We start from the raw sequence: 115,343 nt of genomic DNA on the forward strand, positions 1-115,343 counted from the left end.
TAATAATTAAAAAGAATTTTAACTTCAATTAATAAACCTACATGCAATGCTAAACAGTTAAAATATTTTACATAAACTTACTAAAAATCCGCTATTGGCGGATTTTTTTGTATCATTGTTTTAAATTTATTGTATGAATTACTTGGCTCATCTATATCTTTCAAAAAACAACAAAAATATTTTAATTGGTAACTTTATTTCCGATGCTGTAAAAGGAAAAAATTATCAGCACTACCCAAAAGAAATTCAACAAGGTATTATTTTACACAGAAATATTGATACGTTTACCGATACACATCCAATTGTTAGAAAAAGTAAACATAGATTGCATGAACGTTACAAACATTATGATGGTATAATTATCGATATTTTTTACGATTATTTTTTAGCAAAAAACTGGAACGATTATTCTGAAATACCATTAAATGTTTATGCAAGTAATATTTATCAATTATTAAAAAATGAATCAACAGTATTTCCTCCAAAAATGCAACAGATATTGCAATACATGATTCAATATAACTGGTTAGAAACCTATCAATCAAAAAAAGGGATCGAAAAGGTTTTACAAGGTATGAATAAAAGAACTGAAGGTAAATCTCTAATGAATTTAGCTATAGAAGATCTTCAAAAATATCATGATGAATTAGAAGCAGATTTTAAAACTTTTTTTAAAGATTTAATAAATTTTACTAATGAAAAAACAAAACTATTGTTAGAAATATGAAAAAAATTATCCCCTTAATTTTATTAGCATTTTTAATTGTTCAATGTAAAAGAAATTCAAACGAAAATGCAAACAAAAATAAAATAACCGGATTTATAGCTGATAGCTCAATGGTTGTTAGTGCAAGAAAAGAAGCTTCTAAAATTGGTGTTGAGATTTTACAAAAAGGCGGAAATGCGTTTGATGCTATGGTAGCAACCGAATTGGCTTTAGCTGTAGCTTACCCTTTTGCCGGTAATTTAGGCGGAGGCGGTTTTATGGTTTACAGGACCGGTAACGGAGAAATTGGAGCTTTAGATTACAGAGAAAAAGCACCGTTAGCTGCTACAAAAAACATGTATTTAGATGAAAACGAAAATATAATTGAAGGTAAAAGTATTTTAGGAGCTTTGGCAGTTGGTGTTCCGGGAACTATTGCAGGTGTATTTGAAGTTTATAAAAAATTTGGTTCTCTGCCTCTACAAGATATTTTAAATCCGGTAATTGTATTAGCAAAAAAAGGAGTTGTTGTAACCAAAAAACAAGAAGAAAGGTTAAAACATTATTGTGAGTCATTTCAAAAAGTAAATAAAAATATCATTCCATTTGAAAAAGCTTGGCAAGAAAATGATACTATAAAATATCCTGAATTAGCCAATACATTAGAGCGTATTTTAGCTAACGGTAAAGATGAATTTTACTTAGGCGAAACTGCAAAAAAACTTGTTTCGTTCTTACAAGCAAATGGTGGAATTATTACTTTGGAAGATTTGGCAAAATATGAAGCAAAGTGGAGAAAACCTATTACTTTTGATTATGATAATTTACGGATAATTTCAATGTCGCCGCCGTCAAGTGGAGGAGTTTGTTTAGCTCAAATTATGAAATCTATTGAACCTTTTGATTTACATGAATTTGGACATAACTCCACAAAAACCATTCAAGTTATTACAGAAGCTGAAAGAAGAGCTTATGCAGACAGAAGTTATTTTTTAGGCGATCCAGATTTTATTACAATACCTATTGACACTCTAATCAGTAAAAATTATAACTCTAAAAGAATGAATTCTTTTTCTTTCAAAAAAGCGACTTCATCTGAAGAAGTTTCACATGGAAAAATTGAAATTATTGAAAGTGACGAAACCACACACTACTCTATTGTAGATAAATTTGGAAATGCCATTTCTGCAACAACAACTTTAAATGGTGCATACGGTTCTAAATTATATTGTAACGAGCTTGGCTTCTTTTTAAATAATGAAATGGACGACTTTAGCAGTAAACCGGGAGAACCAAATATGTTTGGTTTAATTGGTGCCGAAGCAAATGCTATTCAACCTGAAAAAAGAATGCTAAGTTCTATGACACCTACTATTGTAGAAAAAAATGGTGAACTTTGGATGGTTGTTGGCACTCCGGGTGGTTCCACTATTATAACTTCAGTTTTACAAACCATTCTAAATGTGCATGAATTTAAAATGGGGATGCAAGAAGCAATAAATCAACCTAGATTTCACCATCAATGGTTGCCCGATATTATTAGAATGGAACCAAACAAGTTTGATGAAAAAGTAAAACTCGAATTGCAAGATTTAGGCTATATTTTAGATGAAGCTAACTCTCCAATTATTGGAAAAGTTGAAAGTATATTAGTTTTACCTAATAACACCTTAGAAGGTGGAGCCGATCCAAGAGGAGACGATTTTGCTTATGGTTATTAATTAATTTCATACTTTTATAACAATATATACTTAAATGAATTCTAACACTATAACTAAAGGAATATTAAAAGCAATTGCAATTGTTGTTGGCGTATTGGCATTGCTTTATTTTTTATATAAAGTACAAGCAATTATAATTTATCTTGCAATAGCCGGAGTAGTTTCATTAATAGGTCGCCCACTAATTCGCTTTTTTAAACTTAAATTAAAATTTCCGGAAACATTAGCCGTAATAATTACAATTCTTTTGTTTTTCGGACTTTTATTAGGAATAGCAAGCATGTTAATTCCTTTAATTATCAAGCAAAGTGAAAATTTATCGCTTTTGAATATGGATGAACTTCAAGCTAATATTCAAGATTTATTAAATGAAATAAACGATTACTTTTTAACTTATAACATCAACCTATTCAATGAAATCAAAAATATTGATCTCTTCCAAAATTTTAAAATTATACCTAATTTTCTAAATTCAGTAATAGAAACCATAGGAAATATAGGTGTTGGGCTGTTTTCAGTTATTTTTATAGCTTTCTTTTTTATGAAAGACACTCACTTAATGGAAAATTCTATTTACGTTTTAGTAAACGACAAAAATGAAATTAAATTACGAAAATCATTATCAACTATAAAAAACTTATTATCAAGATACTTTATCGGACTTATATTTCAAATCACCATTTTATTTGTTATTTACACCATAGTCTTATTAATTTTTGGAATTGAAAATGCCATAGTTATTGCTTTTTTATGTGCTTTATTAAACTTGATTCCATACATAGGTCCATTAGTTGGTGGAGTAATTATGTTGTTTTTAACAATGAGCAGTAATTTAGGTCAAGATTTTAGAACTGAAATTTTACCAACAACAATTTATGTGATGATTGGGTATATTTTTGCTCAATTAATAGATAATTTTATAAGCCAACCGCTTATTTTCTCAAAAAGTGTAAAATCTCATCCTTTAGAAATATTTATAATTATAATGATTGGAGGCTTTTTATTTGGTGTTACGGGTATGATTATTGCAGTTCCTACATACACAGCAATAAAAGTTATATTAAAAGCATTTTTGGCTGATAATAAAATAGTTAAATCGTTAACTAAAAATTTATAATTTACTATGGTAACGTATATAGCACTTTTACGAGGCATAAATGTATCGGGTCATAATAAACTAAAAATGACTGATTTAAAACAATGTTTTATCGATTTAGGTTATACAAATATTACAACTTACATTCAAAGTGGTAATGTTATATTTCAGTCAAATAAACTTGAAACTAAACATATTGAAAACAAAATTAGTAAAGTAATAGCTACAAATTTTAATTATGAAATTAACGTATTGGTTTTAACAAAAGACGATTTACTGTTAATTTACAATTCTAATCCTTTTTTGCAAAATGAAGGTATTGATAGTACAAAACTTCATGTAACTTTATTAAATGATACACCTAATTTGGATAACTTACATCAAATCAATCATTTAAAAAACAACAATGATGAGTTTGTTATACTTAATAAAACTATCTATGTTCATTGTCCTAACGGCTATGGAAAAACAAAACTTACCAATAACTTATTTGAGAAAAAATTAAATTCTAAAGCAACATCACGCAATTGGAAAACAATCTCAAAACTAGTTGAACTAAGTAATCTTTAAATTGAATTTTGAAATTTTAAATAATGAAGTTCAAGAATTTATTAATTCTAATTTAAAATCGGATATTACAAAACTGATTCTAAAAGGAAGCCCTTTCCCTTCAATTAAAATTCAAGAAATTGCCGAACAAATATTAGCTAAAAATAAATGTAAAAAAAAATTGCCAACATGGTTTAATACTTCTAACATTTATTATCCTAATAAATTAAATATTGAACAAACTTCATCTGAAATCACGGCAAAATATAAATCTGATTTAATATCCGGCAACAATTTAATTGATATTACCGGCGGTTTTGGAGTAGATTCGTATTTTTTTTCACAAAAAGTTCAAAATATTACACATTGTGAAATAAATGACGAATTATCAAAAATTGTAACTCACAATTACAAAAAACTAAATATTCACAACATTACAACGTTTAAAGGCGATGGAATTCAATTTTTAGAAAATAGTACAACCAAGTTTGATTGGGTATACGCCGATCCTTCTCGCAGAAATGATGAAAAAGGGAAAGTATTTTTATTAGAAGATTGCATACCTAATATTCCTGAAAATTTGACTGCTTTATTTGATAAAACGAATAACATATTGCTCAAAATTTCTCCAATTTTAGATATAACAAGTGCTATAAATGAATTAGTTTATGTAAAGGAAATTCATATAATTGCTATAGATAACGATGTGAAGGAATTGTTGTTTTTATTAGAAAAAAACTATGCGGAACCTATAAAAATTGAAACCATAAACTTTACTAAAAATTGTACACAACAATTTGCCTTTTATAAAACCGAAAAACCAAGTGCAACTTACTCAACCCCTAAAAAATATTTATACGAGCCAAATACTGCTATATTAAAAGCCGGAGCGTTTAAACATATTTCTGAGAAATTAAAGATTGGTAAATTACATCAACATTCGCATTTATACACCTCAGAAAATTTAATTGATTTTCCCGGCAGAGGTTTTGAAATTATGCACCTAATACCCTACGACAAAAAAAGGTTAAAAAGATTAATTCCAAGTAAAAAGGCTAATATTACTACACGTAATTTTCCTGAAAGTGTATCTCAAATTAGAAAAAAAACAGGATTTAAAGACGGCGGAAACATCTACTTATTTTTTACAACTGATATTAACAATTCACATATTGTTTTAGTTTGTACTAAATTATAATATTTGGGAAAGAAAAAGGAATAAATAGCACGTTTTTATAAATAAAATACATATTACCTTAAATAATTTGCATTTATAAATAAAAGTAGTATATTTGCATTTATAAGAGCGTCCCTATAATTGCAAATTTTTACGGAGAGGATTTGTAGTTTATTGATTTTTTTTAATAAAAATTCCCGTTTTTATGAGTTTAAAAATCAAATTTTGCTTTTAAATATCTCCAAAATAGAAGTTTTATTAACTAAAATTAAGGTGTTTAAATTTTGTTTCAATCAACTGTAATGATTTGATTTTAAATAAGTTAACACCCTTTCATCTTCATTATTTTTAAAATTTAAAAAATAATGCAGGATTTTTTTTGTTTATACGTAAGATTTGTAGTAAATTCGAGGTTCTTACTAATCATTTAATTCTTACTAAAAATGAAAAAATTAAAATTAATTTTCGGGTTGCTTATGGTAACAGCTTTTGTTGCGGTTACTGTTTTAAGTTATACTTCTGCTGAAGATCAAGCTATCAGTAAAATAGGGATAATTTTACCACCAAACGGATAAAATTTAATAGTTAAATATTTTATCAATCTTCAAAAGATATATACCACAATAAATATTTATTGTGGTTTTTGTGTTTATTATTTTGTACCTAATTTTTAAAAAATTATATTTGATAATAATTTTTATTAATTTTTATGAAAAATATAAGGAAATCCTCTTTGTGGATAGGTAGTTTTATTACACTAGCTATAATATTTATCCCATATCTATTATATATACATCAAAGAATATCTGCAGAAGCAACTAATATTGAAACTATTTTCGGGAATTTTGAAGGCGGAATATACATCAAAGTTCAAACATATGTTTATTTTTTATTCTCTAAATTGGTTCCCTTACTCCTTTTAGTTATTTGGTTTTTAACTAACAAACATTGGTGGGTACATGCTATCATTATTCCAATTTCTGTTTACTTATTTCAGTTGATATCCGTTATCAATGATAGTGTAAAATATGTTGATGAGATTGAATTTATATATTCTGTACCTTTAACAATAATTGTAATGGTTGTCCTGTATTTTATAAGAAGCAAAATAGCAGTTTATATACAAGCGGTTGACTTAAAAAAAGAAATGGATGAAACAATGAACCACCCAAAACCTGAAGAATAGTTAGTTCATTTATTTAACAAGCACAATTTATACTAAAAAAAAGTCACTATCTAAATTTTAATTCCCACGATATACCAAAAGAATAAATCCAAAAGTAATTACCCGGATCAAAACTTATTTCTTGGTGTGTAATTCCAAGTTTTGTTCCCCAAGCATTCTTCTTGTTATTAGATGTAAAATAATATCCTAAATTCAATTTTTGAGATTGTAATTCAATTATATTATCTTCATTCCCTTCAAAATCGAAATTATATATCTCCGGTGAAAAACCTATGCCTGCAGAAATTGTAAAATAGTTATCAGCATCACTTCTATATTTTCTGTAATTTAATGTACCTGATTTGCTTGTTCCTGAATCTCCCGGAGTAAAATACGGACGAAAAGACCAATAACTATTCCCAGTATACCATCCAATTGAACCTGTGTATATATTTGTAGTACTATTATATTTTAAAGACCTAAAACCTAATGATATTTCAAAGCTTTTTGGTAACGATTTATACAGTTCTGCTCCATACCTGATATCCGGATATAAAAATGTATTAGCTAGTCCAAAATTTAAATACGCATAAAACCCTTTTGAAATTTTTGGATACATATCTACTTCAAACTGAACACCATTTTCTTCAAATCTTCTGCTAAAATTAATTTTCCCAATAATACTCCCATATTTTGTTTGTCTACTGTACTTTAAAGTATAGTACTGCATTGGATCAAATACTTTAGAATATAAATCAACTGTAGCCAATAACCCTACTGAATTATAACTTAGTTTTTGTTCTAAATTTTTCTTGTAGTCTAAAGCTTCTTTATTTAAAGGGTTTTTGTTTAATAAATATTGAACAGTTTTAAATGCATCTTCAGGATTGTTGGAATTTTCTTCAGCACTGGCTTTTAAATACATAATTTCATCATCATCAGGAAAAACATCTAATGCTTTATTTGCTGTTTCTAATGCCTTAAATGGTTCTTCAGCCCATAGCTCGTTTTTAATTAATCCAATCCATGCATCTTTCCTGTTTAAATCCTTTTTTAAAACATACTTATATTCAGTTTCAGCCTTATCATAACTTCCATCCCATGAGTAAGTACTAGCTAAAAAAACTCTGATATCGTGATAATTAGGATATTTGGTCAAAATCAGCTGTAATGTATCTTGAGCTTGCTTTCTATTTTCATTAAAAGCCAACTCTCTTGCAACTTTAAAAGCCTCATCAGGATCTCCGTTAAAAATTTTCTGCTGTGAAAATCCACTAAAAACAGATAGAAATATAATAATAAATAGGATTTTACTAAAGGGTTTTGACATCATTATTCTAAAGATTGGTTATGATTTAAGTATTCTATATTCTCAGGATAAATTTTTATAATACTATCCATAATTTTTTGAGCTTTCAAAGTATCGTTCATTCTTTCATATGCTTTAGCCAATTTATAACTAACTTCTGAATTTGTTACTTCATTCTCCGTTGCTTTTTTATAAATTTCTATTGATTTATTATCTTGATTAGACCACCAATATAAATCAAATAAAGCCAAGTAAATCTCATCATAAGAAGGGTGTCTTTTTAAAGCGTTTAAAAATTCCAATTCTGCTTCATTATAATTTCCTTGCCAAGCATTTATTCTTCCTTTTAAAAGTCTTACATCAGGATGATCTGACTGAATATTTAAAATATAATTACACAATAATAAGGCTTTATTGTATTCTTTATTAAAAGCCAATTCTCTTGCTACTAAAAAGGTTTGATCATTATTTAGTCCATCAGCTAAATTTTTAATAGTTAGAAGCTCATCTTTTGTAAATTCAACCTTCTTTTTAATATAAATATTCATCAAATCAGGATATATTTTATCATTGAGAGTAATATACGCATTCAATTTTTTAAAAGCTTTTAAAGAATCCTTTAGTTCACTTAAAACAATTGTGTCTTCGATTTTATAAGTATTAAAACTCTCATCAATTTTATACAATTCATCATCAGACAAAAGATACTCTTTGTATATATAATCATTTATCCCTCCTTTATATTTCATTAAAGGTATTTTCTTTAAATTTCTATATTTTACTGCTGTATCAAGACCTTTACCCATCCATGAAGTTTCTTCTAACTTATTGAATTTGTAATTTTTCATTAAAAAAGAAAGTAAACTTGGTGCTACATCCCAATGTGATGATACTGATTTAAACTTTGAAGTTTTAGTTAACATTGGACTAAAAATATATAAGGGGACATGAAATCGGCACAATTTATCCTTTTGTGGAACAGGTATCAACCTATGATCACCTGTTATTATAAAAATTGTATTTGTATATTCCGGCCTTTGGGAATATCTCTCCATAAAATTTTTAATTGAAGTATCGGTATATAATAAAGTAGCAAAAATATCTTTATAAGAAGTTATTTCATTATCTGAAATTTTTAATGAATGATTTGTTTGCACTAAACTATCAACTTTTTGTATAAAACTTTCTTTTTCGGGAAATTCAAATGGTTCATGATTAGAAAGTGTCATTATAACATCAAACCTTGGCTGCTTTTTAGCATCAAATGTGGTTAATGTTTTTTCAAATATCTGCTCATCTGCATAACCCCATGAAAATCCATCAATATTCTTTTCGGTTTTAATAAAGTCTTTACCAAAATTACTTTCATCAATAATAATATCCGTTTGATTGTTTTCCAAAAATCTATTTTTATTATCAAATTCAGCTCTATCACCCGTAATAAATGATGTTGTATAGTTATTTGCTTTTAAAACACTTAATAGTGAAATGTGAGAAGGAACTTTTTCCAGTTCTAAAAAACCTTTATCACCATAAGGTAAGGAGCCTAGTATTGAAGGTAGCACACCAAATGTTCTCCCCGCATTGCTTACAAAATTTTCCCAATACAACGATTTACTCATTAACGAATCAAGATACGGCGTAAACCCTCCATAAGAACCACTTCCAACAAATTCCGCTCCTAAACCTTCAACTATAATTATAATAATATTAGGTTTTTCATTGGCAATTTTAAAAAAAGGTGCTAAAACATCTTCCGTCTCATTAAATGGTTTCAGCAATGGGTAATCAGTTCTTTTAGAAAATAAATAAGAATTTAATTCGTTTTTTTCCTTTTTAAACTTATAAACATCATTTACTAAGTAGGCTATTTTATTACTATCTTGAGTATGATACGAATGTGAAGTTAATTTAAAAATTCCAAATCCAATAAATAAAATAATCGCTGAAATTATACTTATATTTTTAGAAATAAATTTTTTTAAAAAATAAAATATACTAAATAACAACAAAGGAAAGATAATAAATGGTAAAAAATATGCTAAAGAAAATGCTTCTGAAGACTTTATTGTTGTGTAAATATCTTTGTTTGAATAACCTAATAAGTCTGCACCTAAATTAAGTAAAGTAGTTAAGCTATATTTTACAAGTGATACGTTAATTATAACAATTAGTGCAAATAAAAATTTAATTAAATATTTGCCTGCTTTTTTATTTATAACAGACACTAAACTATATACAGGAAATAAAATTAGCCCAATTAACAAACCTGTAAAAAAATCGTTTACTAATCTGCTTACTATACTTATAAAATAGGTTGTTTGTTCATATTGATCTTTAATCATGTAAAACTCAAACAAACTAGTAACCCAAAATACAATTATTAAAGATATTGTTAAATAAAAGCAAGTATATATATCTATAGCTTGGGATTTAAACTTCATATAATAAATTTATTAATCTGTTAATTAAATACTTTCCGTTTTTACAAGTCCTTTTCGTTCCATTGCTCCCCATTTCTTTTTCTTATTAAAAAAATAATCAATATTTCCTTTTACCGCTGCATATAATATAAATCCATGAAAAACAATAGGTTCTAAAAAGCTCATCAATATTAATTTAAAACCTGTTCCCTTCTTCTTATATTGATGATATGTGAGTTCTTCTGAAAAAATAGCCGTAATAGTAAATAATACTGCAAACAAATACGCTAAAATAAAAAAGGCTAAGGTATAATCCCATTTAACTTGATTGAGAGCAATTAAAATTCCGAAATAAATAAATCCAATTACTTCAAAAATTGGAGCAAATCTTTCAAAAATCAACCAATACGGATAGCTTAATAAGCCTAAATTATGATACTTAGGATTAAAGGCTAGTTTTTTATGCTTTTTCAATGTTTCAATAGTTCCTCTAGTCCATCTATTACGCTGAGAAATTAAAATTTTGTACGAATCAGGTGCTTCAGTCCAACATAAAGGATCCGGAATATAAGCCACCCTGTATTTTTCTTTTTTCTCTTCCATAAACCTCCGCATACGGACAATAATTTCCATATCTTCTCCAACAGTATTTGTATCATACCCGCCAACTTCTATGGCAACTTTTTTATCAAACATTCCAAAAGCACCGGAAATTACAAGCAATCCGTTTAATTTACTCCAAGCCATTCTACCCAATAAAAAAGACCTTAAATATTCTAATATTTGAGCTTGTTCAATTATTTTTTTGGGGAAATTAATATCTAATAATTTTCCGTCTTTAATAATACATGAATTGGCAATTCTTATAACACCTCCGGCTGCAATTATTTTATTATCGGTTGCCTCCAAAAATGGCTTAACCAACTTTTGAAGTGAATCTTCTAATAATAAACAATCAACATCAATACACGCCACATATTTACTTTTACTTATGTTAAGTCCCATATTAAGTGCATCAGCCTTACCTCCATTTTGTTTATCTACAACAATTAATTTTTCGAATGCCGGATTTGTAGATTTGAAAACTCCTGCTCTTAATGGCTTTGTTTGAATTTTTTGGTTTACCAAATAATCAATTTTAACCAAATCGTAAGCTTTAATAAGCCTTTCTAAACTATCATCCTTACTTCCATCATTTACAATAACAACATCATAATTTACATAATGATTAGACAGTAAAGACCTTACATTTTCAACTATATTTAAATTTTCATTATATGCAGGGGCAATGATAGATATTGAGGGAGAAATTGTTGAAGACATTATTTCTTTGTAATTAACAAAGCTGTTCTTTTTCATATAACTAATTGTTTCAACAGCTGAAATTACAGATAATATGATATAGGATAATACTGCTCCAAAAGCATAAATAAAGAATAAATAATGAATTATTTCTATTATTATTTTTACAGTATTAGAATCCAATATTAATTATTTTCTACGAATTCAATCATTTGATTAAATTCCGGTTGGGTTAGTTTTTGTTTTAAGCTTTTAAACTTATCAATATTTATGATTTTTAAAATTTTTAATACTGATAGTTTAATATCGAAATTTGTATGATGTAAATTCTCTAATAAAAAGGGTTCATCCTCAACTTCAAAAGTATTATTCAACATATTTATAAATGCTATTTGCTCATCTTCACTAGAATTTTTAAAATTAGTTTTTAAAACACTTTTTGCGTCTATAATATATAAATGATTTAATATTTCTATTACTTGAACTCTTATTTCTTTCGATTCATGAGTTAACAATATCATTAACTCATCTTTCATATCATATAAATTATAGATCTTCGTCAATTTCAATGCAAAACTCACAACCGATTCATTTTCAGACATTAACAAAGGAGTTATATCTGGCAACTCTTGATTATCAAACTTTTGCAATACCTCCAGCAGTTGTATTTGATCCCATTCTGACAGTTGACTTTTTACATTTTTTAAATATTCAAGTTCTTCAAAATGAAATAAACTAATTAAATATAATTGTGCTTCTTTACTAACTTCAGGCTTTGGATGATCTAAATGTATTACAACCTCATCATGTGCTTCTTTAATCTTAAATTGAGTCAGCTCTCTAATTCCTTTGGCTACAATATACCAATTTTTACTTTTAAGTTTAATTAATGCATATTTTACCAAACCAGAATCAATATATAATTTTTGAATTGCATCAACCATTTCACCTGAAATTTCATTTCTAAGTTTTAGTAAAATTGATACTACTATGTCTCTTTTAAATTTATTATTAACACAAACTTTTAATCTATTTATAATTTCCTTTTGTTCAGAACTTTCACTATCAGAATCCGTATATAAATAATTTATTAAAAGGTGTTCGTATTCGCTTTGAAATTTTTCAACTGTTTCTTCGTTTCTTCTCAAATAAGTTCTTAAAATTTTTAAGTAAATTATAAGTACTAGAATAATTTGAAATAAAACAAACCCAACACTCCATACAATTTGGATTAAAAGTGGCAGTTGATCGAAATACTCAAAAACATCTTGTAAATAACTCATTAATTTTATCCTAATAATCTTTTAACACGTATTAACAGTTCATTGGGACTAAATGGTTTACCCATAAAATCGTTAGCTCCCAAATTAAATGCCTTAAGCACCATTTCCTCTTGTCCGGCTGCTGAAAATACAACTATCGGTATTTCTAAATTTAATTTATTTCTAACGTGACTAATAACTTCTAAACCACTTATAAATGGCATCATTATATCAGTTAAAATTAACTGAGGTTCGTTAGCTTCAATAAGTTCAATTGCTTCTTTGCCATCTTTGGCAATAAAAAGCTGATAACCTTCTTTTTCCAACTTAAACTTCAATAAAAGTGATAGTGTGGAATTATCCTCTGCTAAAACTATTTTTTTCTTAGTCATCACTTATTGATTTTAATTCTGCTGATAGTTCTTTTTTAACCTTACTTAATATTTCTTTACATAAATTAATATGCGTTTCAATATCTTCTAATTGTGTTTCATTTCTAAATCTGTTATCTAATAAATGAATCGTTGGCTCTAATTTAGAAATACCAAACATACTTATGCTTGGTTTAATTTTATGTGTTGCCTCAAATAATTTTTTCCAATTTTTTGTTTTAAAATCCTCATCTAAAGTTTTTAAATATTCATTAATATCTTTTATAAACAGTTCAATTAATAATTTCAATATAGAAGTTTCATTTAACGTTTCTTTTCTTAAAAAATGAAGATCAATAAATTTTGTTATTTTATTAATATCATTTTTCTCTTCATTTTTTTTATATTCTTCCTCAATTACTGCAGTATTATTTCCATACTTTTTTAGGATGGAATATAGTTCAACCGGTTTAAAAGGTTTAAAAATATAGTCGTTCATACCTACATTCAATACTCTTTTAATATCGGTACTTGACGTATATGCCGTCATTGCAATTACCGGAATTTTAGATACTTTTTCAGAAATATCGTTCTTAATAATTTTGGTTGCCTCATAACCATCCATAACAGGCATTTGAACATCCATTAAAATGATGTCATACATTTTTTTCTGGGTCATTTTAACACCTTCTATCCCGTTGTTTGCTATATCAACTTTACAATCCCACCTTTCCAACCTGGTTTTAGCTAATAACTGGTTGGTTTTATTGTCTTCAACCAACAAAACATTTAATCCAAGTGACTGCTCAATTGAATTTTCTTGTTCAAAATTTAAACTAGGAATTTGATTTTCCTTACCTAATTTTAAAGGTAATGTTAATTTAAACACACTGCCTTCTCCAAATATACTGGAAACTTTAATTTCTCCTTTTAATAAATTAACCAACTTTTTTACAATAGTAAGCCCTAAACCAGTTCCTCCATAAATTCTGGAAGTATCACTTTTTGCTTGGGTAAAAGCCCCAAAAACAGTATTAATTTTATTTGAAACAATACCAATACCAGTATCTTTAATTTCAAAATAAATAGTTGAAATATCAAGATTTTGATTGAGTTGCTTTACAGTGACTGTTACAGAACCTTCATTAGTAAATTTAACTGCATTCCCTATTAAATTTAATAGTATTTGACCTATTTTAGTTGGATCGCTTATTACTTGATCTGGAGTTTCAGGTTCTATAATTAAATCTAAAGAAATATTCTTTTCTTTTGCTTTAATTTTCATTAAACTCACTACTTCATGTAAACGATTATGCAAATTAAATGGAATATTTTCAACTTCTAATTTGCTGGATTCCAGTTTTGAAAGGTCCAGCACATTATTTATAAGAGAAAGAAGAATTTCTCCAGAATTTCTCATTGTTTCTACATATTGCTTTTGCTCAGAAGTTAATCCGGTTTCTAAAAGTAAATCGGTAAAACCAATAACAGCGTTAAGAGGTGTTCTAATTTCATGGCTCATATTTGCCAAAAATTCATTCTTAACTTTTAATGATTCTTCTGCTGATTCTTTGGCTTTTTGTAGTTCAATATCTGTTAAAATTCTATTAGTAATATCAGTTCCTATTGAAATATAAGTTTCGTTTACACCTTTTGATATTTGCCATTCAATCCATTTATAATTTCCATTTGTAGTTTTAATTTTTTGCTTAAAAATATCAACAAATCCTTTTTCATTTAAAAAGACATACTTATAGATGGCTTCTTTAACTCTGGATGCGTCGTAAGGACTGCTATATGTTACTTTCCACCATTTATCTCCCATTATTTCATCCTTAGAATATCCTATCATTTTCTCAACAGATGGTGAAGCATATAAAACTTTTCCATCAATATCACTAACAAGCACAATAGATTCTACATTTTCAAGTATAGTGTCAGATTGAATTTTAATTTCTTCTGTTTTTTTCCACTCGGTAATATCAACTCCAACCGAAATATAGGTTTTATCAACTGTTATTGAATCTCTCCACTCAATCCATTTAAGGCTTCCATCTTTACAAAGTAATTTTCTATCATAAGGTTTTGGATTAACCTCAGTTTTTCCTGTAACAATATTTAGAATATTATTTTTAAATAAACCCTTATCATCTATAGAAAAAAAAGTTAAATCCCACCATCCTTCACCTAAAAGACTCTCCGGTTTATACCCAATAATCTTTTCCGTAGCAGGAGAAATATATGTAATATTACCTTTTATATCACACGATAAAACAATTAAATTCACTTCATTTAAAAGCGATTCTGAAGCATTTAATTTTTTAAAATCTGTTTTATTTTTCAATACTTTAAAATGTTATCTTTTTATTTACTAGCTTTAAATACTCCTTTTTTATATACTTAAAAAGCAGTATGTTTTAAATATATGTAAATATAAATAATTTATAAACTTTAGTTTAATTAAAACCTAATAATACTAAAAAAGAATTAAATCGCTTAAAATCTATTTATCTAAAAAATTAACATCTTAATTTTGAATGATTTAACAGCAAATAATGAAGATGAACAACTGTTTTTATAAAAACAAAAAGCCTTACTAAATTAGTAAAGCTTTTTGTGATCGCGACAGGATTCGAACCTGTGACCATCTGCTTAGAAGGCAGATGCTCTATCCAGCTGAGCTACGCGACCATTAATTTCAGTCGGGGTGGCAGGATTCGAACCTGCGACCTCCTGCTCCCAAAGCAGGCGCGATAACCGGGCTACGCTACACCCCGAAAAAATAAGCGGAGAGACAGGGACTCGAACCCTGGCGACAGTTACCCGTCGACAGATTAGCAATCTGCTCCGTTACCACTCCGGCACCTCTCCTAAAAAGTTTGTTTATGAACTTATTTTTGCGAGTGCAAATGTAACATTAGAAATGCATTTACACAACATTTTTTTACTTTTTTTAAATAAAACAGTATAGTCCTTATTCAGGATATTCAATTCTTAAATGGTAAATGTTCTTTAACTTCTTCTTTAGCACCTTTTTAATAATTTGCAATTCTTTAAAAGTTATATCGGCATTCATAAACTGCCCATCTTCCATTTGCTTGTTTACAATTCTTTCAACCAAATCATCAAAAGCTTGTGCTGTAGGCTCTTTAATACTTTTTGAAGCTGCTTCTAAAGCATCACACATCATTAATATTGCTGTTTCTTTTGAAAACGGTATTGGTCCGGGATATTGAAAATAATTTAAATCAACATCTCCTCCGCTTAACTCTTCTTCTTTTTTATAAAAATAATAAACCAATGTGGTACCATGGTGTGTTCTAATAAAGTCAATTATCCTGTCCGGAATATGATTTTTTTTAGCTAACTCAACACCTTTAATTATATGATTGATTATAATTTGTGCACTATCTTTTGGTGTGAGCTCATCGTGCGGATTTACATTAGTAGATTGATTTTCAGTAAAATACATTGGATTATCCATTTTACCTATATCATGATACAATGCTCCTGTACGAACAAGCATTGAATTTGCATGTATCTCATTTGCAGCTGCTTCAGCTAAATTAGCAACTTGTAATGAATGTTGAAAAGTTCCCGGGGCTTTTTCAGCCAAATCACGCAATAATTTAGAATTGGTATTTGATAGTTCTTTTAACGATTCGTCGGACACCAATCCGAAAAGTTTTTCAAAAACATAAATTAAAGGTAGCACAAATAAAGTGGCTGCACCGTTTAGTGCAAAATAAATGTATTTTTCCCAATTTAGATTTTGTGCATTTCCTTCTTGTATAATTGAAAAGGCAAAATAGGCTATAAAATAAACAAAGGTTATTTGTAAAACAGAAATAAACAGGTTTGCTCTTTTGTATAATTCAGAAATAGTTAAAATGGTAACTATTCCTGCTATAATTTGCAAAAAGATAAATTCAAAACTGTTTGGAACTATAAAACCTAAAATTAATACTGTTAATACATGTGTAAATAAGCCCAATCTTGCATCAAAAAAAGCTTTTAATACTAAAGGTAATATTACAATTGGTGCAATATAAACGTATTTTGCATCATATTTAACAATAAAAGTTATCATTAAAACTATTAAAATTATATTAAAAAATATAAAAGAAACTTTATTGTTATTTTCATAAATATCAAGCCTGTATTTTCTTAAAAATAAGAAAAGCATTAAAAAAGCTAAAGCTACTAAAATAGTATAACCAAAAACAATCCAGTTGTAATTTGATTTACTCCAAACTTGAGATTCGAACTCACTTTTTAATGAATTTAAAATGGTTAGTTTATTTCCTTCAACAATATCTCCTTTAAAAATAATTCTTTCTTTTTCTGAAACCAATCCTTTTGTATAAGATATTTTACTTAAATTTTCTTCTAATACCTTTTCTGTAAAACTTTCATCAAAACTTACATTTGGTTTTAATGCATCATAAAGTATGCTTATAATTACATTTTCTTCTTCGGTTATTGGCTGTTTACCAATTTTAGAATTTATAAAACTTAATATTTGAGCAGATCTAAATAGCTTATTTGGCTGTATTTCTTGTATTTTATTTCCTCTTCTTAAAGTAATTAATTGTTTGTCTGCTTTTTGTTCATCTGAGTTTTTTAAATACCCAAACTCATAAATCGTATTTACAATTTCGCTTACTTTAGATTTTATTTTAGTTTTATAAGCATCTGACAATTCTGAATTTTGTAAAATCTCTTTTACTTTTTCATCAATATTTTGTTTTACGTCTAAAACTACTTTTTCATCATATTCAAAATAGTATTTTGAAGTTTCTTTAATCTGCTTTACTTCGGCATCAATTTCTTCAGTTGTTTTTTGAATAGCAAAATCGAATGGAGCGTAATAGTTTTCGTATTGCCAAGGTTTTCCTTTTTGAAATTCGTATTTGAACTGACCTCCTTTTGGAAATAAATAAACTACTAAAATTATGGTAGCTATATATAAAAACAGTTTATATATTAAGGAATGGTTTACAAGTAATTTATTTATGATTTTTTTCACTAAGTAAAAGTTTGCAATTCAAAAATAACAATAATTATCTTATATGCATTTGGTATGCTCTTTATTTTTAGTGAAATCCTCTAATCTAACTGGTGTGTGTTTTTTAGTCCACTCAGAATAACTTGTATATCTTATTTTTTTATGGATTTGATCTGTTTTTTCTATAATTCCATTTATAATTGATTCGGGCTGAATTTCAAGTTGAGAAATTTCATCTACAATACTAGTTATTTGCTTATTAACATTACTTTTTATTTGATTATTAAGGTTCAAAAGCCATTTTTCAAACTCATCTTCAGTTAGGTGTTTATCAATAATTTTTTCAGTCATTTCTTTTCCATGTTGTTTCGATTCCTGAATGTTACCTCTACCTGTTACAGCGTTTCCAATTGCAAATACATTTCTAAATCCGTAAACATGATATTCTTCATTATCTTGCATTTTTAAAGTTGAAGAATCATAATATAAACCATCTATTCTTTCGGGTATGCTTCCTATTGATGAAATTAACATCTCTGTTTTTATTGTAAACAAACTATTTTCAACAGGTTTAATTTTTCCGTTATCTAACTCCACTTTTTGAAAAACAACTCCTTTTAACTTAGTATTTTGTTCAATAAAATCAACAGGAATACTCAACGGAATAAATTCAAATAAATATTTTTCAACGTACTTATTTAATAATTTCTCTGAAACAATTTTAGCCGTTTCAACACTTTCTTTTGTTTCATCTTTTGGCGATTTTAAAGGCATCTCTTTGGCAGTACGCCTATACACAAGCTTAGCTTTTCCTATGTTTAAATCTTTCAAAGTTAAATTAAGCTCTTCTAAAATTTCATGTATACCTTTTTTTTCTAAAGTAAATAAATCTATATCAATACCTTTTTTTATAAATAGTTGTTTTTTAACTAACTCTATCATTATAATTTTTACAACATCTAATGATGCCAAACCACCACCTATAACTACAGAGTTGTTTTTTATAAAGTAATTTTTACCATTATAGTCGTACTCATGTTTGTGATTGAACCAATTAATGAAAGAATTTTGATAAATCAGATCTTTATCTACAAACTTTTCAATATTGGGTATAGGCAGTTTTCTATCGCACCAAGCACCATTTGCAATTATTACAGCAGAAAATCCCCAATTATGAATCAAATCTAAAAACTCAATATCTTTTCCAATTTTAGTGTTTGGCACAAATCTTATATTTGGATGATCCAACTTTTTATCAATCTCATCAATTTGCCTATTTCTTAAATTAATATGCCAATTTGGTAATCCGTCTTCAATTTTTCCATAAGGCAATTTATTCATATCAAAAACAACAACTCTAAAACCATTTTGGGCCAATAAACCAGCAGCTTCAGACCCAGAAATTGAACCTCCAATTATAGCAACATAATGTTTTTTGTATGCTTCTTCCTTCATCATAAATAACTGATTTTGAATATTTCATACAAATTATAAAAAATCCGTCATATAAAAGTAATATTTATTACAAATAATAAACTACAATTCAAAAACAAAAAGATTGCTCAAAAATGCCTAAATTCGCAATTAAATATTTTATTTTTATTACATGAAAGAAGTTGTAATTGTATCGGTAGCCAGAACTCCAATTGGAAGTTTTTTAGGTAGCTTAGCTACTATTTCAGCCCCAAAACTGGGAGCAGTTGCTATAAAAGGTGCTTTAGAAAAAATAAATTTAGATCCAACATTAGTAGATGAAGTTTTTATGGGTAATGTTGTTTCTGCCGGCTTGGGTCAGGCGCCAACACGTCAAGCATCTATTTTTGCCGGAATTCCAAATACAGTTCCTTGTACTACCATAAACAAAGTATGTTCATCGGGGATGAAAGCTATTATGTTTGCTGCGCAAGCTATTAAATGTGGTGATGCAGAAATAGTTGTTGCAGGTGGTATGGAAAGTATGAGTAATATACCACATTATATAGCCGGAAGAAAAGCAACAAAACTTGGTGCTTTAAAAGTTGAAGATGGACTTTTAGTTGATGGTTTAACTGATGTTTACGACCAACAACATATGGGAACTTGTGGTGATTTATGTGCGAGTGAATATAACTTTAGCAGAGAAGATCAAGATAATTTTGCTATTGAATCTTATAAAAAATCTGCAAAAGCTTGGGAAAGCGGAAAATTTGCAAATGAAGTTGTTTCGGTTGAAATTCCTCAAAGAAAAGGAGATCCTATCATTTTTTCTGAAGATGAAGAATACAAAAATGTACTAATGGATAAAATTCCAACTTTACGTCCGGTTTTTAATAAAGATGGAACAGTAACTGCTGCAAATGCTTCAACTTTAAACGATGGAGCCGCTGCTTTAATTTTAATGAGTTTAGAAAAAGCGAAAGAATTAAATCTAAAACCAATTGCAAAAATAAAAGGATATGCCGATGCTGCTCAAGAACCAAAATGGTTTACAACAGCTCCTGCAAAAGCCTTACCTAAAGCCTTAGCAAAAGCCGGTATTACACAAAATGAAATTGATTATTTTGAATTGAATGAAGCTTTTTCAGTTGTAGGTTTAGCCAATATTAAAATTTTAGGATTAGATCCTAACAAAGTAAATGTTAATGGTGGCGCTGTTTCTTTAGGTCATCCATTAGGCATGTCTGGTGCTCGTATTGTTATAGCCCTTACTTCAATTTTAGAACAAAATAACGCAAAATATGGTGCTGCAGGTATTTGCAACGGTGGTGGTGGTGCAAGTGCTATAGTAATTGAACGGATGTAAATTAATTGTATGCACTACGGTATTTGTAATTTAAGTATAGTTCCTATTAGAATTGAGCCAACCGATAAAAGTGAAATGGTTTCACAATTATTATTTGGTGAACATTTTAAAATATTGGAAATAAGAAAAAAATGGAGTAAAATTCGTGTTGCTTTTGATAATTATGAAGGTTGGGTTGATAACAAACAATTTGAGGTAATACATGAAGAAGACTATAGTAATATTGAAAACTGCAATACCGTTTTAGCTGCTGAAATAATTGATTTTGCTACCGATGAAAAACAAAATTTCTCTACAATTCCAATTGGTTCAAGTTTTCCTTTTTACAACAATCAGAATTTAAAAATAAGCACTACTAATTACCATTACGACGGACAAGTTTTTAATAAAAAACTACCTAAAGAATCTATTGTTGAAATTGCATTTAAATTTTTAAATACACCTTATTTATGGGGAGGAAAAACCCCTTTTGGCATTGATTGTTCCGGATTAACTCAAATGGTATACAAACTTTGTGGTTATAAATTACTACGTGATGCTTCGCAACAAGCAACTCAAGGAGAAGTTTTAAGTTTTATTGAAGAAAGTGAACCCGGAGATTTGGCTTTTTTTGATAATAATGAAGGAATTATTACTCATGTTGGAATAATTATGAACGATAATTATATTATTCATGCACATGGTAAAGTTAGAATTGACAGAATTGACCATAGTGGTATTTTTAACATTGATACTCAAAGACATACACACAAATTAAGAGTTATCAAAAAAATTATTTAGTATGAAATATAAAAAAAGCCTTTCAAATTGAAAGGCTTTTTTTATACAGTTTATTTAAATTTTTTTATCTCATTATATATCTTTCAGCTTGACCATCCAAATTTAACATTACAATACGGATTGCTGCACCTCTCGATTTACGCTCTAATTTACTCACAACATCATCAACAGTATTTATTTTTTCTCCATCAATTTCAGTAATTATATATCCTTTTTTTACATTATAATTTAAAAGATCCTTATTTGAAATCCCAATTATTTTAACACCATTGGATATTTTAAGTTTTTTAAGCTCGTTTGCTTCTAAATTTTTAAGTTCTAAACCTAAAGCAGATACTTTTGTAATCTCATTTTTAGATAAAGTAACATTTGCATTCTTCAAATTTCCATCTCTTATAAACGTTAATTTAATTACATCATTAGGACGTTTAGTTCTTAAAAAACCTTCTAAATCTGCATACGTTGATATTTTTATACCATCAGCTTTTGTAATAATATCTTTTTCTTTTAACCCTGCTTTTTGTGCTCCGGAGCCTTCAGTAACTTCAGAAATATAAAATCCTTCTGTATAATCAATATTTAAAGTATCCGCAACTTGACTATTTAACTCACCTCCTTTTACACCAATAATCGCTTTTTGAACATTACCAAACTCCATCAAATCTTCAATAACCTTTTTGGCAATATTAGAAGGTACTGCAAAAGAATATCCAACAAACGACCCTGTACTCGATGATATTGCAGTATTAATACCTACCAGTTCTCCTCTAATATTTACTAAAGCGCCTCCACTATTTCCAGGATTTACAGCAGCATCGGTTTGAATAAATGAATCTACAACACCTCCATTACCTTCTAAATCTCTTCCTTTTGCACTAACAATACCTGCTGTTACAGTTGACGTTAAATTATATGGATTACCAACAGCCAACACCCATTCTCCAACCTTTAAACTATTTGAATCTCCAAAAGTAATATAAGGTAAATCTGTAGCTTCAATTTTTAGTAAAGCAATATCATTAGTTGCATCAATACCAATAACTTTCGCTTTATATTCTTTTTTGTTATTCAATGTAATTTCAATGTCAGTAGCATTATTTACAACATGATTATTTGTAATAATATATCCGTCCGAAGAAATAATAACACCACTTCCCGTTCCAATTTGGGAATATTGTTTTGTGCCACTTCCCTGACCATAGAAAAATTCTGCAAAAGGATCTATAATTGTTTTATACATCCTATTTTTTACGTGAACAACCGAGTTCAACGTTTTTTCTGCAGCAACAGTAAAATCTGTGTTTTCAATTGATGGCACTACTCCATTAGTATAGTTAGCAGACACAACAGCAGGCTTCGACTCAACTGCTTTTTCAATAACAACTTGTGGTTTTTCAATAAATAATTTATAAGCTCCTAAGGTTAGAGCTCCTCCAATAGCTGAAAACAATATAATACTTACTATTTTTTTCATTGCTTATTATTTTTAAATTCAACACTCAAAATTATACTATTATTAATCACCATAAAACAGGTTTAACTGTTTATTAACTATCATTTAACTGATTTTAACAATACAAAATTATACCTATTTTTAAATATTAAAAACTACACCTAATTTATTACATTTGCAGTGATGAACTTACATTTTTTTAAATATCAAGGCACAGGAAACGATTTTATCATGATTGATAACAGGGAGTTATTTTTTCCTAAAAATAATGAAACCCTAATTAATAAATTATGTGACAGAAAATTTGGAATTGGTGCTGATGGGTTGATTTTATTGGAACCTTCTAATACCTACGATTTTAAAATGATTTATTTTAATGCTGATGGTAAAGAAGGAAGTATGTGTGGTAATGGTGGAAGATGTATAGTAGCTTTTGCGAAACAGTTAAACATAATAAATACAAAAACAACTTTTGATGCTGTTGACGGATTGCACTATGCAACTATTGAAAATGAACAAGTAAATCTAAAAATGATAGATGTTAGCAATATTGAAGTTACTAATGATTTTTCATTTTTAAATACCGGATCTCCTCATCATATTCGTTTTTGTGATGATGTTGCATCTATTAATGTGAAAGAATTAGGAGCAAAAATACGTTATGGAGCCCCTTATTTTGAAAATGGTACAAATGTTAATTTTGTTGAACAAACATCAGAGAATTCATTTAAAGTACGTACTTACGAACGAGGCGTTGAAAACGAAACCTTAGCATGTGGTACAGGAGTTACAGCAGTTGCAATTGCAGCCAGTAAGACAAAAAAAACTACAAATCAAAACATCCAAATTGAAGTTTTAGGAGGTACATTAGAAGTCTCTTTCAAAAAAGAAGACAATACATATACGAATGTTTTTCTAAAAGGTCCTGCTCAATTTGTTTTTGAAGGAAATATAAGAATTTAATGGCAGTTTTATTAGGTAAAAATATAAGTTTAAGAGCTTTAGAACCGGAAGATTTAGATTTTTTATTTTCTACTGAAAATGATAAAACTTTTTGGGAAATAAGCAGTACACAAACTCCTTTTTCAAGGTATATTTTAAAAAAATATATTGAAAACTCTCATCAAGATATTTATGAAGCTAAACAATACCGATTTGTAATTTGTGACATTAAAAATAATCCTGTTGGTATGATTGATCTTTTCGACTTTAATCCACAACACCACAGAGTAGGTTTAGGAATATTATTACTACCTAAATACAGGGGATTTGGCTACGGAACTGAAGCAATTGAGCTAGTAGTAGAATATGCTTTCACATATTTAAATATTCATCAAATTTATGTCAACATTACTTCCGATAATGTTAAAAGTATTTCATTATTTGAAAAATTTAAATTTAAAAGAGTTGGCATTAAAAAAGATTGGATTTACTCAAATTCTACATACAAAGACGAAATTTTGTTCCAGTTAATAAAACCAAAGAATGAAAATTAAAAAATCAATTTTATTTATTCCTTTAATTATAATTTTAATTGGAGGAATTTTTAGTTATAATTTATACAGTAAAATTTACAAACCGAATACAACTAAAAATGGCTTTTTATACATACCAACTAATGCTGATTTCAATGAAGTACTTTCATTAGTAAGTCCATTTTTAAAAAATGAAAATTCTTTCAATTGGGTTGCAAAAAAGAAAAATTATCCAAATACCATAAAGCCAGGAAAATACAAGATTTCAAAAGGAATAAATAACAACACTTTAGTCAATTTACTTAGAAGTGGCAAACAAACTATCGTTAAACTCTCTTTTAACAATCAAGATACTTTTGAAAAATTAGCAGGTAGAATTGCAGAACAAATTGAAGCCGATTCAATTTCTCTTCTAAATTCTTTTACCGATAGTTCTTTTATTCAACAAAACGGATTTACTAAAAATAATGCCTTAGGAATGTACATTCCAAATACTTACGAATTTTATTGGAATACATCTGCTGAAGTATTTAGAAATAAAATGCTAAATGAATACACGAAATTTTGGAATCCAACGCGTTTAGAAAAAGCAAAAAAGTTAAATTTAAGTGAAGATGAAGTTATTATTTTAGCTTCAATAGTTCAAAAAGAAACTTCAACTGTAAGCGAAAGACCTTTGGTTGCAAAATTGTACTTAAACCGATTGAAAGATAATTGGCCTTTACAAGCCGACCCAACAATTATATTTGCTCTAAAAAAGGAACTTGGAAATAATACAGTAATTAAAAGAGTATTAACAAAAGATTTAGAAATAAACTCTCCTTATAATACTTATAAAAATATTGGACTCCCTCCAGGCCCAATAGCAATGCCCGATATTTCTTCTATAGATGCAGTTTTAAATCCTGAAAATCATAATTATTACTATATGTGTGCCAGCGTTACAAACATTGGTAAACACGAATTTGCAAGAACTTTGGCTCAGCATAATAGAAATGCTGCAAAGTACCAACAATGGATAAATAAACAAGGGGTAAATAGATAGAATCCAACAACTTTAAAGCAGTATATATCTGTTTTTAAATTAGTTAGCTATTTGTTTTGAAAAATGCAATTTATTTATAAAAATATTCCATTTGCATATTTTCTTATATCATATATCTATTTTTAAATTTTTATATTTAAATAGATGCTATTTTTACACCGTAAAGTTTTTCCCACTATAAACAAAAATAAAATTTAATAAACTTTTCAAAAGTAATTTACATCTACTTCAATTTTATCCCTAAAGCAATAACTAATAAATTAAAAAATATTTTTAATAATTCCATTTTTGTTAAATATTTTATAAAAAATAAAAATAAATAGATTAATAATTGCTAATTCAATAATTATTATTAATTTTGCCCCCCGAAATTTAATAGGTAAAAACCCTATAAATTATGAAAAAAATAATAGTTTTTATAAGTTTATCTGTTTTAGTAATATTTATTTCTAGTTTCACTAAAAATAAAACTACAAACGCAAACTATAAATTAAATTACAGTAAAACAATTAGTTTTGTTCCAACAGAAGAAGAGAGTTTTTCGCAAACTTATAACATTCCTTTTGTAGGCAAATCTTTTAACGGTTTTAGAGAAGCTCTTGCATTTAAAGAATCACAAGGTAAATATCATATAGTTAATTCACTTGGCTATTTAGGAAAATATCAATTTGGAAAATCTACACTGAAAAGATTTAAAATACACAATACTCAAGACTTTTTAAATAATCCTGAATTACAAGAAGAAGCTTTTTTAGCCTTATGTTCATTAAATAAATGGATTTTAAGAAAAGATATAAAAAGAAATGTTGGCAGAAAAATCAATGGTATAGAAATTACTGAATCCGGAATATTAGCAGCAGCTCACTTAGCCGGAGCAGGAAATGTAAAAAAATACCTAAGAAGTAGTGGTAAATATAGATTTCAAGATGCTTACGGTGCTTCTGTACAACAATATATAAAAACATTTTCCGGTTATGATACTTCATTTATTGAAGCATCTAAAAAACCTGTAATATAATTTGAATTAGTTTGGTTAATAAAAAAGGCTTAAAATTTTTGTTTAAGCCTTTTTTTTATTCTTTATGAATTATAAATATTGTCGGTTTTTTATGTAGGTCGGGATGCTCGTTTTTCCAATCTTTAATTTCTAAAGTTTTAATAAATTCTGATTGTAATGTAATATTACATGCAATACAAAGCTTAGTTGTAGGCGTTAAAGTGCTTTTTAAATCGTTAAACATCTTCTCATTTCTATAAGGTGTTTCAATAAAAATTTGAGATTGACCTTTTTCTTTAGAAAGTTTTTCTAAGTTTTTTATGGCAGATTTTCGATCTGCAGAATCTATTGGTAAGTAGCCATTAAATGCAAAATTTTGACCATTAAATCCTGATGCCATCATTGCTAAAATAATAGAAGAAGGTCCAACCAAAGGAACAACTTCAATCCCTTTTACATGAGCCATTTTAACAATTTCCGCTCCCGGATCGGCTATTGCAGGCACACCAGCTTCAGAAAGCAATCCTACCGAAATACCATGTAAACATACATCCAGATAAGTTCTAACCTCTAATTCATCAGCATACTTATCAATTTTAAATATTTTTAATGATGGCTGCGATTTTTTTGGAGTAATTCTTTTAATAAATCTTCGAGCAGTTTTTTCATTCTCTACAATAAAATAATCTAATTGCTCAATAATCTTTTTTACTGAATATGGCAGTACTTCCAATGGCTCTGTATCACCCAAAGTAGTTGGTATCAAATATAATTTACCTTTTAAACTAGACATCCGGATTTAGTTTTTTTGCAATAACATCACATGCTTCATCTAACATATTATAAACATTTTTAAAACCAAATTCCCCACCATAATAAGGATCGGGAACATCTAAATTTTCATTAGGAAAAACCTCATTTAAAATAAGCTTCACTTTAGATTTATCTTTATCATTTCTGGCTAAAGCCATTACATCTCTATAATTAGAATTATCCATTACATAAATATAATCAAACTTATCAAAATCCTTTACTTTAAATTTTCTGGCTTTTTGTGTCGAAATATCTATCCCATTTGCTTTAGCAACAGCTATCGAACGCCTATCCGGCTGTTCTCCAACATGATACGCGCCTGTACCAGCAGAATCTACATCAATCTTAAATCTAAAAACTTTAGATTTTAAAATTCCTTCTGCTAATGGTGATCGGCAAATATTACCAAGGCAAACCATTAATACTTTAACCATTCTTTTTTATTAAAAGGTAAGTTTTTTTGTCAAATCATCTACATACTTTCTAAATTGCTTGTCTGTTTCAGTTAAATTATCAACTGTTTTACATGCATGAAGTACAGTAGCATGATCTCTTTTTCCTATTTGAGAACCAATACTGGCCAAGGAAGCTTTTGTCATTCTTTTTGCAAAATACATTGCTAATTGACGAGCTTGAACAATATGACGTTTTCGAGTTTTAGATTGAAGTGTTGCCACATCTAATTCAAAATAATTTGAAACAATTTTTTGAATATAATCTATAGAAACCTCTCGTTTTGTGTTTTTCACAAACTTATCTACAATCTGTTTTGCTAAAGCTAACGTAAACTCTTTTCTGTTAAATGATGCTTGAGCTATCATTGAAATTAAAACACCTTCCAACTCACGAACATTAGATTTTATATTTTTAGCAATATACTCCACAATTTCGTAAGGCATCTCAACACCATCTCGATATAATTTATTTTGTAAAATGGAAACTCTGGTTTCATAATCAGGTGCTTGTAACTCAGCAGATAATCCCCACTTAAACCTAGACAATAAACGTTGTTCAATATCCTGCATATCAACAGGAGCTTTGTCTGAAGTTAAAATTACTTGTTTTCCGTTTTGGTGTAAATGATTAAAAATATGGAAAAACACATCCTGCGTTCCTGTTTTCCCGGATAAAAATTGCACATCATCAATAATTAACACATCAATCATCTGATAAAAATGAATAAAATCATTTCTTGAATTACTTTTTACTGAATCTATATATTGTTGTGTAAATTTTTCGGATGATATATACAGAACTGTTTTATCAGGATATTTATCTTTAATTTCAACACCAATAGCATGTGCAATATGAGTTTTACCTAAACCAACACCACCATATACTAATAACGGATTAAATGAAGTGCCTCCCGGTTTATTGGCAACTGCCATACCGGCCGAACGAGCTAATCTGTTAGAATCTCCTTCAACAAAACTTTGAAAATTATAATTCGGATTTAACTGTGATTCTATTTTAACTTTTTGAATACCAGGTATTATAAAAGGATTTTTAAGCTCTCTTTTATTAATATCTACCGGTACCGTAACTCCTTGAGATGTTATTGGATTTCTGTTAGAACTTGGAATTTTTACAGTATGCGGGTTGCTACTACTGTAATTATTTTCCATTCTAACATCATATATTAGTTTCGCATCTTCACCTAGTTGCTTAACCAAAGCAACTCTTAACAATTTTATATAATGTTCTTCAAGCCATTCGTAAAAAAATTTACTTGGTACCTGAATTGTAAGTGCTTCACCAGATAATTTGATTGGTTTAATTGGCTCAAACCAAGTTTTATACGCTTGCTGCTTAATGTTATCCTGAATAAAAGACAGGCACTCATTCCAAACTGATGATGCAGTTTTAGTCATTCTTAATTAAATCGTATTATTTAGTTAAATTAGTTGATAGCACAGAGTAAACTCTGTTATTTTTTGGTTATACAAAAATGTGAATATTTTTCCTCAAAAAAAAATAAAATAACTATTGATTTTTATTTTTTTTTTACGTAACATAAGCCAACATAAAATCAACAATGATTACAAATTTAATACAATTTAGAATACGATATGCCGAAACTGATCAAATGAGTTATGCCTACCATGGAAATTATGCCCAATATTTAGAAATGGGCAGGATAGAATGGCTTAGAAACATAGGCATTTCCTATAAAAAAATGGAAGAACAAGGTATTATGTTACCTGTAATTAATCTAAATATAAATTACTTAAAACCAGCAAAATACGACGATTTACTAACCTTAAAAACTACATTACTTCAAAAACCGTCTGCAAAAATAAATTTTGGATATGAGATATATAATGAAAAGAACGAGTTAATTACTACAGCTTCTACAACCTTAGTTTTTGTTAACATGAAAAATAGCAAACCTACAAGACCCCCTGCTTATCTTTTAAATAAATTGGATAAAATTATCTTTTAACATCCTCAATTTTAACTCCATACATGTTTTCAAATATATCTTTAATTTTAGATGATTTTTTCTTTCTAACTGATATCAAAAATTCACAACTCAAATCCATATTTTGGTCAAAAATTTCGAGATTATTTTCTTTAATAATTCTCATAACTTTATTCATATCAACATACTCAAAGTTTAATTTAAAATAAGCATCAATTGTTTTTTCAACAATTTCGCATTCATCCAAAATTAATTTTGCTGTAGTTTTATAAGCATTAATTAAACCTCCTACTCCTAATTTAATACCTCCAAAATACCTTACTACTACAACTAACACATTTGTTATTTCTTTAGATAATATTTGTCCGTAAATTGGTTGGCCTGCAGAATTGTTAGGCTCACCATCATCATTTGCTCTGTAGCGTATAGTATCAAAACCCAACTGCCAAGCATAACACCAATGTCTTGCTGTATGATGCTGCTTTTTTAAATCGTCAAGTATATTTTTAACTTCATCTTCAGTAGTTATAGGATATGCATACCCAATAAATTTACTTCCTTTATCTTTAAAAAGTGCATCACCTTTAATTGAAGCTATTGTTTTATATGTATCTTTTTCTAAAATTAGAATAAACTTTAAGTTGCAAATATATCAAAATTCAAATCTTTTAGTTTTCTCTTTTAAATTGAATATATTTGAAATATAAAATATACTTCATAATGAAAAAAACAATCCTTTTACTATTTATTCTTCTTTTAGCTTTTTCTTGTAAAACATCGGACAAAAATGAACCGCAGCGAGAACCAAATTCATTTTCAATTGTAATACACGGAGGTGCTGGAGGAATCAAACGTGAATATTTTACCGATGAACAACAACAAGCATATAACGACAAACTTCAAGAAGCTTTAAATGCGGGTTACGAAGTTTTAGAAAAAGGAGGAATTTCTTTAGATGCTATACAAGCAGCTATAAATGTAATGGAAGATTCTCCTTTATTCAATGCCGGAAAAGGTGCTGTGTATAACAGTAAAGGAAATCAGGAAATGGACGCTTCTATTATGGATGGTAAAACATTAAATTCAGGAGCTGTTGCAGGAGTAAATCATATAAAAAACCCAATTTTAGCAGCTCGTGTGGTTATGGATAGTTCTGAACATGTAATGCTTTCCGGAAAAGGAGCAGAAATTATGGTGAAGAAATTTGGTATTGAAATGGTTGACAGTTCTTATTTTTTCACCCAAAAAAGATTGGATCAATTAAAAAAGATTCAAGGAAAAGAGAAAACTGAATTAGATCACTCAGCATTTCTAATAAAAAACGAATTAATTGACGACCATAAATACGGAACAGTTGGTGCGGTTGCTATTGATAAAGAAGGAAATATTGCTGCCGGAACCTCAACCGGTGGTATGACCAATAAAAAATACGGACGAATTGGTGATTCACCAATTATAGGTGCCGGAACGTACGCAAACAATTTAACTTGCGGCATTTCGTGTACGGGAACAGGCGAATATTTTATTAGAACTGTTGCCGCTCACGAAGTATCAAATTTAATACAATATAAAAAAATGAATCCTACCGAGGCTTTGTATGAAGTAATTTTTAATCAAATCGGTAAACTTGGTGGCGAAGGAGGTATGATTTTACTTGATAAGTATGGTGATATCTACTGGGATTTTAACTCAACAGGTATGTTTAGAGGCTATAAAAAATCAGACGGAGAAACTAAAATTGAGATGTTTGAAAAAGAATAGAATTTTAATTTAGGGGATTGATCGAAGTCAAAATAACATTTATCAAAAAATTGGCTTCGACTCCGCTCAGCCACCATTTAAATATTCCTATAAATACTTAAAGTGTCCATTAAAACTTTTTTAACTTCAACAGGCTCTTTTTCAATTTTTGGAGCTTTTAAACCTTGTTTAAATTCAACATTCCCAACAAAAACAAAGGCTTCATCCCATAAATTCTCATCAATAAAACTTTGCAAGGTTTGAAAACCTCCTTCAATAATAACCGATTGTAATTCGTACTTATATAAAATCTTACAAATTTGTTCCGGAACATTTTGTGTGAAATCAATTTTTTCAAAAACCAGATTCTCACCAGACTCCGCTTCTTTATCCGTTAAAATAATTGTTTTTATACTTTTATCGAACAAATTATAGGTTGAAGGAATTTTTAAATTTCTATCTAAAACAACTCTTACAGGATTTTCACCGTACCAACTTCTCACATTTAAAGCTGGATTGTCATTTAAAGCTGTTGTTGCACCTACTAAAACAGCTTGTTCATCAGCACGTAATTTATGTACCAATTGTTGCGAATAAGAATTTGAAATCCAATTAGGTGTATTTTTGGAATTAACTCCTCTAATTTTATCAATAAAACCATCAGCTGTTTCAGCCCATTTCAAAATAATATAAGGTCTCTTTTTATTATGAAACGTAAAAAAACGCTTATTTAATTGATTACATTCATTTTCCAAAACACCAACAATTACATTACAACCATTTTTTTTCAGGTGCTCAATCCCTTTTCCACTAACTAAACTATTGGAATCTATTGTCCCAATAACCACATTTTTTATACCTTTTTCTACAATTAAATTAGCACACGGCGGTGTTTTTCCCCAATGAGAACAAGGCTCCAAACTCACATATATTGTAGAATCTTTTAATAACGATTTATTTTTTACTGAATTTATAGCATTTACCTCCGCATGAGGTTCTCCTGCTTTTTGATGCCAACCTTCACCAATAATTTCATTATTTAATACAATAACGCTTCCTACCATTGGATTAGGATAGGTTTTTCCTAACCCATTTTTTGCCAACTCAATACAGCGTTTTATGTATTTTTCATGTATATTCACATCGCAAAAATAATATATTAAAATGACTCTCAATAATTTTAGAATTCGAGAAATTAAACCAGAAGATAATCCTCATATTGCAAAAACCATTAGAGATGTTTTGATAGAATTTGGTGTACCTAAAGTTGGAACGGCTTATGCTGATAAGATTTTAGATACTTTATATGAAGCTTATAATAAAAACAAATCGGTTTACTATGTAATTGAATCTAAAGGAAATATTTATGGTGGTGCCGGAATTGCTCAATTGGAAAATTACGAAGGAAATGTATGTGAGCTTCAAAAAATGTATTTTTTACCAGAAGCAAGAGGTTTAGGTTTAGGAAATAAAATGATGAGTTTATGCTTACAAAAAGCAAAAGAATTTGGTTTTAAACAATGCTATTTAGAAACCTTGCCTTATATGGAAGATGCTCGAAAATTATACAGAAAAGTAGGGTTTAAAGATTTAGATGCTCCAATGGGCGATACCGGACATTATTCTTGCAATTTATGGATGCTTAAAGATTTATAATGCTGATTAACAACTATAAAAAACATTTTTTTACAGAGCTTTCTAATTTGTATCCACTAACTGAAATTCAATCATTTTTTAATATATTGATAGAATTTAAGCTGAATTTATCTCGTGTTGAATTAGCACTTCAACCAAATTTAGAATTCAGCAAAAATGAATTTGATTTTTTTCAAGAAGCATTGTCAAAACTAAAAAAAGAAATCCCGATACAATATATTTTAGGTGAAACTGAATTTTTCGGCTTAAAATTGAAGGTAAATAATAAGGTATTAATTCCACGCCCTGAAACTGAAGAATTGATTGAATGGGTTCTCAAAAACTCAAAACTCAAAACTCAAAACTCAAAACTCAATATCCTTGATATTGGTACAGGAAGCGGTTGTATTGCTATTTCGCTAGCTAAAAATTTACCAAATGCTGAAGTTTATGCTATTGATATTTCTTCGGAAGCTATTAAAATAGCTCAAAAAAATGCTAAAATTAACAAAGTGAGTGTCAATTTTATTGAAACTGATATTTTAAAGATTGAAGAATTACAATACACCTTTGATATTATCGTTAGCAATCCTCCTTACGTACGAGAATTAGAAAAAGAAAAAATGCACCAAAACGTATTGGCTAATGAGCCACATTTGGCTTTATTTGTTGAAAATAACAATCCTCTCCTTTTTTATGATAAAATTGCCGATTTAGCAAAGTCTTATCTTACAAAAAACGGAAATTTGTATTTTGAAATCAATCAATATTTAGGGAAAGAAACTGTAGATTTATTAAAATTGAAAGGATTTAATACTATTGAATTAAAAAAAGATCTTTTTGATGTAGATAGAATGATTAAAGCTACTAATACTAAATCTTAACTTTCGCCTTTTCCAACTTTATAACTCAAAAAAGATTTATCTTTGCAACATGCGAATTGATATTATTACCGTTTCTCCAGAATTAATTAAAAGTCCGTTTGAATATTCCATTATTAAACGTGCTATTGATAAAAAATTGGTTGAAGTTTATTTTCACGATTTAAGAGAATATGCTATTAACGATTATGGAAAAATTGACGATTACCAATTTGGTGGTGGCGCAGGTATGGTATTAATGGTTGAACCTATTGATAAATGCATTTCAAAATTAAAACAGGAACGTGAATATGATGAAATTATTTATATGACTCCTGATGCTCCAACTTTAAATCAGCAAACCGCCAATACATTATCTTTAATTAAAAATATCATAATCCTTTGTGGACATTATAAAGGTGTAGATCAACGAGTTAGAGATTTATTTATTACAAAAGAAATTTCGATTGGAGATTTTGTTTTAAGTGGTGGAGAATTAGGTGCAGCGGTATTATGCGACACAATTATCAGATTAATTCCAGGTGTTTTAGGTGATGAAACCTCTGCCCTAACCGACTCATTTCAAGACAATTTACTATCACCACCTGTATACACCAGACCATCGGAATACAAAGGTTTAAAGGTACCAGACATACTTTTATCGGGTAATTTTCCAAAAATTGAAGAGTGGCGTAACGAAAAAGCGCTTGAACATACTAAAAAAATAAGACCTGATTTGTTGGAAGACTAAACTTTTTTACTAAATTTGCACACTCAAAATCAACCTCTGACGAAAATCGTGAATGTTGATTTATGGAAAACCCATTAAAAAAGTAACAATGGAAAATTTAGTAAAATTTGTACAAGACGAATTTGTAACAAAAAACGAATTTCCTGAATTTCAAGCAGGAGATACTATAACTGTATACTACGAAATTAAAGAAGGTGAAAAAAAACGTACTCAGTTTTTTAGAGGTACTGTAATTCAAAAAAGAGGTACAGGTGCTTCTGAAACATTCACTATCAGAAAAATGTCTGGAACAGTTGGAGTTGAGCGTATTTTTCCTGTAAATTTACCAGCAATTCAAAAAATTGAAGTTAATAAACATGGTAGAGTGCGTAGAGCACGTATTTTCTACTTTAGAGATTTAACAGGTAAAAAAGCAAGAATTAAAGAAAGAAGACGTTAATCAACTTTCTAAAAAGAAATTAAATAAGCCCGTTTTGAGTTTCAAAACGGGCTTTATTGTTATTAACAATTGTTAATAACCTAAGTTCATATATTGTTCAAAATAAAACAATTATAAATTTGGAAATTAAATTTTTACGTACTTATTTTACATAAGAATTAACAGAGATATGTTATCACAAAAAATTTAAAACGCAAGTTGGAAGTTTTTTTTAACAGTGTCGAAGTGAAATTCAAAAATGTTCTTGAACATAGTTTTTAAAGCCAAACTTTTATAAAGTAATGTGCCCAAGTATTTAGCATGAATAGATGGATACATGGTTTTAAAGACAAATTTTAAAATAACGTTTTAAGATATGTGATTTTGAAAAAAGTTACAACAAAGTCTTAGACATTATTTTAAAAGAAGCAACTAGTTTAATAAGAAGTGATTCGTAAGAAACCCAAGTTTTAGTACTTTTTTTTAATGCGTTATACTTATAAGAGAATAACATTAGTCACTTAAAAAAAGCTAAAGACTTATTAAAAAAAGTGTTTCAGCAAAAAGCCATGATAGTGAGTAATCGTTATTATGGCTTTTGTTTTTTTCTACTATTACTATTCCTTTAATTTTTCAAGATTATTTTTATGTAATAATTAATACAAAACCTCTATTTATAACGTTTTCGCAATAGATTTTTATTACAATATGATTATATTTGCACTGCTTAATTTAAACTTAATCAGTAATGCTATAACCACATAGTTTATAGCTTTGAAAACATAAAAATAATCATGAGTAAAACAACTAAAATAATTTACACAAAAACAGATGAAGCTCCTGCTTTAGCAACCTATTCATTTTTACCAATAGTTGAAGCCTACACAAAACCTTCAGGTATAGAAATTGAAACCAAAGATATTTCTTTAGCTAATAGAATTTTAGCGGTATTCCCTGAAAGTTTAACTCCCGAACAAAAAGTATCAGATACTTTAGAAGAATTAGGAGAATTGGCTAAAAAACCAGAAGCTAACATTATTAAACTTCCTAATATTTCTGCTTCGGTACCTCAATTAAAGGAAGCTATTAAAGAGTTAAAATCTTTAGGATATAATATTCCCAATTATCCTGAAGACCCTAAAACAGCTGAAGAACAAGAAATACAAAAAAAATACAATAAAGTAAAAGGTTCAGCTGTAAATCCGGTATTACGTGAAGGAAATTCTGATCGTAGAGCTCCTAAAGCAGTTAAAAACTATGCTAAAAAAAATCCCCATTCTATGGGTGCTTGGTCTGCCGATTCTAAAACTCATGTGGCAACAATGGGTAAAGGAGATTTCTATTCTAACGAAAAATCTTTAACTATTTCAACAGATACTGATGTTAAAATTAAATTTATTGATAAAAATGGAACAACTACAGTTTTAAAAGATAAAACAGCTTTATTAGCCGGAGAAATTATTGATGCCACTGTAATGAGTAAAAAAGCATTAGTAAACTTTCTTGAAAAACAAATTAAAGATGCTAAAGATAAAAATGTATTGTTTTCATTACATATGAAAGCAACTATGATGAAAGTTTCCGATCCTATAATTTTTGGACATGCAGTAAGTGTTTTTTTTAAGAATGTTTTTGAAAAACATGGTACTTTATTAGAAGAACTTGGAGTTGATGTAAATAATGGTTTTGGAGATTTATTAAATAAAATTCAAAATTTACCTGAAACTCAAAAATCAGCTATTGAAGCTGATATTAAATCTTGTTTTGAAAATGGTCCTTCCATAGCAATGGTAAATTCAGATAAAGGCATAACTAACCTTCACGTACCAAGTGATGTTATTATTGATGCTTCTATGCCTGCAATGATTCGTACTTCTGGTCAAATGTGGAATGCTGAAGGAAAACAACAAGATACAAAAGCAGTAATACCAGACAGTAGTTATGCAGGAATATATGAAGTAACCATAGATTTTTGCAAAAAGAATGGCGCTTTTGATCCTACTACAATGGGTACTGTTCCTAATGTTGGTTTAATGGCTCAAAAAGCGGAGGAATATGGTTCGCATGATAAAACTTTTGAAATACAAGATAAAGGAACAGTTCAGGTTGTAGATGCTTCCGGTAAAATATTGATAGAGCATCCTGTTGAAAAAGGGGATATTTGGAGAATGTGTCAAGTAAAAGATGCACCTATTCAAGATTGGATTAAACTTGCTGTAAATAGAGCAAGAGCTACCAACACTCCGGCAATATTTTGGTTAGATAAAAACAGAGCACATGATGCTCAAATTATTAAAAAAATACAAAAATATTTACCAAACCACGATACAACTGGCTTAGACATTCAAATTATGTCGCCAAAAGATGCAACGCAATTTACTTTAAAAAGAATAAAAAATGGTTTAGATACTATTTCTGTTACAGGAAATGTATTGCGTGATTTTTTAACAGACCTATTTCCAATTCTAGAGCTTGGTACTAGCGCAAAAATGCTTTCTATTGTTCCTTTAATGAATGGTGGTGGTTTATTTGAAACCGGTGCAGGAGGTTCTGCTCCTAAACACGTGCAACAATTTGTTGAAGAAGGTCATTTAAGATGGGATTCTTTAGGTGAATTTTTAGCGTTAGCTGTTTCGTTAGAACATTTAGGCAATAACTTTAACAATCCTAAAGCATTAGTTTTAGCAGAAACTTTAGATGATGCTACCGATAAGTTTTTAGAAAATAAAAAATCTCCTTCTCGTAAAGTAGGTGAATTAGATAATAGAGGAAGTCATTATTATTTAGCTACTTATTGGGCGCAGGCATTAGCAACTCAAAATAAAGATATTGAATTAAAAGACAGATTTACTAAAGTTGCTAAAGAATTAGAATCTAATGAAACTACTATTATTAATGAGTTAAATGCAGCTCAAGGCTCTCCTGTTGATATTGGAGGCTATTATGAACCAAATGAAGCGTTAACTAGAAAAGCAATGAGACCTAGCAATACATTAAATACTATAATAGCAAGTATTTCGTAGAGCTATCTTAAAAACAGTAGACAACATTTTAGCAAAAAGCAAATAAAAAAAGCGAGAAATAAATTCTCGCTTTTTTTCTTACTAACCAATAATTATTCTTACTTAATCATTGTTACTACACGCTGGGGAAGCGCTCTCTTATTATTATACTTTAAAAATATGATCGTTTTAATAATTGGACACATAAAAATATTTTAGGTCACATTAAAAAATATCTAATTAATAATCTATTACTTTTAGTATTTTTGAATTATGAGTTTTATAAAAACAACAGAACAGGCATCAAATTACAATCATCTAGAAAAAATGACTGTAAAAGAACTTCTTACAAACATAAATGTAGAAGATAAAAGCGTTCCGTACGCTGTTGAAAAAGCTATCCCTGCTATTGAAAATCTAGTTAATTCAATAGTATATAGAATGAAAAAAGGTGGCAGACTCTTTTACATAGGAGCCGGAACAAGCGGCAGACTCGGAATTGTTGATGCATCAGAATGTCCTCCAACATTTGGAGTTTCACATAACCTTGTTATTGGAATTATTGCTGGTGGAGATTCAGCCATAAGAAAGGCTGTAGAATTTGCTGAAGACTCTACAACACAATGCTGGAAAGATTTACAAAAATTTAATATAAATAAAAATGATTCCGTAATTGGAATTGCTGCTTCCGGAACAACACCTTATGTAATTAGCGGTATACAAAAATGTAATGAAAATTCTATTTTAACAGGCTGTATCACTTGCAATGAAGGAAGTCCTCTAAGTAAAGTAGCTCAATACCCTATTGAAATTATTGTTGGTCCTGAATTTGTTACCGGCAGTTCTAGAATGAAAGCCGGTACCGCACAAAAACTCGTTTTAAACATGATTTCAACCAGTATAATGATTCAACTAGGTAAAGTGAAAGGAAACAAAATGGTTGATATGCAATTAACAAACAACAAATTAGTTGATCGTGGTACTAAAATGTTAATGGATGAATTAAATATTTCTGAAGAAAAAGCAAATGAACTTCTTTTAAAATATAAAAATGTAAGAAACGCAATTAATAATTACACCAATGGCAACCGATAGAAAAGAGCTTGTAAGAGGCTTAAAATATGAATTAATTGCTTTACCGTTAGTTATTTTAGCGCCTATTTTAATTACTATTGGCTATAAAGCTATAAAGCAACAAAATAATTATATATGGATTGTTATTGGTATAGGTTTAGCCATAACTGCAATCATTTTAGGTTTTTTAGGTATTAAAATTATTTTAAACGCTTTTTTTAATGATAAAGAATGAAATACCTAAAGTTTACTAAACTTAAAAACTGGGAGTATTGGCCTGCATATATGTTTTATGTTCCACTACTACCCTATGCACTATATTTAGCGTTGCGAGCTAAAAATATGGTGTTTTTTTCAGCAGTGAATCCAGCTATAGTACACTCAGGAAATGGCAGTGAATCTAAATTTAAAACCCTTGAACTTATTCCTGAATCATTTAGACCTACTTCAATTTTTATAAAAGCTCACGAAAGTTTTAATACTGTAGCACAATTAATCCAAAAAAACAATCTTAAATACCCTTTAATTATTAAACCGGATATAGGTTTTAGAGGATTATTAGTTAAAAAGTTAGATACTGAAGCAGCACTTCAAACTTATTTAAATAAAAATAATTATATAGATTTAATTATTCAGGAATATGTAGATTATTCTAATGAGTGTGGTATTTTTTATCACCGTATGCCTAATGAAACAAAAGGAAAAATCACTTCAATAACCCTTAAAAAATATTTAACTGTAACCGGAGATGGAAAAGCTACTTTATTTCAATTAATTCAACAAAACAAACGTGCTAAAAATTATATGGATGTAATTAAAAATCTTCATTTTAAAGATTTTGATATGGTATTAAAAAATGGCGAAAAAAAAATAATTAGCACTATTGGAAATCACTCAAAAGGCACTCAATTTATTAATGGTAATTATTTAATTGATAAAAAATTGGAAAAAGCAATAGATGCCATTTTTAAAAGAATTCCTCAAGTGTATTATGGAAGAATTGATATGAAATATGAGTCGTTTGAACATTTAATACAACTAAAAGATTTTAAAATAATTGAATTAAACGGCATTATTGCCGAACCAACTCACATTTATGATTCTGTTAATGGTTCTTATTTACAAGCTTTAAAAGAAATTTGTATCCATTGGAAATTGCTTTATAAAATAGCCTTGATAAATCACTCACAAAACCAAATTCCTTTCGATAAAATTAGTGATTTTATTAAAAGTGTACTCAAAATTAAAAAACATACTAAATTGATAAAACAACAAAGCTTATCTATTTAAATAAATATAGCCTGTTCTGCTACTTTTTTTACCATTTAAATATAAAATATAAAAGTAAGTTCCTGCGGGTAATCTTGTTTTTTTACCAATGGTTAGTTCATGCTCTGAAATACCATCCCAATCATTTTTATAATTAGTAGTACTATATACAACAGCTCCCCATCGGTTTAGTATTTTTAAGGTATTATTTGGATATAGTTCAAGACCTTCAATTACAAAAGTATCATTAATACCATCACCATTAGGAGATATTCCATAATTTTTTGAAGTTATAACTCCTAATACATTTCTTAAGTCTGATCCTATTGTTAAAACATCATAGTCATTCGGAATAAACTTACTTGATTTTATACTTCCCTCATTTATATTTCCAACCACATTTTCACTACCTAAATCAACCCATTTTCCTGTAATTTTATCCCATCCAACTACTCGTAAATTTTTGATATCGTTTGAAATTAAATTAATTTTACTAGTTGAATCCCAAGTTAAAACAACGTTTGTTTCCATATTTCCATCCAAATCCCAAAATTCTTCTTCATTTATTTTTGACAATTCAAACTGCATGTTTTTTGTATTAAAACTTTGCAAAAAAGTAGTTGGACTGTTAGGATTCTCTTTAAAATAAGCTCCTTTGTAATATGTATTTACTTCCTGATTTGGAATAATCATTGGACGAAATGAATCATCATCACCTATTGGAAAAATAAATTCACCTATATTTTCTGTAAGTACATACCCATCTACATATTCATTATCTCCTTCACCTGAATAAACGTTGTAATTCAAAAATTCTAAAGAAATACTTGTATTATCTCTTGGTGTTTGCACTTTACCTGTTATAAAAGATAAATTATTAGTAACTCCTACTGATGTTCCTAAGTATAAATCATCAACAACATCAACTTCAACATTATAAAATACAGGTTTATTAGCTCCTAAAACTTCTAAAAAGTTGTTATTATTATAGAAACCAACCAAGCCTTTATTTTGATCAAAAGTACCGTCATTTACTAAATTTGTATGAAAGCCTATTTCACCATTAGTATGTATTTGAATAGTACCAAAATTTTGGAAAGCGGTTTGTGCATTTAATTTAAAAATACATAAATAGATAATCGTAATTAAATAATATTTCTCTTTTATAAACACGCTTCTCTACTCTATATAATTAATCTGGTAATCTCCTTAAAAAAACAGCAACTCTAACATTCTTTACAGTTCCACTTACAGTAACTGTTCTAAATCCTAAACTTGTTCCTGCTGGAATACTTATTGGTGTCGTTAATATTTCCGTATAAACCATATTGTTCACACTACCACTTGCTGTAAACGTAAATAAGTTAGTATTCGTATCTGAATCTATTATAGCCATCTTTACCGTTTCTGATGCTCCATTTGTATTTGCTGCATTAAAACTAACCGCATATGCTTCCCATGCTTCAGGTAATGGTATACCTATTTGTCCTGTGGCTCCATTTCCAAATGACCATTGTAAATTATTATCCGACAAAGTTCCATTTTCATCTGCCCAAATTACAATTTTTTCATACACTTGTTTTTGATATGCACCACCATCAGTACCTACAGAAATAGCATTATTTGCATCAGAACTTACAACATTTGTTGCTGTAATCTGCTGCCAATCAGCACCATCACTTTGAATCCATAAAACTGAATTATTATTAATAGTTTGTATGCTTACGCCTTTTTCATTTATGTATGAAGAAATAGTAGTTGCAAAATCATTCTTATTTTTAATAATATATATCCTACCTGTACAAGAATTTGCAGTAGGTAATGTTATAGCATGATTTCCTTCTAATATAATAGTATGATGATCTTCAGTTAATGTTAAATTGCCAGTAGTACTAATAATTGATTTTGAAACTGATCCATTAACTTGAAATGTTGAATTCGCAATATTTAAACTTGTTTGAGCGTCATTATAAGTTTGATCAATAGCTATTCCAGAAGGATTTATATTAATACCAAACCTTGTTTTAGCACTAGCAGAATTATCACTACCTTGTACTCTAAATAATTCTTTATTTGTTTGATCTCTATAATCATACCTTTTAAATATAATTGGTTCCGCACCATCATCTCCAATAACAAATTCTAATCTACCATCATTATTTGGACCTGCAGATCCTATTTCAAATAAATCGGTACCACCAGCACTTCCTTTTAATCTAAAACTACCATTTGCTGTTGTAAAAAAAATGGGTTTGTAAAAAGATGCTCCAGAAGCTGCAAATTGTAATCCTGCTGTGTTTCCGTCTCCTTTTACATATACCAATGGTTGATCTAAACGCTCATAATCTGGGTAAGGTTTATCCAATCCTAATGTTTGCCTTCTACCAAACTCTAACATAGGTGTGTTATTGGACCGTATTTGCATTTTCACATCATTAGTAGTTCCTAAAAAATTATTATCCGATGCGTTAAGATTATTTCCTGTAATTAACCAATTTTCATTACTACTATTAGTAGTGTTTACCCAAATAGTACCATCAAAAACCATTATCTTTTTTGATTCTGTGTTATAAGCAATAGAACCAGCTGTTGCTGTTGTTACAGCATTAATTTCAGAAGCTGTTCCAGATGGTATTCCCATTACAGAATTTTCATCCAGCTGCGAAAAAGCTATAGAAACATTTAAAAAAAAACTAATTACTATTAAATAATTTTTCATTTTTTTACTTAATTAGAATAAACTTATAACGGTTAACATAAACTCTATATCAACAGGATCTTTACGATTACTTCCATTATCACTGTCTCCAATAAGAATTCTAAAACCAGTGTTAGACTGACTGCTATATGTAATTCCAATATCATCATAATTTTGAGAAGTTGTTCCCGGACAGTTACCTTCACAATCTTTAACCGTTAATTGAATTATGTAATTATCATCCAATAAATCAGATAAAGCTGTATCAAAAATTACATCATATACTCCTTCACTAACCCTTGTAATAGTATTAACATTTAATTCTTTAGCTATTGAATGCCCTGTATAATTATCACTTCCATCATAAGTTATTTCAACTTTTGCAAATGCTTTAATTGGACTTTGAAAATAGGCACCTCCATCTGTACCTAAAGTAATATCGTTATTAGTATCTGTACTTACTACTTTTGCTTTAATTGTAAGCCAAGAAGTACCATCCCATATTTTGGTTATTACACTATTAACATCTGTATTATCAAACCAAATATCTCCAACAACTGGTATTGCAGGTGCTATGGAAGCTGTTGTTACTGTATCTACATCTAATTCAATCCATTGTATTCCGTCATAAATTTTAGATATATTGGTAATGGTATCAAACCAAATATCTGCTATTAACGGACTTGTTGGCTCTGCTCCCGTAGTTACAGTATTGTTAATTACATCTATTTTTGTTCCTTTCTGATTAATTACAGTAACTTGTTGTGCAAAACTAATTTGCACAAAGCTAAAGCATACTATAATAAGTAGTAAAAATCTAATGATTTTTTTTTGAAACATATAAAACAATTAATCTTAATTTAAAAATACACTTAGTAAAGAGTATTGAAATGGTATTAACATAGATTATAATTTTACAGGTATTATTACCCTTGACAACTCATATAAAGATTTATTTCTTGTAGGTTGCCGTTTACACGGCAACCTAATTATATTTCAAGAAATAACAACACTTCATTGCTGTTTTAAAAAACAGTTTAAGTATATTAATTATTTAATATATTGAATCTCAATAATATCACCTGCATAATTTGGTAAATCAGCAGTTACATTAATCGTAACTACTGAACCACTAATTGTATAATCTACGTTAGCAATTAATTTTGCACCATTTCTATATACCCAAACTTTACTATACTCAGGTAATGGAATTTGTGCTCCACTCATTGCAGGAGTACCAGAAGCTACGTCAAAAGTATCATCACCTGTAGTAGCAACAGTAAAAACAGTTTGTCCACTTGTAATCAAATCAGTAGCTAACATTTTTTGAATTTCTCCAGATGTTTCATCCCTTACTAGAAGTGTAAATCCGGTTCCATCAACAGCTGTGGCAGCTGTTAAAGCTGTTTCACTAATTCCAGTAATTGCAAAAACTGCACCAGAAGCATCAATATAAGTATCATCAGTTAATGTTCCTCCTAATTGCCATGTTGTTGTTGTAACATCATCCGTTGAATTAACAATTTGTGTAATTCCATTGTTTGATTGAAAATATTTAATAGTACCTTTATTATCAATTACTTTAACTGCTGTACTTCCTTTAGCAACATCCGCAGTTGCTTGTGCATTTGCAAAGCTAAATGCTAACATAAATAAGGCAAATACTCCTAATTTTATTCTATTGTTTAATTTTGAATTTGTTTTCATTTTTTTAAATTTTAATTTGATTAGTTTTTAAATGTTTATTTTTATCTTTTTTCTTTACTTACTTAAGTTTAATTGGGCGTTTTTATCATCGTAAATCGTTTTATTTTGTTGATATTTATTTTTTTAATTTATATACTTAGTAAAATTGAACAATCCTTATTTCATCATTTTGATAGCAAACCGCTTCAGCTTCCAACTCAATGGTAGTACTATCAATTACTGTAAAATCGATTCTAACCCCATTTCTATACACATTAACTTTTTTAGAATTTGTAATTGGTAATGGTGTAGTAAATTGAATTTGATTGTCTTGAGCAATTATTAAAACTACTTCTTCTTTCAATAATGATGAAGCTGTTACTTTTTTTAATATTCCTGTATCTTTTTCAACCACAACTAAATCGGTCTCATCAGCTTCATTTATATCTTCTAAACCTCTAATAGCTAATGTATTTACTGAATTTGTAGTTATTTCTGTAGCTTTAAGTAATGTTCCTCCTAACTGAATAACATTGCTTAAATTTTTACTTATACCATTATTAACGGTACTGGTATTTGTAGATGTATTATTTAACCAATTGCTTCCATTATATGTATATAAATTCCCTGTAGTTTCATCTACATATATATCTCCTGCAATTGAGTTTTGAACTGTTGCTGTAGTTGGAGCTCCTTCTCCACTTTTAGGATTAATATTAATAGGAACCCAACCTCTTCCGTCCCATATTTGAACTAAATTTCTAGACTTTGTATCATCAATCCAAAAATCTCCAACTGCATTAGCTGTAGGCATGGTTGAAGATGTTGTAACAACAGTTCCTGAGTTACACAAACTTTTCCATTTTGTACCTTCAAAAACAAAAATGCATTTTTCATCAATATTATAAACCATTGCTCCTTGCAAAGGATTTATTTTATTCATTTGATCTGAAGTAATTCTACTTAAAACTAATACCTTGTCTGAACTTTCTAGTTCTAACAAAGAGTTTTTATTAATTTGAGAGGGATTATTTCCTATTTTAACTTGAGCAACTATTGAAATATGTAAGAAAAAAAAGAAGAATATTAGGGCTAAAATTTTATTCATTTATTTACGATAATTTATGGGGATAATCATACAAAACTTATTAAAATAATAACCTGAATTCCTATCAAAATTATGGCTTTCAATTTGATTAGAAAAATTAATTTTATTTGGTATTAATTTTTTAATAAATGGCACGATTTTAGCTACAAAAGGTAAGTCGCTAATTTTAAATTGATTTTGGAGTGGTAGGATTAAACCCAAAATCTTCATCGGGTAATTGAATTCCTAATTGTGAAATAATATATCCAACACTTGCAAAATGATGAATGGCATGGCTATGAGCCTGAATTAAAACAGCTCCTAAAGTATAATTTACAGTAACAGTACCTAAACCTAAATCGTCTGTAACTTCAATCAACTGATTAAAATCCTCATTTTTAAGCAATTTACATTGGTCAATTATTTCATTAAAATACTCAATTCCATTTTTAGTATATTTCTCAACTAATTGATTTCTTTTACGATTGATAAGATTTATCTTTTTTGAATGCAATCCTTCAAAAATACAATTAAAAACATCTAAAACATGTCGCATATGACCTCCAATACTCGAATAATATGGAGCTATTGTTGTATCACTATATTGTTCATCAGTAATATAGTTTAAAAGTGAAACACCTCTTTGTAAATTTTTCTCAATAGCTTCTGTCATATAAAAAAGTTAAACTATGTAAATAACTTTATCAAGGTAAAAATTCCTAAGCTAAAAAACAATAAACTTAAAATTATATTAATGTTTTTTACTATAAATGAAATCCTGTTTATAATAATTTTCGCAAAAGATATATATGTGTAAAATAATAAAAATGAACCTACCGAAGCTCCAAAAACAAAAAATAAAATATATGGAAATTCTAAAATTACTTTATCTTCTGAAGCCAAAACAATACTAACTCCTAAATAAAATGGTATAGCCAACATGTTTATAGATGACATTCCCATACCTTTTAAAAAATAATTTCCTTTAGATGATTTTTTTATTGCAGAAACTCTTTTTCTTGATTGTAAAAAAAATACAACCGATAATATAAAAAAAACCAAAACTCCAAACATTTTTAAATTATCAACCACATTTGGGTTTTTAACAAAATAATCAGCAAAAAATAACGCAATAGCAGCCTGCACAAAAACAATTGAAGCTGCACCAAGCGCAAAGTTTACACTTTGAGATTTCCCAATTTGTAATCTGGTTCTTAAAGCAGTCATATTAAGCATTCCCGGAGAAATAAGTCCAAAATATGCCATTATAATTCCGTAAAAAACATGCAGCAAATAATCCATTTCTATAAAATCTAGATATTATAAAGTTTGCCGAATATATCAATTTAAAGTTAGTTCCTGTTGTAACATTAATTACATTTTCATTTATTTTTTAATTCTATATTTGATTGAATTACATTTATTAAAATTTATACTGCTTAAATTGATTTTTCATAAAGACAACCCGTTAAAAGTAAACTTTTAACGGGTTTCTGGTTTTATTCAGAAAAAATAAATAAATACTTTGGCACACTCTTTGAAAAATTAAGATTAAGTAGAAGCCGAAAAACTTATAGAGTAAGCATAATCTTTTAAATTATTTATTATGAAAAAAGGATTACTAGTTATTATGGCAATGTTTATGTTTGTTTCAACAATTGAAGCAAAATCAAACGAAAATACAAACAACAAAATAGATTATAACACAGTTAAAATACAACCAATTGTATTTGTAGAAAATGGTATTAAATTTTCCGTTTTACCTAATGGCGAATTTAAATTTTCTAAACTAAATTTAAATACACTATACAGTCATAGAAACCCTAGATTTGAAAGAAATAGAAGTGTTGCTATTGTTAGAAATTTTAAAGGTCAAATTACACAAGTTGGAAACGTACCTATATTTTATACCAGAACAGGAAAAGTAGCTCAAATAGGTGCAATTGATCTTAAATACAAACACGGAAAACTTCAAAAAGTTGGTAATTTACACATTATAAACAACCCAAATGGAAAAGTAAAATATATTGGAGAAGTCAAAAGTAGCTCTTATAAAAATTTGAATAAACGTATTATTATCGTTTCTTAAAAATAAAACCTGCTGTTGCAGGTTTTTATCATTTAAAATATTTGGAAACCAAACTGTCAATATCCTCTGATATTTGAGCCTTTCTAATAAAAAACACATACAATATACTTACAATAACACTTTTCAAAACTATTGATAAAATAGGATGTATATTAAAATTCCAAAAATAAAATACTACAAAAATAACAGTTGTAATTAATAACAACTTAAGCGTATTTATACTAAAAGGCTGAATATTTAACTTATATTTTATATAAACTATTTTAATACTGCTATAAATTAAAACAACTATTAAAGTTGCTAAAGCAGCACCATTTATCCCAATCAAATTAATTAACCATTTATTAAGAAATATTACTGTTACAGCCATAGCTAAGGACATATAAAAGAATATTTTATAATATTTGGAGTTTACTAAAATGGCATTTCCTGTTCCTAAAGCTAGTTCCATCAATTTAGCTACTGAAATTATTAAAACAATCCATATTCCTTTTGTAAACTGAGGTTTATTAATTAACTCGTATAAATCAGCAATATTTAAATTAATCAGCAAAAAAAGTAAACCTCCGGCTACTAAAAGATTAATAGAGGTTTGCTTGTATAATTTGCCAACTTCATCAATATTATTTTCATTCATATCTTTTGCAGTGATAGGAATTGTAATTTGTTGCATAGCACGAGTTGGTATTGCCACAACACTTGCAATATAAATACCTACCGAATAATAAGCAACCTCTGCAATTTTTTCCATTTGTGGAATCATAAACTTATCAATTTCCAATAAAACTCCTGCAGCTGAACCTGCAACAATTATATATGCCGAAAATGAAATAATTTCTTTAATATTTTTGGGTAATTTAAATAACAGTTTTGGCTTATAAACATAAAACGCATACAATTTCATTATAAGCATTCTAAGTCCGTAAACTATTACAATTGCATAAATAAATTCTTCGTTTGTTAACCATTTTAAATATACAGCTATAAGTAAAAATGATGTGCAAATACGAGCAAAAACTTCTTTTACAAAATTTCCAAAAACAGATTTAAATTGAATTTTTGTCCACGAATAAAATACTTCAAAATAGCCCATAAATATGGCTAGTAAAAATATTAGATATGTGTAATTTTTTATCAGGGGATTTTCAGCAGAAAGCCAATTTGATATTTGCTCGTAAGCTAAAATACCCAATAAACTTACAGGAATTATTACTAATAAAGGTGTAAAAAGTGCTGTAGTTAAAAATGTATCTTGTTCTGTTTTTGTTTTATAAGCTGAATAATATTTTATAATAGTATGTTGCATTCCAAAAACCAATAAAGGCAACAAAATATTGGCAGTTGAGAGTAAAAAAGTAATTAATCCAAAATAATCTTCATGTAAAAAATGAGTGAATAAAAACATCACATTAATACCACCAATTGCAAAACCCACAAAAAGAATTATGGTATTTATAAATGATTGTTTTAATACAATTCCCATTACAATATATTATGAATTTCTTTATAAATTCTTTCCCCAATTTTATCGCCGTACAAACTCATTGAAAAATCACTTTTTGAATTTTGAAAATGTGTATATGCAGCAATAATTTTTGTTTTATCACTTCCCACAATTTTAGCAAAACCATTTTTTACAAGCTCTATCCACTCGGTTTCTTCACGAGCAATAATGCCGTATTTTTTATTAAAAAAAGCTTCTTTTTGCAAACCTCCACTATCTGTCACAACCAAATTACACTTTTTTAAAAGTTCCAACATATCAAAATAACCTACAGGCTCAATAGTGGTAAGCGATGTTTTCAAATTGTTTTTCTCTAAAATACCTTTAGTTCTTGGATGAAGCGGTAATATAACTTTCTTTTGTCTATCAATTTCTTCCAATCCGGCAATTATACCTTTCAATTTTTCAATATCATCCGTATTTTCTTGTCTGTGAATGGTTGCCAGTACAAACTCATTTTCCATTAAATCTAATTTTGAAATAATGGTAGATTTTTTTGCTGAAATTTTACCGTAAAATTCAACAGCGTCTTTCATAATATCACCACATTTTACAACTTTAGAAGTAAAATTATCAAAACCTTCATTTTTAAGGTTTTCAATAGCTGTAGCAGTTGGGCATAACAATAAATCGGCTATTCTATCCGTCAAAATACGATTTACTTCTTCAGGCATTTTCATATTAAATGAACGCAAACCTGCCTCAACGTGAGCAACTTTTATATGTAATTTTTTAGCCGCTAAAGCACCTGCCAAAGTAGAATTTGTATCACCATAAACTACCACTAAATCGGGTTTTTCATTTACTAAAACCTCTTCAATTTTTAAAAGCATTTGCCCTGTCATTGCACCATGGCTCAACCCGTTAATATTTAAATTGTATGTAGGTTTTGGTATTTCCATTTCATCAAAAAAAACAGCACTCATATTAGTATCAAAATGTTGCCCTGTATGTATAATTACTTCTTCAATTTCATTGTGCTTTGAAATAACTCTGCTTAAAACAGCTGCTTTAACAAACTGCGGACGTGCGCCTAATATGGTTACTATTTTTTTCATTTAGTGATCTTAAAAATTATTTCAGAAAGTTTTTTTGTGAGTTCTTTTCTATGATATTGCTGAATATTTTCTGAAGTAACGGTTAAGTTATTCTGTTTAAATTTAGCATACAAATCTAAAATAACTCTTTTTAAATGTTTACTGTCATCAAAATTAACTACAGTCCCGGAATTGGTTTTAGAAATAATCTCTTGTAAATCTCCATTTGTAGGTGCTATAGCTAAAATTGGACGTTTTGCCATTAAATATTCAAAAATCTTGCCTGTAATTATAGCTTTTGCACTTGGAACGTTATTTACAATCAACACCAAAACTTGTGATTTTTTTTGAAATTCAATCACTTCATCATGAGATACATAATCAATAACTTGAACATTATTTGAAAGTTGAAAATTTGAAATATCCCGTAAAACTGTAGCGTCAATTTTACCTATCAACTTTAATTGAAAATCGTTTTTAAAATCTTCATTTTCAGCAATAATTTTAGAAAGAACTTCCCATAACATTTTAGGATTTCTATCGGCATTCATTAAACCTATATGAGTTAAACTGAATTTTGAATCTAAAGCAACATTTTCATCACTTATATCAGCATCAAAACCGTTAGTAATAGTAAACGTATTTTTGTTAAACAGTTTATAACTTTGATTCATCGAATCTCCTACTACTATCACAGCATCAGCATTTTTCAATACTTTTTCTTCTAAAAAATGATGTTTTTTAATAGCTGTTTTGGTTAAAGGCAACTGATAAAAATAATCAATCTCAGTCCATGGATCTCTAAAATCTGCTATCCATTTCATACCTAATTGTTCTTTTAATTGTAAGCCTATTAAGTGCATGCTATGTGGCGGACCTGTAGTAATTAATACGTCAATTTTATTTTCTTTTAAGTAATTTTTCAAATACTTAGCCGAAGATTTTATCCAAAATTTTCTGGCATCAGGAATAAAATAATTTGCCCGAACATACTGTACTATTTTTCCAAAAAATGACGGATTTGGATTTAAAAAACCGGCACTTTCCTGTTTCTTTTTTCCGAAAAAAGACAACACATTATTTGGTTCCCAAATGGGCTGAGTTAAAACTTCAATTTCTTCAGGAATATCATTTTTTAAAGACTCGTCAGTTATAGGATAATTGGGATTTTGAACTGTATAAACAACAGGTTCAATCTCAAAATTGCGTAAATATTTTACAAATTTAAGCCAGCGCTGCACACCGGAACCTCCTGCAGGAGGCCAATAATATGTTATGATTAGTGCTTTTTTCATCAACTTAAATTAGTATATAAATCTATTAATTTTTCTGAAGTTTTTTCCCAGTAAAATTCGGTATCAATAAAATGCTTCCCATTAACTCCTAACCTATGTTGTAAATCTTTATTCTGATACAATTCCAATACTTTAGCTGAAAAATCGGTACTATCTTCTGCAATATGAACCAATCCTGAATTTGCTTTTTCAACTATATTTTTTTGAGATATTGCATCGCTCACCAACAACGGTTTGGCAAAACTCATATACTGAAATATTTTGTTGGCATACGTAGTATCGTGATGTAAATTTCTGTGCAAAGGCGAAATACAAATAGCACTTGCACTCATATAGGATGGAAAAAGTTTTTCATTTTGCCAACCTTGAAAATCTACCCAATTTTGAATTCCTAACTCTTCAACCTGTTTTTTTAAAATGCTGTCGGAAGTATTACTGCCAACTATTACCAATTTAATTTGTTGAATTGTATTTTTTAGCGTTGAAATACTTTGAATTGCGGTTTGTAAGCCTCTACGCAAACCTGTATCTCCAACATACAACAGCACAAAATCATTTTTATAGTTCTCTAATATATCCTGATTGAGTTCAGCTTTATTATAGTAATTTTTATGAACAGTATTTGGTACAACTACAACATTTTTAGGATTTTTATGTGTTCTATTTACAATTTCTTCTTTGGCTTCTTCAGTAACAACAACAACATTAGTTGCTTTTTTTATAAGCTCTTCTTCTTTTTGCTTCCATTTATGTACTGAAATTAAAAAATTACCCGGAAATTTTTGCAAATGCGGGTAAAATCGCATTATTTCAGGTCTGTTTTCGTGTAAATCGAGTGTGATTTTAAGTTGCAATTTTTTATTCGCTTTAAAAACAGCTTCAGCAATTTGTATATCGTGAATATGTATCACATCTATTTGATTTTCGACTAAAAAATGATGTATTTTTTTAGTTAAAATATTGGTGTAAAACGAAAAAGTATATGCTAAAGCCGAAAGTTTGTATGTTAATTTGTCAGATTGATATCTTTTAACAATAATTCCATTATAAACTTCACTGTTTTTTTCATCTGAATATTTTAAACAAAACAGAAACACCTCATGGCCATTTTGAATTAATGAAACAGCCTCGTTTTCAACCCTTGGATCAGGAGGAAAAGTTTTGTCTAAAATCATTCCAATACGCATAGCAACTATTTTACTGCATAAACTGCGTAATAACGCGGTGTATATTTTCTCAAAATTGGTCTTATTCCAATCTTATTGATTGGGCTGGTCCATTTTTCAGTTTTTTGAATTTGCCAACCCGATTTTTCCAACAACCAATCGAACTGCCAATCTTCAAATTCGTGATAATGTCTGTCCCACATATCGGTTTTACTTCTGTAAGCTTTTGCAAACCATAAATTTAAAGGAATTGTAGCTATAATTTTACAAGCTTCAATTTCTTTTAAAACATTGAACGGAGCAATTAAATGTTCAAAAATTTCGAAAGCTGTAACTGCATCAACCTTGTATTTTTTTACAATTTCTGGTAACATATCCAAATCTTCACCTTCTGTATTAAAAACTGTATAACCATTTGCTTCCATTATTTCAGAAAACGGATTTCTAACACCTAAATCCAAAATTGTTGCAGGTGCAGGTAACACACTTTTTAAAAATTGCAACGTATGGTTATACCGTTTTGAAGGTAGTGTGCTATACATTTTTTTTCTTTTTTTCAACAAAAAACCAACCTAACGGAATGATAACTAACAACACATACGAAATTAATGTAAGTGTATTTCCTTTTTTAATTACTGTAGGTTCAAATTTAAACTCAATTGTATGCTTTCCTTTCGGAATTTCCATTCCTCTCAACACATAATTTACGTTGTAATGTGGTGTTAATTTTCCATCAACATAAGCATTCCAACCATTTTTATAATAAATTTCAGAAAAAACAGCAAACTGATTTGTTGAAGTATTAGATTCATATTTTAATTCATTTGCTTTGTATGAAGTCAACTTAATTGTGGCAACAGAATCTATTGGATATTGAGTAACAATATCGCTCGTGATTAAACTACCATTTATCACAGCTTCAGTTTTCGTTTGCAAACTATCCAAAGCCATAATTTCTTCATTTGCAGTATTTACAACTTTTATAGTATTTACAAACCAAGCATTTCCGTTAGTTTCAGAATTTACTTGAACGCCTTTTTCACCTTTTTCATTTGCGCCAATAAAATACTTTGCATTTAACATATTCAATACCTGAATATTTCCTTTTGCAATATGGAAATCGTATAACTCTTGGTAACGTCTCGGTTTAGCTGCATGATATCCACCAATTGATTTATGAAAATAAGATGTTGAACCATCGGCCATTGGATCTTTGGTAAAATCAATAACCCTGTAATAGCTTTTATCTTTTAAAATTTCTTTATCAATTTGAGTTTCTTTAAAAGGTTTATCAACTGTTCGAGCAGAAACAAAAAAGTCGTTATTTACATAACGTTTATCAACATTTATCAAATCGAATAGCACCAAAACTCCAAAAACAAAAATCAATACTAATTTGCCTATTTTTTCTTTTACAAAAAGCCAAATTACTCCTACAAAAATTGACACAAGCACTAATGTACGCAAGCTATCGTTAAAAAATAACGCTTTTCTATCGGCAACTATAGCATCTAAATAACCACCTAATTGTTCATCTATTTGTAAATCAATTGGTGTTTCAAAAGTAAATAAACCTGTACCTCCAACTGTAAAGATTAATGCCAAACCACCAACAATAATTGTTGTCCATTTTAAAGCATTTAGTTTTGTTTCTTTTGAAATTTCTTTAGAAAATAATTCCTTCAACCCTAAAATTCCTAAAAGCGGAATTGTTAATTCTGCAATTACTTGTATGGATGAAACTGCCCTGAATTTATTGTACAAAGGCACATAATTAATGAAAAAATCAGTTAAAAATGAAAAGTTTTTACCCCAACTCATTAAAATTGAAAAAATAGTAGCCGCTATTAACCAATTTTTGAGTTTTCCTTTTACCAAAAATAGTGCTAATACAAATAGGAAAATAAAGATAGCTCCTATATAAGCCGGTGCGGCTACAATGGGTTGTTCTCCCCAATACATTGACGAAATATTCAACAAATAGTTTGCATCACTTGGATTTAAACCTTTATTTACCGCATCTTGTAAAAACTGATGCAATTCACTGTTTTCCAATTCTTCATGGCGAGTTCCACCCATAAATCTCGGAATAAACAAGTTGAACGTTTCTGCTTTACCATAACTGTATTCGGTAATATAATCTTTGGTTAAACCTGTAGTAGCTTCTTTTGGTGTACCATCGGGTTTTATGGTTAATTCACTTTTACCACGTGTACTAAATTCAGCATACTCCTGAGTTGCCATCAAACTTGTTGCATTTATACCTACAGCAATAATTACAGCAATCACTAAAATAGCAATACTCTTAAAAAAATGAGGTAATTCTTTCTTTTGAATAGAATCAATAATCTGTACAATACCATAAATAATAACCAAAAACATCAGGTAGTAAGTCATTTGTATATGACTTGCACTAATTTCTAAAGCCATTGCAATGGCAGTAAGTATAAATCCCAATAAATATTTACGCTGAAAAACAAGTAAAATACCCGACAATACCAATGGCATATAGGCTATTGCATGAGCCTTTGCATTGTGTCCAACTCCCAAAATAATGATTAAATATGTGGAAAGCCCAAAACCCAATGCACCAAAAATTGCCAATTTCCATTCTACTTTTAAAACTGTAAGAAGTACAAAAAAACCTATAAAATATAAGAAGAGATAATCTGCCGGATGTGGTAAAAAACGAAGAACTTTGTCTAATTTTTTAATATAATCATTCGGATAATATGCGCTAACAGCATACGTTGGCATACCTCCAAAAGTAGCGTTTGTCCAATACGGTTCTTTATCATTCGCTTCTCTAAAATCTTTGATTTCTTTAGACGAACCTATAAATTGAGCGATATCACTTTGCTGAATTTTTTTTCCTTCCAAAACAGGAGAAAAATACGCTAATGAAATAATAACAAAAATTACAATTGCTATTATATAAGGAAGTACTTTTTTTACAGTGATATTCATTTATTTATCATCTTTAACCTCTTCGTAATCAACATAATCACCTACATCTTTATTTCCTTCTTTATAATCAGAAGGTTTTTTGTCAATAATGGTTTCGCCCACTTTTCCTGCTTCATTTTTATATTGACTTTCTTGTTTTTCCTGAAATTTTTTTTCAACATTATCAACCATCTTTTTTACAAATAATGGCATAATATATTTTCCTATTATTTTTAAAGCGTAGTAAATAATTAATATAATTGCTATAGTTCTTAACAATCCCATTTAGTAAAGTTTTTTATATTTTTCAAAAATAACAATTTGAAAGTAACTAAAACGTTTAATTATATAAAATCTTATATTTACAAACTAATCAACTTACTATGAAAAAAGTATTTTTACTACTTCTAACCTTTTGCTCAGTTTTAACTATAAATGCTCAATATACCGATATTATAAATTCAAAAAGACCAGGCTTTTCTGAAAGTCCGTACAGTATTGGTACTGATGTATTTCAATTTGAAACCGGATTATTTTACAGAGATAGTGATGATGATGCTTATTTGGCAAAAACAAAATCGGTTGGAGGAGAATTATTTTTTAGATATGGAAAGTTTTTTGAAAGATTAGAAATGAATGCAAAAATTGCTTACCAAAATGATGATGTAAATAATTTGTTTGGTGACAAAATAAATAATTATGGAATTAGTGAGTTAACAATTGGAGCCAAATACTTGATCTATCAACAAGAATACACCGATAAATCTAAAGAAATAAGAAGTTGGAAACGCAGAATGGCTTTTGATAAAAAACGTTTAATCCCATCAGTTGGGATTTATGCAGGTTTAAATACTGATTTTTTAGGTGAAGATTATAAAGATGATGGAATGAGTTATAAAGCTGCAATTTTACTTCAGAATGATTTTTCTGAAAGATTGGTACTGCTCACAAACTTAATTGCCGATAAAATTAGTTCCGACAATGAGTTTTATTCTCATATAATTACCATGACCTATGCAATTAATGAACAATGGTCGTTTTTTATTGAAAATCAAGGAAATTATAGGGATACTGCTAGTCCCGAATTTCATTTTGGTACCGGTGCCGCTTATTTATATTCAAAAAATTTACAATTCGATGCCTCTGTAAGAACAAACCTGTTTGATGATTATACATTTGTTTATGGTGCTTTAGGCGTTGCCTGGAGATTGGATAAACACAGTGATGAAATTATAAATAAAAGCTCTCCAAGAGGTCAAATGATGAAAAAGAAAAGAAAAAAGAAATTTCTATTTTTTTAAGAAACAAACTTATATGATTACAATACAAGAACTTACAACTCAAAAAGAATTAAAACAATTTGTTAAATTTCCTTTTAAATTATATAAAAACAATCCGTATTGGGTACCTCCTATTATTAGTGATGAACTAGAATCTTTCGATAAAACTAAAAACCCCGTTTTTAAACATGCAGATGCACGCTATTTTATAGCTTTAAAAAACAATGAAATAGTTGGAAGGGTTGCGGCCATTATAAATAATTATGAAATAAATAATCAAAATGTAAAAAAAATGCGTTTTGGTTGGTTTGATTTTATTGATGATATTGAGGTTTCTAAAATGTTGTTAAAAAAGGTTGAAGAAATTGGCGTTCAGCATAACCTTGAATTTATGGAAGGTCCTGTTGGATTTTCTAACCTCGATAAAGTTGGGGTTTTAACTGAAGGTTTCGACCATATTGGTACAATGATTACTTGGTACAACCATACATATTATAAAGATCACTTTGAAAAATTAGGGTTTAAAAAAGAAAAAGAATATTTAGAAAATAAATTTCCTTTTAAAAATGTTGATCCCGATTTCTTTTTAAAAGCAAGTTCACTTATAAAAAGACGCTACCAATTAAAATCTCTTAATTTCACAAATTCAAAAGACATTTATCCGTATGTAGATAAAATGTTTGACCTTTTTAATGAATGTTACGCTTCATTATCATCATTTGTACCTATTTCTGATATTCAAAAAGAATATTTTAAAAAGAAATACATAAGCCTAATAAACCCTGAATATATAAAATTTGTAGTTGACAACAATGACAAAATGATTGCCTTTTCAATTACAATGCCTTCGTTTTCAAAGGCATTACAAAAAGCAAACGGTAAACTTTTCCCTTTTGGAATTTTTCATTTATTAAAAGCCAAAAAAAATAGTAAAGACATCATTTTTTACCTAATTGGTGTGCACCCAAACTACCATAATAAAGGCGTTACAGCAATTCTTTTTGAAGATTTTTACAATACATTCAAAAATAAAGGTATTGAAAACTGTATAAGAACACCTGAGCTTGCTGATAATACAGCGATAGCTGCAATATGGAAAAATTTTAATCCTGTAACTCATAAAAAACGTTGTACTTATAGAAAAAATATCTAATGCAATTATTTTACAATCCTGACATAGCAACAAATACACAACAATTTACTTTTAACAAAGACGAAAGCAGGCATATTGTACGTGTTTTACGAAAAAAAGAAGGTGATAAAATATTTATTACGAATGGTTTAGGCGAATTATTCACCTCAGAAGTACTTGTAGCTAACGACAAAAAATGTTTGGTTAAAATTATTGATACTGAAGAAAAAGTTAAACCATGGAATTATTACCTCCACATAGCTATTGCCCCAACAAAATTAAATGACAGGTTTGAATGGTTTTTAGAAAAAGCAACTGAAATTGGTATTGATGAAATTACGCCAATTATTTGTGACCATTCGGAAAGAAAAGTTATAAAAATGGATAGAATGGAAAAAATAATTCAATCTGCAGCAAAGCAATCTTTAAAATTTCATTTTCCTAAATTAAATGAACCCATCAATTTTAACCAATTTATAAACTCTGATTTTGAAGGACAATTATTTATTGCTCATTGTGAAGAAACTAACAAAAAATCATTAAAATCAACAATAAAGCCTAACCTAAAAACCACAATACTTATTGGCCCTGAAGGTGATTTTTCAATTAAAGAAATACAACAAAGCTTGAAGCATAAATTTATTCCGGTATCTTTGGGTGAAAGTAGATTAAGAACCGAAACTGCCGGCGTAGTTGCTGTTCACAGTGTAGCATTTATTAATGAGTAAATTAATGAAACTATTTAAAAATCAATATTTTAAAGCATCTACACAAAGATTAAAAATAATTGTAATCACTTTTAATCTTCTGTGCATACCATTATCTATTATATCTGCCCAACAAATTGCCATTTTAAAATATAATGGCGGCGGCGATTGGTATGCAAACCCAACAGCATTACCCAACTTAATTGATTTTTGCAACAATACTATACATACAGCACTTAATAAAAATCCTGAAACCGTTGAAGTTGGCAGCACAGACATTTTTAATTATCCTATTATTTTTATGACCGGACATGGAAATGTTATTTTTTCTGATGATGAAATTGAAAATCTAAGGAGTTATCTTATCTCAGGAGGTTTTTTACATATTTCTGATAATTATGGCTTGGATAAATTTATAAGAAGAGAAATAAAAAGAGTATTTCCAGACTTAGATTTTCAAGAAATACCATACAATCATCCTATTTATAATCAACCTTTTAAATTTGAAAATGGTATCCCTAAAATTCATGAGCATGATGGTAAAGCCCCTCAAGGATTTGGTTTATTTTATCAAGGAAGATTAATTTGTTTTTACGATTATGAATCTGATCTAAGCGATGGTTGGGAAGATAAAGAAGTTCATAACGATAGTTTTGAAGTTCGTGAAAAAGCTTTAAAAATGGGAGCCAACATTATTCAATATGCTTTTACTAACTAAATAAAACAGATAGTTATTCAGAAATGATAGCATCTTGTATCAATTGCTGAATTTTGGTTCTAATTTCTGTTTTTACAAGTTTGGTATTTTCCATATTTGGGTAAACACGATTTGATAAAAAAACATACACAATTCCCGATTCCGGATCGGCCCAAGTATATGTTCCGGTAAAACCACTATGTCCGAAACTTGAATCAGAAACACAACCACAAGTAGCCTTTTCTTCTTCTTTTAATTGAGGCTTATCAAATCCAACACCTCTTCTTACCTTATCTTCAGCAAAATATCGTGTATTGAACAAATCGATTGTTTCAGGTTTAAAATAGCGTTTACCTCCATAATACCCTTTTTGCAAATACATTTGCATTATTTTAGCAACATCATTTGCATTGGTAAAAATACCTGCATGCCCACCAATACCTCCTTGCATTGCTGCACCCATATCGTGCACATAACCATGTATTAATTGATAACGGTAATACTCATCTTTTTCGGTTGGAACAATGTTATTTTTGCTAAATTTTTCCAATGGTAAATACGTTGTTCTGTTTGTTCCTAAAGACTTATAAAAATGACTTTGAGAGAGTTCATTTAAATTGGAATGGTAATAATCTTCTATATAATCTTTAAAAATATAAAAAGGCAAATCGCTATACTTATATCCAACTCTTAAACGTTGGTCTGCCGTAATAATCTGATCAAAAATAGAGTCTTTATAATCGTTTCTTAAATATAAACTATCGGCAACTTTTATGGTATAATTCTCTTGCTTAATATCACTGTAATACTCAACTGAAGGTTTTTTGGTGATACTATCTAATGTTTTAATATAAAAAGGAATCCACGCTTTTATTCTGGCAGTATGAGATAGTGCTTCTTTAACTGTTAGTGTATCTTTATTGCTATTTTTAAGTTTCGGCATAAATTCGCCCAAAGTGCTTTCCAATTTAAACTCGCCTTTTTCTTCAAGTTCCATTATTAACGGCAATGTTGCTAAAATTTTAGTCATTGAAGCAACATCGTATAAATCGGAGTTTTTTACTGTTATTTTTTTCTCTTCTGTATGAAAACCGAAACTTTTATTATAAACAACTTTACCTCTACGAGCCACTAAAACTTGTAAACCCGGAGCCATTTCATCTTTTAAAACAATAGCAGCAACCGAATCTATTCTTTTAAGTTTTTCGCTGCTTAAACCTACTTCTTCCGGTATTGAATAGCCTAATCTTTTTAATGAGGTTGTCATTAAACCATGTCCTGCAGAAAATACATTTTTAATAGATACCGGCAATTTACCTTTGGTTTCCAACGCTCCAAAAATCATTTGAGCTGAAATTTCTTGAGAAAGTTCACTATTTTGATAAGACATTACTACGCCTTCTATGTTTTCAAATGTTTTAATTTGTAAAAGGCTGTACGGACTTGCGAAAATATCTAAAATAACATTGTTTGTTCTTGCTATTTCTTGCAACCAAACTAACTCAACACCTTTAAACTTATAATCTTTCCAAGGATTGGCATTAGATTTATGATACCCAACAATAACTAAATTATAGGGTTTTAATTTGGTAATCAACTCATCTAAATTGTTCGAAGAAATTACATCGATATCCGTATAATTTTTCAACATATTTATAAAATAGGCGTTTTCATCATCACCCAATTTTACATAAGCTATCTTCTTTTTATCCAAATTTTGAATTGGAAATATCAATGAAGAATTTTTAACCAATGTAATTGAATTTTCAACCAGTTTCCTATGCAACAATTCATCTTCAACAGAATTTAAATCTTCATGCAGATTATTTAAATCTATCATTTTGAAGTTTTTTAATCCTGCCCAATATTTTGCTTTCAGTATTTTTTTTACAGAATAATCAAGTCGTTCAGTTGTTATAATACTATCATTCAAAGCTTTTTTGATTTTTACTATTGCAGAAGGAACATCTTCCGGAATCAATAATATATCATTTCCTGCTAAAAATGCTGCCAAATCTACATCACCTGGTTTTGCATAATTTGAAGCACCTTTCATGTTTAGTGCATCTGTTAAAATCAATCCATTAAAATTAAGCACTTGTTTTAACAAACCGTTTATAACTTTGGGCGATAATGAAGTAGGTAATTCAGAATCAGGTTCTAAAGCTTTTACACTTAAATGAGCTACCATTACACTAGCCAAGTTATTTTTAAACAACTGTTTGTATGGATATAATTCTATAGAATCTAATCTTTCTATATCAAAATCTAAAACGGGTAATTGTTTATGTGAATCGGTTGAAGTGTCTCCATGACCGGGAAAATGTTTTGCATTTGCCAGTACATTCTGGCTTTGCATACCATTTACAAAAGCCAACGCTTTTTGAGTTACGTTTTCTCTGTTTTCACCAAAAGATCTATTCCCAATTATTGGATTTTTAGGATTTGTATTGATATCTACAACAGGTGCAAAATTGATATGTATCCCTATTCTTTTACAGTGTTTACCTACTCTTTCTCCAAATTCTTCAATTAATTTATGATCTCTAATTGCTCCTAAAGTCATATTCCACGGAAAACGATACGTGTTTTTTAAACGCATATCCAAACCCCATTCGCCGTCAAAACCAATTAGTAAAGGTGTTTTAGAAACCGATTGAAACTTATTAGTTAATTGAGCTTGTTTTTGTGGCGTTCCTTGCATAAAAATAAGTCCGCCAATATGATACTTTTCAATTAAATTTTCAATAAAATCAGTATGCTTTTTGTCTTTATTAGAATAAGCTTGCACCATAAATAACTGACCAATTTTTTCATCAATGGTCATTTTATTCATCAATGAATCAACCCATATATTTTGAGCTATACTGTCTTTGGTTTTTATAGGGTCGTTTATTTGCGCTTTTAATAAAGCAACATTAAACAAAGCAATTATTATGAATAGTAATTTTTTACTCATTTAATACAGTTTCTAAAAACTTATGAAATTATTGTACCAAAAAACGCTTGTGCCAACTTTTATCTGCTGTTACTTCCCAATTTTCTTCAAAATCAGCTTTTGTAGTAACCAAATTATTAAATACAATTGTATTTGAAGTTATTTTTTCTTCTTTAGCATATTTTTGAAAATCGGACAAACTTACAATATTAATATTAGTAGTATCTTTAAAAGAAATATTTAATTTATTGGTTAAATCAACTGAAAATTCTTTTTCAAGTTGTTTAATTAAATTAACAGACGAATCAATTGAACAACCTGAAACATTGTTATAACTTTCATCTACAAATAATACAATAAACTGATTGTATTTTATTTGGTATGAAGCTTTTAAATCATCTCCATGGCGTTTCCATTGTTTGATAAAATTTTCAATTTTTGTTTTAACCTGTTCAACTTCAATATCTGTCAATTCTTTATTTGATTGATAAATCCACGTTTTTGAAGTGTTGGGCATTAAATTATAATCTACTAACATATTATAGTTTATTATTAAAACTCCTTAATTTTATTGCTGTTAATACTTTTTTTGTATATAAAGGAAAATCGGCATTTTGAATCCATGAGAAATAACCTTTATCTTTTTCTAAAACATCTTCAACTTTATGTCCTTTGTATTTTCCAAAGGTAAAAATTTCTTCTCCATCATCATTAAACATTATAAAACCTGCAAAATCTGCTCTTTTATTAAATGTAGAAAATTCATTTAAAAATTTAATATCATTCTCTAAATCGTCATATTTATCTAGTTGAGCTTTTAAAATTTCGTACGTTGCATTGGTATCAGCCTCTGCCGAATGTGCATTTTCTAAATCTTTACCACAATAAAACTGGTAAGCTGCACTTAAAGTTCTTTCTTCTTTTTTATGAAAAATAACCTGAACATCTACAGAAACTCTATTGTTCATATCAAAATCTACGTCAGCTCTCAGCATTTCTTCAGCCAATAATGGAATATCAAATCTGTTTGAATTAAACCCTGCCAAATCACACCCTTTAATCATATCGCTAATTTGATTTGCCAACATTTTAAAAGTGGGTTCATTTACAACTTTTTCGTTTGTAATTCCATGAATATCAGAAGCTTCTTTTGGTATTTCAATTTCAGGATTTACAAGCCATGTTTTACTTTCTTTATTTCCATTTGGATGTACTTTTAATATTGAAATTTCTACAATTCTATCTTTTGCTATATTGATGCCTGTTGTTTCTAAGTCGAAAAAAACGATGGGTTTCTTTAATTTTAATTCCATTGGGTTAGGTTAAATTTATAAATGGTAAATATACAATTGTAATTTACGAATTACGAATTAGCACACCCTATTTTTTTGACTTTTTAACAATAGTTTAAAGAACCTGTAACTTATTCTGTTGCTAATTGATTTTTATAATTTTCAATTTCAAGTTGGTATTTTTTTGGTAATTCAGGCTCTTCAAAATTGTATTTTTCTAAAGTTTCTAAAATAATCTTGGCAACTAAAAAACGTGCTGTAGGTTTATCATCAGCAGGAATTACAAACCAAGGCGCATGTTCTTTAGATGTTTTATTTAACAATTCCTGATAACAAAATTGATATTTATCCCAAAGTTTACGCTCTTTTAAGTCTCCCGGAGAAAATTTCCAGTTTTTTTCTTTTAACTCTAACCTACGTAAAAGTCTGTCTTTTTGTTCTTTTTTAGATAGATTTAAAAAGAATTTTAAAATAATTGTTCCATTATCTGCAATTTGTTTTTCAAAATTGTTGATTTCTTCCATCCTTTTATTATAAAAGTCATCATTTAAGTCATCCAAACTTTTAACTGAAGGAATATTTTCTCCAAAAACATATTCAGGATGTACACGAGTTACCAAAACATTTTCGTAATGTGTTCTGTTAAATATTCCTATTTTCCCCTTCATTGGTAATGCAATGTAATGACGCCATAAATAATTATGCTTCTTTTCATTTTCAGTAGGTACTTTAAAACTGTGAACAACAACACCACGCACATTTACTTCTTTAAAAACTTCTCTAACAAGACTATCCTTACCGGAGGTATCCATGCCTTGCAAACAAATTAAGGCTGCATATTTTCCTTCAGCATACATAGTATCTTGAAGCTTTCCAATTTTATTTCTGATTTTATCTAATTTTTTTTCGGCTTTTTTAATTACTTCTTTTGTATTTACTTCTTTTAAGTTTATTGAATTAACAACTTTATATTTTTTCATTTTAACTAGTTTTTACGATTAAATATATAAAAAATTAGGTTCAATTAATATATTCTTTATTATAAAAAAATCCCGAGTTTAAACTCAGGATTTTTTAATTTAATTAGTAGTATATTTTAGTGTAGTAGTAATTTATTTATCTATAGAACCCAAAACTCTTTTCATAAAAGTATTGAGTGCTTCTTTTTGCGGCATTCCTTCTTTCACCATTTTATCAACTTCTAAAGCACCATAAAGATTAGAAATTATTTCACCAATTACATCTAACTCTTCATCTTTTAATGAAGGAACCTCAGTTAATGCTTCTAAAGTTTCTATAGTTTCAATAACATAATCCTGATCGTTTTCTTCGATAAAATTAGTTAAGTGTTTAATTATTGGTAACTTCATCTACTAAATCTTTTAAAACATCAAATTTATTTGTTTGCACTTGATTTACAAAAGTTCCTCCTTTAAAAGTAGCAAATGTTGGCAAATTATCTACCGTTGCTAATTTTCTTGTATTTGGAAATTTTTCAGCATCAGCAATTACAAAAACAGCATCTTCATTTTCTGAAGCCAGTTTTTTAAATTTAGGCTTCATAATTCTACAATTACCACACCAAGTAGCTGCATATTGCACAACTACAGTTTTATTGTTAGCAACAATTTGTTCTAAATTATCTTCTGTTAATTCTTGAAACATATTCTTTCTTTTTTAGTGAGAAGCTAAATATTCTGCAGTTCCGGTTCTGTTTGCTTTCATGGCATCTTTTCCTTCTTCCCAGTTAGCAGGACAAACTTCACCTTTTTCTTGTACGTGAGTATAAGCATCAATTAAACGTAAATACTCATTTACATTTCTACCTAAAGGCATGTGATTGATACTTTCATGAAAAACAACACCATCTTCATCAATTAAGTAAGTTGCACGGTAAGTAACATTATCTCCTTCAACTTGAACAGTACCTGTAGCTTCATCGTAAGTTTCGTTAGTAATATCTAAAATTCCTAATATGCTAGATAAATTACGGTTGCTATCTGCCAAAATTGGGTAAGTAACACCTTCAATACCTCCATTATCTTTTGAAGTGTTTAACCATGCAAAATGTACTTCAGGAGTGTCACAAGATGCTCCAATAACAATAGTGTTTCTTTTTTCAAATTCAGCTATAGCAGCCTGAAACGCATGAAGTTCTGTTGGGCATACAAAAGTAAAATCTTTTGGATACCAAAATAACAATACTTTCTTTTTATGATTTACTGCTTCTTCCAATACATTTAATTTAAATGTATCTCCCATTTCATTCATTGCATCTACGTTTAAATCTGGAAATTTTTTACCTACTGCTGTTGACATATTTTTTAAATTTTAAAGTGTTAATATTCTTTTTTAATAGGACAAATATAATTAAGACAAAGAACGGCAATCCATTAAATCTATGCTATTTTTTTATGTTATTATAAGTTTTAATTATAATTAATATAATAGTATAATTATCAGTTAATTTAGTACATAAAAAAAGAAAAAACCTTTATTAATTAAGTTAAACAAAGGTTATTTTATTTAGAAAATTAAATATAATTTATTTGCTTGCAAACAATTTTACATCATTTTCAGATACTTCTTTTTCTCCTAAAATAATTAAACGTTCAACAATATTTCTAAGTTCCCTGATATTTCCGGTCCAATCGTATTCTTGTAGTAACTTTATGGCGTTTTTTGAAAAAGTTTTTGCTGCTGTACCATGTTCGCTTGCAATTTGTTCTGCAAAAAACTTAATTAAAAGAGGTATATCATCTCTTCTTTCGTTTAAAGAAGGAACATTGATTAAAATTACTGCAAGCCTATGGTATAAATCTTCTCTAAATTTTCCTTCTGAAATTTCTTTGATTAGATCTTTATTGGTTGCAGCAATAACTCTAACATCTACTCTTATATCTTTATCGCTACCAACACGCGAAATTTTATTTTCTTGCAAGGCTCTTAACACTTTTGCCTGAGCAGAAAGACTCATATCTCCAATTTCATCTAAAAAAATAGTACCTCCATTAGCTGTTTCAAACTTACCTGCTCTATCTTTATTTGCTCCGGTAAAAGAACCTTTAACGTGTCCAAACAATTCACTTTCTATTAATTCTGAAGGAATTGCAGCACAATTTACTTCAACCATTGAAGCTTTTGTTCTTTCGCTTTTTTCGTGTAACCAATGTGCTACCAATTCTTTACCTGTTCCATTTGGTCCTGTAATTAGTACTCTGGCATCGGTTGGTGCTACTTTTTCAATCATACTTTTAATATGAGTTATGGCCTCACTATTGCCAATCATCTCATATTTTTTGCTAACTTTTTTCTTTAACAGTTTATTCTCTATAACCAATTCTTTTTTATCCAATGCATTTCTAACTGTATTTAATAACCTATTTAAATCGGGTGGTTTAGAAATATAATCAAAAGCGCCTAAACGCATTGTATTAACCGCAGTATCTAAATCACCATGACCGGAAATCATTACAATTGGTATTTCAGGTTTTAAATTTTTAACTTTTTCCAATACCTCAACACCATCCATTTTAGGCATTTTAATATCGCACAAAACCAAATCAAAATCATTTTTTGTTATCATATCAATACCAACCAAACCATCTTCAGCTTCTTCTACTTGATAGGAATCATTTTCTTCTGAAATATTTTTTTTTAATACTCTGCGAATTGCAGCTTCATGTTCAATAATTAATATTTTTGGCATTTTTACTCTTTATTTTGTATTATATGTACATCTCTTTGCGGAAATGGTATTTGTATATTATGCTCTCTGAATTTTTTATCGATTGCAAAACGTAAATCACTTTTAATTCTAAGTTGAGAGAAACTATCATCAATTATAAATCTTAATCTAAAATGCAAAGCACTATCACCAAAATCCATAAAAAATACTTCAGTCTTATTTTTATTTAATATTTTAGGATGTTCCTCTGCAGCTTCAATAAGCAATTTTTTAACTTTTTCAACATCAGATCCGTAAGCAACACCAACTTCAACAATTTCAGTGGTTTCTGTTCCGTTTTGTGTCCAATTATATAAGCTGTTTGTTAAAAATTTATGATTAGGTATAATAATTACTTTGTCGTTAACAGTTACAGCTCTGGTTGTTCTTAATTTAATTTCAAAAACTCTACCAACTTTATCATCAATTTCAATTATATCATTTACGTGTAACGTTTTATCAAGAATTATAAAGATACCTGATACTATATCTTGAAATAAAGTTTGAAGCCCTAAACCCAAACCTACTAATAAAGCTGCAGAACCGGCTAATAAAACACTTACTTGTACACCTAACGACTCAAGAGCAATTATAATTACAATTGTGTAAACAAAATACTTTAAAAAAGAAAATATGGACCTGAATTTATCTTTATCTTCAGCTTCTAACCTTCTGTTAACAATTTTTCTGAATAACTTCAAGAAAAAACTTGTTGCAATAAATATTACTATTAAAATCAAAACCATTTTAATAGTAATGCTTACACTATCAGTTATTGGATAGGAATGATTTAATATGTCGAGAATTTTTTTTAACATCTAATATTTTAACCACTTATACAATTCTTTATAACTCGGTTTTTTACCGTACATTAAAATTCCAACTCTGTAGATTTTAGCCGCAAACCATACTATACCTATAAAAGTAAGAATTAACAATAACATAGATATTGCTATTTGCCACCAAGGCACACCAAACGGAATACGCATTAACATAACTATTGGTGAAGTTAATGGAAATAATGAAAAACCTAAAGCTATTGGTCCGTGCGGATTTTCAATTATAGAAAACCCAACATAAATTGCTATCATTAAAGGAGCTAAAACGGGCATCATAAACTGCTGTGTATCGGTTTCACTATCAACTGCTGCTCCAATTGCTGCATATATTGAACTGTAAATTAAATAACCTCCTAAAAAATAAAAAATAAACGAAAAGAATATAGTTAATATTGGTAAATTTTTTATTTCACCTAAAGCAATTTGTAAATCGGTACTTGAGGTTTGTTGAACTTGCTGTACCATCTCAGAATTCATTTGAGCAATTCCAGAACTTGAACTTGCAGCTTCAATTCCAAGCACGTATGTAATTAAAAACAACAATAATCCGGCAGTAACCATCCAAATAACAAATTGTAAAATTCCTGCCAAAGCATTTCCGAAAATTTTACCAAGCATTAATTGAAATGGTTTTACTGATGATACAATTACTTCAATAATTCTACTTGTTTTTTCTTCAATTACACTACGCATTACTGAAGTACCATAAATTATAATGAACATAAAAATTAAGTATCCGAATCCTGCTCCAGCCATCATTCGGAGAATACTTCCTATTTTTGAAGACTTTTCTCCTAAAAAATTTTCGGCAATAATTTCAACATCAGTATCGGCTGCTTTAATTTTCTCTATATCAAAATGAAGTTGTTCTATTTTTAAATTTCTTATTTTGTTTTCTAATTTATTTTCAATGCTTTCTATTACTCCTAAACTGGGAGCATCCGTAGAATAAAATGAAATTCCTTTAGAAAGATTTTGTAAACTGTCATTTTTCGGAATATAAACTAAACCATAATAAAATTCTTTTGTTTTGTTTTTGGCTTCTTCTATACCCAAATCGGTTAAATTTACATACTTAGTTGAATTTGTATCCGTAAAAACTGATGATACTAAGTTAGATTCATCAACATATGCTATTGTTTTAACCTCTTCACTATTTTTTTCATTTAAAAAAATGATCAATAAAATAAGGCCAACCATTAAAAGCGGACTTAAAATTGTCATCACAATAAACGACTTGTTTTTAACTTTTGCTAAAAACTCTCTTTTAGTTATTAATTTTAACTTATCCATTATTAGCTACTGCTTTTAAAAATATATCGTTGGCACTTGGAATTATTTCGTTAAAATGGTTTATTTGAGCTTTATTATTTAAAAACTTTATCAAATCTGTTGATGTTTCACCATTTTTTAAACTAATCACTAATTTTAAATCTGTATTAAAACTAATAGATTCTGAAGTTTCAACAAAATAATTAGACTTAATTTCATTAAATAATTCTTTTTTATTATTGCATAACAAACCTACTTCGAACTGATTGGTTTTAAAAGCTTGTTTAATATCAACTAACTTACCATCGAGTATTTTGTTTGATTTATTGATCAAAGCAATATAATCGCATAATTCTTCAACAGATTCCATTCTATGAGTTGAAAAAATAATGCTTGCTCCATCATCACGCAGTTGTAATATTTCGTCTTTAATCAAATTGGCATTTATAGGGTCAAAACCACTAAAAGGTTCATCAAAAATCAACAATTTAGGATTGTGCAGAACAGTAACAATAAATTGTACTTTTTGCGCCATTCCTTTAGATAATTCTTGAATTTTTTTATTCCACCAATCGGTTATTTCAAACTTTTCAAACCAATATTGCAGTTTCTTTTTAGCATCTGTTTTAGACATTCCCTTAAGCTGTGCCAAATACATTGCTTGATCTCCAACTTTCATACTTTTATATAAACCGCGTTCTTCGGGCAAATATCCAATATATTGAATATGATGAGGTTGTAATATTTCACCATCTAAATAAACTGAACCACTATCGGGTAATGTAATTTGATTTATAATTCTTATTAATGAAGTTTTACCTGCACCATTTGGTCCTAGCAGACCAAAAACACTGCCTTTTGGTACATTTATTGAAACGTTGTTTAATGCTGTAAAATTACCGTAGGTTTTACTAACATTTTCAATCGTTAATATATTATCCATTCGATTTTTTTTGATTAAAAAACGAAAGTAAATTTATTTTATTAAAATTCGGTTAAACTTTTAATAAAATTAAAGAAGTTTTTCTATATATTTTTTTTGTATGGTTTTTAATAAATCAATTGAAATTTTAGGTTTTACAATACGCAACATCTCTGTAATACCTCCATTTACATAAAATATTCCTTTAGCTATATCGTAATTACTGTCTGTAATATTGTTTTTTATTTCAAATGTCATATTTCTAAACTCTTCCCAACTAATATACCTTGGTATTTCAACATAATGTACATTACTTTCATCTAAAGAATGGTAAATACCCATATCAATTTCTTCAACATTAAAAAAACGATTAATACGAATTAATGAGTCGGTATCTTTAAATTTCTCACTTTTAGCAAAATCAAAACCTTCGTCTTTATAATACTGCTGAATTTTCTCAATTTCCGGATAACGATTAATTCCTTTTACCCTAATTCCATTCAATTTACGCGAACCTATTGCAACTTCACATTTTGCTCCACTTAATTCTAAATTATACGTTTCATTTATCTTTTTGGTTACACGCAAAATATTTTCGAATGAATTTGGCGTTTTAGTAACAAAAATTATTGACGTTGGTTTATTAATATCTGTAAACCTACTGTAATACGATTTATATGGATCCGGAACATTTATAACAAAAGTTTTAGGTATTTTATTTTCGTGTATAGTATCAATATTTTCTTGTATAATAATTTTACCAATAAGTTCTTTTGTTTCCATCGTAATTGAGTTTATGATTAGTGTACTAAACTTATCCATTTTTTTTATAAAAAGCAAAAAAAACAGCATCAAACTATTTTTTTCTTATTTATTATGCGCGCATAGTATTTTTTTTATATATTTGAGAAATGCAGAAAGAACAAACAATAGATCATGTACTAAGAGCAACTTGGCAAGCCGTTGCAAAAATGTACAATGAAAAAGCTCTTGAATTTGACAGTACAATGGCTATAGCTTTTGTATTGCTGAATATTGATAAAGAAAACGGCACTCCTTCTACAGCTTTAGGCCCAAAAATGGGTATGGAGCCCACAAGTCTTTCACGAATATTAAAAAACATGGAAGATAAAGGTGCAATTTATAGAGAAAAAAACCCTAAAGATGGCAGAGGTGTTTTAATTAAATTAACTGATTTTGGTAAAGAAACCAGAAAGATTTCTAAACAACATGTAATAACTTTTAATGAAACAGTAAAAAAACATATATCAGAAGAGAAAATTAAACACTTTTTTGAAGTTACTCAAACAATTACTAAATTAATAAACGACAAAAAAATATTTTAAAAACTACCTAATTAAAATTAATAAATAATGAAAAGACCAATAAAAAAAGTAGCTGTAATTGGTTCCGGTATAATGGGATCAGGTATTGCCTGTCATTTTGCAAATATTGGTGTAGAAGTTTTGCTGCTCGACATTGTTCCTCGTGAATTAAATGATGTTGAAAAAGCAAAAGGCCTTACTCTAAATGATAAGATTGTACGAAACCGATTGGTGAATGACAGTTTAACTGCTTCGCTAAAATCAAAACCTTCTCCTATTTACAATCAAAAATTTGCAGAACGAATTTCTACAGGAAATTTAGATGACGATTTACATAAAATTAAAGATGTAGATTGGATAATGGAAGTTGTTGTTGAACGATTAGATATTAAACAACAAGTTTTTGAAAAAATTGAAAAATACCGTAAACCGGGAACGTTAATTACATCTAATACCTCAGGTATTCCAATTAAATTTATGAATGAAGGCCGAAGTGAAGATTTTCAGCAACATTTTGCAGTAACTCACTTTTTTAACCCTCCTCGTTACTTAAAATTATTTGAAGTTGTACCGGGTCCAAATTGTAAACAAGAAGTTACAGACTTTTTAATGATGTATGGTGAAAAATTTTTAGGAAAAACTTCAGTTTTAGCTAAAGATACACCTGCATTTATTGGTAACAGAATAGGTATTTTTGGAATAATGAGTTTATTCCACTTAGTTAAGGATTTAGACTTAACAATTGAAGAAGTTGATAAATTAACAGGACCTGTAATTGGTCGTCCAAAATCTGCCACATTCAGAACAGTTGATGTTGTTGGCTTAGATACCTTGGTACACGTTGCAAACGGAATATATAAAAACTGCCCCGAAGACGAAGCTCACGAATTATTTAAATTACCCGATTTCATCAATAAAATGATGGAAAACAAATGGTTAGGAAGTAAAACCAAACAAGGATTCTATAAAAAAGTAGTTGATAACGGTAAATCTTCTATTCTGTCATTAGATTTAGATACACTTGAATATACCGAAAGTAAAAAAGCAAAATTTGCTACACTCGAACTTACCAAAACAATTGATAAAGTTATTGACAGATTTAAAGTATTGGTAAAAGGAAAAGACAAAGCAGGTGAATTTTACAGAAAAAGCTTTGCCGGAATGTTTGGTTATGTTCAAAATCGAATTCCAGAAATTTCTGATGAATTATACCGAATTGACGATGCAATGAAAGCAGGTTTCGGATGGGAAAACGGTCCTTTCGAAATTTGGGATGCCATTGGTGTTGAAAAAGGTATTGAATTAATGCAAGCTGAAAATATACCTGTAGCTTCTTGGGTTACTGAAATGGTAGAAAGTGGTACCAAAAGTTTTTATTCAGTTAAAGACGGAGCTAAATATTACTACGCTATTCCTTCTAAAAAACAAGAAAAAATTCCTGGACAAGACAGTTTTATTATTCTTGATAATGTTAGAGAAGCTAAAACAATTTGGTCAAATTCAGGTGCTTCAATTCAACATTTAGGTAATGGCGTGTTAAATGTAGAATTTCAATCTAAAATGAATAGTTTAGGAGGTGAAGTTTTACAAGCTATTAATAAAGGTATCGATTTAGCTGAAACCGAATATAATGCTGTGATTTTAGGAAATCAGGCAGCTAATTTTTCAGTTGGTGCAAATTTGGGTATGATTTTTATGATGGCTGTAGAACAAGAATACGATGAGTTAAATTTCTCAGTAAAATATTTTCAAGATACAGTAATGCGCTTACGCTACTCATCCTGCCCAACAATAATTGCACCACACGGATATACTTTTGGAGGTGCTTGCGAAATGAGTATGCATGCCGATAAAGTAATTGCTGCTGCCGAAACATATATTGGTTTGGTTGAATTTGGTGTTGGAGTTATTCCCGGAGGTGCAGGAACTAAAGAAATGGCGTTAAGAGCATCAGAAGGTGTTTTAAAGGATGATGTAAAATTAAATAAACTTCGTGACTACTTTATCAATGTTGCCATGGCAAAAGTAGCTACATCAGCGCACGAAGCTTACGATTTAGGTTTTTTCAAAGAACATAAAGACATTGTTGTTGTTAATAAAGACCGCCAAATTGCAACAGCAAAACGCCATGCAATTCAATTATTGGAAGATGGTTATACACAACCTACTCCTAAAAAAGCATTGGTTTACGGACAACAAGCTTTAGGTATGTTCTTGGTTGGAACTGACAGTTTGGAAAAAGGTCATTATGCATCTGAACACGATAAAAAAATAGCTAACAAGTTAGGCTATGTGATGGCAGGTGGAGATTTATCTGAACCAACTTATGTTTCAGAACAATACCTATTAGATTTAGAACGAGAAGCATTTATGAGTTTATGTACTGAACGTAAAACACTAGAGCGCATTGAACACATGTTAAAAACAGGGAAACCATTACGTAATTAGAGTTTAAAAGTTGCAAGTTAAAAAGTCTAAAGTTTTTTTAACTAACAACTAAAAACCAACAACTAAAAACTAGAATACATGAAAACAGCATATATAGTACAAGGATATAGAACCGCAGTTGGTAAAGCTCCAAGAGGTGTTTTCAGGTTTAAAAGACCTGATGAGTTAGCTGCTGAAACTATAGAGCATTTATTAAAAGATGTTCCACAATTAGACAAACACAGAATAGACGATGTAATTGTTGGTAACGCAATGCCAGAAGCTGAGCAAGGCTTAAATATGGGACGTTTAATCTCGCTAATGGGGTTAAAAATTGAAGATGTACCCGGTATGACAGTAAATCGTTATTGTGCATCAGGCTTAGAAACTGTGAGCATTGCCGTTGCAAAAATTCAATCAGGAATGGCAGATTGCATTATTGCAGGTGGTGTAGAAAGCATGAGCTACATTCCAATGGGTGGTTACCGTCCGGTACCAAATTACAAATCTACTAAAGAAGGAAACGAAGATTATTATTGGGGAATGGGTTTAACTGCCGAAGCGGTTGCGCAACAATTCAACGTATCGCGTGAAGATCAAGATATGTTTGCCTACAATTCACATATGAAAGCTTTAAAAGCTCAAACTGAAGGAAAATTCAATGATGACATTGTTCCTATCAATGTTGAGCAAATTTTTGTTGATGAAAATGGGAAAAAACAAACCAAAAACTATACAGTTTCTTCTGATGAAGGTCCAAGAAAAGGAACATCAATAGAAGCTTTAGCAAAATTACGCCCTGTTTTTGCCCAAGGCGGAAGTGTTACTGCAGGAAATTCATCTCAAATGAGTGATGGCGCAGCATTTTTATTGGTTATGAGTGAAGATATGGTAAAAGAACTAAATATTGAACCTATTGCTCGTATGGTTTCTTTTGCTGCTGTTGGTGTAGAACCACGTATTATGGGAATTGGCCCTGTAAAAGCTATTCCAAAAGCATTAAAACAAGCTAATTTAACTCTGAATAATATTGATTTAATTGAATTGAATGAAGCTTTTGCTTCTCAATCATTAGCTGTACTACGTGAACTCGATATCAACCAAGATATTGTAAATGTAAATGGAGGCGCTATCGCTTTAGGTCACCCACTTGGTTGTACAGGTGCTAAGCTTTCTGTACAATTATTCAATGAAATGCGCAGAAGAAAAAACAAATACGGTATAGTAACAATGTGCGTTGGAACAGGTCAAGGTGCTGCAGGTGTTTATGAACTTTTAAAATAAAAACCCATCCAAACCTTCCCTAAGGGAAAACTTTTTGGAATATGAAATAATATAATAAAGTATAACAATAAAAACTACTTCCCTCTTGTAGAAATTTCCCCTTCGGGGATAAAAGGGGACTAAAAAATGAAAAGTAATATAAAAGGTGGAGAATTCTTAGTAAAGGAAACAAACTCTGAAGATATATTTATTACAAAAGAATTTACAGAAGAACAAACGATGATGAAACAAGCGGTACAAGAATTTATCGACCGCGAAGTTTGGCCAAACAAAGAGCGCTTTGAGAAAAAAGACTACGCATTTACCGAATCGTTAATGAAACAAATTGGTGATTTAGGCTTATTAGGAATCTCAGTACCGGAAGAATATGGCGGAATGGGTATGGGCTTTGTATCAACTATGTTGGTTTGCGACTATATTTCAGGGGCAACAGGTTCATTAGCAACAGCTTATGGTGCACATACAGGTATTGGAACTATGCCAATTTTATTATATGGAACTGAAGAACAAAAACAAAAATACATTCCAAAATTAGTTACAGGTGAATGGTTTGGATCGTATTGTTTAACTGAACCGGGAGCCGGTTCTGATGCCAATTCCGGTAAAACAAAGGCAGTACTTTCTGATGATGGTACTTACTACTCTGTCACAGGTCAAAAAATGTGGATCAGTAATGCAGGTTTTTGTAGTTTAATGATTGTTTTTGCTCGTATTGAAGACGATAAAAATATCACAGCTTTCATTTTAGAATACGATAAAAACAATCCTAATGGTATTACTTTAGGTGAAGAAGAAAACAAACTGGGAATACATTCTTCATCTACTCGTCAGGTTTTCTTTAACGAAACTAAAATTCCTGTTGAAAATATGCTTTCAGAAAGAGGACATGGTTTTAAAATTGCATTAAACTCATTAAATGTTGGTAGAATAAAACTTGCAGCAGCATGTTTAGATGCCAGCAGACGTGTAACTACAGAAGCTACTAAATATGCCAATGAACGCGTTCAATTTAAAACACCAATTGCACAATTTGGAGCCATAAAATATAAATTAGCCGAAATGGCTACAAAAACGTATGTATCTGATGCTGCAACATATAGAGCTTCAAAAGATATACAAAACAGAATTGATGAACTTTTAGCTGAAGGAAAATCACATCAGGAAGCTGAACTTAAAGGTGTTGAAGAATTTGCTATTGAATGTGCCATGTTAAAAGTGTACGCATCAGAAGCTGCTCAGTATGTTACTGATGAGGGTATTCAAATTTTTGGTGGTATGGGATTCTCTAAGGATACTCCAATGGAATCTGCTTGGAGAGATGCTCGTATTAGTAGGATTTACGAAGGAACAAATGAAATAAACCGATTACTTTCCGTTGGAATGTTGCTTAAAAAAGCAATGAAAGGTGAAATTGATTTGTTAACTCCGGCTATGGAAGTTGGAAAAAGTTTAATGAGTATTCCATCATTTGCAATACCTGATTATTCAATACTTTTTTCAGAAGAAAAAGAAATGATTTCTAAGTTAAAAAAAACATTCTTAATGGTTTCGGGTAAAGCCGTTGAAACATTTGGAATGGAACTTGAAAAACAACAACAATTAATTTTAGCTGCTGCTGAAATTATGATGGAAATTTATATGGCCGAATCTGTTATTTTAAAAACCGAAAAGTTAGTTAAAATGACTTCGGAAGAAGCTTGTGAAGCTGAAATTGCTATGGCTAAACTTAATTTATTCAATGCTGTTGAATTAACAAGTAAAAAAGGTAAGGAAGCTATTGTATCATTCGCTGAAGGCGATGAACAACGAATGATGTTAATGGGATTAAAACGTTTTACAAAATATGCAAACAACCCAAACCCAATAGCATTACGTAAAACAATTGCTGCTAAAATTATTAGCGAAAACAGTTATTGTTTCTAATAATTAAAATCAATCAATTTAATTACTCCAAAAAGCTGCAAAATAAATTTTGCAGCTTTTTTTATGTAACCTATTGATAATTAAATGCTTTTTTTGTAATTTTAATGTAGAAAACTTAACACACCTACTACCCCAATTGTTTAATCTATAAATCTACAATTATGAAAAAAAACATTGGTATTTGGATTGACACTTCTCAAGCGTATATTATTAAACTTTCCAACAACAAACATTCAATAAAAAAAATTGAATCAAATATTGAAACCAGAGAACGTATTCCCGGAGAATCAAAAAAATATGGAAGATTTGGTGGTCAATATATTACTTACGAAAAAAACAGACAAAATCGTAGAAACGAACAAACCAATCATTTTTTAAAAGATTTATTAAAAGAAATTAATAATTGTGATTCTTTAGTATTATTTGGACCTTCTAAAATGAAAAAACTACTTGAAAAAGAGATTAAAAATAATATGCAACTTTCACATAAAATAGTTGGCATTGCTAATTCAGATTTATTAACAGAAAATCAAATGGTAGCTTGGGTAAAAAACTTTTATAAGATTAATTTAACTCAATCTACACATCCTTAATTTTATACTTTTATATCAGTTTAAAACTTTTATAACCCACATATTAATAAATTTTTAGTATAAAATTAATTATGAATAATTAATATTGTATTAATTTATTTAAATAACCGTACATATGAAATCTAAATTTTTATTAATAGTTATAACAGTTCTTTTCTTTAACCTAACTTCAGCGCAATCTAATAAAGTTGATATTCTAAAAACCAATAATGGTTCTTTAAAAATTCAACCTATAACGCACGGTAGCTTAATATTAACTTATAATAACAAAACTATTTATGTGGATCCTTATGGTGGCGGTGAATTGTATAAGAATTTAGAATCACCCGATCTTGTTTTGATAACCGATATTCATGGAGATCATTTAGATCAAAAAACATTAGACTCAATTGATACTTCAAAGGCAATTTTTATTGTTCCAAAAGCTGTTGCCGATAAACTTCCTGTACAATACAACTCAAAAATTACAGTGCTTGATAATGGACAAGGTGTGCATAGATTAGATTTATTTATAAAAGCAATTCCTATGTATAATTTACCCGAAGAAAGAGGCTCTAAACACCCAAAAGGAAGAGGTAATGGTTATATTTTAACTATTGACGGCAAACAAATTTATATTTCAGGTGATACAGAAGACATTGCTGAGATGAGAGCCTTGCAAAATATTGATATTGCATTTATTTGTATGAATTTACCTTATACAATGGATATTAATCAAGCAGCAAGTGCTGTTTTAGAATTTCAACCAAAAGTTGTGTATCCATATCATTACAGAGGTAGTGAAGGCTTCAGTGATATCCATCAATTTAAAAACTTGGTAAATGCTAAGAACCCTTTTATTGATGTTAGACTAAGAGATTGGTATACAACAAACTAATTTTTCAATAATTCTTTTCCAATAGCGCATTGTAAACAAAGCTGTTTATTGCAATATTCGTTTTTTAATTCGAGTAAAGCTTGAGTTTTAAAAGCATTTTCACTTCTAATTTTCAAATCATTAAATTTTGAAATTATTGAATTACTTTCCGGTTTTATGTTTTCTGCAATAGAGATTATTGAACTCACATCATCTTTCCCTATACTTTTTAAATACCAAAATTTAATAGGTATTATAGTGTTTATAAGTAATAGATCGATAAATGATTTTGAGAGTTTTTTTACACTTTTTTTGGATTCTTTTTCAAATGTAAAATGCGTTTCCCAAAACGGTGAAGTTGTTATATTAAATAACTTATAATAATCTTCAATAGTTTCAATTTCAATAACTTTTGAAAATAAACTTTGATATGTATTGTACAAAAAAGCAATTTGAGACAACCTAATTGTAGGAAAATTATTGGGGCGTAATCTAAAAAATTGAACTTGTTCTTTTAAAATTGGTTGTAAATGAAACTTAGCTGTTAAATAATCATATTCTGCTTTTAAACTATTGAAATATTGAGACTCAACCTCATTCAACAACAAACCTGCTTGTCCAAAAAACAGTGCTTCCAATTGTTCAATATTTGATGAAACTTTTCTAACAATTGAGAAATTTATCGATTTTGCGGTAGTATAAAATGCTTCTCCATTTACTTTTAACCCAAAATTTTTCATCAGCAAAATAAAAAAAGTTGCTTCCCAATTATTGTTTGTTTCTTTTAAAATTTGCTCAATTAACTTAGACTTATTTTCAATTCGATTAATATAAAGCCTCTCAAACCAATTAAACAGCACAAAAGGGCTTATTGTGTTTATCTCACTCTCACAATTTATCCAATTTTTATTTTTACTAAAAAGTTGTTTGTAATTTTTTAATAAATCGTTTGAAATAAAATTCTTTAACTCCAATGTAGTTATTACCTCTTTTGTTTTTCTATAAATAGCAACATCATGTTCCCAAACCACATGTAAGATTACGGAATCGTAATTTTCGTCTAATTCGTGATGATGAACATACCAATCTGATGAATTTATATGAATTTCAACATTCCCTGCCCAAAGTTGATTATCAATTAAAATTTTGGCATTTAAAAAATCAGGACCAGAATTAAAGTTCTGATTTCCATTTGAAATAATTTCTACTTTTTCTCCGTTTGTAGATTGTAATTTACCTGTTGAAAACAGTTTAAGTTTCCAAATAAAATGCAATAAGTCTTCTTTCATAACAATTTTAACTTTTTAAAAGTAAAAAATTACTTTAGACAAAAAAAATTGGTATCTAAAATTACATGTTTTTCGGTATTTTTAAATTAATTTTGTAATAAACCTTAATTAAAATGAATATTATAAATAGTTTAGAATGGAGGTATGCAACTAAAAAGTTTGACCCCTCAAAAAAACTATCAGATCAACAAATTGAAACACTTAAAAACGCTTTTAATTTAACCGCAACTTCATTTGGATTACAACCTATAAAAATGATTGTTATCCAAAATAAAGAATTACAGGAAAAATTTGTAGAATATTCCTATAATCAACGCCAAGTAGCAGACGCTTCACATTTATTGGTTTTATGCATTGATACTGATACTACAACTAAAGATGTAAATGCTTATTTTGATTTAGAAAAGAAAATCAGAGGTGTATCAGAAGAAGTAGTTTCTAATTTCAGAAAACAACTTGTTGAAATGTATAAAAATAAATCAATTGAAGAAAGGCAACTTTCAGCAAAATATCAAACATATATTGCATTAGGAAATTTAATGACAGTTTGTGCAGTTGAAAAAATAGACGCATGTCCTTTTGAAGGTTTTATACCTGAAAAAATTGATGAATTATTAAATTTAAAAGAAAAAAATTTAATGTCAGTTTTAATGATGCCTGTTGGATACAGAGCTGATGATGACATTATAAGCAAAATGAAAAAAGTAAGAAAGCCCTTAAATGAAACTATTATAGAAATTTCATAGTAACGCTAAAAAAAGTATGTAATCATGAGTAAAGATATAAGAGCCCTTGAGCCTAAAGAATTATGGAATAATTTTGCCGATTTAAATGCGGTTCCAAGAGGTTCAAAAAAAGAAGAACGTGTTATTGAGTTTATGGCAAATTTTGGAAAAAAATTAAAGCTTGAAACTGTAGTTGACCTTGTTGGTAACGTAATTATAAAAAAACCTGCAACAAAAGGTATGGAAAACCGTAAAACTATAGTTTTACAATCTCATTTGGATATGGTACACCAAAAAAATGCCGATACTCTTTTTGATTTTGATATTGAAGGAATTAAAATGAAGGTTGATGGAGATTGGGTACGCGCCGAAGGAACAACCCTTGGAGCCGATAATGGCTTAGGTGTTGCTGCAATTATGAGTATTTTAGCCTCTAAAGATATCAAACACCCGGAAATAGAAGCACTATTTACTATTGATGAAGAAACCGGTATGACCGGAGCTATGGGACTGCAATCAGGTTACTTAGAAGGTGAAATTTTACTTAATTTAGATACTGAAGATGATGATGAAATTGATATAGGTTGTGCAGGAGGTATTGATATTACAGCACATAATACTTATCACGAGGTTCATTCTCCAATAAATAGCTCAGGTTTTTCTATAGCAGTTACCGGCTTAAATGGAGGCCACTCAGGCATGGATATTCATAAAGGATTAGGAAATGCTAATAAAATTATGAATCGTTTATTATATGAAGTAACCGATTTTATTAGAATTTCTGAAATTAATGGTGGAAGTTTAAGAAATGCTATACCAAGAGAAAGTTTTGCTAAAATATCAGTATACGACACTAAAAGAGAAATATTTTTAAAAATTATTTCTAAAATTTCTGAAGAAATTAAATCAGAGCTTAAAACTATTGACCCAAATTTAGAAATTAAAATAAATAAAATAAAAAATCCTGAAAGGGTAATGACTACTATTAGTCAAAACACACTTTTAAAAACAATCTATGCTGCACATAATGGTGTTTACAGAATGAGTAATGACATGGAAGATTTAGTGGAAACTTCAAATAATATTGCTCGAATTATAGTAAAAGACGAAGAAATTAAAATCATGTGCTTAACAAGATCTTCTGTTGAAACTTCAAAATTCGATCTGGCAAATGCTTTAAAAGCTACTTTTGAATTGGCTGGTTACAATGTTTCACTTTCAGGAGCATATCCGGGTTGGAAACCAAATGTAAACTCTCCAATTCTACAAGTTTTAAGTCAAACTTATGAAAAACTTTTCGATAGCAAAGCAAATATTGTTGCTTGCCATGCCGGTTTAGAATGTGGAATTTTAGGCACCAACTATCCGGATATGGATATGATTTCATTTGGACCCACAATTAAAGGTGCACATTCACCCGATGAAAGAGCAAGTATAAAATCTACCCAAAAATTTTGGAAGTTTTTATTAACAATTTTAGAAAATATACCTTTAAAAAACTAATAAAAAACAAAAGGGATTGAGTAATTTCAACCTCTTTTAATTTAAGTCTTTGTTAACATTATTAGCTTTTAAAAACAATAAATAATTGTATTTTTACACCTTAAAATAATTCAATATTCTTTTATGGGAAAAATTATTGCAATTGCTAATCAAAAAGGTGGAGTTGGTAAAACAACAACAACCGTAAATTTGGCTGCCGCTTTAGGTGTGTTAGAAAAAAAAGTGCTACTTATAGATGCTGATCCACAAGCCAATGCGTCATCTGGTTTAGGAATTGTAGTTGAAGAAGTTGAAAAAGGAACGTATCAATTATTAGAACATGCTATAACAGCACAAGAGGCTATAATACCAACAAATTCTCCTAATGTAGAAATTATACCTGCACATATTGATTTAGTGGCAATTGAAATTGAGCTGGTTGATAAAAACAAAAGAGAATATATGCTTAAAGAAGTTTTACAAGATATTAAAAATTCATATGATTATATTTTAATTGATTGTGCTCCTTCTTTAGGATTAATAACATTAAATGCTTTAGTTGCAGCAGATTCTGTAATAATTCCTATTCAATGTGAATATTTTGCTTTAGAAGGGTTAGGTAAATTATTAAATACAATAAAAAGTGTTCAAAAAATACACAATCCAAATTTAGATATTGAAGGTTTATTACTTACCATGTACGATTCTCGTTTACGCCTTTCTAATCAAGTTGTAGAAGAAGTTAAAAAACATTTTCAGAATATGGTATTTAAAACCATCATACAACGTAACGTTAGGTTAAGTGAGGCTCCAAGTTATGGTGAAAGTATTATAGCTTATGATGCAACAAGCAGAGGTGCCGTAAATTATATTAACTTAGCCAACGAAATATTAAAACAACACAATAAGGATGGCAAAAGCAACTAAAAAACAAGCTTTAGGAAGAGGATTATCTGCTTTATTGAAAGAAAGCAGTGAAGATATAACATCAGCAAATGATAAAAATGCAGATAAAGTTGTTGGAAATATTATTGAAATTGAATTAGATACAATTGAAGTAAACCCTTATCAACCAAGAACTTATTTTAATGAGGAGTCGCTACGCGAATTGGCAAGCTCTATAAAAGAGTTAGGTGTAATTCAGCCTATTACTGTTAGAAAATCAAAAGGAAATAAATTTCAATTAGTATCGGGTGAACGTAGATTCAGAGCTTCAAAATTAATAGGAAACAGCACTATTCCGGCCTATATTAGACTGGCAAACGACCAAGAAATGCTAGAAATGGCATTGGTAGAAAATATTCAGCGTAAAGATTTAGATCCTATAGAAGTTGCATTATCTTATCAAAGATTGATTGATGAAATTGACTTAACTCAAGAAGAAATGAGTTTGCGTGTTGGTAAAAAACGATCAACAATAAGTAATTATTTACGATTATTAAAATTGGATCCCATCATACAAACCGGTATGAGAGATGGATTTTTATCAATGGGTCACGGTAGAGCATTGATCAATATTGATAGTACTGAAGATCAATTAAAGATTTATGAAAAAATCATTCAGCAAAAATTATCGGTAAGACAAACTGAACAATTGGTCAAAAATCTAAAAGAAGGATTTCCTGTAAAGTCAACACCAACTCCTAAAAAAGTTGAGATTCCAAAATTTGTTAACAAAGAACTAAAATCAATTAGTGAATATTTTGGTCATAAAATTGAAGTTAAACTTTCTGGTAAAGACAAAGGAAAATTAATTATCCCATTTCATTCAGAAGAAGATTTCAATAGAATAAAAAAATTACTACAGTAGTGTTTAAAAAACCAGTTTATATATTCTTTATACTAATTTACTTAATTAACACTAATTGTTTCTCGCAAGAGACAGTTACTATAAAAGTAAAGGATACTGTAGTTGTAAATTCTAATGATTTTGATGCTTTATCACCGGCTAAAGCTGCATTTTATTCTGCTATATTACCGGGATTAGGACAAGCTTATAACAAAAAGTATTGGAAAATTCCGATTGTTTATGGGGCTTTAGGAACTGGAATTTATACTTACAGTAGAAATAACACCAATTACAACAGGGCCAGAAAGGCTTATAAATTAAGGATTAATGATAAACCTGATGAATTTGATGGTCTAAATGGAAATCCAAATTTATCAACAGACGCACTTGTAAGAGCTCAAAAATCATATAAAAAAGATAGAGATTTATCGTTGCTTGTAACAGTTGGTTTGTATATTTTACAAATAGTGGAAGCAAGTACAAATGCTCATTTGTTACAGCACAATGTAGATAATAATTTATCAATAAATCCTAAAATAATTAAAGACTCCTCAACCAACAAATCAATTGTTGGAGCATCAATAAATTTTAAATTTTAACAATGAAAATAGCTTTATTAGGTTATGGTAGAATGGGTAAAACAATTGAACAAATTGCTTTACAAAAAGGGCATGAGATAGTTTTAAAAGTTGATGAAAACACTAAAAATTACGATATAACTCTAGCTGATATTGCTATTGATTTTAGCATACCGTCTGCAGCATTTAACAATATTTCAAACTGTATCAACAATAATGTACCGGTAATAAGCGGAACAACAGGTTGGTTAAACAAATTTAATGATATTACAGCCCTTTGTAAACAAAAAAACGGTGCTTTTATTTATGCTTCAAACTTTAGTTTAGGAGTTAATATTTTTTTCGAATTAAATGAATATTTGGCTAAAATGATGAAAAATTTAAGTCAGTATAACATTTCAATGGAAGAAATTCATCATACAAAAAAATTAGATGTCCCAAGTGGTACAGCCATTACTTTAGCTGAAGGAATTATAAAACAAACATCGAAAGAAAGTTGGACTCTTGATGTAACAAATAAAGAAACTGAAATACCAATAGTAGCAAAACGTATTCCTGATGTACCGGGAACCCATTCAATAAAATATGAATCTGAAGTTGATGCTATTGATATTAAGCACACTGCGTATAGCAGAAATGGTTTTGCTTTAGGCGCAGTTATCGCTGCGGAATGGCTTTTAGGAAAAACCGGTATATTTACAATGAAAGACGTTTTAGGTCTAAAATAAAAACATATTATTATGACAATGATTCAATGGTTTATATTCTTTTTAATAATTCAGGTAATTCATTTTTTAGGCACCTGGAAATTATACATAAAAGCAGGTAGAAAAGCATGGGAGGCTATAGTTCCTGTTTATAATGCTATTGTTTTAATGAAAATAATTAACCGTCCAAAATGGTGGGTTATCTTATTATTTATTCCAATTATAAACTTGTTGATGTTTCCTGTAATTTGGATAGAAACCATTAGAAGTTTTGGGAAAAATTCGAGGTTAGATACAGTTTTGGTGGTACTAACCTTAGGTTTTTATATTTATGTTGTAAATTATGTTTATGATGTTACGTATGTTGAAGATAGAAGTTTAAAATCCAGATCTGAATTAGGTGAATGGATAAGTTCAATTGTTTTTGCTATTGTTGCAGCCACCTTGGTTCATACATACATCATGCAACCTTACACAATACCAACTTCATCATTAGAAAAATCGTTATTAATTGGTGATTTTTTATTCGTAAGTAAATTTCATTACGGCGCTAGAGTTCCTATGACTGTTGTTGCAGCTCCTATGGTTCACGACTCATTACCTCTAACAAAGTTAAGATCTTATCTAAAAAAACCACAACTACCTTATTTTAGAATTCCTGGCTTTGAAAAAATTAAACGAAATGAAATTGTGGTATTTAACTGGCCTGTAGATACTGTTCGCTTCTTTTTTGATAAATCTAACATTCATATTGATAAACCTATCGATAAAAAATCGAACTATGTAAAACGTTGCGTTGGTATTCCGGGAGATTCACTGGAAATTAAAGATGGCTATATTTATATCAATGGTAAACAAACTGTTTTACCAGACAGAGCTAAAACTCAATATTTGCATAAAGTTGTTACCAACGGACAATTAAGTGCTACTCTTTTAAACAGATATAATGTAACTGAAGGAAGTTTTTATGGCGATTATTATATGCTCAATTTAACCGATGAAAATGCAGCGAAGCTTAAAAATAATCCGTTAGTTAAAAGTATCACTAAACAAATAACACCTAGCGGAAATTATAATAAAGCCGTTTTCCCTCACAGTCCTTTATACCCTTGGTCTGGTGATAATTTTGGTCCAATTTATATACCTGAAGCAGGTAAAACTGTAGAATTGAATTCAAAATCTTTACCATTTTACAAAAGAATTATTGAAGTTTATGAAAACAATAATTTAACCGTAAATGGAAATGAAATATTTATCAACGGAAAATTAGCAACTACCTATACTTTTAAACAAGATTATTATTGGATGATGGGTGATAACCGCCATAATTCTGAAGATGCACGTTATTGGGGCTACGTACCATTTGACCATGTAGTTGGTAAGCCTGTATTTATTTGGTTTAGCTGGGATACTAACGGACAAGGTATTGCAAATAAAATTAGATGGGAACGTGTATTTACAACAGTACATGGCAGCGGAAAACCAGTATCTTATTTATATTATTTCTTAGGAGCTTTAGCTTTATGGTTTGTATATAGCTTTTTCAGAAAACGTAAAAAAGAAGAAGGATAATTAATAGTATGTCACCCTGAATTAATTTCAGGGTCTTATTCTGGTTTACTCATAAGCTCATAAGATTCTGAAACTAGTTCAGAATGATGAAGCTTTTAAATTAGTATTAAAAAATGGTTTTACTACAACCTACATATTTTTCGCCAATAATACAATATGTTGCAATAACCAAGTCTGATAAAATAGTTTTTGAAACCGAAGATAATTTTCAAAAGCAAACCTACAGAAACAGGTGCTATATTTATACTGCTGATGGCAAACATTTGTTAAATATTCCTATTCAACATAATAAAGGCATAAAACAAAAGACAAAAGATGTAAAAATTGATTATAAAGACAATTGGAATAAGCAACATTTAAAAACCTTAAAAACCGCTTATAGTTCCTCTCCTTTTTTTGAATTTTATATTGATGATTTATTGCCTGTTTTTGAGAAAAGATATACCTATTTGTTGGACTTAAATTTATTAACCCACCAAATTGTTATGGATGCTTTGCAAATTGAAGTACCTTTTATCAAAACCAAAGAATACATAACTGAAACACAAAATTTGGATCTACGATACCTGGCAATTGCTAAAAACAGCAAAAATTATAACTTAAATAGTTATATACAGGTATTTTATCAAAGCCATAACTTTCTACCAAACTTAAGTATTTTAGATTTATTATTTATGGAAGGTCCAAATGCATTGAATTATTTAGAAAGTCAACAAATAACATTTTAGCAGTGGAAATTCTAAGATTCATAGTTCACTACGGAATGCACTTTTTAGTTCCCGGTTTAATTGCTATAGTGTTTTTTAAAAATAATTGGAAAAAAGTATGGCTTATGTTAATTGCTACAATGCTTGTAGATGTAGATCACTTTATGGCAACTCCAATGTTTGATGCAAACCGATGTAGTATAAATAACCACCCATTACATTCATATTATGCCATTTTTGGTTATACAATTCTTTTAATCTTCCCAAAAACTAGAATTATAGCAATAGGTTTACTTTTTCACATGTTTACCGATTGTATAGATTGTTTATGGATAAAGTAATCATCTAAAAAAACACCAATACATATTTTGTAAATTATTAACTCAACTTTACAATTTTTTAATAAAAAAACAACCTTTTATAATTATAATTACCTAACTTTAACATCATTAACAATTTTTTGTTAAACACTACTACTTTCTAATTTAATCAAAAGTTTTTAAAACCCCGTTTTTAAAATACTGATATATGATTAAAAAATTATTTATCACTTTATTTTTATTGGGGATTGTTGTGATTGGTTTTAAGTATTTTTTATTTATTACTGAACATAACAACAAAGGAGAAATTCCTATTTCAAATCTAAAAAATGGCGATTTGGTTTTACGCTGTGGCCGTTCAACTGAAAGCTATGCTGTTTATTTAGCAGATAAAGATGCTGAGTTTTCTCATATAGGAATTATACAAATTGATAACAATATCCCTTATGTTATTCATGCAGTACCGCATAAACTTAAAACTATAAAAAAAGAAACACTCCAAGAGTTTCTAAAACCAGAAAATGCATCTAAATATGCTATTTACCGTACCACATTTAGCCAAACTATTTTAAATAAAGTTGTTAATGAAGCAAATCAATTCTATACAAAAAAACTCACATTTGATGATGATTTTGATTTAAAAACCAATAATAAATTGTATTGCACAGAGCTTATAGTAAAAGCATTTAAAAATGCTGGAGTAACACTAAACATTAAAACAAAAAACCTCAATTATATAGTTAATACTCACGCTATTATTTTCCCTTCAGAATTCACTAAAAAACCAATTTTTAACAAACTAAATATTAATTAAATAACAAAAGTCATGAAAAACAAACTTCTTTATTTGGACACAATGATTACTCCACAAATTATCACATTTATTTACTGGATTCTTTTATTATCAAGTATTGGTGCAGGCCTTTTTACTATGTTTGGTGGTTTTGGAGGATTCACATTCTCAAAATTTTTAACAGGTATTTTTACTATGGTTGCCGGTGCAGTTGCAGTAAGAATTTGGTGTGAGTTGCTAATTGTAATTTTCAAAATCCATGAAAATCTTAAAAAAATAGCAACTAACAAGGAGGAATAAAAAACTATTCAAAACAATAAATTTTAGTAAACAATCAAATATTATAAATCATGAAAAATTCAACAATTTACACAGTTCTTTTAACCTTAATTATTACAATAGGTTTATTTTCTTGCGGTTCAGGAAACTCTCCAAGTAGTACAGTTTTAAAAAGTTTTGATTTAATGAAAAGTAAAGATTATGAGAAAATAGCTGCTATGTATGTAAACGATAATGGAGAAAAATTATCAGAAGAAGAAGCTAAAAAAATAGAAGGTTTAATTGGTATGGGAGCTAAAGAGCATGAAAAAGAAGGTGGTATAGACAACGTTACCATTGATGAAGAAACTATAAGTGAAGATGGAAAAGAAGCTACAGTAGACTTCACAATACATTACAAAAATGGAGAAACTGACAAAGATGATGCAGATTTAATAAATGTTGACGGAAAATGGTATATGGTTCTCAATATGAATTAATTAAACTCAAAAAAATCCCGGAAGAAATTTTGGGATTTTTTGATTAAAAATATAGGATAGTAAATAAAAACAATATTATGAAATATAAAATTATCTTCTTTTCATTATTGTTCATTTTATGTTCAACGAAAAAAAATTTAGCCCAAGAGAATAAATCAATAAAAATTGAAAATATAGCTGAAGAAACTGTTTGGCCTTCTGTTTATAAAACATTCCAAGAACTAAAATTACCACGACCAATAATTGATAAACAAAGCGGAACAGGACAAACTAATTACTATAACTATACCAGTTTAATAATAAAAAACAGGCTTCGTTTTAAGTTTGAATATGGGTATGGAATATTAACAATTACACTTTTTGAAAGACAATATCAAACAGATAATGGATGGGCTGACAATCCTTTACCAATGTCCAAAAAAAAAGCTGAAAAAATTCTAAACCCCATCAAAAAAAGAATTGTTGAACTCACAAAGGATAAACCCTACATAGACACAAGCCAAATTACTCAAGCCAAACAAGAATCTGAAAAAGAAAAAGCAGGAATTTATGATAGCTTTGTTATTGTAAAAACAGATGATGATAAAATGGATTTACTTGCCATTCATGAAAATGGCAATATTATGGGATTTGATTTATCGGAAGACAAAAAAATGGTAAAATCACTCATTTTTAAAGAAAATGAAAATGCAGAAGCTGTGATAATGCTTTTTAATAATGAAGGATTCCCAAAAGGATTAGTTACTAATGAGTATGCTGTAAATATTAAACCTGCCGAAAATAATATAGTAGAACTTTCTATTTATGATTTAAATGGAAATTTTATCAGTACTGAACAGACAGAATTACAAGATTTAGAATCTTTTTCAATAACTATAGAACAGGAAAAAGAAGGAAAAGGACCCGGAACTTCATCAATAATTTTCGTAATCGATCTAAAAAATATGTCCAAGTATCTTGGCTATGCCTCAACTGCATTACAAACTGTTACATGTGTAGGCTTAATTGCCTCAGGAGCCGGAGTTCCTCTTGCTGCCGTTACTTGTGGCTCTGCCTTAGTTGATTTAACAGTTCAAGTATTACCCAAAGAAAACTTTCTATATGATGAATTGGAACTTTTATCGGAGGTGAGTGCACTTATACCTACCAAGAGTCCATTAGCATTTGTAAAACTTTTTGAAAATTTTGACCGAGGAAATAAATTATTGGTGGGTTTAAAAAGACTTACTTCAAGTTCCAGCGACCTTTTAGATAAATATTTTCCGGAAGATAAAGTTGTTATAGAAAATAATTCTGAAATTATTAGTGAATCAACTACACAAAACTCAAAACCAAAAAACAACAAACCTGCTATTATAAAAAAGGCTTGGGAAGAAGATGAAAATTCGTTGCCTGAAGAAGAAACCGGTTATCGAAATAATTTCTCTTTAGACAATACTTCTCCCGGTAAAACTATGGTATTATTAATTGATTTATTTAAAAATAATGAATTTGAAAAAGCCGCCAGTTTATATGTAGGGCCTGATGGAGAACAGTTTTCTGAAGATGATTTCAAAAAAATGGAAGGTTTGTTAGCTATGGCTTCTGAAAAACAAAAAAAGCAAGGAGAAAGTTTCAAAAAAGTAACTATTAATAAAGAAACTATTAGTGAAGATGGCAAAACTGCAATTGTTAATTCCACCATGGAAAACAGCAATAACGAAACAACTACACAAGATAATAAATTATTTAATATCGATGGTAAATGGTATGTTTCAATAAAATAATATCTTAACAAAAATCCCAGCTTATGATGGCTGGGATTTTTTAAATATTATCTTATCAACTTCTTATACTTGATACGTTTCGGCATTAAATCGCCACCTAAACGCTTTTTCTTATTTTCTTCATATTCAGAAAAGGAACCTTCAAAGAAATAGACTTGAGAATCACCCTCAAAAGCTAAAATATGTGTACATATTCTATCTAAAAACCAACGGTCGTGACTAATAACTACAGCACAACCTGCAAAGTTTTCCAAACCTTCTTCAAGTGCTCTCAATGTATTTACATCTAAATCGTTCGTAGGCTCATCTAATAATAATACATTTCCTTCTTCACGTAAAGTCATTGCTAAATGCAAACGGTTACGCTCACCTCCCGAAAGTGTATTCACTTTTTTGTTTTGATCACTTCCGGAGAAATTGAATCTACTTAAATATGCTCTAGAATTCACTTGCTTTCCTCCCATTAAAATCAGTTCCTGCTCATCAGCAAAATTTTGCCAAATGGTTTTTTCAGGATTAATATTAGAATGTGTTTGATCTACATAAGCAATTTTAGCGGTTTCACCAACTTTAAATTCACCTTTATCAGAAGTTTCTTCACCCATAATCATTCTGAAAATTGTAGTTTTACCGGCTCCATTTGGTCCAATAATTCCAACTATTCCGGCTTGTGGTAAGTTAAACTCCAAATTTTCATACAATAATTTATCTCCATAAGCCTTAGAAACACCTTTAGCTTCAATTACATTTGTTCCTAATCTTGGACCATTTGGAATATAAATCTCTAATTTTTCATCCAATTTATTTTGATCTTGACTCATTAACTTATCATAATTTGCCAAACGCGCTTTTGATTTTGCATGACGTCCTTTTGGAGCCATTCTAACCCATTCTAACTCACGCTCTAACGTTTTTTGGCGTTTCGAAGCGGTTTTTGATTCCAACGCCAATCGTTTCGATTTTTGATCTAACCACGATGAATAATTTCCTTTCCAAGGAATACCTTCACCTCTATCCAATTCCAAGATCCAACCCGCAACATTATCTAAAAAGTATCTATCGTGTGTAACTGCAATTACGGTTCCTTTGTATTGTTGTAAATGATTTTCTAACCAATGCACAGATTCTGCATCTAAATGGTTTGTTGGCTCATCTAACAATAAAACATCGGGTTCTTGTAATAACAATCTACACAATGCAACTCTTCTTCGTTCACCACCTGAAAGATTTTTAATTGGAGTATCACCATCAGGTGTTCTTAATGCATCCATGGCAATTTCTAACTTAGTGTCTAATTCCCACGCATTAGAAGCATCAATTTTATCTTGAAGTTCAGCTTGTTTAGCCATTAATTTATCCATTTTATCAGCATCAGAGTATACTTCTTCCAAACCAAACATATCGTTGATTTTATTGTACTCATCTAAAATGGCAACTGTTTCGGCAACACCTTCTTTTACAACATCTAAAACCGTTTTAGTATCATCTAATTGAGGTTCTTGCGATAAAAACCCAACAGAATATCCAGGAGCAAAAACAACATCTCCCTGATAATTTTTTTCAATTCCTGCTATGATTTTAAGCAACGTAGATTTACCGGAACCGTTTAAACCTAAAATCCCAATTTTAGCACCATAAAAGAAACTCAAATAAATATCTTTTAAAACAGGCTTATTTGCTCCTTGGTAAGTTTTACTTACACCGGACATAGAAAAGATAACTTTCTTATCGTCTGACATATTTTTTTATTTTTTATTGAATTGTGTGAGTATCTATTTTTTCACTTTGACTCCGTTCTGCGACCAAAATTACTTCTATCTTTTGACTTTTTACTAAACTCTACCTTTTAGGGCATTAAATACCCAAGCTATTGCGAAAAACCCTATTCCAACTGATGCGAAACCCCATCCGGCAATATCATCATATTTAAAAGCTCCTAATGCTATTAAAATAACTCCTTCTAAAATCATAATAAATGTTGCCCACGCTAATACTTTATTTTTATTCATTTTAAAAAAATATTTTAAATGTTAATTTCTAACTACTTACAATTAAAGCAGTTTGCAAATATCGTAAATTTATACCGAATTACATAAAAAACGCCCTCAATAAGAGAGCGTTTAATCCAAACGATATAAAAAAATCAGTTTTTAAAACTGAGCAATTTCAGTTGAGTTTTTCATGGCTGCAGTTGAAGTTTTTCCACTTGTAACCGAATTTTGAATGGCATCAAAATAAGTTGTACCAACAAAACTTTGGTGTTTTACAGCTTTAAAACCATCTTTTTGCAATGCAAATTCACGCTCTTGCAATTCAGAGTAACCTGCCATACCACGTTCTTTATAAGCTTTTGAAAGTTCGAACATACTTGTATTTAAAGCATGGAAACCTGCCAATGTTATAAATTGAAATTTGTATCCCATTGCTGCCAACTCTTCTCTAAAAGTCTCCATTTCTTTTACTGTTAATTTTGCGGCCCAGTTAAATGATGGAGAACAATTATACGCCAACATTTTTCCCGGAAATTTAGCATGAATTCCCTCTGCAAATTTTCGAGCTTGTTCTAAATCGGGATTTGAAGTTTCCATCCAAAGTAAATCGGCATACGGCGCATAAGACAAGCCTCTGTCTATACCTTGTTCAACTCCATTTTTCACATAAAAAAATCCTTCAGAACTACGTTCACCGGTAATAAATTTATGATCTCTGGAATCGATGTCACTTGTAATTAAATTTGCTGCGTCAGCATCTGTTCTTGCAACAATAAGCGTTGGTACACCCGCAACATCAGCCGCTAAACGTGCCGCAATTAACTTATTTACAGCCTCTTGTGTAGGCACTAAAACTTTACCTCCCAAATGTCCACATTTTTTTGCTGAAGATAATTGGTCTTCAAAATGAACACCTGCAGCTCCGGCTTCAATCATAGCTTTCATCAATTCAAACGCATTTAAATTTCCGCCAAAACCGGCTTCAGCATCAGCTACAATAGGCACTAAATAATCAATTTTTTTGTCTGAATTATTTACACATTGTATTTGATCTCTTCTAATAAGTGCATTATTAATTTTTTTAACTACAGAAGGAACACTATTTACAGGATATAAAGATTGGTCCGGGTACATTTCACCGGCTAAATTGGCATCGGCAGCAACTTGCCATCCACTTAAATAAATAGCTTCTAAACCTGCTTCAACTTCTTGCACCGCTTGATTGCCTGTTAAAGCTCCCAATCCGGCCACAAAATCCTGATTGTTTAATTTTTTCCATAAAATTTCTGCACCTCTACGCGCTATAGAATGTTCAATTTGATAAGAACCTTGCAATGTTACTACTTCTTCTGCAGTATAAGGCCGTTCAATTCCTTTCCAACGCGGGTTCGTTTCCCAATCAGTAATTAATTGTTGTATTCTTTCTTTAGTTTTCATAATTTTGGTGTGTATTTAATTTTTATGATTAATTATATGAATCACCCTTTAATTTAGCGGTTTTTGGGTGGTTTTTTTATATGTATTTATATGCTTTTAAGGTTAAAAATTCCTCAAATTCATCTGATATTACTAAGGAATTGAACAATTCGATTGCAGTACTGAATTTTCCGTTTTGATAGTACTCTTCACCAACTAATTCTTTAATTTTTTGAATTTCACTATCTAAAAAATCCATATAAAGCTGTAAGGTAAATTTTCGTCCATCTTCCATTAAAACATTACTGTGCAACCATTGCCACAATTGAGTTCTTGAAATTTCGGCAGTTGCAGCATCTTCCATTAAATTATATAAGGCAGCTGCACCATTACCCGATAACCACGATTCCATATATAAAATTCCTACATTTATATTTTTTCTGATTCCTTTCTCGGTAATGGTACCTTTAGGTTGTTCAATTAATTGTTCTTCGGTAATATTTAAATCGGTTCTTTTATTCTGGATTTGATTTTTTTCGGGCATATATGTATCAAAAACTTCCATGGCAACTGAAACCAATCCCGGATGCGCTACCCAAGTACCGTCGTGTCCATTTTTAGCTTCCCTAATTTTATCGACTGTAACTTTTTCAAAAGCTATTCTATTTGCTTCTTCATCGTTTTTTACAGGAATTTGAGCTGCCATACCACCAATTGCATGTACATTACGTTTATGACAACGTTGAATTACCCGTAACGAATACGCTTCCATAAAAGGCGAAGCCATAGTTACTTGATCTCTGTCCGGCACTATAAAATTTTGATGATTTCTAAACTTTTTGATGTAAGAGAAAATATAATCCCATCTGCCACAATTCAAACCTGCCATATGCTCTTTTAACTCATATATAATTTCATCTATTTGAAAACTTGCCGTAATAGTTTCAATTAAAACAGTAGCTTTTATAGTTCCTTGTTTAACATTTAAATAATTTTGAGCATATATAAAAACCTCATTCCACCAACGAGCTTCTAAATAGTGTTCTAATTTTGGTAAATAAAAATACGGACCGGAGTTATTTGCTTTCAATTGTTTTACATTATGAAAAAAGTACAGTCCAAAATCTACCAAAGAGCCCGACATTTCTCTACCGTTTACCATCATATTCTTTTCATTTAGGTGCAAACCTCTTGGCCTTACTAAAAGCGTGGCTGTTTCAGAATTTAATTTGTATTTTTTACCTGCTTCATTTGTAAAAGATATTGTTTTGTTAATTGCATCCATTAAATTTTTTTGCCCTTCCATCACATTTTTCCATGAAGGTGAATTGCTGTCTTCAAAATCGGCCATAAAAACTTTTGCTCCTGAGTTTAGCGCATTTATGATCATTTTTCGCTCAACCGGGCCGGTTATTTCTACTCTTCTATCCAACAAATCATCAGGCAATGGTGCTGCAACCCAATCTCCTTCTCTAATTGCTTTAGTTTCTCTTGGAAATTCAGGAAAATTACCTTTATCAAAATGCTCTTGTTGTTTTTCTCTTCTTGCTAACAATTCCAATCTTTCACTATTGAATTTTTCGTGTAATTGAACTAAAAAATCTAATGCTTCATTAGTTAATATTTCGCTGTAATAATTTTTAACTTGTTCTGCAAAAGACACTGTTTGAATTGTTGTTTCATTAAAATTTTTCATGACTTTTAAATTTTATGTAGACAAACATAGAATAAACTTTTTAAAAAAACAAGCGAACGTTCGCTAATTTATATATTTTCGTTTATTTTTATTATTTCGCTAAAAATTGTATCTTTGAATTATGAATATCGAAGAAGAATATATCAGATTAATCTTTGGATTGAAATTAAAGCAAATTAGGACAGAGAAAAATTTGTCGTTATTTGGCTTATCCAAACTTACAAACATCTCAAAATCATACCTTAACGAAATTGAAAAAGGAAAAAAATACCCAAAAACCGATAAAATTGCTTTGTTATCTCAGGTATTGGAAACTCCTTATGACAACTTGGTTTCATTAAAACTGGATAAAAATTTAGCGCCTTTAGGTGAAATATTGCAATCTAAAATATTAAAGGAAATTCCTCTAGATTTATTCGGAATACAAGAAGCAGATCTAATTGATATAATTTCTAACGCACCTGCTAAAGTAAATGCATTTATAAGCACACTTATTGAAATTGCAAAACACTACAACCTTTCACGTGAAAGTTTTTTCTTAGCTGCTTTACGTTCCTACCAAGAAGCTCATAATAATTATTTTGAAGATATTGAACAAAGTGTTGAAAAGTTTGCAAAAGCCTATCAAGTTAATTTAAACGAAAAAATAAAATCTGAAGATTTAGAAGAAATTTTAATTGAAGAATTTAACTACACCATTATAAACAATGGTTTATCTCAATACAAAAATTTAAAGGAGTTACGTTGTGTTTTTATACCAAAAACAAAAACACTTTTGTTGAGTGATACTATTGTTGAATCTCAAAAAACTTTTATTTATGCTAAAGAAATTGCTTATAACTATTTAAACTTAAAAGATAGGTTGTATACTTTTTCATGGATTAAGTTTGACAGCTTTGATCAAGTTTTAAATAATTTTATTGCTTCATATTTTGCCGGTGCTTTGATAATACCAAAACAAGCTATTGAAAATCAATTGAAATATTTTTTCAATCAAGAAAAATGGGATAGCAATTTATTTAATGAAATGATCACTCGTTTTACCGATTCTCCTGAGACGTATTACCAACGCTTAACCAATATATTACCTAAGGTTTTTCATTTTAAAAATTTATTTTTCTTACGATTTACCAATAAAGAAGGTACTAATAGTTATAAGCTTTCTAAAGAATTACATATCACTCAATTACAGCCTCCAACAGCAAATGAAACCCATGAACATTATTGTAGACGCTGGATTTCAATAGAAATTTTTGAAAGCATACATAAAAACGAAATCACTACAAAAGCACAGATATCTTATTACCCGGAGTTTGACACAAGCTATTTAGTTATTTCGAGTGCTACACCTGATCCTTTTAAAGAAAATTATAACAGAAGTATCAATATAGGTTTACTTATTTCCCCTCTTCTTACAAGCAAACTCAATTTTTTAAATGATACATCAATACTAACCAAAAATGTGGGAGTTACTTGTGAACATTGTCCTATAAAAGATTGTGATGTTAGAGTTTGTGAAGCAACTGAACTACAAAAAGTTGCCGAAAACGAAACTATTGCCAATACTGTTCAGCAAATAATAAATGATTATTCTTAAAATTGCATAGGAACTTCAATAAAAAGCAAATCGGTATTGCTTATAGAATTTAAAGAGACGCTCTCGGTTTTAAATAAACCAATAGCATCTCTTTTTGTTAGTAGCTCGTTATCAATACTAATTTCTCCATCAATTACCATCATATAAACTCCATGATTGATAGATTTTAGCGTATAAGTGAATTCTTTATTTTTTTCTAAATTGATTCTCGAAATTTGAGCATCTTGATGAATTTTTAACGAACCTTCCAATTCTTCATCAATAGAAGAAACAAGAACTTGTAATTTATTATTCCGCTTATCACTTTTAAATTTCTTTTGATCATACCTTGGCTCAACATCAACTTTATTTGGAATGATCCAAATTTGAAACAAATTGATTTTTTCTGTAGCTGAATTATTCATTTCTGAATGTTGCAAACCACTTCCGGCAGACATTACTTGCACTTCTACTGTTTCTATAGGAATCCATTTGTTACCCATAGAATCTCTGTGCTTTAATGATCCTTCTAATGGAATAGTAATAATTTCCATATTATCGTGTGGATGTGTGCCAAAACCCATACCTGCATCAATAAAATCATCGTTTAAAACCCGTAAGGCTCCAAAATTTATTTTTTCCGGATTGAAATAATTAGAAAAACTAAACGAATAATTTGCATTTAGCCAACCATAATTTGCCTTACCTCTATCTTCTGCTTTATGAACAATTTTATTCATTTCTCTTTTTTAAATATTATCTTATTTTATCTAAAAGCTTGTTTAAAATTTTAGCTTCATCTTCACTAATCGTATTCAATTGTTTATCAAAATCATCTAAATTGATTTTATTTAAAAGCTCCAATCCTTTTTCTGATATTTTTACATAAACCACTCTTCTGTCATTTTCACAACGAGTTCGTTCAATTAATTTTTTGTCACGTAACTTATCCATTAATCTTGTTGAGTTAGGCGATTTATGAATCATTCTTTCTTTAACTGTATTTACAGTAATTGCGGTACCTGCACCTCGTAAAATTCGTAAAATATTGTATTGCTGAACAGATATTTTGAATGGTTTTAAACGCTCATTTTCAATATTCTCCAGCCAATTGGCAGTATATTTAATATTGATAAATGCTTTTACCCTTTCATTTGGAAATTTTGAATTAATATCTTTAGCAATATCACCCATTACTACTATAATGCTTTACTTAAATCTGCAGTTAGTTGAACTAATTTTTCTTTCAATTCTTCATTTACAACCTCTCCATCTTTAAAATTATCATAAAAAGAAGGAAAAGCCAAACTTCCAATAATATTTGCTCCCAAGTATGGAAATCTGTCCAACGCAATATTTAAAAGTGTAGCTCCACCAAAACCACCCGGCGAAGCAGTTAATAATAACATTGGTTTTTCTCTCCAAACTTTATTTTCTATTCTAGAAAGCCAATCCAACGCATTTTTGAAAGCTACAGAATAAACACCATTGTGTTCAGCTAAACAGATTACAAAACCATCAGCTGTATCAAAAACTTCATTTAAATCCTCTGCTCCTTTCGGGTGCCCTTTTTCATTTTCAACATCAACAGAATACATTTCCATTTCAAAATCGTTTAAATCAACTTTCGTTAATTCAACATCTGGTAACAAACCTGCTGTATATTCAGCTAATTGCTTAGTAATTGAACTTTTACTATTGCTTCCTCCTAGTGTAACTATATTTTTTTTCATTTTTATAATTTAGTGTTTATGGTACAAATATAGTAAAATTAATTATATATTTACCTAGGTATTTATTTACAAGGTATATTTTAAAGATTATTTAACATTCATTTTGTACTTTAGCTATGAATTAAAGCAGTGTATAAATGGACTTAAACTTCAATAAAAACGAAGATTACAACAAACTCCAATTGTCTGAACTAAAAAAAAGACTCTTAAAAGTTTATAAAGGCGGCGGCGATAAAAAAATTGAAAAACACAAAGAAAAAGGCAAGTTAACCGCAAGAGAACGTATAGATTATTTATTTGACAAGAATAGTGAATCAATTGAAATTGGCGCACTTGCAGGTGAAGATATGTATAAAGAACATGGCGGTTGCCCTTCAGGTGGTGTGGTTGTTAAAATTGGATATATTAAAAATAAACAATGTATTGTTGTTGCAAATGATGCAACAGTAAAAGCCGGAGCTTGGTTTCCTATAACCGGTAAAAAGAATTTACGCGCTCAAGAAATTGCCATTGAAAACAAATTACCCATTATTTATTTAGTTGACAGTGCCGGTGTGTATTTACCTATGCAAGACGAAATTTTTCCGGATAAAGAACATTTTGGACGCATTTTTAGAAATAATGCAGTAATGAGCAGTATGGGAATTACTCAAATTTCTGCAATTATGGGAAGTTGTGTTGCCGGCGGAGCTTACTTACCAATTATGAGTGATGAAGCTATGATTGTTGATAAAACAGGAAGCATTTTTTTAGCAGGAAGTTATTTGGTAAAAGCGGCTATTGGAGAAAGTATTGACAACGAAACTTTAGGCGGAGCAACAGCTCACTGTGAAATTAGTGGTGTTACAGATTACAAAGCGAAAGATGACTATGATGCTTTAGATAAAATTAAAAACATTATTGATAAAATTGGTGATTTTGACAAAGCCGGATTTAATAGAGATAAACCCAAACCACCAATTGAAGATTCTGATGATATTTTTGGTATTATCCCACAATCTAGAACAGATCAATATGAGGTTCGTGGTATCCTTGAACGTATTGTTGACAATTCTGAATTTCAAGAATACAAAAAAGATTATGGCAAAACAATTGTGTGCGCCTATGCGCGCATAGATGGCTGGGCAGTTGGTATAGTTGCCAACCAACGCAAAGTGGTTAAAAATGCCAATAAAGAAATGCAATTTGGAGGCGTAATTTATTCTGATTCTGCTGATAAAGCAACCCGATTTATAGCAAACTGCAATCAGAAAAAGATTCCATTGGTATTTTTTCAAGATGTAACAGGTTTTATGGTTGGCAGTAAAAGTGAACACGGTGGTATTATAAAAGATGGAGCTAAAATGGTAAATGCAGTAAGCAATTCTGTTGTTCCAAAATTCACCATTATAATTGGTAACTCTTACGGAGCCGGAAATTACGCCATGTGCGGTAAAGCCTACGATCCAAGGTTAATTGTTGCTTGGCCTTCTGCACGATTAGCGGTTATGGGAGGCGAACAAGCCGCTAAAGTTTTACTCCAAATTGAAACTGCTTCCTTAAAAAAACAAGGAGAAAAAATTTCAAAAGAAAAAGAAGAGCAAATTTTAAAATCAATTCAAGAAAAATACAACGCACAAACATCTCCTTATTATGCGGCTGCACATTTATGGACTGACGCTGTTATAAATCCGCTTGATACACGAAAATGGATTAGTATGGGCATTGAAGCAGCCAACCATGCTCCTATTGAAAAACCATTTAACTTAGGTGTTATTCAAGTTTAAAATTGTTGTAAAAACACTTTGTAATATTTACATTTGCATCACTTAAAATAATAGTAAATTATGGGAAGAGCCTTTGAATTTAGAAAAGCAAGAAAAATGAAGCGTTGGTCTGCAATGGCAAAAACATTTACCAGAATTGGTAAAGATATTGTGATGGCTGTAAAGGAAGGAGGTCCTAATCCGGAAACCAATGCGCGTTTAAGAGCTGTAATTCAAAATGCTAAGGCAGCAAACATGCCTAAAGATAATGTTGAACGTGCCATAAAAAAAGCAAGCGATAAAGATACTGCAGATTATAAAGAAGTTTTATTTGAAGGTTACGCTCCGCATGGAATTGCTGTAGTGATTGAAACAGCAACCGACAATAATAACAGAACTGTTGCCAATGTGAGAGCTGCTTTTAACAAATGTGATGGAAACCTTGGTACTTCAGGCTCTGTAATTTTTATGTTTGATCATACGTGTAATTTCAGAATAAAATCAGAAGATCTAAAAATGGATTTGGAAGAATTTGAATTAGAATTGATTGATTTTGAAGTTGAAGAAGTTTTTGATGACGAAGATGGTATTGTAATTTATGCGCCTTTTGAACAATTTGGTGCCATTCAAAAATATTTGGAAGAAAATAATTTAGAAATTCTATCATCGGGTTTTGAACGTATCCCAACTACTACAACAAAACTTTCTGAAGAGCAACAAGCTGATGTTGAAAAATTATTAGAACGCTTGGAAGAGGATGATGACGTTCAAAATGTATATCATTCAATGGAAATGTAACTACTATGATTTTATTTGGCAAAAAAACTTCTGAATTAAAATTTAAAATACCTAAGGAAGTTATTTGTCCAAATTGCAATACAAGTAACACTACAAAAGTATCTGTAATAGGTATTTATAAACACTTACTTCATATTCCCTTTTTATCTGGCGGGAAGTTCGGTAAATCTATCTGCAATAACTGCAATAAGACTTTTGAACTAAATAATATGCCTAACAGTGTTAAGTTAGCTTACTATGAACTAAAAGAAACAGTAAAAACACCATTTTGGTTTTATATTGGTTTGATTGGCATAAAAGCGCTGGTTTTGGTTAAAATTTTCAGCAGATACTTTTAAAGTAAAAAAAACAATTTAATACTCCAAATCAACCAAGGTATATATGGAAGATATATTTAGACCTAAGTTTTTCAGCATTTTAAAAATTGGAATTTCTAAAAAACAAATTTCATCAGACATTTTTGCAGGTATTGTTGTTGGCATAGTTGCTTTACCTCTTGCAATTGCCTTTGCTGTAGCTTCAGGAGTATCACCTGAAAAAGGGATAATAACAGCAATTATTGCGGGATTTTTAATTTCATTATTAGGAGGTAGCAGAGTGCAAATTGGAGGTCCAACCGGTGCTTTTATTATTATTATATATGGGATTATCGAAAAATATGGTATAAATGGCCTCATTATTTCAACTTTAATGGCTGGTGTTATATTGATATTATTTGGATTACTAAAATTAGGCTCTTTATTAAAATATTTCCCTCATTCACTAGTTGTTGGGTTTACCAGTGGCATAGCTTTAGTTATTTTTTCAACTCAAATTAGAGATGCCCTTGGTTTAGAAATAGCTGAAGTACCCTCAGGTTTTATTGATAAATGGAAAGTGTTTTATGCTCATTTAGATGATGTCAATTACTATGCATTGGCCGTTACCTTATTTACAATTTTTATAGTTTTACTATTTACTAAATTAAAAACAAAAATTCCAGGATCATTTATTGCAATCCTTTTTATCACAATTATTGTTCAAATATTTCACATTCCGGTAACAACAATTGAATCTTTTTTTGGCGATATTCCGGCACATTTTAATTTTGTTGTTCCACATTTTGAATTAAATAATTTATCTATTTACATACAGCCGGCATTAACAATTGCACTATTAGGAGGAATTGAGTCATTACTTTCTGCAGTAGTTTCCGATGGTATGATTGGTGGCAATCACCGTTCAAATACAGAATTAATTGCCCAAGGCTGTGCTAATATAATTACTCCGTTTTTGGGGGGAATTCCTGCTACCGGAGCAATAGCAAGAACTGCTACAAATGTAAAAAATGGAGGAAGAACTCCAATTGCAGGTATGACTCATGCAATTACATTACTGCTAATTATGTTATTTTTTGGGCAATGGGCTAAATTAATTCCAATGTCCGTTTTAGCCGGGGTTTTAATTATTGTTGCTTATAATATGAGTGAATGGCGTACTTTTCGCTCAATTTTACATAGCTCTTCTTTTGATATTATAATTTTGTTTAGTACTTTTTTATTAACAGTATTAGTGGATTTAACAGTAGCAATTGAAGTTGGTATTGTATTGTCTGCTTTATTATTTATGAGAAGAATGTCTAAAATGGGAGCAAATTTACCTGAGAATATTGATAATGACTTAATTGAAGATTATTCAAGTTTACCAAAAGATTTTTCAATTTATGAAATCAGTGGGCCTTTATTTTTTGCTTCGGCCAAGCAATATGCTGAAGTTATAAAAAATTTAGGTTTTACCAGTAAAATATTAATTATTCGGATGCGACACGTACCATTTATTGATGCTACGGCTGTACATAATTTTTTAGAAGTTTTAAAAATTTTAAAGGAAACTTCCGAAGTTACAATAGTGGTTTCAGGAGTGAGACCAGATGTGCTTAAAGACTTAGAAAAAAATGGAATTATTTCCATTATTGGTAAGGGAAATATTTTTGATTCATTTAATAATGCTTTAAAACATGCTGATAAAATTTATGAATCTAAATATTAGTTAAAAATAATATTACGCTCTTTCTAACTTCCGGTTAATAGTTTTTGTTTTATTTTTTTGTAGTTCTATAAAAATTAAAAAGCTCGAACAGCTCGAACATTGTAATTGTAATCTTTGTAAGAATAAACTTGCTTGCCATCAAAAAAGTATTGAGTCCAAGCATTTGTATAATCGTACTCTGTTGAACTCCAATAATAAGTATCAGCAAAATTAGTACCACCGTTTTTAATGGCAGTTTCGTTAATTTTTGCTTTATTGATATACATTAAATTTAATTCTTCTTGTGTAGGTAAATACCAATCTTTATAAGTAACACCGTTTTCTTTTATTTTTAAATCTTCACAAATTCGAATAGCATACATTTTTTTACATTCTTTGTTAGATTTTGTATCAAATAAGGCTTTTTTGGTATTCATATTATCGGTAAGCCAATTATTTTTTCTAACTGTTTTTCTTTGATTCCATCTTACATTAGCAGCTTGATCTTGTTTTGTACAAACTAAGCCGTGTTCACCTGTTTCATCAACAAAAAATACAATACCTCCATAAGCATAATCTCCAATCGATACTTTAGAATTATTTAAATTACTTGCTACTTTATTTTGAGCAATTGCAGTTGTTGTAAAAACAACTAATATTAATAGGTTAATTAGTTTTTTCATAATACTAAAATTTTTAAATGCTTAACATTTAAATTATTTTGACACAAAATTAAAACTTTTATTTTAGATATTTATTTGATTGTGATAATTATAACATAGCTACTTCCTGTGTTATTTATCTAAAATATTTATAATTTCTTTTCTATTTATTTTACCTGTTGCAGTTTCAATAAATTCATTTACTAAATATATTTCTTTAGGAATTTCAAATTTAGAGAGCGTTTGTAAATTACAAATTCGAGTGAATATGGCTTCTTTTGAAATACTATTTTGTACATTTTCAATCACAAGAATCAATTTTTCTCCTAAAATAGCATCCGGTAAACCGGCAACAAAAAAACGAGTATCAATAATTTTTTCTAATTTTTCTTCAATTTGTTCAGGAATGAGTTTTATTCCGCCCGAATTAATTATGGTATCAAACCTACCTAACCATTTAAATTCTTTTTCCGAAATTATGTCAACCAAATCGTTTGTAACTATCTGTTCTTTAGCAATTTTTGGCGCATTAATTACTAAACAACCTCTATTATCTGTGGAAATTGATATATTGGGTAAAATATAATAATGAGATGCTGAAACCAGTTTAGCATGACTCATATTATTAAGTTTTTTAACAGCAATGTGTGTGATAGTCTCGGTCATACCAAAAGTTGCAAAAACTTCTGTTTCAATATTTTGAATTAAAGAAAGTAATTCTTTTGAAACAACTCCTCCACCAACAATCAGCTTTTTAATTTGATGAATTTCATTTATAGAATTAGATAATTGTATAGGAACCATTGCTGAAAAATCATATTGCTTTTCACAATTTTTTAGAGGATTTGAAGTAGGCTCAACAATATCCAAACTCCAACCTAAAGTTAAAGCTCTAACCAGCATCATTTTACCGGCAATATAATTTGGAGACATGCATAGCAATGCTGATGTATTTTCAAATAAACTAAAATATTCTCCGGTAGCTTTGGCACTATTTACCATAAACTCTTTTTCAAGTTGTATGATTTTTGGTATACCTGTAGAACCCGAAGTTTTAACTTCAACAAAAGAATTATCACTAAACCATTGCTCCAGTAACGTAAAAACTTCAACAGAAATTTCTTTTGAAAAATTGATAATTTCTTGCGAATTTTTAAAAGATTTACCTTGTAGTTGAAAACTTTTATGAAATTGGTTATTATACATTTTTTTTAATTGTGATTTCAACTCCGCTCAATCACCAAAACTAAGCTATAAATTTATCTTCATCAAACTCTATAGGTTTCTGGATTTTTCCTGTTAATTTTTCACGCCAGTTAGTCCATTCATATTTTCTTGAAAAAATTAGTAAAACCAATGGAAATAAAATAAATACAGGTACAAACATTTCCCAATTTACGGAAGGTTCAGAAATGTCAATCAGCAAAGCTTCTGTTTGAAAAACTGTCCAGTTAGTTGTTACTAAAACTGCTGCAACAATATTATTTGCTGCATGAAAACCCAAAGCTAATTCAGTACCTTCATCCATTAAGGTTAAAATACCTAAAAGTAAGCCGGTACCAATATAATACACCATGGTAATCCAACCCAGTTTTTCAACTTCCGGATTTAAACCATGCAACAAACCAAATATAACCGATGTTAAAACTAAAGGAACCAACGCATTTTTAAACCAAGTTCCAAAACCTTGCATTAAATAACCTCTAAACAACAATTCTTCCATACTGGTTTGTATAGGCAAAAACAAAAATGAGATTAAAACCAGCGTAAAAAAAGGCACAGGTTTAAAATTCCATTCATAACTCTGAGGTTCAAGATAATAATCAACATAAACCATAATTAAACCTATAATAGCCCAAACCGTAAATGCATATAAAATTCGACCCCAATCAATTTTATTTCTACTAGTAGTTAAAGTGACTATTTTACGCTTGTGTATATATTTTATCCCCATAAACAAAGCAATTAAACCACCAAAAAAAGTAGCTATTACAAGTAAAAGATATAAATTGGAATCTATTCCTAAAGATGTAAAGTTATCGTTAGCAGCCATCATAAACTCGCCCATATCTTCAGAATATTGAAGAGCAACAATTGTTAAAGGAATGACACCAAAAAACTGCCATCCAAAAAAAACTATAATTAATGTAACTAAGTATGCCCACCATTCATTATTTCCTTTGTATGCTTGTTGTATAAATTTCATTTTCTGAGGTTTTAAAATCACTTCGACTCTGCTTAGCGACCATTTATAAATTAAATTTCCAATTTTTAGTATTGTTATACCGTAAATAACCGTTTTTTACTTCTAACGGACTTTCAATATTATTTGTAAACAAACTACCCGTTCCTAAACCTTGTGGCATTTTATTATTTAAAGTATACGTCCACTGCGCAATAGCATTTAAACCAACATTACTTTCTAAAGCCGATGTAATCCACCACCCAATTTGTTGTTTTCCTGCAAGTTCAATCCACTCTTCACTTCCTTTAAAACCACCTACTAAACTTGGTTTTAGAATTATATATTGGGGGTTTATTGTTTGTACTAATTTTTGCTTATTTGTTACATTAAAAACTCCAATTAATTCTTCATCTAAAGCTATTGGAATTGGTGTTTTTGAGCATAAATCAGCCATTTCCAACAATTGCCCTTGTTTAATGGGTTGCTCTATAGAATGAATTTCAAAATCGGATAATCTTTTTAATTTTTCCAGTGCTTCTAAAGGTTTAAATGCTCCGTTTGCATCTACTCTCAATTCTATCTCTTCTGCAGAAAAATCATTTCTAATACTTTTTAAAATTGAAAGTTCAGTATCAAAATTAATTGCTCCTATTTTCATTTTTAGTGTAGAAAAACCTGATTTTAATTTTTCTTCAATTTGCTTTTTCATAAAAGCTTCAGAACCCATCCAAATTAAGCCATTGATAGCTATTCCTTCTTCTGATTTTGTAAGTTTTGAAGGAAACAGTTCAAAATTATTAGTCCTTTTTAATGATAAATACGCTTGTTCCAAACCAAATTGAATAGAAGGAAATTCAATAAGTTCAACTAATAACTCATTATAGTCTTCTTCAATATGATCACAAAGCCATTGTAGTTTATCTTCATAATCCGGTCTATCATCAGCACTCAATCCTCTAAAAACAGCACATTCTCCAATTCCAACTCTTTCATTTTCAACTACCTTTAAAAAATAAGTCTCTTTTGTACGCAGTACTCCTCGAGAAGTTCCACTGGGTTGTTTAAAATTCAAAATGTATTTTTGATAATACGCTTTCATTATTTTCAATAAAACCGAAAGGTACAAATATTTAAAAATTTATTTTATATTGGATAAAAATTATATTATAGTATGAATATTCCACATATACCGGATTTAATTTTATATGCAATTCCATTTTTTATTGCAACTGTAATTATTGAAGGAATTGTTATTTCTAAAAAAAATCCTAAGAATTTTGAATTTAAAGACACTTTAGCTTCATTATCAATGGGAATTGGTAATGTTTTTATAGGAATGATTAGTAAAATAGTAGTAGTTTTTGTTATTGCTTTTTTATATGAAAATTTTAGAATTACCACTATTCCTTTTGTTTGGTGGGCTTGGATACTTATTTTATTTGGTGATGATTTTTGCTATTATTGGTTCCATAGAATTAGTCATGAAAGTCGCTTTTTTTGGGCTTCTCATATTGTACACCATTCTTCACAAAAATATAATTTGAGTACTGCTTTAAGGCAAACCTGGACAGGTGGTTTTTTTAGCTTTATTTTTTATATTTCTTTACCCTTTCTAGGGTTCCACCCATTAATGATTTTAACACAAATGTCTATTAGTTTATTATATCAATACTGGATACATACAGAATTAATTGATAAAATGCCAAAATGGTTTGAAGCTGTTTTTAATACTCCTTCGCATCATAGAGTACATCATGGTTCTAATCCACTTTATTTAGACAGAAATTATGCAGGAATTTTTATAATTTGGGATAAACTTTTTGGTACTTTTCAACCTGAACTACGTGAAGAAAAAGTTATTTACGGTCTTACAACCAATATAAATACTTACAATCCGTTTAAAATTGCATTTCATGAATGGATAGCTATTTTTAAAGATGCCTTAACATCCAATACTTCTTTAGTAAATAAATTAAAATATTTTATAAAACCTCCCGGCTGGAAACACGACGGAACAGGACTTCTTTCTGAAAATTTAAAAGAAGAATGGCTTTTAACTAAAAACAAAAAAAGAGAGGGCTAACCTCTCTTTTCATTCATTATCTTTAAAATATCTTCTTTGTTAAAAGAAATCAGCTTTATAACTACCATTTACAGGTTTATAATCACCGGTTATAATACGTATTATATCTACAATCCACCAAACTCCTAACCCACCTGCTGTTACAATAAATAAAACATTCCAATACCATGGGCTACCTAAATACCAACGATGCCCCGCTAAAAAGCCTAAAAATATCCCAAGAATTAAAGCAATTCCCTGACTTTTTTGAGAGCCGACTGCTGCAGGTGAAATTAACATTTCTTCACCTTGTGCTGTTTGGTTTAATTGTGTAATGTTGTTTTTAGCTGCCACTCTTTTTACAGGAAAGGAAGCATAACTTACACTTGTAACTAATAATAAAATCGCAATCGAAAAAATAATTTTGAATTTCATAGTATTTAAGTTTAGATTTGACAGTAAATCTAATCAAAATGATAAGAAAAAGCATGTATTTCATTATTTTTTTAATTATTTCATCTTTAAATAACTATATTTTTGCTCAAAATTCACAAGAATATTTAGGTATTATAAAACTTAATGACTCTTCTCTAATTTCTTACAGATTAAATTTATTGGAAAATAATGGTATAGTTTCAGGTTATTCTATTACTGACATTGGTGGAAACCATGAAACAAAGTCAAACATTACAGGTACATATAACAAAAAAACGAATCTAATTTCTTTTAAAGAAGTTGGCATTATTTACACAAAATCTGAAATTTCAGACTACGATTTTTGCTATATCCATTTTAGTGGGAAATTACATAACATTAATGCTTATAATAATATAAATGGCAGTTTTAAAGGACTTTATAATGACGGCAGTACTTGTATTGATGGAGAAATTATTTTAAAAAGTGTTGAAAAAATTGAAAAAAGAGTTGTAAAAGCAGATAAAATAATTCAAAAATCAAGAAAAATTAATGATAGTATTAAGTCAGAAATCAATATTTCTAAACTCCTTGATACTCTAAAAATGAATGTACTAAAAGCGAATCAAAATTTAAGTATGTTTTCAACTTCAGAAAAACTTACTTTAAAAATTTATGATGCCGGTAAAGTTGATGGTGATAGAATATCAATTTATGTAAACAATAGTTTACTACTCAAAAATTACAACGTTACAAAAAAAACAAAAGAATTAACTATTCCATTAAACTCAAAAAAAACAATACTTAAAATAACAGCCTTAAATGTTGGAAGCATTTCTCCAAATACTGCAAAAATTGAAATTATTGACAGTAAAAACAATATCAATACCTTAACCAGCTTAAAAGAAGGTGAAGAAACATTGATAACAGTTATTAAACCAAACTAAAGCCTATTTACAATTTAATACTATCTCCTATAGGCAATAAATACAATTCTTTTTTAGCTTTAGCAAATTTCTCAAAAGCTTCTTGATGGTTAATTTTTATAAAGCCAAAAGTATCGTAGTGGTAGCCTAATATTTTATTGCAACTTAAAAATTTACTTGCTTTAATGGCTTGGTCAATTCCCATAGTAAAATTATCTCCTACAGGTAAAATTGCCAAATCGAGTTCACCTATCATATCAGGTATCAATTTCATATCGTACGTTAAAGCTGTATCACCTGCTATATATAACCTATGGTGGCTTGTTTCAATTACAAACCCGCCAGGTTGCCCACCATAACTTCCATCAGGAAAAGAACTTGTATGTATGGCATTTGTATAATGAACGGTTCCAAAATCAAAATGCCATTTGCCACCATGATTCATTGGATGTCCTTCAATTCCTTTTTCTCCAAAATAATTTACAATTTCAAAGTTTGAAATAACTTTAGCTCCGGTTCTTTTAGCAATGGCTTCAACATCTAAAATATGATCTGAATGTGCATGTGTAACTAAAATATAATCGGCTTGTAATGTGTCAATATCAATATGTTTTGCCAATTCATTACCCGTAATAAACGGGTCTACCAAAAGTGTTTTGTCTCCTGTTTCTATACTTAAACTTGCATGTCCTAAATATGTAATTTTCATTGTGAAGTTGTTTTGAAGGTTTACGGCAATTTAATCATTTTATTTCATAAAAAAAACCACGGGAAACTAATTTCCCGTGGCCAACAAACAAACAAATAAGTATAAATCTAATATTAGAAATTATACTTAATATAGGTAGTAAAATTTCTACCCGGTTCATATATTCGTCCAGACAAAGTGTCTGAATTTGTATATGAATAATTTAAATGCTCATAATATGTTCTATCAAAAATATTTAACACCGCAACACCAATTGAAAGCCCTTTGTAAGGTGTAACACCGGCTCTAAAATCAACAGTTCCAAAACTCGGAGTTTCTTCTTCCATAAATGTTTTAGAAACTCTGCTTTGCTTCGCTACCAATCTGGAATTTAACGCTGTCCAAAAGTTTTTTTCTTCAAATTTCACTCCTAAGTTTGCCATAAAAGGAGGTATTTGAGCCAAAGGTTCATCTAAATCTTCATTTTGAGCATAGGTATAAGAAACGTCAGACGTAAATGTTAGCTTATCTGTAGCTTTTACATTAAAAGTGAACTCCGCTCCTGTTTGAGTTGCTTTATCAATATTAATAAATTGCTTAGTGTAAGTTGGCTGTGAAGTTGGCATAAACTTACGCGGAATATTGGTATTCACTTTTGCAGAGATATAGTCTCTCAAGAACGAATGAAATATACTTGCTCCTACTTCAATGGTTTCAAATTTTTTAAGAAACGACAACTCTAATTGGTTATTTACTTCGGGTTTTAAATTGGGGTTTCCTACATATTCATAAGGGTCAACTCCAATTGAGAAATGGTTGATATATCGTTCAATCATTGAAGCAGTTCTAACACCTCTTCCAATAGCAAATTGAACTTGTAAACCGTTTTTTTGATATTTTACCGAGGCATTTGCACTTACATTAACTTCGTTTTCATCTTTAATATTTCCTCCATAAAAAGCTTCAAAATCAGTCGCCGGATCATCTAACGAAGTTGAAATAAAATCGGCTCTAATACCTGTTGTTAAAATTGTAGTATTTGAAATTTTGTAGTTACCTTCTGCAAACACTCCAAAATCGTCTAAACTGGCATCTTGCCAAATTTTATCTACAAAAGTCATAGGATTTGGCAACATCATACCATTCATTGCTTTTACAATTCGTGTTCTGTCACCTTTTCTGTCAATTAAATTTACATCAATTCCAGTATAAATTCTTGTTTTTTCTGAAGGAGTTAAAACCAATTCGGCTTTACCACCATAAGTCCACGATTCTACAGGCGAAGCAGCGTCAGTCATTTTAAAACTTGGTCTTTCTTCATTGGTCATTAAATGATCTACATACGAATAAAATACTTTCACCGCAAAACTGTTTATTTTGTCGGAAATCTCTTTTATTTTATAATCGATTCCGGCTAACATACTATCATCATAAGGTGAATCCATAGGCAAACCGGCATGGTCAATATCTCTTGCAAATGATTGTCTCCAACTTAATTGCAAACGTTGATTGGTTTTTGGATTTATTCCCACTTTTACCGAATAATCTGTTGTTCTAAAAGAAGAAGGAACTTCTGTTCCATCACCATCTTCATAATCGCCAAAATCTCTGTACGAACCGTTAAAGTGAACATCAAATTTTTCATCAACATAAAACAGTGAAGCTCCTGTAACCAAATTTTCTCCATTAGTTTCGTAACCACCTTCAACACTTCCATGAAAACCCAATTGATTTTTGGTTGGATTTTTTGATACCAAGTTGATGATTCCTCCAAAATTTTGTCCAAACCTTACAGTAAAAGGTCCTTTAACAATCTCTATTTTCTCAATTTCTTCAGGAATTACATGTGTTGTTATTGGGTCCATTCTGTTAGGACAAGCATTTAATACTTTCATTCCACCATCGTACTGAACATTTAATTGCTCGTATTTAAAAGAACGAAAAACAGGCTCTGAGGCATACGCACCTCTTTTAACAATACCAAAACCTTTGATATCTTTAAACAAATGCCCTACACTGCGAGGCTGACTTATTCTTTTTTCTGCATCATTAATCACTACCGATTGAGAAATATCTTCTAAAGGATTGGCCTCTATTAATATTTCGCTCAACTCTATTTGAGCAGGTTGTAATTTTATTATTAGTAGTTCTTTTATTTTAGTTGTTAGTGTTTTATAACTTAAATGAGAGATTTCAATTACGTCACCTTCATTAGCAATCATTTCAAACTCACCATTTTCATCACTAATAACAATTGTACTGTTATTTAAGTTTTTTATCGAAGCATCTACTACCGGTATATTGGTAGTTTCATCAATAACTTTTCCGGTTATTTTATGTGATTGAGCAAATGAAACGCTTATAATTAGCATTGCTAAAATATTTAGTGCTAGTTGTTTTATCATTATTATTTAAAATTAGTTTTTGTAGTTTTAATTGTTAGCTCATACATTCAAATATTTGATTTATAATTACATACAATTATTACCGGCAATATAAATTTCAATATTACCAATACAATCAAAATTGAATATTTGTGATATACGCTTTAAATTATGTTTGTATAATGAAACATAGGTTGTAATACCAAGTAAGTTTTTAGACATAAATACAAAATATTTATACCATTATTTTTGGTGAAAAAGCGTTAAAAAATTAAGAAATGTACCGAGGTGGTTTTAATAAAAAATTATAAAACTCTTGTGAAGTAAATTTTTGATGAAATATTTTTTCTTTAATAGAAATTGAAAATTTATTCAACTTATCTAAAGCTAATTCATCTATAAGAGATACAGGATATTTTTCCATATCAATTTGTGGAACAGTTGATTTATGCTCGTGATCACTCGTATTTACCTTATTTAATTGTTTCTGTAAATAACATTTTCCGTTACATTCTAAATAAGGTTTATCTCTGTTCTCGCACAAAACAGTTGCTATATAATCGTAATTGGCATAATATTCAATTATTGGAACAATTGGACGAACCATTGCCAACAAATAAAGTAAATAAAAAAATATGCCAAAAATTTGATTTTTCACTGTTACAAATGTTACGGGCAAATATATCTTTTGTTTTTGAAACTTTTACGTAACAAATATTACAATTTAATTATTTAAAATTAGGCCTAAACCAAATAAAATTGAGAATAAAAAAGTACTAATTGCCAGTTTTTTCAATTCCGGGTCGAGTAATTTTGGGATTTTATTCTTATAAACCGTAATTAAATGTTTAAAAATTGGAATATACGCTATAATGAATAAAAATTGATATACAGATGTATAATGAATTAATACATATAAAAATGCAAATAAAAATGAAGCTATTAATAAATAATAATGGTAATATTTACTAAATTCTATTCCAATTTTAACAGTCAATGTTTTCTTTCCCGATTTAATATCTGATTCTCTATCTCTCATATTATTCAAGTTTAGCACTCCTACACTAAGAAGACCTACAGAAAATGCCGGTAAAAAAATGGTATAATCTAGTTGTTTAGTATACAAATAATAACTCCCGCAAACACTAAGTAAACCAAAAAAAAGAAATACAAATAAATCGCCTAAACCTCGGTAACCATACGCTTTTTTACCCATAGTATATTTTATGGCAGCAACAATACTCGCA

112 protein-coding genes and 3 tRNA genes (2 of these 115 cut by a window edge) are annotated in these 115,343 nt (G+C 29.4%); 55 read left to right on the top strand and 60 right to left on the bottom strand.

Annotation, left to right across the window (positions count from 1 at the left end; genetic code table 11):
• The 8 genes from HGB55_RS00460 to HGB55_RS00490 form a co-directional block, all read left to right on the top strand.
• On the top strand, positions 1-10 hold the final stretch of the coding sequence (locus HGB55_RS00460; RefSeq protein WP_168813570.1) for an acyltransferase family protein. 1,097 nt of this gene lie to the left of the window's left edge; 10 of the gene's 1,107 nt are visible here — the last part of the coding sequence; its start codon lies beyond the left edge, outside the window; its stop codon occupies positions 8-10.
• 123 nt (positions 11-133) lie between these two features.
• On the top strand, positions 134-727 hold the full coding sequence (locus tag HGB55_RS00465; RefSeq protein WP_168813572.1) for an ACP phosphodiesterase: 594 nt from the start codon (positions 134-136) through the stop codon (positions 725-727).
• Entirely contained in the window at positions 724-2,427 is a 1,704-nt protein-coding gene (ggt, locus tag HGB55_RS00470) for a gamma-glutamyltransferase (RefSeq protein WP_168813575.1), read from the top strand. Before HGB55_RS00465 ends, ggt begins: the two co-directional genes overlap by 4 nt.
• A 34-nt stretch (positions 2,428-2,461) precedes the next feature.
• A complete protein-coding gene (locus HGB55_RS00475; RefSeq protein ID WP_168813577.1) occupies positions 2,462-3,544 on the top strand; it encodes an AI-2E family transporter in 1,083 nt (360 codons plus the stop codon).
• A 6-nt stretch (positions 3,545-3,550) separates the two neighbouring features.
• Positions 3,551-4,093 carry a DUF1697 domain-containing protein gene (locus tag HGB55_RS00480; protein WP_168813579.1) on the top strand — a complete coding sequence of 181 codons (543 nt, stop codon included), beginning with the start codon at positions 3,551-3,553 and terminating at the stop codon, positions 4,091-4,093.
• A gap of 1 nt (position 4,094) precedes the next feature.
• Positions 4,095-5,270: a class I SAM-dependent methyltransferase gene (locus HGB55_RS00485; RefSeq protein WP_168813581.1), complete on the top strand. Its 1,176-nt coding sequence runs from the start codon at positions 4,095-4,097 to the stop codon at positions 5,268-5,270.
• Positions 5,271-5,692: 422 nt separating this feature from the next.
• Positions 5,693-5,824 (top strand): hypothetical protein, encoded by a 132-nt coding sequence (locus HGB55_RS15565; protein WP_256368412.1) that lies wholly within the window; start codon positions 5,693-5,695, stop codon positions 5,822-5,824.
• A 134-nt stretch (positions 5,825-5,958) separates the two neighbouring features.
• Positions 5,959-6,435, top strand: coding sequence for a hypothetical protein (locus tag HGB55_RS00490; protein WP_168813583.1), 477 nt, complete (start codon positions 5,959-5,961; stop codon positions 6,433-6,435).
• A 46-nt stretch (positions 6,436-6,481) separates the two neighbouring features.
• Here HGB55_RS00490 and HGB55_RS00495 read toward each other — a convergent pair whose 3' ends face one another.
• The 11 genes from HGB55_RS00495 to HGB55_RS00545 form a co-directional block, all read right to left on the bottom strand.
• Positions 6,482-7,747, bottom strand: a complete 1,266-nt coding sequence (locus tag HGB55_RS00495; protein WP_168813585.1) for a YaiO family outer membrane beta-barrel protein — start codon at positions 7,745-7,747, stop codon at positions 6,482-6,484.
• Positions 7,747-10,068, bottom strand: coding sequence for an LTA synthase family protein (locus HGB55_RS00500; RefSeq protein ID WP_247649165.1), 2,322 nt, complete (start codon positions 10,066-10,068; stop codon positions 7,747-7,749). The genes HGB55_RS00495 and HGB55_RS00500 overlap by 1 nt, the downstream gene beginning before the upstream one ends.
• 123 nt (positions 10,069-10,191) lie before the next feature.
• The gene (locus tag HGB55_RS00505; RefSeq protein WP_168813589.1) at positions 10,192-11,631 is read right to left on the bottom strand and encodes a glycosyltransferase family 2 protein; all 1,440 of its coding nucleotides are present in this window, start codon (positions 11,629-11,631) and stop codon (positions 10,192-10,194) included.
• Positions 11,632-11,633: 2 nt separating this feature from the next.
• A complete protein-coding gene (locus tag HGB55_RS00510; RefSeq protein ID WP_168813591.1) occupies positions 11,634-12,731 on the bottom strand; it encodes a hypothetical protein in 1,098 nt (365 codons plus the stop codon).
• A gap of 5 nt (positions 12,732-12,736) precedes the next feature.
• Complete coding sequence (locus tag HGB55_RS00515; protein ID WP_168813593.1) at positions 12,737-13,102, bottom strand: response regulator transcription factor; 366 nt, start codon at positions 13,100-13,102, stop codon at positions 12,737-12,739.
• Entirely contained in the window at positions 13,095-15,425 is a 2,331-nt protein-coding gene (locus tag HGB55_RS00520) for a PAS domain-containing hybrid sensor histidine kinase/response regulator (protein WP_168813595.1), read from the bottom strand. The genes HGB55_RS00515 and HGB55_RS00520 overlap by 8 nt, the downstream gene beginning before the upstream one ends.
• A gap of 273 nt (positions 15,426-15,698) precedes the next feature.
• Positions 15,699-15,772 (bottom strand) — tRNA-Arg (locus HGB55_RS00525).
• Positions 15,773-15,783: 11 nt separating this feature from the next.
• Positions 15,784-15,858: transfer RNA gene (locus tag HGB55_RS00530), tRNA-Pro, on the bottom strand.
• A 10-nt stretch (positions 15,859-15,868) separates the two neighbouring features.
• Positions 15,869-15,952: transfer RNA gene (locus HGB55_RS00535), tRNA-Ser, on the bottom strand.
• 103 nt (positions 15,953-16,055) lie between these two features.
• Positions 16,056-18,110 carry an HDIG domain-containing metalloprotein gene (locus HGB55_RS00540; protein ID WP_168813596.1) on the bottom strand — a complete coding sequence of 685 codons (2,055 nt, stop codon included), beginning with the start codon at positions 18,108-18,110 and terminating at the stop codon, positions 16,056-16,058.
• Between the two features lie 39 nt (positions 18,111-18,149).
• The gene (locus tag HGB55_RS00545) at positions 18,150-19,547 is read right to left on the bottom strand and encodes a hypothetical protein (protein WP_168813597.1); all 1,398 of its coding nucleotides are present in this window, start codon (positions 19,545-19,547) and stop codon (positions 18,150-18,152) included.
• A gap of 148 nt (positions 19,548-19,695) precedes the next feature.
• Here HGB55_RS00545 and HGB55_RS00550 point away from each other — a divergent pair, with 148 nt between their 5' ends.
• Both HGB55_RS00550 and HGB55_RS00555 read left to right on the top strand, forming a co-directional pair.
• Positions 19,696-20,871: an acetyl-CoA C-acyltransferase gene (locus tag HGB55_RS00550; protein WP_168813598.1), complete on the top strand. Its 1,176-nt coding sequence runs from the start codon at positions 19,696-19,698 to the stop codon at positions 20,869-20,871.
• A gap of 9 nt (positions 20,872-20,880) precedes the next feature.
• On the top strand, positions 20,881-21,651 hold the full coding sequence (locus HGB55_RS00555; protein WP_168813599.1) for a C40 family peptidase: 771 nt from the start codon (positions 20,881-20,883) through the stop codon (positions 21,649-21,651).
• 64 nt (positions 21,652-21,715) lie between these two features.
• Here the strand turns inward: HGB55_RS00555 and HGB55_RS00560 are convergent, their stop codons facing one another.
• On the bottom strand, positions 21,716-23,125 hold the full coding sequence (locus tag HGB55_RS00560; RefSeq protein WP_168813600.1) for a trypsin-like peptidase domain-containing protein: 1,410 nt from the start codon (positions 23,123-23,125) through the stop codon (positions 21,716-21,718).
• A gap of 162 nt (positions 23,126-23,287) precedes the next feature.
• On the opposite strand from HGB55_RS00560, the gene dapF reads away from it, so the two are divergent.
• The 4 genes from dapF (at position 23,288) to HGB55_RS00580 (ending at position 26,642) form a co-directional block, all read left to right on the top strand.
• The gene (gene dapF, locus HGB55_RS00565; protein WP_168813601.1) at positions 23,288-24,067 is read left to right on the top strand and encodes a diaminopimelate epimerase; all 780 of its coding nucleotides are present in this window, start codon (positions 23,288-23,290) and stop codon (positions 24,065-24,067) included.
• Complete coding sequence (locus HGB55_RS00570; RefSeq protein ID WP_168813602.1) at positions 24,067-24,600, top strand: GNAT family N-acetyltransferase; 534 nt, start codon at positions 24,067-24,069, stop codon at positions 24,598-24,600. The genes dapF and HGB55_RS00570 overlap by 1 nt, the downstream gene beginning before the upstream one ends.
• Entirely contained in the window at positions 24,590-25,624 is a 1,035-nt protein-coding gene (mltG, locus tag HGB55_RS00575) for an endolytic transglycosylase MltG (protein WP_168813603.1), read from the top strand. The genes HGB55_RS00570 and mltG overlap by 11 nt, the downstream gene beginning before the upstream one ends.
• Positions 25,625-26,021: 397 nt before the next feature.
• Complete coding sequence (locus HGB55_RS00580; protein WP_168813604.1) at positions 26,022-26,642, top strand: peptidoglycan-binding protein LysM; 621 nt, start codon at positions 26,022-26,024, stop codon at positions 26,640-26,642.
• 55 nt (positions 26,643-26,697) lie between these two features.
• Here HGB55_RS00580 and HGB55_RS00585 read toward each other — a convergent pair whose 3' ends face one another.
• The 3 genes from HGB55_RS00585 to dnaA are packed head-to-tail and all read right to left on the bottom strand — an operon-like array spanning position 26,698 to position 29,305.
• A complete protein-coding gene (locus HGB55_RS00585) occupies positions 26,698-27,414 on the bottom strand; it encodes an SAM-dependent methyltransferase (protein ID WP_168813606.1) in 717 nt (238 codons plus the stop codon).
• Complete coding sequence (locus HGB55_RS00590) at positions 27,407-27,868, bottom strand: low molecular weight protein-tyrosine-phosphatase (RefSeq protein WP_168813608.1); 462 nt, start codon at positions 27,866-27,868, stop codon at positions 27,407-27,409. The genes HGB55_RS00585 and HGB55_RS00590 overlap by 8 nt, the downstream gene beginning before the upstream one ends.
• 9 nt (positions 27,869-27,877) lie before the next feature.
• Positions 27,878-29,305 carry a chromosomal replication initiator protein DnaA gene (gene dnaA / locus HGB55_RS00595; protein WP_168813610.1) on the bottom strand — a complete coding sequence of 476 codons (1,428 nt, stop codon included), beginning with the start codon at positions 29,303-29,305 and terminating at the stop codon, positions 27,878-27,880.
• Between the two features lie 164 nt (positions 29,306-29,469).
• Here dnaA and HGB55_RS00600 point away from each other — a divergent pair, with 164 nt between their 5' ends.
• Positions 29,470-29,877: a thioesterase family protein gene (locus HGB55_RS00600; protein WP_168813612.1), complete on the top strand. Its 408-nt coding sequence runs from the start codon at positions 29,470-29,472 to the stop codon at positions 29,875-29,877.
• Here the strand turns inward: HGB55_RS00600 and HGB55_RS00605 are convergent.
• A complete protein-coding gene (locus HGB55_RS00605; RefSeq protein ID WP_371807789.1) occupies positions 29,867-30,505 on the bottom strand; it encodes a YigZ family protein in 639 nt (212 codons plus the stop codon). The genes HGB55_RS00600 and HGB55_RS00605 overlap by 11 nt on opposite strands.
• 71 nt (positions 30,506-30,576) lie before the next feature.
• Here HGB55_RS00605 and HGB55_RS00610 point away from each other — a divergent pair, with 71 nt between their 5' ends.
• Positions 30,577-31,617 carry an isoaspartyl peptidase/L-asparaginase family protein gene (locus tag HGB55_RS00610; RefSeq protein ID WP_168813614.1) on the top strand — a complete coding sequence of 347 codons (1,041 nt, stop codon included), beginning with the start codon at positions 30,577-30,579 and terminating at the stop codon, positions 31,615-31,617.
• Positions 31,618-31,694: 77 nt separating this feature from the next.
• On the opposite strand, the gene ribD is transcribed toward HGB55_RS00610, so the two are convergent.
• Positions 31,695-32,738, bottom strand: a complete 1,044-nt coding sequence (ribD, locus tag HGB55_RS00615) for a bifunctional diaminohydroxyphosphoribosylaminopyrimidine deaminase/5-amino-6-(5-phosphoribosylamino)uracil reductase RibD (protein WP_168813975.1) — start codon at positions 32,736-32,738, stop codon at positions 31,695-31,697.
• 22 nt (positions 32,739-32,760) lie between these two features.
• On the opposite strand from ribD, the gene HGB55_RS00620 reads away from it, so the two are divergent.
• The 8 genes from HGB55_RS00620 (at position 32,761) to HGB55_RS00655 (ending at position 40,626) form a co-directional block, all read left to right on the top strand.
• The gene (locus HGB55_RS00620; protein ID WP_168813616.1) at positions 32,761-33,252 is read left to right on the top strand and encodes a GNAT family N-acetyltransferase; all 492 of its coding nucleotides are present in this window, start codon (positions 32,761-32,763) and stop codon (positions 33,250-33,252) included.
• Positions 33,252-34,115 (top strand): peptide chain release factor N(5)-glutamine methyltransferase, encoded by an 864-nt coding sequence (gene prmC / locus HGB55_RS00625; RefSeq protein WP_168813618.1) that lies wholly within the window; start codon positions 33,252-33,254, stop codon positions 34,113-34,115. The genes HGB55_RS00620 and prmC overlap by 1 nt, the downstream gene beginning before the upstream one ends.
• 49 nt (positions 34,116-34,164) lie before the next feature.
• The gene (gene trmD / locus HGB55_RS00630; protein WP_168813620.1) at positions 34,165-34,842 is read left to right on the top strand and encodes a tRNA (guanosine(37)-N1)-methyltransferase TrmD; all 678 of its coding nucleotides are present in this window, start codon (positions 34,165-34,167) and stop codon (positions 34,840-34,842) included.
• 88 nt (positions 34,843-34,930) lie between these two features.
• Positions 34,931-35,281 (top strand): 50S ribosomal protein L19, encoded by a 351-nt coding sequence (gene rplS / locus HGB55_RS00635; protein WP_168813622.1) that lies wholly within the window; start codon positions 34,931-34,933, stop codon positions 35,279-35,281.
• Positions 35,282-36,054: 773 nt separating this feature from the next.
• Positions 36,055-38,283 carry an NADP-dependent isocitrate dehydrogenase gene (locus tag HGB55_RS00640; protein WP_168813624.1) on the top strand — a complete coding sequence of 743 codons (2,229 nt, stop codon included), beginning with the start codon at positions 36,055-36,057 and terminating at the stop codon, positions 38,281-38,283.
• A 252-nt stretch (positions 38,284-38,535) separates the two neighbouring features.
• On the top strand, positions 38,536-39,357 hold the full coding sequence (gene murQ, locus HGB55_RS00645; protein ID WP_168813626.1) for an N-acetylmuramic acid 6-phosphate etherase: 822 nt from the start codon (positions 38,536-38,538) through the stop codon (positions 39,355-39,357).
• Positions 39,344-39,571, top strand: coding sequence for a DUF6095 family protein (locus HGB55_RS00650; protein WP_168813628.1), 228 nt, complete (start codon positions 39,344-39,346; stop codon positions 39,569-39,571). Before murQ ends, HGB55_RS00650 begins: the two co-directional genes overlap by 14 nt.
• Positions 39,568-40,626, top strand: coding sequence for a hypothetical protein (locus HGB55_RS00655; RefSeq protein WP_168813630.1), 1,059 nt, complete (start codon positions 39,568-39,570; stop codon positions 40,624-40,626). Before HGB55_RS00650 ends, HGB55_RS00655 begins: the two co-directional genes overlap by 4 nt.
• Here HGB55_RS00655 and HGB55_RS15635 read toward each other — a convergent pair.
• From HGB55_RS15635 to HGB55_RS00690, 7 genes are all read right to left on the bottom strand, one after another.
• Positions 40,615-41,778: a gliding motility-associated C-terminal domain-containing protein gene (locus HGB55_RS15635; protein WP_168813632.1), complete on the bottom strand. Its 1,164-nt coding sequence runs from the start codon at positions 41,776-41,778 to the stop codon at positions 40,615-40,617. The two genes, HGB55_RS00655 and HGB55_RS15635, sit on opposite strands and share 12 nt — an antisense overlap.
• Before the next feature lie 19 nt (positions 41,779-41,797).
• On the bottom strand, positions 41,798-43,324 hold the full coding sequence (locus HGB55_RS00665) for a hypothetical protein (protein ID WP_168813634.1): 1,527 nt from the start codon (positions 43,322-43,324) through the stop codon (positions 41,798-41,800).
• Between the two features lie 12 nt (positions 43,325-43,336).
• Positions 43,337-44,143 carry a hypothetical protein gene (locus HGB55_RS00670; RefSeq protein ID WP_168813637.1) on the bottom strand — a complete coding sequence of 269 codons (807 nt, stop codon included), beginning with the start codon at positions 44,141-44,143 and terminating at the stop codon, positions 43,337-43,339.
• A 210-nt stretch (positions 44,144-44,353) separates the two neighbouring features.
• A complete protein-coding gene (locus HGB55_RS00675) occupies positions 44,354-45,010 on the bottom strand; it encodes a hypothetical protein (protein WP_168813639.1) in 657 nt (218 codons plus the stop codon).
• Positions 45,011-45,146: 136 nt separating this feature from the next.
• A complete protein-coding gene (locus HGB55_RS00680; RefSeq protein ID WP_168813641.1) occupies positions 45,147-46,097 on the bottom strand; it encodes a hypothetical protein in 951 nt (316 codons plus the stop codon).
• 166 nt (positions 46,098-46,263) lie between these two features.
• Entirely contained in the window at positions 46,264-46,749 is a 486-nt protein-coding gene (locus HGB55_RS00685; protein ID WP_168813643.1) for a DinB family protein, read from the bottom strand.
• Positions 46,750-46,763: 14 nt separating this feature from the next.
• Positions 46,764-47,378: a hypothetical protein gene (locus tag HGB55_RS00690; RefSeq protein WP_168813645.1), complete on the bottom strand. Its 615-nt coding sequence runs from the start codon at positions 47,376-47,378 to the stop codon at positions 46,764-46,766.
• 304 nt (positions 47,379-47,682) lie between these two features.
• Between HGB55_RS00690 and HGB55_RS00695 the strand changes: the two genes are divergently transcribed.
• Complete coding sequence (locus tag HGB55_RS00695) at positions 47,683-48,165, top strand: hypothetical protein (protein WP_168813647.1); 483 nt, start codon at positions 47,683-47,685, stop codon at positions 48,163-48,165.
• A gap of 28 nt (positions 48,166-48,193) precedes the next feature.
• Here HGB55_RS00695 and HGB55_RS00700 read toward each other — a convergent pair whose 3' ends face one another.
• Genes HGB55_RS00700 through HGB55_RS00730 form a run of 7 tightly spaced genes read right to left on the bottom strand, consistent with a single transcriptional unit; the run spans position 48,194 to position 56,398 of the window.
• Positions 48,194-49,648, bottom strand: coding sequence for a lipopolysaccharide biosynthesis protein (locus HGB55_RS00700; protein WP_168813652.1), 1,455 nt, complete (start codon positions 49,646-49,648; stop codon positions 48,194-48,196).
• Positions 49,648-50,727: a non-hydrolyzing UDP-N-acetylglucosamine 2-epimerase gene (gene wecB / locus HGB55_RS00705; RefSeq protein ID WP_168813653.1), complete on the bottom strand. Its 1,080-nt coding sequence runs from the start codon at positions 50,725-50,727 to the stop codon at positions 49,648-49,650. The genes HGB55_RS00700 and wecB overlap by 1 nt, the downstream gene beginning before the upstream one ends.
• Positions 50,724-52,001, bottom strand: coding sequence for a glycosyltransferase family 4 protein (locus tag HGB55_RS00710; RefSeq protein ID WP_168813654.1), 1,278 nt, complete (start codon positions 51,999-52,001; stop codon positions 50,724-50,726). Before HGB55_RS00710 ends, wecB begins: the two co-directional genes overlap by 4 nt.
• Positions 52,001-53,188 carry a glycosyltransferase family 4 protein gene (locus tag HGB55_RS00715; protein WP_168813655.1) on the bottom strand — a complete coding sequence of 396 codons (1,188 nt, stop codon included), beginning with the start codon at positions 53,186-53,188 and terminating at the stop codon, positions 52,001-52,003. The genes HGB55_RS00710 and HGB55_RS00715 overlap by 1 nt, the downstream gene beginning before the upstream one ends.
• Before the next feature lie 5 nt (positions 53,189-53,193).
• Positions 53,194-53,709 (bottom strand): methyltransferase, encoded by a 516-nt coding sequence (locus HGB55_RS00720; protein ID WP_168813657.1) that lies wholly within the window; start codon positions 53,707-53,709, stop codon positions 53,194-53,196.
• Positions 53,702-56,134, bottom strand: a complete 2,433-nt coding sequence (locus HGB55_RS00725) for a YfhO family protein (protein WP_168813659.1) — start codon at positions 56,132-56,134, stop codon at positions 53,702-53,704. Before HGB55_RS00725 ends, HGB55_RS00720 begins: the two co-directional genes overlap by 8 nt.
• Positions 56,135-56,398 carry a DUF4834 family protein gene (locus tag HGB55_RS00730; protein ID WP_168813661.1) on the bottom strand — a complete coding sequence of 88 codons (264 nt, stop codon included), beginning with the start codon at positions 56,396-56,398 and terminating at the stop codon, positions 56,135-56,137. It abuts the gene before it with no gap.
• Positions 56,399-56,496: 98 nt separating this feature from the next.
• On the opposite strand from HGB55_RS00730, the gene HGB55_RS00735 reads away from it, so the two are divergent.
• The 4 genes from HGB55_RS00735 to HGB55_RS00750 are packed head-to-tail and all read left to right on the top strand — an operon-like array spanning position 56,497 to position 59,950.
• A complete protein-coding gene (locus tag HGB55_RS00735; RefSeq protein ID WP_168813663.1) occupies positions 56,497-57,414 on the top strand; it encodes a transporter in 918 nt (305 codons plus the stop codon).
• Between the two features lie 13 nt (positions 57,415-57,427).
• Complete coding sequence (locus tag HGB55_RS00740) at positions 57,428-58,546, top strand: GTP cyclohydrolase (RefSeq protein WP_168813665.1); 1,119 nt, start codon at positions 57,428-57,430, stop codon at positions 58,544-58,546.
• Positions 58,546-59,253, top strand: coding sequence for a 16S rRNA (uracil(1498)-N(3))-methyltransferase (locus tag HGB55_RS00745; protein ID WP_168813667.1), 708 nt, complete (start codon positions 58,546-58,548; stop codon positions 59,251-59,253). The genes HGB55_RS00740 and HGB55_RS00745 overlap by 1 nt, the downstream gene beginning before the upstream one ends.
• Positions 59,254-59,257: 4 nt before the next feature.
• Positions 59,258-59,950, top strand: a complete 693-nt coding sequence (locus tag HGB55_RS00750) for a DUF4159 domain-containing protein (RefSeq protein ID WP_168813669.1) — start codon at positions 59,258-59,260, stop codon at positions 59,948-59,950.
• 13 nt (positions 59,951-59,963) lie between these two features.
• On the opposite strand, the gene HGB55_RS00755 is transcribed toward HGB55_RS00750, so the two are convergent.
• The 12 genes from HGB55_RS00755 to HGB55_RS00810 all read right to left on the bottom strand — a co-directional run bounded on the left by HGB55_RS00755 (position 59,964) and on the right by HGB55_RS00810 (position 71,741).
• The gene (locus tag HGB55_RS00755) at positions 59,964-62,888 is read right to left on the bottom strand and encodes a glycoside hydrolase family 3 N-terminal domain-containing protein (protein ID WP_168813671.1); all 2,925 of its coding nucleotides are present in this window, start codon (positions 62,886-62,888) and stop codon (positions 59,964-59,966) included.
• A gap of 28 nt (positions 62,889-62,916) precedes the next feature.
• Positions 62,917-63,405 carry an ABC transporter ATPase gene (locus HGB55_RS00760; protein WP_168813673.1) on the bottom strand — a complete coding sequence of 163 codons (489 nt, stop codon included), beginning with the start codon at positions 63,403-63,405 and terminating at the stop codon, positions 62,917-62,919.
• A gap of 1 nt (position 63,406) precedes the next feature.
• Positions 63,407-64,180: a 3'-5' exonuclease gene (locus HGB55_RS00765; RefSeq protein ID WP_168813675.1), complete on the bottom strand. Its 774-nt coding sequence runs from the start codon at positions 64,178-64,180 to the stop codon at positions 63,407-63,409.
• Between the two features lie 110 nt (positions 64,181-64,290).
• On the bottom strand, positions 64,291-65,139 hold the full coding sequence (locus HGB55_RS00770; RefSeq protein WP_168813677.1) for a PPK2 family polyphosphate kinase: 849 nt from the start codon (positions 65,137-65,139) through the stop codon (positions 64,291-64,293).
• 132 nt (positions 65,140-65,271) lie between these two features.
• The gene (locus HGB55_RS00775) at positions 65,272-65,529 is read right to left on the bottom strand and encodes a hypothetical protein (RefSeq protein WP_168813679.1); all 258 of its coding nucleotides are present in this window, start codon (positions 65,527-65,529) and stop codon (positions 65,272-65,274) included.
• On the bottom strand, positions 65,510-65,824 hold the full coding sequence (locus HGB55_RS00780) for a co-chaperone YbbN (RefSeq protein ID WP_168813681.1): 315 nt from the start codon (positions 65,822-65,824) through the stop codon (positions 65,510-65,512). The genes HGB55_RS00775 and HGB55_RS00780 overlap by 20 nt, the downstream gene beginning before the upstream one ends.
• A 12-nt stretch (positions 65,825-65,836) precedes the next feature.
• Entirely contained in the window at positions 65,837-66,478 is a 642-nt protein-coding gene (locus HGB55_RS00785) for a peroxiredoxin (RefSeq protein WP_168813684.1), read from the bottom strand.
• Positions 66,479-66,704: 226 nt separating this feature from the next.
• The gene (locus HGB55_RS00790) at positions 66,705-67,868 is read right to left on the bottom strand and encodes a sigma-54 dependent transcriptional regulator (RefSeq protein ID WP_168813686.1); all 1,164 of its coding nucleotides are present in this window, start codon (positions 67,866-67,868) and stop codon (positions 66,705-66,707) included.
• Positions 67,869-67,870: 2 nt separating this feature from the next.
• Positions 67,871-68,704, bottom strand: coding sequence for a mechanosensitive ion channel family protein (locus HGB55_RS00795; protein WP_168813688.1), 834 nt, complete (start codon positions 68,702-68,704; stop codon positions 67,871-67,873).
• Entirely contained in the window at positions 68,705-70,018 is a 1,314-nt protein-coding gene (locus HGB55_RS00800) for an ABC transporter permease (RefSeq protein WP_168813690.1), read from the bottom strand.
• Positions 70,011-70,940, bottom strand: a complete 930-nt coding sequence (locus HGB55_RS00805; RefSeq protein ID WP_168813692.1) for an ABC transporter ATP-binding protein — start codon at positions 70,938-70,940, stop codon at positions 70,011-70,013. Before HGB55_RS00805 ends, HGB55_RS00800 begins: the two co-directional genes overlap by 8 nt.
• 69 nt (positions 70,941-71,009) lie before the next feature.
• Positions 71,010-71,741 carry a hypothetical protein gene (locus HGB55_RS00810; RefSeq protein ID WP_168813694.1) on the bottom strand — a complete coding sequence of 244 codons (732 nt, stop codon included), beginning with the start codon at positions 71,739-71,741 and terminating at the stop codon, positions 71,010-71,012.
• Between the two features lie 89 nt (positions 71,742-71,830).
• On the opposite strand from HGB55_RS00810, the gene HGB55_RS00815 reads away from it, so the two are divergent.
• The 6 genes from HGB55_RS00815 to HGB55_RS00840 all read left to right on the top strand — a co-directional run bounded on the left by HGB55_RS00815 (position 71,831) and on the right by HGB55_RS00840 (position 79,348).
• Positions 71,831-72,265, top strand: a complete 435-nt coding sequence (locus HGB55_RS00815) for a MarR family winged helix-turn-helix transcriptional regulator (RefSeq protein ID WP_168813696.1) — start codon at positions 71,831-71,833, stop codon at positions 72,263-72,265.
• A 27-nt stretch (positions 72,266-72,292) separates the two neighbouring features.
• Positions 72,293-74,692: a 3-hydroxyacyl-CoA dehydrogenase/enoyl-CoA hydratase family protein gene (locus tag HGB55_RS00820; RefSeq protein WP_168813698.1), complete on the top strand. Its 2,400-nt coding sequence runs from the start codon at positions 72,293-72,295 to the stop codon at positions 74,690-74,692.
• A gap of 78 nt (positions 74,693-74,770) precedes the next feature.
• Positions 74,771-75,955: an acetyl-CoA C-acyltransferase gene (locus tag HGB55_RS00825; RefSeq protein WP_168813700.1), complete on the top strand. Its 1,185-nt coding sequence runs from the start codon at positions 74,771-74,773 to the stop codon at positions 75,953-75,955.
• A 126-nt stretch (positions 75,956-76,081) separates the two neighbouring features.
• Positions 76,082-77,878, top strand: coding sequence for an acyl-CoA dehydrogenase family protein (locus tag HGB55_RS00830; RefSeq protein ID WP_168813702.1), 1,797 nt, complete (start codon positions 76,082-76,084; stop codon positions 77,876-77,878).
• A gap of 161 nt (positions 77,879-78,039) precedes the next feature.
• Positions 78,040-78,471, top strand: a complete 432-nt coding sequence (locus HGB55_RS00835; protein ID WP_168813704.1) for a hypothetical protein — start codon at positions 78,040-78,042, stop codon at positions 78,469-78,471.
• Between the two features lie 115 nt (positions 78,472-78,586).
• Complete coding sequence (locus tag HGB55_RS00840) at positions 78,587-79,348, top strand: MBL fold metallo-hydrolase (RefSeq protein WP_168813706.1); 762 nt, start codon at positions 78,587-78,589, stop codon at positions 79,346-79,348.
• On the opposite strand, the gene HGB55_RS00845 is transcribed toward HGB55_RS00840, so the two are convergent.
• On the bottom strand, positions 79,345-80,616 hold the full coding sequence (locus HGB55_RS00845; RefSeq protein ID WP_168813708.1) for a DUF2851 family protein: 1,272 nt from the start codon (positions 80,614-80,616) through the stop codon (positions 79,345-79,347). The two genes, HGB55_RS00840 and HGB55_RS00845, sit on opposite strands and share 4 nt — an antisense overlap.
• 113 nt (positions 80,617-80,729) lie before the next feature.
• Between HGB55_RS00845 and HGB55_RS00850 the strand changes: the two genes are divergently transcribed.
• From HGB55_RS00850 to HGB55_RS00910, 13 genes are all read left to right on the top strand, one after another.
• On the top strand, positions 80,730-81,362 hold the full coding sequence (locus HGB55_RS00850) for an NAD(P)H-dependent oxidoreductase (RefSeq protein WP_168813710.1): 633 nt from the start codon (positions 80,730-80,732) through the stop codon (positions 81,360-81,362).
• 24 nt (positions 81,363-81,386) lie between these two features.
• Positions 81,387-82,844, top strand: coding sequence for an aminoacyl-histidine dipeptidase (locus tag HGB55_RS00855; protein WP_168813712.1), 1,458 nt, complete (start codon positions 81,387-81,389; stop codon positions 82,842-82,844).
• Positions 82,845-82,967: 123 nt separating this feature from the next.
• Positions 82,968-83,750, top strand: coding sequence for a ParA family protein (locus HGB55_RS00860; protein WP_168813714.1), 783 nt, complete (start codon positions 82,968-82,970; stop codon positions 83,748-83,750).
• Positions 83,734-84,633: a ParB/RepB/Spo0J family partition protein gene (locus tag HGB55_RS00865; RefSeq protein ID WP_168813716.1), complete on the top strand. Its 900-nt coding sequence runs from the start codon at positions 83,734-83,736 to the stop codon at positions 84,631-84,633. Before HGB55_RS00860 ends, HGB55_RS00865 begins: the two co-directional genes overlap by 17 nt.
• Positions 84,633-85,211 carry a DUF5683 domain-containing protein gene (locus tag HGB55_RS00870; protein WP_211047312.1) on the top strand — a complete coding sequence of 193 codons (579 nt, stop codon included), beginning with the start codon at positions 84,633-84,635 and terminating at the stop codon, positions 85,209-85,211. The genes HGB55_RS00865 and HGB55_RS00870 overlap by 1 nt, the downstream gene beginning before the upstream one ends.
• A gap of 2 nt (positions 85,212-85,213) precedes the next feature.
• On the top strand, positions 85,214-85,918 hold the full coding sequence (gene dapB, locus HGB55_RS00875; RefSeq protein ID WP_168813718.1) for a 4-hydroxy-tetrahydrodipicolinate reductase: 705 nt from the start codon (positions 85,214-85,216) through the stop codon (positions 85,916-85,918).
• Positions 85,919-85,930: 12 nt separating this feature from the next.
• Entirely contained in the window at positions 85,931-87,469 is a 1,539-nt protein-coding gene (lepB, locus tag HGB55_RS00880; RefSeq protein WP_168813719.1) for a signal peptidase I, read from the top strand.
• Positions 87,470-87,582: 113 nt separating this feature from the next.
• Positions 87,583-88,197 carry a WbqC family protein gene (locus tag HGB55_RS00885; RefSeq protein ID WP_168813721.1) on the top strand — a complete coding sequence of 205 codons (615 nt, stop codon included), beginning with the start codon at positions 87,583-87,585 and terminating at the stop codon, positions 88,195-88,197.
• Between the two features lie 2 nt (positions 88,198-88,199).
• Complete coding sequence (locus HGB55_RS00890; RefSeq protein ID WP_371807788.1) at positions 88,200-88,517, top strand: DUF6122 family protein; 318 nt, start codon at positions 88,200-88,202, stop codon at positions 88,515-88,517.
• 187 nt (positions 88,518-88,704) lie between these two features.
• Positions 88,705-89,310 (top strand): YiiX/YebB-like N1pC/P60 family cysteine hydrolase, encoded by a 606-nt coding sequence (locus HGB55_RS00895; protein ID WP_168813723.1) that lies wholly within the window; start codon positions 88,705-88,707, stop codon positions 89,308-89,310.
• A gap of 12 nt (positions 89,311-89,322) precedes the next feature.
• Positions 89,323-89,589 carry a DUF4282 domain-containing protein gene (locus tag HGB55_RS00900; protein WP_168813725.1) on the top strand — a complete coding sequence of 89 codons (267 nt, stop codon included), beginning with the start codon at positions 89,323-89,325 and terminating at the stop codon, positions 89,587-89,589.
• 50 nt (positions 89,590-89,639) lie between these two features.
• On the top strand, positions 89,640-90,047 hold the full coding sequence (locus HGB55_RS00905; protein ID WP_168813727.1) for a DUF4878 domain-containing protein: 408 nt from the start codon (positions 89,640-89,642) through the stop codon (positions 90,045-90,047).
• Positions 90,048-90,124: 77 nt separating this feature from the next.
• Entirely contained in the window at positions 90,125-91,813 is a 1,689-nt protein-coding gene (locus HGB55_RS00910) for a DUF4878 domain-containing protein (RefSeq protein WP_168813729.1), read from the top strand.
• A gap of 47 nt (positions 91,814-91,860) precedes the next feature.
• Here HGB55_RS00910 and ettA read toward each other — a convergent pair whose 3' ends face one another.
• The 4 genes from ettA to aceB form a co-directional block, all read right to left on the bottom strand.
• Positions 91,861-93,552, bottom strand: a complete 1,692-nt coding sequence (ettA, locus tag HGB55_RS00915) for an energy-dependent translational throttle protein EttA (protein WP_168813731.1) — start codon at positions 93,550-93,552, stop codon at positions 91,861-91,863.
• 93 nt (positions 93,553-93,645) lie between these two features.
• Positions 93,646-93,822 (bottom strand): CAL67264 family membrane protein, encoded by a 177-nt coding sequence (locus HGB55_RS00920; protein ID WP_168813733.1) that lies wholly within the window; start codon positions 93,820-93,822, stop codon positions 93,646-93,648.
• Positions 93,823-93,963: 141 nt separating this feature from the next.
• Complete coding sequence (aceA, locus tag HGB55_RS00925; RefSeq protein ID WP_168813735.1) at positions 93,964-95,241, bottom strand: isocitrate lyase; 1,278 nt, start codon at positions 95,239-95,241, stop codon at positions 93,964-93,966.
• A gap of 76 nt (positions 95,242-95,317) precedes the next feature.
• Positions 95,318-96,916, bottom strand: coding sequence for a malate synthase A (gene aceB / locus HGB55_RS00930; RefSeq protein WP_168813737.1), 1,599 nt, complete (start codon positions 96,914-96,916; stop codon positions 95,318-95,320).
• Positions 96,917-97,043: 127 nt separating this feature from the next.
• On the opposite strand from aceB, the gene HGB55_RS00935 reads away from it, so the two are divergent.
• Positions 97,044-98,513 (top strand): helix-turn-helix transcriptional regulator, encoded by a 1,470-nt coding sequence (locus tag HGB55_RS00935; protein ID WP_168813981.1) that lies wholly within the window; start codon positions 97,044-97,046, stop codon positions 98,511-98,513.
• On the opposite strand, the gene HGB55_RS00940 is transcribed toward HGB55_RS00935, so the two are convergent.
• From HGB55_RS00940 to HGB55_RS00950, 3 genes are read right to left on the bottom strand one after another with little or no spacing between them, the layout of a single operon-like run.
• The gene (locus HGB55_RS00940; protein WP_168813739.1) at positions 98,510-99,232 is read right to left on the bottom strand and encodes a pirin family protein; all 723 of its coding nucleotides are present in this window, start codon (positions 99,230-99,232) and stop codon (positions 98,510-98,512) included. The two genes, HGB55_RS00935 and HGB55_RS00940, sit on opposite strands and share 4 nt — an antisense overlap.
• A gap of 16 nt (positions 99,233-99,248) precedes the next feature.
• The gene (locus tag HGB55_RS00945) at positions 99,249-99,686 is read right to left on the bottom strand and encodes a MarR family winged helix-turn-helix transcriptional regulator (RefSeq protein ID WP_168813741.1); all 438 of its coding nucleotides are present in this window, start codon (positions 99,684-99,686) and stop codon (positions 99,249-99,251) included.
• Between the two features lie 5 nt (positions 99,687-99,691).
• On the bottom strand, positions 99,692-100,225 hold the full coding sequence (locus HGB55_RS00950; RefSeq protein WP_168813743.1) for an NADPH-dependent FMN reductase: 534 nt from the start codon (positions 100,223-100,225) through the stop codon (positions 99,692-99,694).
• Positions 100,226-100,362: 137 nt separating this feature from the next.
• Here HGB55_RS00950 and HGB55_RS00955 point away from each other — a divergent pair, with 137 nt between their 5' ends.
• The 4 genes from HGB55_RS00955 to HGB55_RS00970 are packed head-to-tail and all read left to right on the top strand — an operon-like array spanning position 100,363 to position 104,796.
• Entirely contained in the window at positions 100,363-101,991 is a 1,629-nt protein-coding gene (locus HGB55_RS00955; RefSeq protein WP_168813745.1) for an acyl-CoA carboxylase subunit beta, read from the top strand.
• A 60-nt stretch (positions 101,992-102,051) separates the two neighbouring features.
• Complete coding sequence (locus HGB55_RS00960) at positions 102,052-102,768, top strand: YebC/PmpR family DNA-binding transcriptional regulator (RefSeq protein WP_168813747.1); 717 nt, start codon at positions 102,052-102,054, stop codon at positions 102,766-102,768.
• Between the two features lie 5 nt (positions 102,769-102,773).
• The gene (locus HGB55_RS00965; RefSeq protein WP_168813749.1) at positions 102,774-103,106 is read left to right on the top strand and encodes a hypothetical protein; all 333 of its coding nucleotides are present in this window, start codon (positions 102,774-102,776) and stop codon (positions 103,104-103,106) included.
• Positions 103,107-103,149: 43 nt separating this feature from the next.
• Positions 103,150-104,796: a SulP family inorganic anion transporter gene (locus tag HGB55_RS00970; protein ID WP_168813751.1), complete on the top strand. Its 1,647-nt coding sequence runs from the start codon at positions 103,150-103,152 to the stop codon at positions 104,794-104,796.
• Between the two features lie 74 nt (positions 104,797-104,870).
• On the opposite strand, the gene HGB55_RS00975 is transcribed toward HGB55_RS00970, so the two are convergent.
• The 4 genes from HGB55_RS00975 to HGB55_RS00990 all read right to left on the bottom strand — a co-directional run bounded on the left by HGB55_RS00975 (position 104,871) and on the right by HGB55_RS00990 (position 108,721).
• Positions 104,871-105,458, bottom strand: a complete 588-nt coding sequence (locus tag HGB55_RS00975) for a DUF1566 domain-containing protein (RefSeq protein WP_168813753.1) — start codon at positions 105,456-105,458, stop codon at positions 104,871-104,873.
• 111 nt (positions 105,459-105,569) lie between these two features.
• Positions 105,570-106,643, bottom strand: a complete 1,074-nt coding sequence (locus tag HGB55_RS00980; RefSeq protein WP_168813755.1) for an AMP-binding protein — start codon at positions 106,641-106,643, stop codon at positions 105,570-105,572.
• Positions 106,644-106,683: 40 nt separating this feature from the next.
• Positions 106,684-107,643 carry a CPBP family intramembrane glutamic endopeptidase gene (locus HGB55_RS00985; protein WP_168813757.1) on the bottom strand — a complete coding sequence of 320 codons (960 nt, stop codon included), beginning with the start codon at positions 107,641-107,643 and terminating at the stop codon, positions 106,684-106,686.
• 43 nt (positions 107,644-107,686) lie between these two features.
• Positions 107,687-108,721 (bottom strand): o-succinylbenzoate synthase, encoded by a 1,035-nt coding sequence (locus HGB55_RS00990; RefSeq protein WP_211047315.1) that lies wholly within the window; start codon positions 108,719-108,721, stop codon positions 107,687-107,689.
• 72 nt (positions 108,722-108,793) lie between these two features.
• Between HGB55_RS00990 and HGB55_RS00995 the strand changes: the two genes are divergently transcribed.
• Positions 108,794-109,705 (top strand): sterol desaturase family protein, encoded by a 912-nt coding sequence (locus HGB55_RS00995; RefSeq protein WP_168813759.1) that lies wholly within the window; start codon positions 108,794-108,796, stop codon positions 109,703-109,705.
• Positions 109,706-109,744: 39 nt separating this feature from the next.
• On the opposite strand, the gene HGB55_RS01000 is transcribed toward HGB55_RS00995, so the two are convergent.
• Positions 109,745-110,119 carry a TM2 domain-containing protein gene (locus HGB55_RS01000; protein ID WP_168813761.1) on the bottom strand — a complete coding sequence of 125 codons (375 nt, stop codon included), beginning with the start codon at positions 110,117-110,119 and terminating at the stop codon, positions 109,745-109,747.
• Positions 110,120-110,157: 38 nt separating this feature from the next.
• On the opposite strand from HGB55_RS01000, the gene HGB55_RS01005 reads away from it, so the two are divergent.
• Positions 110,158-111,045, top strand: a complete 888-nt coding sequence (locus tag HGB55_RS01005; protein ID WP_168813763.1) for a hypothetical protein — start codon at positions 110,158-110,160, stop codon at positions 111,043-111,045.
• Positions 111,046-111,052: 7 nt separating this feature from the next.
• Here HGB55_RS01005 and HGB55_RS01010 read toward each other — a convergent pair whose 3' ends face one another.
• From HGB55_RS01010 to HGB55_RS01025, 4 genes are all read right to left on the bottom strand, one after another.
• Positions 111,053-111,733, bottom strand: a complete 681-nt coding sequence (locus HGB55_RS01010; RefSeq protein WP_168813765.1) for a metal-dependent hydrolase — start codon at positions 111,731-111,733, stop codon at positions 111,053-111,055.
• A 113-nt stretch (positions 111,734-111,846) separates the two neighbouring features.
• The gene (locus HGB55_RS01015; RefSeq protein WP_168813767.1) at positions 111,847-114,117 is read right to left on the bottom strand and encodes a TonB-dependent receptor domain-containing protein; all 2,271 of its coding nucleotides are present in this window, start codon (positions 114,115-114,117) and stop codon (positions 111,847-111,849) included.
• A gap of 250 nt (positions 114,118-114,367) precedes the next feature.
• Complete coding sequence (locus HGB55_RS01020; protein ID WP_168813769.1) at positions 114,368-114,754, bottom strand: hypothetical protein; 387 nt, start codon at positions 114,752-114,754, stop codon at positions 114,368-114,370.
• Positions 114,755-114,820: 66 nt separating this feature from the next.
• Positions 114,821-115,343: the 3' portion of a 1,4-dihydroxy-2-naphthoate polyprenyltransferase gene (locus HGB55_RS01025; RefSeq protein ID WP_211047316.1), read on the bottom strand. The gene runs 380 nt beyond the window's last position; the window shows 523 of its 903 coding nt (coding positions 381-903); its start codon lies off the right edge, out of view — the gene reads right to left on this strand; it ends in the stop codon at positions 114,821-114,823.

The organism is Lutibacter sp. B1 (assembly GCF_012524075.1).
In the GTDB taxonomy this organism is placed as follows: domain Bacteria; phylum Bacteroidota; class Bacteroidia; order Flavobacteriales; family Flavobacteriaceae; genus Lutibacter.

Bases quoted from the DNA above. Each gene is read 5' to 3' on its own strand.
- HGB55_RS00465 (WP_168813572.1), top strand. From the start codon at position 134: ATGAATTACTTGGCTCATCTATATCTTTCAAAAAACAACAAAAATATT.
- ggt (WP_168813575.1), top strand. From the start codon at position 724: ATGAAAAAAATTATCCCCTTAATTTTATTAGCATTTTTAATTGTTCAA.
- HGB55_RS00475 (WP_168813577.1), top strand. From the start codon at position 2,462: ATGAATTCTAACACTATAACTAAAGGAATATTAAAAGCAATTGCAATT.
- HGB55_RS00480 (WP_168813579.1), top strand. From the start codon at position 3,551: ATGGTAACGTATATAGCACTTTTACGAGGCATAAATGTATCGGGTCAT.
- HGB55_RS15565 (WP_256368412.1), top strand. From the start codon at position 5,693: ATGAAAAAATTAAAATTAATTTTCGGGTTGCTTATGGTAACAGCTTTT.
- HGB55_RS00490 (WP_168813583.1), top strand. From the start codon at position 5,959: ATGAAAAATATAAGGAAATCCTCTTTGTGGATAGGTAGTTTTATTACA.
- HGB55_RS00495 (WP_168813585.1), bottom strand. From the start codon at position 7,747: ATGATGTCAAAACCCTTTAGTAAAATCCTATTTATTATTATATTTCTA.
- HGB55_RS00500 (WP_247649165.1), bottom strand. From the start codon at position 10,068: ATGATTAAAGATCAATATGAACAAACAACCTATTTTATAAGTATAGTA.
- HGB55_RS00510 (WP_168813591.1), bottom strand. From the start codon at position 12,731: ATGAGTTATTTACAAGATGTTTTTGAGTATTTCGATCAACTGCCACTT.
- HGB55_RS00515 (WP_168813593.1), bottom strand. From the start codon at position 13,102: ATGACTAAGAAAAAAATAGTTTTAGCAGAGGATAATTCCACACTATCA.
- HGB55_RS00545 (WP_168813597.1), bottom strand. From the start codon at position 19,547: ATGATGAAGGAAGAAGCATACAAAAAACATTATGTTGCTATAATTGGA.
- HGB55_RS00550 (WP_168813598.1), top strand. From the start codon at position 19,696: ATGAAAGAAGTTGTAATTGTATCGGTAGCCAGAACTCCAATTGGAAGT.
- HGB55_RS00555 (WP_168813599.1), top strand. From the start codon at position 20,881: ATGCACTACGGTATTTGTAATTTAAGTATAGTTCCTATTAGAATTGAG.
- HGB55_RS00560 (WP_168813600.1), bottom strand. From the start codon at position 23,125: ATGAAAAAAATAGTAAGTATTATATTGTTTTCAGCTATTGGAGGAGCT.
- dapF (WP_168813601.1), top strand. From the start codon at position 23,288: ATGAACTTACATTTTTTTAAATATCAAGGCACAGGAAACGATTTTATC.
- HGB55_RS00570 (WP_168813602.1), top strand. From the start codon at position 24,067: ATGGCAGTTTTATTAGGTAAAAATATAAGTTTAAGAGCTTTAGAACCG.
- mltG (WP_168813603.1), top strand. From the start codon at position 24,590: ATGAAAATTAAAAAATCAATTTTATTTATTCCTTTAATTATAATTTTA.
- HGB55_RS00580 (WP_168813604.1), top strand. From the start codon at position 26,022: ATGAAAAAAATAATAGTTTTTATAAGTTTATCTGTTTTAGTAATATTT.
- HGB55_RS00585 (WP_168813606.1), bottom strand. From the start codon at position 27,414: ATGTCTAGTTTAAAAGGTAAATTATATTTGATACCAACTACTTTGGGT.
- HGB55_RS00590 (WP_168813608.1), bottom strand. From the start codon at position 27,868: ATGGTTAAAGTATTAATGGTTTGCCTTGGTAATATTTGCCGATCACCA.
- dnaA (WP_168813610.1), bottom strand. From the start codon at position 29,305: ATGACTAAAACTGCATCATCAGTTTGGAATGAGTGCCTGTCTTTTATT.
- HGB55_RS00600 (WP_168813612.1), top strand. From the start codon at position 29,470: ATGATTACAAATTTAATACAATTTAGAATACGATATGCCGAAACTGAT.
- HGB55_RS00610 (WP_168813614.1), top strand. From the start codon at position 30,577: ATGAAAAAAACAATCCTTTTACTATTTATTCTTCTTTTAGCTTTTTCT.
- HGB55_RS00620 (WP_168813616.1), top strand. From the start codon at position 32,761: ATGACTCTCAATAATTTTAGAATTCGAGAAATTAAACCAGAAGATAAT.
- prmC (WP_168813618.1), top strand. From the start codon at position 33,252: ATGCTGATTAACAACTATAAAAAACATTTTTTTACAGAGCTTTCTAAT.
- trmD (WP_168813620.1), top strand. From the start codon at position 34,165: ATGCGAATTGATATTATTACCGTTTCTCCAGAATTAATTAAAAGTCCG.
- rplS (WP_168813622.1), top strand. From the start codon at position 34,931: ATGGAAAATTTAGTAAAATTTGTACAAGACGAATTTGTAACAAAAAAC.
- HGB55_RS00640 (WP_168813624.1), top strand. From the start codon at position 36,055: ATGAGTAAAACAACTAAAATAATTTACACAAAAACAGATGAAGCTCCT.
- murQ (WP_168813626.1), top strand. From the start codon at position 38,536: ATGAGTTTTATAAAAACAACAGAACAGGCATCAAATTACAATCATCTA.
- HGB55_RS00650 (WP_168813628.1), top strand. From the start codon at position 39,344: ATGGCAACCGATAGAAAAGAGCTTGTAAGAGGCTTAAAATATGAATTA.
- HGB55_RS00655 (WP_168813630.1), top strand. From the start codon at position 39,568: ATGAAATACCTAAAGTTTACTAAACTTAAAAACTGGGAGTATTGGCCT.
- HGB55_RS00665 (WP_168813634.1), bottom strand. From the start codon at position 43,324: ATGAAAAATTATTTAATAGTAATTAGTTTTTTTTTAAATGTTTCTATA.
- HGB55_RS00670 (WP_168813637.1), bottom strand. From the start codon at position 44,143: ATGTTTCAAAAAAAAATCATTAGATTTTTACTACTTATTATAGTATGC.
- HGB55_RS00675 (WP_168813639.1), bottom strand. From the start codon at position 45,010: ATGAAAACAAATTCAAAATTAAACAATAGAATAAAATTAGGAGTATTT.
- HGB55_RS00680 (WP_168813641.1), bottom strand. From the start codon at position 46,097: ATGAATAAAATTTTAGCCCTAATATTCTTCTTTTTTTTCTTACATATT.
- HGB55_RS00685 (WP_168813643.1), bottom strand. From the start codon at position 46,749: ATGACAGAAGCTATTGAGAAAAATTTACAAAGAGGTGTTTCACTTTTA.
- HGB55_RS00690 (WP_168813645.1), bottom strand. From the start codon at position 47,378: ATGGATTATTTGCTGCATGTTTTTTACGGAATTATAATGGCATATTTT.
- HGB55_RS00695 (WP_168813647.1), top strand. From the start codon at position 47,683: ATGAAAAAAGGATTACTAGTTATTATGGCAATGTTTATGTTTGTTTCA.
- HGB55_RS00700 (WP_168813652.1), bottom strand. From the start codon at position 49,648: ATGGGAATTGTATTAAAACAATCATTTATAAATACCATAATTCTTTTT.
- wecB (WP_168813653.1), bottom strand. From the start codon at position 50,727: ATGAAAAAAATAGTAACCATATTAGGCGCACGTCCGCAGTTTGTTAAA.
- HGB55_RS00710 (WP_168813654.1), bottom strand. From the start codon at position 52,001: ATGAAAAAAGCACTAATCATAACATATTATTGGCCTCCTGCAGGAGGT.
- HGB55_RS00715 (WP_168813655.1), bottom strand. From the start codon at position 53,188: ATGCGTATTGGAATGATTTTAGACAAAACTTTTCCTCCTGATCCAAGG.
- HGB55_RS00720 (WP_168813657.1), bottom strand. From the start codon at position 53,709: ATGTATAGCACACTACCTTCAAAACGGTATAACCATACGTTGCAATTT.
- HGB55_RS00725 (WP_168813659.1), bottom strand. From the start codon at position 56,134: ATGAATATCACTGTAAAAAAAGTACTTCCTTATATAATAGCAATTGTA.
- HGB55_RS00730 (WP_168813661.1), bottom strand. From the start codon at position 56,398: ATGGGATTGTTAAGAACTATAGCAATTATATTAATTATTTACTACGCT.
- HGB55_RS00735 (WP_168813663.1), top strand. From the start codon at position 56,497: ATGAAAAAAGTATTTTTACTACTTCTAACCTTTTGCTCAGTTTTAACT.
- HGB55_RS00740 (WP_168813665.1), top strand. From the start codon at position 57,428: ATGATTACAATACAAGAACTTACAACTCAAAAAGAATTAAAACAATTT.
- HGB55_RS00745 (WP_168813667.1), top strand. From the start codon at position 58,546: ATGCAATTATTTTACAATCCTGACATAGCAACAAATACACAACAATTT.
- HGB55_RS00750 (WP_168813669.1), top strand. From the start codon at position 59,258: ATGAAACTATTTAAAAATCAATATTTTAAAGCATCTACACAAAGATTA.
- HGB55_RS00755 (WP_168813671.1), bottom strand. From the start codon at position 62,888: ATGAGTAAAAAATTACTATTCATAATAATTGCTTTGTTTAATGTTGCT.
- HGB55_RS00760 (WP_168813673.1), bottom strand. From the start codon at position 63,405: ATGTTAGTAGATTATAATTTAATGCCCAACACTTCAAAAACGTGGATT.
- HGB55_RS00765 (WP_168813675.1), bottom strand. From the start codon at position 64,180: ATGGAATTAAAATTAAAGAAACCCATCGTTTTTTTCGACTTAGAAACA.
- HGB55_RS00770 (WP_168813677.1), bottom strand. From the start codon at position 65,139: ATGAAAAAATATAAAGTTGTTAATTCAATAAACTTAAAAGAAGTAAAT.
- HGB55_RS00775 (WP_168813679.1), bottom strand. From the start codon at position 65,529: ATGAAGTTACCAATAATTAAACACTTAACTAATTTTATCGAAGAAAAC.
- HGB55_RS00780 (WP_168813681.1), bottom strand. From the start codon at position 65,824: ATGTTTCAAGAATTAACAGAAGATAATTTAGAACAAATTGTTGCTAAC.
- HGB55_RS00785 (WP_168813684.1), bottom strand. From the start codon at position 66,478: ATGTCAACAGCAGTAGGTAAAAAATTTCCAGATTTAAACGTAGATGCA.
- HGB55_RS00790 (WP_168813686.1), bottom strand. From the start codon at position 67,868: ATGCCAAAAATATTAATTATTGAACATGAAGCTGCAATTCGCAGAGTA.
- HGB55_RS00795 (WP_168813688.1), bottom strand. From the start codon at position 68,704: ATGTTAAAAAAAATTCTCGACATATTAAATCATTCCTATCCAATAACT.
- HGB55_RS00800 (WP_168813690.1), bottom strand. From the start codon at position 70,018: ATGGATAAGTTAAAATTAATAACTAAAAGAGAGTTTTTAGCAAAAGTT.
- HGB55_RS00805 (WP_168813692.1), bottom strand. From the start codon at position 70,940: ATGGATAATATATTAACGATTGAAAATGTTAGTAAAACCTACGGTAAT.
- HGB55_RS00810 (WP_168813694.1), bottom strand. From the start codon at position 71,741: ATGGATAAGTTTAGTACACTAATCATAAACTCAATTACGATGGAAACA.
- HGB55_RS00815 (WP_168813696.1), top strand. From the start codon at position 71,831: ATGCAGAAAGAACAAACAATAGATCATGTACTAAGAGCAACTTGGCAA.
- HGB55_RS00820 (WP_168813698.1), top strand. From the start codon at position 72,293: ATGAAAAGACCAATAAAAAAAGTAGCTGTAATTGGTTCCGGTATAATG.
- HGB55_RS00825 (WP_168813700.1), top strand. From the start codon at position 74,771: ATGAAAACAGCATATATAGTACAAGGATATAGAACCGCAGTTGGTAAA.
- HGB55_RS00830 (WP_168813702.1), top strand. From the start codon at position 76,082: ATGAAAAGTAATATAAAAGGTGGAGAATTCTTAGTAAAGGAAACAAAC.
- HGB55_RS00835 (WP_168813704.1), top strand. From the start codon at position 78,040: ATGAAAAAAAACATTGGTATTTGGATTGACACTTCTCAAGCGTATATT.
- HGB55_RS00840 (WP_168813706.1), top strand. From the start codon at position 78,587: ATGAAATCTAAATTTTTATTAATAGTTATAACAGTTCTTTTCTTTAAC.
- HGB55_RS00845 (WP_168813708.1), bottom strand. From the start codon at position 80,616: ATGAAAGAAGACTTATTGCATTTTATTTGGAAACTTAAACTGTTTTCA.
- HGB55_RS00850 (WP_168813710.1), top strand. From the start codon at position 80,730: ATGAATATTATAAATAGTTTAGAATGGAGGTATGCAACTAAAAAGTTT.
- HGB55_RS00855 (WP_168813712.1), top strand. From the start codon at position 81,387: ATGAGTAAAGATATAAGAGCCCTTGAGCCTAAAGAATTATGGAATAAT.
- HGB55_RS00860 (WP_168813714.1), top strand. From the start codon at position 82,968: ATGGGAAAAATTATTGCAATTGCTAATCAAAAAGGTGGAGTTGGTAAA.
- HGB55_RS00865 (WP_168813716.1), top strand. From the start codon at position 83,734: ATGGCAAAAGCAACTAAAAAACAAGCTTTAGGAAGAGGATTATCTGCT.
- dapB (WP_168813718.1), top strand. From the start codon at position 85,214: ATGAAAATAGCTTTATTAGGTTATGGTAGAATGGGTAAAACAATTGAA.
- lepB (WP_168813719.1), top strand. From the start codon at position 85,931: ATGACAATGATTCAATGGTTTATATTCTTTTTAATAATTCAGGTAATT.
- HGB55_RS00885 (WP_168813721.1), top strand. From the start codon at position 87,583: ATGGTTTTACTACAACCTACATATTTTTCGCCAATAATACAATATGTT.
- HGB55_RS00895 (WP_168813723.1), top strand. From the start codon at position 88,705: ATGATTAAAAAATTATTTATCACTTTATTTTTATTGGGGATTGTTGTG.
- HGB55_RS00900 (WP_168813725.1), top strand. From the start codon at position 89,323: ATGAAAAACAAACTTCTTTATTTGGACACAATGATTACTCCACAAATT.
- HGB55_RS00905 (WP_168813727.1), top strand. From the start codon at position 89,640: ATGAAAAATTCAACAATTTACACAGTTCTTTTAACCTTAATTATTACA.
- HGB55_RS00910 (WP_168813729.1), top strand. From the start codon at position 90,125: ATGAAATATAAAATTATCTTCTTTTCATTATTGTTCATTTTATGTTCA.
- ettA (WP_168813731.1), bottom strand. From the start codon at position 93,552: ATGTCAGACGATAAGAAAGTTATCTTTTCTATGTCCGGTGTAAGTAAA.
- HGB55_RS00920 (WP_168813733.1), bottom strand. From the start codon at position 93,822: ATGAATAAAAATAAAGTATTAGCGTGGGCAACATTTATTATGATTTTA.
- aceA (WP_168813735.1), bottom strand. From the start codon at position 95,241: ATGAAAACTAAAGAAAGAATACAACAATTAATTACTGATTGGGAAACG.
- aceB (WP_168813737.1), bottom strand. From the start codon at position 96,916: ATGAAAAATTTTAATGAAACAACAATTCAAACAGTGTCTTTTGCAGAA.
- HGB55_RS00940 (WP_168813739.1), bottom strand. From the start codon at position 99,232: ATGAATAAAATTGTTCATAAAGCAGAAGATAGAGGTAAGGCAAATTAT.
- HGB55_RS00945 (WP_168813741.1), bottom strand. From the start codon at position 99,686: ATGGGTGATATTGCTAAAGATATTAATTCAAAATTTCCAAATGAAAGG.
- HGB55_RS00950 (WP_168813743.1), bottom strand. From the start codon at position 100,225: ATGAAAAAAAATATAGTTACACTAGGAGGAAGCAATAGTAAAAGTTCA.
- HGB55_RS00955 (WP_168813745.1), top strand. From the start codon at position 100,363: ATGGACTTAAACTTCAATAAAAACGAAGATTACAACAAACTCCAATTG.
- HGB55_RS00960 (WP_168813747.1), top strand. From the start codon at position 102,052: ATGGGAAGAGCCTTTGAATTTAGAAAAGCAAGAAAAATGAAGCGTTGG.
- HGB55_RS00965 (WP_168813749.1), top strand. From the start codon at position 102,774: ATGATTTTATTTGGCAAAAAAACTTCTGAATTAAAATTTAAAATACCT.
- HGB55_RS00970 (WP_168813751.1), top strand. From the start codon at position 103,150: ATGGAAGATATATTTAGACCTAAGTTTTTCAGCATTTTAAAAATTGGA.
- HGB55_RS00975 (WP_168813753.1), bottom strand. From the start codon at position 105,458: ATGAAAAAACTAATTAACCTATTAATATTAGTTGTTTTTACAACAACT.
- HGB55_RS00980 (WP_168813755.1), bottom strand. From the start codon at position 106,643: ATGTATAATAACCAATTTCATAAAAGTTTTCAACTACAAGGTAAATCT.
- HGB55_RS00985 (WP_168813757.1), bottom strand. From the start codon at position 107,643: ATGAAATTTATACAACAAGCATACAAAGGAAATAATGAATGGTGGGCA.
- HGB55_RS00990 (WP_211047315.1), bottom strand. From the start codon at position 108,721: ATGAAAGCGTATTATCAAAAATACATTTTGAATTTTAAACAACCCAGT.
- HGB55_RS00995 (WP_168813759.1), top strand. From the start codon at position 108,794: ATGAATATTCCACATATACCGGATTTAATTTTATATGCAATTCCATTT.
- HGB55_RS01000 (WP_168813761.1), bottom strand. From the start codon at position 110,119: ATGAAATTCAAAATTATTTTTTCGATTGCGATTTTATTATTAGTTACA.
- HGB55_RS01005 (WP_168813763.1), top strand. From the start codon at position 110,158: ATGATAAGAAAAAGCATGTATTTCATTATTTTTTTAATTATTTCATCT.
- HGB55_RS01010 (WP_168813765.1), bottom strand. From the start codon at position 111,733: ATGAAAATTACATATTTAGGACATGCAAGTTTAAGTATAGAAACAGGA.
- HGB55_RS01015 (WP_168813767.1), bottom strand. From the start codon at position 114,117: ATGATAAAACAACTAGCACTAAATATTTTAGCAATGCTAATTATAAGC.